This window comes from Parahaliea aestuarii (assembly GCF_008064635.1).
GTDB lineage: Bacteria > Pseudomonadota > Gammaproteobacteria > Pseudomonadales > Halieaceae > Parahaliea > Parahaliea aestuarii.
Map to the genome: position 1 here is coordinate 283,869 of NZ_VRYZ01000003.1, position 114,029 is coordinate 397,897.

A 114,029-nucleotide genomic window follows, 5' to 3' on the forward strand; every position below is an offset into this window, starting at 1 on the left:
TGTTTCCTTCCCTATGATGGCGGCCAATGTGTGAAAACAGCCCCGCTGCATGATGGATTTGCGATGAAACTTGGCATTCTCAAAACCGACGCCGTGCGCCCCGAGTGGGTGCCGGGCTACGGTGAATACCCCGATATGTTCATGGCCCTGCTGGGGCGACTCGACCCGCAGCTGGAGTTTCGGGTGTGGGACGTGGAGGAAGGGGAGTATCCCGGCGACATCGACGAGGTCGATGCCTACCTCATCACCGGCAGCAAAAGCAGTGTCTACGACGACAAGCCCTGGATTGGCGTGCTGATGGACTTCGTGCGCGAACTCAACCGCCGCGAGAAGAAAATTGTCGGTATCTGCTTCGGCCATCAACTGGTGGCCCAGGCCCTCGGTGGCAAGGTGGAAAAATCCGACAGGGGCTGGGGCGTTGGCCTGCACACCCATACTTTTTCATCGCAACCCGACTGGCACGACAAGTCCGGGCCCGGCTTTGACGTGCTGGTCAGCCACCAGGACCAGGTAGTGCAGAATGCGGTGGGCGCCGAGGTGCTGGCGGGCTCGGACTTTTGCGAGAATGCGGTCTGCCAGGTGGGCGACCACATCCTCACTTTCCAGGGCCACCCGGAGTTTGTGCCCGGCTATTCGCGGGAGATCATGGAATACCGCCGCGAGCAGATTGGTGAGTCGGTCTATGCCAGCGGTGTCGCCTCGCTGGCAAAAGAACCCGAGAGCGAGCGCATTGGTCGCTGGATCCTGAACTTCCTCCGCAGCTGAGTGGTGCCGGCTGTTGTGGCTGGCTAGCGGCTGCGGGCCTGCATGGCGTCCAGGTAGTCGTCCAGTTCCTGGTCGTTGGCGAACACCGCCATATCCGGCAGTGCCTTGAGGATTTCGAAAACCTTCTCTATATGCGGCTTGCGGTGGCTCGCCGCCAGTCGCTGGCCGGCTTCGCGGGCCTGTTTGGCAGCTTTGAAAATAACTCGGAGGCCAGCGGAGCTGATGTAGTCCAGATCGCGCATGTCCAGCACGTTCACCTGCAGCCCGCTGGCCAGTACCTGCTGTAGTTCCTGCTCGAAGGCGGGGGCGGTATCGGTGTTGAGGGCGCCAGCCAGGTAGAGCCTGGCCACGGAGCGATCCGGATCCGTGACGAGTCGGGTGTCGAGTTTCATGAGCGGGTTCCTGTGCTGTCTTCGGTTGTTATCAGGGAGCGATCCAGCTCCAGGCAATTCTCATCGCCCTCCCGACGATAGTGCTGCCGGTCGGTCAACTGCTCAATCAAGTGTACTCCAAGGCCGCCGATTTCGGCATGGTCGATATCGGCGCCCAGTGCCGCGCGGCGCCCGTCCTGCAGGGGGTTGAAGGCCCTGCCGGCATCGCGCACCGTCAAGCGGACCGTCTCGTCGTCGATGGTCAGTGCCACGCTCACCGTATCCTGCTCTCCGAGCCCGCTGTACTTGTAGATATTGGTGATCACCTCTTCCAGCACCAGCTGCAGTTCGCTGTGTGCTTCCGGCGCCAGTTGCGGACCCAGCACCGCCACCAGCCAATCGAGGCTGGCCGCAATGACATCCGGGGTCAGGTGGAAACTGCGCTGGTGGCCGCGCTGGTTTGTCGGGCGCGGCACTTCCAGTAGCAGCAGGGTAATGTCGTCGGACTGTGCGACGCCCTCGGCAAAGTGACTGATTGCTTCGATCAGACCCTGGCCGGCCTCGGCGAGGGACTGCCCGGCGCAGCTATCCAGCCACGCCGCAAGGCGCCCGGTGCCGAACATCTCTCCCGCGCTGTTGAAGGCCTCGTCGACACCGTCGGTGTAGAGGACCAGGCGATCGCCCGGTGACAGTTGCAGGACGTTGTCGGGGAAGGCCTGGTCGCGCGCCAGCCCGGTGGCCGGGCCACTCTCCTGCAGCGGGCAGATGCTGCGCCCCTCGTGCAGCAGCAGCGGCGGTGGATGACCGGCACTGGCGTAGCGCAGTTCCAGACTGTCGAGGTCGAGCACCGCCAGAACCAGGGTGACGAACATGCAGTTGCTGTTGCGCTCCACCAGGGCGTTGTTGAGCTCCGCCAGTTTCTGCCCGGGGCTGCGGTTGCCGGGGTGCTGCAGGTGGCTGAGGCTCCGGGCCATGAACAGCGCCGCCGGTACGCCCTTGTCGGATACATCGCCGACGGCGAAAAACAGCTTGCGACCCTGCAGGCTGTAGGTGAACAGGTCGCCGCCGACGGTGCGCGCCGATTCCACCGTCGCCCACAGCAGGAAATCCGCACAGTGCTCGCTGGCGCGGCCGCTCTGCGGCAGCATCGCCATCTGGATATCGCGCGCTGCCGACAGCTCGCCCTCCATCCGGCTGCGGTTGGCGGTGGCCTGTTCCAGGTCGCTGATGTGCCGCTTCAGCTCCTCCTTCATGTGGCCAAAGGACTGCACCAGGCGCGCCACTTCGTCGCCGCCCCTGGCCTGCGGCAGGGGGGTGTCCAGGTGGCCCTCGCCGAGCTGGTCGGCGGACAGGGCCAGCGCGCTCAGTGGCCGGGTAATGCGGCGGGTTAGCAGGTTCACCACCACCGCCATTACGGCCAGGCAGAGCAGGCCCAGGGCAATCACCTTGTACTCGTAGGCGCGCAGTTCCGCCAGTACGTCCCGCTCAGAGTAGATGACCCCCAGCACCCAGCCACTGTGCTGCAGGCGGGTCATGTGAATAATGCAGGGGCCTGCGACCACCGCGCAGTCGCTGTGGCGGGCGGTGTGCTTGCCGGGTTCGGCCTCGTTCACCATGTCGAGCCAGAATTGCTGGCGCTGCGATTCCGGCAGCACCTCCTGCCAGGGTCGCATTTCCACGGTATCGGCGTCGGAGGACATGACCAGCCCCTCGCGGCTGACCAGAAAGCCGATGCCGTGCTGGCCGAGTTCCAGTCGTTTCAGGTAGCGGTGCAGTTCTTCCAGCGTCAGGTCGGCGGTAACGATTGCATAGAGACGTTGGTCGCCCTGATCATCGGTAGTGAACGCCGGCACCGAGAAGGTCGTCATGTAGATCTCGGCGCCACCGGCGTCGAAATAGGGCTCTACCCAGCGCGGTTCGCCGCTGCTGGCGGCGTCGTCGAACCAGGGGCGCTGCCAGTAGGGGACAGGCCCCTCGGTAAGGTCGGAATAGGCCACGCCGCCGCCCTGCTTGAAGTAGTAGGGGGCGAAGCCATTCGGGTGGGCGGATTGACCGCGGGCCAGGGCGATGGTGGCGCCAAATACATCGTCGTGGTGCAGCACCGCTTCCTGCAGCAGCTGGGCGATCTCCTCCTCACTGCCCTGTCGGCGCGCCAGTATGCCGGCGATAAACCGGGTATTGCCCTCGATGCCGCGCAGCAGGCGTTCCAGGTCCTGCACGACATCCACCACCGTGAGCCGGGAGTCGACACGCAAGCGCTCCAGGATTTCCTCCCGGGACAGGCGGTAGTCCACCAGCAGGGCGATGGCGATGATGGTGCTCGCCGACAGGGTCAGCGACAGAATCAGGCGGGAAGCGATACTGGCTGTCACGTTCCCGCCCCGGTATCCCTTACCAGCTACCGGTATTTTCCATCGAGGCCCAGGGCTCTGCCGGTGGCAGGTGCTCACCCTCCTGCAGCAGTTCAATGGAGATGCCATCGGGGGAGCGGACAAATGCCATGTGGCCGTCCCGTGGCGGGCGGTTGATGGTGACGCCGTTGTCCATCAGGTGCTGGCAGAGGTCGTAGATGTTTTCCACGCGGTAGGCCAGGTGGCCGAAGTTGCGGCCGCCGCTGTACTCTTCAGGGTCCCAGTTGTAGGTCAGCTCCACCAGCGGGGCTTTCTTTTCCCGGGCCATTTCGGCATCGGCGGGCGCGGCGAGAAAGACCAGCGTGAAGCGGCCGCCCTCGTTGTCCCAGCGGTCCACTTCCACCAGGCCCAGTTTATTGCAGTAAAAGTCGAGTGACTGATCCAGGTCGCTCACGCGCACCATGGTGTGCAGGTATCTCATGGCATTGGCATCCGGTTAGCGGCAGATGCGGCCATGGTAGGTGCCCGCCCCTGCCGAGGCAAGGGCGGAGCGGGGTGCTGGCGCGTGTCAGCCCTGCCTGCGGGCGGCCGCCTGTTGCCCGGCCAGGCGGCCGGAGAAGGTGGCGTCGCCGACCGACATGCCGCTGGCATAGCCCTCGGCGCGGCGCACCACGCCACAGGCGGTGCGGCCGGCGGCGTACAGGCCCGGGATCACATCGCGCTGTTCGTTGACCACTTCCCCGGTGGGCAGGGTGTCGAGGCCGCCGAGGGTGAAGTGGGGCACAAAGGCGCCGCGGCCGGGGGTGAGATCGAGGGCCACCAGGGGCGCCTCCAGCGGTTGCAGCCATTTGGCGGATTTGTGGTACTGGGTATCCTCGCCGGCCAGGCAGTCCTCGTTGTACGTTGCCAGGGTGTGTACCAGTGACCCCCGGCGCAGGCCCAGTTCCTCTTCCAGTTCTTCCACCGTCTCCCCGGTACCGGCGACCGGGGCGCCCAGGTAGCTGGCGGTTTCGTAATCGGCGTACTGCTCTACGGTGAGGATCAGGTAGATGCGATCGGATTGCTGGCGCAGCACGAAGTCGCCGAGGCGGCCGTGGTAGACGTCTTCGTTGATGAAGCGCTGGCCCTTGTCGTTGATGGCAATGCCGTAGGTCATGCTGGCAGGTGGATAGAAAGGCAGGCTGATAAAGCCCTCGTGCATGTTGATGGCGGCGCCGCCCACCGAGATACCCATCTGGATACCGCTGCCGGTATCGCCGGGGTTGCCGATGGCTTCGGTGCCCCGGGTCAGCTTGGGCGCGTGCTTGGCCACCATTTCGCGGTTCATCACGAAGCCGCCGGCGCAGAGGATCACACCGCCGCGGGCGCGCACATTCAGTTCCTGCTGGTTTTCGCGCACCACCAGGCCCACCACTTCATCGCTGTCGTCAACGATCAGGGTCAGGGCGCGAGCCTCGTAGTGCACCTCGATGTTGTCGCGCTTTTCCACGTTCTCGGTGACGATCTTCATGAACAGCGGGCCGCCGTGGTCGCCCTCCACATAGAGGTTGTGGCCGCGCGGGCAGGGCTTGGCCACGGTATTGAAGGGGTAGGCTTTCTCGTTGCCGGTGTAGAGCAGGCCGTCGTCGGTGAGGCACATGATGGCGCGCTCGTCGAGGAAGCTGTCCTTGAAGGGGACGCCGATGGACACCAGCCAGTCGAAGTGCTCGGCGCTGCGCTCGCAGTAATTGCGAATCTTGGCCTCGTCCGCCTGCGGCCCGGCGCAGGCCATCATGAACTGGAACATGTCCTCCGTGCTGTCTTCGAAGCCGCTGGCTTTCTGCACCCGGGTGCCGCCGTTGCCGCCCATGTAGATTTCCGCACTGGACATGGCGGTGGAGCCGCCGCTGGCGCTGGCCAGTTCGAAAATCGTGACCTGGGCACCGGCATCGGCGGCCTCGATGGCAGCACAGCCACCGGCGCCGCCGAAGCCGACGATGGCGACATCGGTTTCCAGGTCCCAGTGGGCGACATCGCGAGCGTGGCGGGGCTGGCTGGGGTTGGTCTTGCTGGCTACTGCCATGGCTGGTTTCCTGAAATTGAGGTGATCGTTATCGAGTGAGGGCAAATTAAAACCAGCCATCGCCGCCCTTACAACGCGGCATCCCGCGGCCGGGGTCAATATGTTGTACGCGCCCGGGCTTTTTCCCTGCGCGCTTCACTCTGGTTTAACTGCGTAACCCTTGTCGCAGGGCGGTGGGCCTGCGTTACAATCCCCGCCTTTTTGCACGAGTGACTCCGCCATGTGGTTCAAGAATCTGCGGGCCTACCGCCTGACCAGCCCTTTCGATCTGTCCGCCGAAAAGCTCGAGGAGCAGATGTCCCGGCACGCCTTCCAGCCCTGCACCCCGGCACAGCCCCTGGCACTGGGCTGGGCGCCGCCCCTGGGCGGGGAAACCGAGACGCTGGTGCACGCGGTCAACGGCCGTTTTCTGCTGCGACTGAAGCGGGAAGAAAAAATCCTGCCCTCCAGCGTGGTCAAGGAGATGCTGGAGGAGAAGGTCGAGATCATCGAGAACGAACAGGGGCGCAAGGTCTACCGCAAGGAGCGCCTGACCCTGAAGGACGAGATTGTGCAGGACTGCCTGCCCCGGGCCTTCAGCCGCAGCGGCGCTGTGTACGCCTACATCGACACCCGCAGCAGCTGGGTGTTCGTCGATGCCGCCACCGCCACCCGCGCCGAGGAACTGCTGAACCTGCTGCGCGAGTGTATCGGTAGCTTCCCGGTGGTATTGCCCCAGGTCAACAACGCCCCCACTGCGACCATGACCGGCTGGTTGGCCCACCAGAGCCTGCCGGCCGACTTCGCCCTGGGTGAGGAGTGCGAACTGCGCGAGCCCGGCGACGAGGGCGGCGTAGTGCGCTGTCGCGGCGTCGATCTGCTCGGTGAAGAGGTGGAGACCCACCTCAACGCCGGCAAGCTGGTGGCGCGCCTGTCCCTGAGCTGGGAAGAGCGCCTGTCGCTGGTGATTGCCGAGGACCTCTGCCTGCGGCGCCTGAAATTCTCCGAGGAACTGCTGAAGGAGAACGAGGATCTGCCCGAGGCCGATCGCGCCGCCAAACTGGATGCCGATTTCGTGCTGATGTCCGAAGCGATCAGCGCCCTGCAGGAGCGCGTAATCGCCCTGTTCGGCGGCGAGGCGGAATAGGCTTCAGGGTCTGCGGCTCAGGGGGTCACCGCCAGGTGGTGCTGTATCACCCGCACGCTCTGGCCCTCCTGCAGGCGCTCGGCGCCGCGAATCACCACCGGCTCGCCGGCCTTGAGATCGCCGCTCACGGCGATTGAGGTGCCGCGGCCGGCGCCGGGCACCACCGGCACCTTGCGCGCGGTATTGTCGGCATCGACGGTGTAGACGAACACCTCGCGGTCGCGCAGCACCAGGGCGTCCCGCGGGACCCGCAGGGCGCTGAAGCGCTCCGATTCCGGCAACTCCACGGTCACCGCCTCGCCGATCAGCCAGGGACTGTCGCTGAGTGACAGGCGCAGTTCCATCATGCGCGAGCGGGCATCGCCCACCGGCACCAGGCCGCGAATGCGGGCTTCAGCGCGACTCTCTGGGGATTCCACCTGTACGGTTTCCCCGGCGCGATTGTGGCGGGCCACCTTGAGCGGGGCGTTGACGCTGATTTCGAGCCGTTGGGTGTCCACCAGGCGCAGCAGGGGGCTGCCGGTTTCCAGGTATTCGCCCTCGGCGGCGCTGCGCTCGGCCACCACTCCGGAGAAGGGCGCAACCACCTGGCTGCGTTCGAGATCGTAGCGGCTGCGCTCCAGCGCCACTTCGGCAATTTTGCGCTCCTGTTCCAGCATCGCCAGTTGCGACTCCACCTGGTCCAGTTCCGAGCGGGCCATATTGTTCTGTGCCGCCAGGCTTTGCAGGCGCTCGATCTGGCGCTGGTGGTAGGCAATATCCGCGTCCAGTCGCGCAATTTGTGCACTGTGGTTGCGCTGGGCCAGTTGCAGCAGGTGATCGTCGACCCTCGCCACCGGTTTGCCCTGCTCCACAAAATCACCGACTTCGGCGATCCAGGTCAGGCGCCCGGCCACTTCGGCGGACAGGGCCGCGTCGCGGGTCGAGATCACGGTGCCCGGCAGCCTGACCACGGCGGCGGCTTCGCCCTCGGAGACGTTGGCCAGTTCCACCACTGCTTCGGGGGGCTGGGCGCGCGCGCCAGCGCAGAGGACGAGCAGGGCCAGCAGCAATGGCAGGGAGATGGTATGCAGTCGTTTCACAGTCAGTTTCCTCGCTCAGGCGACGGATTTGAGGGGGTGGCGCGCAGGACCCTGGCCCTCGCTGACCACCCGCGCCCCGGTTTCGCCCATGCGCAGGAAGCAGGGCAGCAGGAGCAGGGTAAACAGGGTGCTAACGCACATGCCGCCGACGATTACCGCCGCCAGGCCGCGGTAGATCACGCTGCCGGCGCCGGGCATCAGCAGCAGGGGCAACATGCCGAAGATACTGGTGAGCGTGCTCATGAAGATCGGCCGCAGGCGGGTCTGCAGTGCCTGCTCCACCGCGTGGTGGCGGCTGACGCCCTCGCGCTCGGCGCTGCGGGTCTGGTGCACCAGCAGGATGGCGTTGTTGACCACCAGTCCCAGCAGAATGACAAAGCCGATCATGGTCAGCAGGTCCAGGGGCTGGAAGGTGAACAGGTTCAGGATGCGCATGGCCGCGATGCCGCCGGCCATCGCCAGGGGCATGGCCAGCACCACCAGCAGGCTGTCCTTCATCGAGCGGAACAGGGCCGCCATCAGCAGGAACAGCACCACCAGTGCCAGGGCGAAGTTGCTGCCCATGCTCTTGATGGCGCGGGTCAGGGCGTTGGCGCTGCCGCCGTAGAGGATGTTGCCGTCGGCGGGCAGGGCGGCCTTGAGGTCCGGCTCGACCTCCCGCTGCAGGGTGTCGAGTACATGTTCCAGCGACATGTCTTCCGGCGGGCGCACATTCAGGCTGATGGTGCGGCGGCTGTCGATGCGCCGCAGCTGGCTGGGACCCACGGTGCGCTGGATGTCCACCAGTTCCGCCAGCGGCACGACATTGCCGGCCGGGGTGGCCAGGGGCAGGGAAGCCAGTTGCTCCGGGGAGTCCCAGGGCTGTGCCCGCAGGATCACATCCATGCGCTTCTCGCCATTGAAGTGCTCGCCCACGTAGAGGCCATCGCCCACGGCGCGGACCAGGGTGCCCATGTCGGCGCGCGACCAGCCGGCCTCGGCGATCTTGCGGTCGTTGGGGGCCAACTGCAGTTCCGGCTCCGACTGCTGCAGGTCGGGACTTACCCGCACGACGGCCTGCGGCAGTACCTCGCGCAGGCGCTGCTCGCCGAGGGCGGCGGCTTTGGCCAGCGCCTCGCGGTCCCGCGACTGCAGGTGCAGGGAGACCTCGCGGTCGCCGCCGAAGCCGCCGAACAGGTTGCCCTGGCTGGCAAAGTGCTGCAGGTCCGGCAGGTCGGCAAAGATCTCCTCGTTGATGATTTTCTCCAGCTCCTTGACCCGGGACTGGTCCTGCACCCGGGCGCCCATGGCGCCGCCACCGTTCCAGGTGAGGATGTAGTAGTTCTTCAGGGCCGGCTGGCGCTCGCCGCTCATGAAGGGCGCCATGCGCGCATCCAGCACCTTGATAACCTCGTCGGCAATGGTCTGCTCGGACATGCCGGCCGGCACCTGGAAGTAGGCGTCCACCGCGTCGCGTTTGACCGGCGGCAGGTAATCCATTTCCGGCAGCAGGGTGTAGCTGGCTGCCAGCGGCACGGTGATCAGCACCGCGGCCAGTGCCCAGCGCTTGCGCGCTGTGCTGGTAAGGCGCATTACGGTGCTGGCAATACGCAGCCACAGGCCGCGGTTGTGGTCCTGCAGCGCGCCAGTTGGCAGCCACAGTCTGGCCGCCAGCGGCAGGATGGTCACCGCGACCAGCAGCGACACCACCACAGCGATGGCAATGGTGATGGCGAGATCGCTGAACAGCTGTCCCTCCACTTCGCGCATGAAAATCACCGGCAGGAAGATGGCCACCGTGGTGGCGGTGGAGGCGAGCAGGGCGCCCCACACCTGGCCGGTGCCCTGCAGTGAGGCCTGTTCGGTGTCCACGCCTTTTTCCCGCAGCCGTACGATGTTTTCCAGCACCACGATGGCGGCATCCAGCACCATGCCAACGGCGAAGGCCAGCCCGGCGAGGGAGATCACGTTGAGGGTGCGGCCGGTGAGCTTGAGCATGATGAAGGTGGCCAGCAGTGACACCGGGATGGCGATTGCCACTACGAGGGTGGCGCGGAAGCGGCGCAGGAACCACCAGAGAATGCCCACCGCCAGCAGGATACCGAGGGCGATATTGCTGCCCACCAGGCCGATGGCGCGATTGATGAAGACGGAGGCGTCAAAGCTCTGGGCCATGGTCAGGCCGCGCTCGGCCACCGGGCCGGCGTTCAGTTCCTCGACCTTCGCCTTGACCGCATTGAGGGTCTGCAGGGCGTTGGCGCTGTTTTCCTTGTCGATGCGGATAGAGATGGCCGGGTTGCCATTCTGGGTGTTGGTCAGCACCCGGTCGCCGCGGGTAATGCGGATGTCGGCGATGTCGCCGATGCGTATGGGCCGCCCGTCGCGCCAGTCCAGCACAAAGGCCTTCAGTTCCTCGGGCTCGTAGCGGCCGGTGAAGCGCAGGGTGTACTGGCGCCGGCCCACTTCCACAAAGCCGCCGCTGACATCGTTGGCCCGACCCAGTTGTGCGGCCACATCGGTGAGGGGAATGCCGAGCTGGGCGGCGCGGTAGGGATCGAACAGGATTTCCAGTTGCTGCTCGTCACTCTGGCCGTTCTGGGACGCACTGACACGGGCCACCCCGGGCACCGCTTCGATGGCGGGGCGAATCACGTCCTCCACGAAGGGCATGTAATCGTAGATGCTGCCCCCGGTGCCGGGCAGCACCTGCAGGAAAAAGAAAGTGAGGGCTGGGGTGTCGCCGTTGCCACCGCCGAGCATGATGACCGGCTGGGTGGCGTCCCGCGGCAGCGGGTCGAGGCGGTTCATGCGTGATATCACATCCAGCAGAGTGCGCTGCATGTCGGTTTCCAGGCCGAATTCCAGCTCGACCCAGGCATTTCCGGCGTTGGCGTAGGCCCCCATTTCTGTCAGGCCGGGCAGGCCCTGCAGCACCGATTCGATCGGCTCGATGATCTCCGACTCCACTTCCCGCGGCGACGCGGCGCGCCAGCTGGTCTGGATGCTGATACGGGGGTTTTCAATATCGGGGAACAACTGCACCGGCAACTGGGTCAGGCTCCACAGCCCGAAGAACAGGATGACGGCCACGGCCACCGCGACGCCGGCCGGGTTTTTCAGTGAGCTGGCTGTGAGATTCACCTGTTTCCCTGCCGCATGTTATGACTATGGGGGCGGACGATAGCAGCGCTTGCGACCGCTGTACGCAATACTGCGGCAGGGTGGTGGTGGGCCGCGATGAACGGCGGGAAGACGGGCGCGCAGTGGCGCCCGGGGTGGCGGCGAGGCGCCCTCAGCCGTCGATAAGGTGTTTGACCTTGTCGCGGTAGCTGCGGCTCACCTTGAGCTGGTTGCCGGCTTCGAGGGTCAGCAGGTACTCGCCGTTGTTGAGGGTCTGGGCGCGCAGGATGCCGTTGGCGTTGACGATGGTGGAGCGGTGCACACGCAGAAACTGCTCGGGATTGAGCTGGGCTTCCAGCTGCTTCATGGTGATGCGCATGATGTGCGTCTTGCCGGCGGCGTGAATGCACATGTAGTCGCCGGCGGCGTCCACCCACTGGATATCAGCCACCCTGATGAACTCGATATCGCAGCCGTCCTTGATGGACAGTTTTTCCGGCCACTGCTTGCCGTTGCCGTTCTCTTCGATAGAGCCCGCGCTGGCGCCGCTCAAGCCCATCACCAGCTTCAGCAGCTTCTCTTTTTCGCGCACCGAGTCCTGCTGGGCGCGGTGGGTGAGGGCGCGGCTGACGGCTTCTTGCAGGCGCTCCTCGTCGATGGGCTTGAGCACGTAGTCCACGGCGTGGATGCGGAAGGCGTCCACTGCATACTGGTCGAAGGCGGTGACGAAGACCACCATCGGCATATTGTCGGATTGCATCTCCTCCACCACCGCGAAACCATCCATGCCCGGCATCTGGATATCCAGGAAAATGAGATCCGGGTTGTGCTCTGCGATGGCCGCCAGCGCCTGCTGCCCGTTGGCGCATTCCGCCACGATCTCCACCTCGGGGATGTTGGCCAGGCGCAGCGACAGGCCGCGGCGGGCGAGGTTTTCATCGTCGACGATAATGGTGCTGAGGGCGTTCATGGGGCTTTGGCCTCCCGTTCCAGGGGTATGCGAATGTTGATGGTCAGTCCGTGGGGCTCGGTGGTGCTGAGGCGAAAGCTCTGGTGCTCGCCGTAAATTTCCTTCAGCCGTTCGCGGCAGTTGGCCAGGCCGACACCGCCGCCCTTGGGCAGGCGGCCGTTGCGCAGGTCCAGGCCCGGTCCGTCATCGGCCACGGACAATAGCAGATCGCCGCCGAACGCCCGGGCGCTGATGGCGATGGCGCCGCCGTTGATGGCCTGGGCGATGGCGTACTTGATGGAGTTTTCCACCAGTGGCTGCAGCAGCAGGCTGGGCATCAGCGCCGTCTCGGCACTCGCTTCCACGTCGAAGTGTAGCTCCAGCCGCTCCTCGAAGCGCACTTTCTCGATGTCCAGATAGAGGCGCAGGGCATCCATTTCCTGGGCCACGGTAACCTTCTGCATCGGGTCGTTGTCCAGCGAGTAGCGCAGAAAACGCGACAGGCGGGTGACCATGGTGTTGGCCAGCGTGGTGTTCTGGTCCAGGATCAGGGTCGAGATGGCGTTCAGGGTGTTGAACAGGAAGTGGGGGTTCAACTGGTAGCGCAGCATCTTCAACTGGGCCTGGTGGGCCATGTTCATGGCTTTTAGCCAGCGCTCCTTTTCCTCCTGCGACTGCAGGTAGTACTTGATGCCGAAGTAGAGGGCGCTCCACACCAGCATCACCCAGAAGGCGGAAATGCCGCCGTCGAAGTAGGAGTACCAGGCCATGCCGTGTTCTTCGTAGGCCTTGCGCTCCTCGGGGAACACTTCGTAGAAAATGGCGGCGCGACAGGCCATCCACAAAAGGCCCGCGGTATAGGAGCCGAGCACGATGGCAAATACCCGTCGCGCGATAGGCATTTCCCACATGGAGCGGTAGAGCGCGCGCAGGCCGAGAGTGAGGCACATGCCGATGGCACTGATCAGTGGCAGGTACCAGTGGTAGTTTTCGCTGGGCACCTTGCCCCAGAACAGAACGCCCAGGTAAAAGGTGAACGCCCAGCCACTCCAGCCGACGGCCTGCAGTGTCCAGAAAAGGTAGCGCTTGTTGTTGGTGATCTGATCAAAGAGCATTGGCGCATTATAGGGCCAAACGCGGCGATTTCGGCGCTGTTGGTCGCAGCCGGGTGGCATTTGGGCGCATTTTTACGGTGCCCGGGATTTAGAGGTCCAGATCTGGCCGGCCATTTGTACGGCCGACCCTGGTGGTATAGGGCCTGAACCGCTTTTTGAGGTGGCTGAGTTTGCCGAAAAGAAAGCCGCGGTCGGCGTAGACAAAGGCGTTGGCCCGGTCGAAACGGCGGATTGGCGCCTTCAGGGCTCTGACCAGGTCGCGCCGCCCGAGGGAGTGGGCGAACAGGATATTGTCGATGAAATACGCCTGGTCCTGACTGGACGTAATCACGAGTTTGCGAATGTCTTTCTCTGTAATCCGGCGGGGAAAGGGGCCGGTTTTGCCGATACATTCCAGTGCAATCATGGTGCGAAGACACTTCCCGCAGCGCCCGCAGTTCTCCGTGCTACTGCGCCAGCACACGTGCAGCAGGTCGAGCAGCTGCGGGTATGCGCATACCTGCGCGATTTTTTCCGAGCGCTTGAACTGGGCGCCAACATGTTCGAACTGTGTGGCGCCGTTGGTCCACAGGTGGTCGAGGATGAGGTGCGAACCGTTCGGCTGCAGATCGTCAAAGGACCTCGACGACGGAATCAGGACACTGTGCACTCCCAGCAGGCTTGCGGCTGCTGCAAGGTAGCCGCTGTTCCAGAAATCCCTGGCAACGCCGGTCCTCTGGCCCCATTCCATCTGATTGGTGTAAACGCTGACGCCGGGCAGTCCGAGTACCTGCAGGATAGCCTGGTTGCGCGACTCCGCCACAGCGAGTTCCGGGCCCGAGAAACTGAAATCATACCCGCCGATGAACAGCGTTGAATCGACCCGGCTTTGATTGGTTAACAGGCAGTGAATGGAATCGATGCCACCGGAAAAGCAGCTTATACAGCCCGCTGTGCCAGGGTCCGGATCAGTCAGCGAGGCGTGGATTTCAACCGGCTTGAATTGCCGGTTCCAATGGTGGAAAACCTTCTGGATGGTGTGGAGGTTGTCGACAAGGTGGCGAGAGACAGGGTACTCATCGGCGACGACTATATCCTCGTTTCGCAGCATGGAACCCGCCAGGGCCATGATCAGGAAGCTGTCAGCGATGGTTGTCGGCAGGGCATTGCGGCTTACGGGTACATCGAACCAGAGTTCATCGTCGCCGGGACTCGCTGCAACCCTGCTGCGCCCGGGCGTAACTTCGTCGATGCTGATGTGTTCAATACGCATGGGAACTCATAGACCGGACACAGTCGCTGGTGCTCTGCTTCACTCTATTCAGCGGCCGGAGCGGTGGCAACCAGGTTGTGGAGGAAGTCCTCGAAGATTGCGTCCTCTGCCTTCATCGGCCCGACAGACCATGCCGGTTCCTGATCGCCATCCTGCAACTGCCAGTGGCCCGGGCACGCTTCTATTGCCCAGGCGGCATAGGTGTAGCTGATCTCGGCAACCAGGGGCCTGGTGTCCTGGTAGAGGAAATCCAGGGCAAGCGATTGCGTGCCCAGTTTACGGGCTACATGAAAGGCCTGCTTTATCAGGTCGCCGGGGATCTCCCGCGGGTTCCAGTCGATCTTGCCGCTGCCACTGGCGCGAAAATCGCCGTCCCGGTTGAAGCGCCGGAAGCCAAACGCGCGGTTTCCGATCACGGTAACGCGGGTATCAAAAGCGTTGCCCGGCAGGTATTCCTGCGCGTAAAAATACCCGCCTTGTAAACCGTGGCGAAAAGGGTAGTTCAAAAGGCTTTTCACGGCCCCGGCCCGGTGCCCGATCAGCCTTCTGAGCCGTCCGCGTGGTTGTTCAAATGAATAGACTCCAGGGCCGAAGAGGTTGTCAACCAGCCGGTTGGCCTCCCCCCGACTCTTCAGCATGACAACATTGCTGGACTGGTACCCGGAACTCAGTTTGGCAACCAGGGGAAATTCTGCCCGGCGGATGAAATCCAGAGCGGATTCCCGTTCGTGAAATATGAAATTGGCGGGCGTTGGAATTCCCGCCGCCTCGAGCAGGCAGGATTGTGCAAGCTTGTTCTCGAAGTGCCACATGCTGGCGTAGCTGGGAAAAACGGGAATCCCCGCACCGTGCTCAATGGCCGGGATGATATCCGCGGCGATAGCTCTTTCACCGGCACTGAAACCAAAGCGCCACATGAAGCCGTCGCACTCCCTGACCAGCGACAGAAAGTCCTGCTGTTGATGGTGCACGGATACAACGTCGAGCTCCCGTTCGCGGGCGAGTTGTTTCCAGCGCTCCGAGAAAGACTGTATCAGGCCATTCGGCAGGGCCACCCGGTCTTCATGTATGGCAATGCGAAGCGTCAAAGTTGAAGGGGCTCCCCGGCAGTGGGCGTTCCAGGCGCCAGCCTGGGCAGGAGAATGGACGCCAGGCCCTGGTTCAAGGCTACCTGCAACAGATCGACATCAAACTGTCCGTTTGCCTCGACAATGATGGGGCCATTGTCGGTAAACGCGATGTCCCATCCTACAGCTTTCAGCCCGGGCAGGCTCCTGTGTGCGCAGCGCACAAGATCAAGAGCGTCTTCCCAGTCTGGTAACCTGTGCCCGGATATCGATACACCTGTATCCGGGTGTTTATCGATTGGCACAATCTTTGGCCATCGTCCGGAAAGTGATGTCCAGGCCTGTCCGATCTGTCCGCTGTCAATGTCCATCGCCGCGACCAGGTTGCCGGAGCTTCCGTGAGCGAAGTTGTCGGTATTGTTCTGACCGGTGGGTAGCCGGGCGACAGCCAGCAGAATCTCTATGCCATTCTGATCGATGATGGTCACAATGCGCACGGTGCTTAATGCGACGGGAGATAGCGCTGCCTTGATGTCCTGATGGTTATCAATCCTGGATTGAACGATCCAACCCTTGCTATCCGGGTCTGTTTCTTCGTGCCTTCGCTTGCAGAATGCCAGCAGCTCCAACGGCTCGAAGTTGCTTCCCTCCACCTGCCATAAACCGTTTCCGATCCGACTGGCAGAGAAGGCGCCCTCTCCCCAGCTGCCATCGATCAGTTTGAAAAAGATGTTGTCCCCAGCATTGTCCAGTGCGTTCGAGAACTCCCCGGCTAAATCCTTTCCAGTGTTTGCGGCATCGATATCACGGGGGTCGAATGCATAGATGACGGGGATAGTTGTCAGCTGATGTTCAAGGCAGTGGCGGTAGAAGAGCAGTTTGTCGCGAACCAGTGCCCGGGCAGGCTCCGAGTTCACGTTCTTCAGCAGGGGCTTGAGTGAGTCATCGATCAGGTACTCGGGCCACTGGGTTCGCGATCGGGAACCGAGTTGGAACAGGGAGTGATAGCGCGGGCCAATGTCGTAGCACAACCTGGCGATCACTACACTCCAGGTGGCCGTTAACAGTCCACCCTTTTGGCCGCAGGCTGAGGCAATTGCGTGGTAGTAATCATGGGCGAGGCGACGCAATACCATTGGCTGTTCATCCTGCATCGGATATTGTCGGGAGTGTTGCTGTGGTTGTTATAACACTTGCGGGATTTATTTTTCTACAAACGGCGAGTCCAGACGCCAGCAGAAAGTTAATACATACAGCTCCTTACTTGCAGTTTTATCGTGACAAAAGCATGAAACTGCCACGGAATTTTGCAAACCTGCCGCATGGTTCACACGTTGTTTGAGACAGAGATGGATGAGTTGAACGTCAAACCCGGTCGCTACCGCCATTACAAAGGCAATGATTACATTGTCGAAGGCGTTGCCCGCCACTCGGAAACGGAAGAATTGCTGGTGGTTTACCGTCCCTGCTACGGCGAACGCGGCCTGTGGGTACGGCCGCTGGCGATGTTTGTGGAAACGGTGGAGGTCAATGGCATTGCAGTGCCGCGCTTCGCGCCCTGCGAGGCAGGGACCCCCGAATAGCGGCGCGACGCATTAAAGCGTCAGCCACTCAATCGCAATATGGGCTACAACGGGCAGGGCGATAATCTGCCCGGCGCCGAGGGCGGAGATCATCAGCCAGCTTTCGGTGGCGAAGGCCGTTGGCGGGGCGAGGAATTGCAGTTGCCGTACACGCTGTGCGATGGCTGCGGATTGAGTGTGGTGACCCGTTTCACCGGCCGGCGGTGTACAGGGCCGACTGGCGGCCAGCCGCTCCACCGCCGCAATGAGCTGGGCGCCGGTGCCGGCCTGCCGGGCCGCGGCCAGGTCACAGGCTTGTTCGGTGGCGAGTTGCAGGTCCTGCCACAGCATCCTTTTGACGCTCGCTGGCCACAGGGCGCTGGCCCACTGCAATAGCAGGGTACGCAGGTTGTCGCGCCTTTGCAGGTGGGCCCATTCGTGGAGCAATACCGCCTGTACCTGTTCCGGCGCCAGTGCCGCCATCAAGCCCCGGGTAACGAAGATTTGCGGCCGCAAATAACCGGCGCACCAGGCCCCGGCCTCGTCGCTGTCCACCAGCCGCCAGAAACGGCCCGGCTCCGACTTGGACAGCAGTTGCATCGCGTACAGGCGGCGACGGGCCCGTTGCTGGTTGCGCTGGATCAGCCCCAGGCCGACCGCCACCAGTGTGAGGGACAGCAGCATCAGGCTGGTCCCGGCGGGGGAAGCGAGCCCGAACTGCGGGGTGTGGGCGCCGCAGGTACTGCCGTGGCAGTGTCCGGGGATCAGGCCACCGGTCACCGCCGGCAATTGAAGCAGCAACACGCTGACCGTGGCGACCAGTGCCGGAGACAAGCCGTAGAGCCAGATCAGCAGGGCGCGCCCCTCGGCGCCGACCGCGGGGGAGGCGCGGCGGAACAGAGGATAGAACAGTGCTGCCAGCAGCGAGGCGAGGGCCACCAGAATCACCGCGGCGACCAGGTTCTCCAGCAGGTAGATGAGCAGGTCAGTCATCGCGCGAGGTATTGAGATAGTCCATAAAGCCGGACACCATCGGCGCGACATCGCCACCGGCGATGTCCTGGCTAATGTCGTGCAGCAGGGAACTGATCAGGTCCTGACGTTGGAGCAGGGGGCGGTAAAGGTAGGCGCGGGCCTGCTTCTGCCGTGCCACCAGTGATTTGCGACACAGGCGCTCCAGCGTGCTCTGGATGGTGCTGAGGGCCAGAGTTGGCGCCGTCATGCGCTCCAACACCTGCTGGGCCGACAGCATCGCAGCTTCGGCGCCCTCCGACTTGCTCTCGGCATGCCACAGGGCATGCATCACCGCCAGTTCGCGCTCGCCGAGAACGGGCGTGCGCGAGTTTCTGGATCGACCCGCGAGCCAGTGCAGCGGATGCGTGAGTGGGTTTGTGGGTCGCGTCATGGCCAGCTAACTGAAAACCGATCTGTTATCGAAGTTTAGGCGATCTGACAGGATTGTACGCAAAATCCCAGGGACCGGGTCGGCAGACGCCCGAATACATGAATGAAGATACCCCGTTTTGCCCCGTTTGCGTCGATTTTTTTGTACCTGCTGGCTGTTCCGGCGCTGGCCCACGAAGTGCCGGACGCCGCCCGCGAACGGCTGCGCGATGGCAACTGGCTGGACTACCTGTGGACTGGCGCCGAGCACATGCTCACCGGCTACGACCACCTGCTGTTCCTGCTGGGGGTGGTGTTCTTCCTGCATCGCTTCGGCGACATTCTCAAATTCATCACTGCATTTACCCTCGGCCACACCCTGGTGTTGCTGGGCGCGACCTTTGCCGGTCTCCAGGTCACGCCCTATTACGTGGACGCCTTTATCGCCGTGACGGTGATGTACAAGGGTTTCGAAAACCTCGATGGCTTCCGCCGCTGCCTGGGCATTGCCGCGCCCAACCTGCTGCTGATGGTCTTCCTGTTCGGCCTGATTCACGGCCTGGGCCTTGCTACCCAGTTCCAGACCCTTGCCGACCGCGGCGATGCCGGCCTGGTGGGCAAGATTCTCTGGTTCAACCTCGGGGTTGAACTGGGCCAGGTTGCGGCCTTGTGCCTGATGATCGTGGTGATCAGCGCCTGGCGCAAAACCGTGGTATGGGTGCCACTGAGCCGGGCCGTGAACGGCCTGCTCATCATTGCCGGGTTCCTGCTGTTGCTGTACCAGCTGCACGGGCTGGTTCACGAGCAGGAAGACCACCATGGCGCAGCATCCGCCGCAGAAGTACAGCGCGAGGCCGGGGAGGGCTGGCACAGCCACGATGGAGGTCCCGCGCACAGGCACTGAGCGCCGGCGTCATCGATTCGCAGAACTGCAGGAGACAGGCATGATCAACTTTCAATTGCGCGCCCTGGCCGCTGCCGTGTCGCTGGCACCGGCCCAGATGGCACTGGCGGGTGAGACCGAGCCCGCACAGGCGGCTTTGCCGATGTCGGAAATTGTGGTCAAGGGGCAGATTCTCGACCGGGCCAACACCGCCTTTTCCGCCTCGTCCTTTGATGCCGACACCCTGCGGGAGCAGAAAATCTCCCAGCCCGAGCAGATCTTCGACCAGGTGCCGGGCATGAGCATCCGCGACTATGGCCTGGGCGGGGTGGCCAACAGCTTCACCATTCGCGGCTTCGGTGACGGCGGACACGGGGGTGACCTCGGCGTGGTGATCGACGGTGTCCCTCTCAACGAGGCCATGTCGCACGCTGACGGCTACGTGGACCTGAATGTGATCGTGCCGCTGGAAGTGAGCGACATGACAGTGTTCAAGGGGCCGGTCTCGTCCTTGTACGGCAATTACAATCGCGGTGGCCTCGTCAAGATCGACACCCGCAAAGGCGGCCAGTACACCAACCTGGATCTCAGCGGCGGGTCGGATGGTCTGGTCGATGTGCAGGGCGCCCTGGGCCTTGAACCCGGCGAGAATCAGGAACTGAACCTGGCCCTGCAGCACTACCAGAGCGACGGTTACCGCCCCCAGTCGGACGGCCGCCGCGATACCCTGTCCGGGCGCTGGGGTGTCGGCCTGGGTGAGCGCACCCGGGTGGCCCTGTCCGGGCGCTGGCACGACGCCGACAACGACAGCGCCTCTTACCTCACTGAAGCGGACTATCGACGCAATCCCTACGGTATCAATGCCAATGTGCAGAACGACGGTGCGGAAAAGACCTTTGCCACCCTGCGCGGCGATGTCAGTCACCAGCTCAGCCCCTCCCTGCAGTTGCTCGGCTTCCTGTACGGTACCGAGCAGGACTTCACCCGCTGGTTCACGCGCCCGGTGGGCGGCGGCCAGTGGCGCCAGCGCGAGGAGGCCTACGACCGCGAGGTCAGCGGCGCGGGTTTGAGCCTCAGCGGGCAGCACACGCCGGTGGGTGTTCCCCTGTTGTGGATCGCCGGACTGGAGACCTACCGCGAGGCGACGGATTACCTCTACAGCGACGGCCTCGATCACCGTCGCCCGGTGGCGCCACCCATCAATGACCGGCGCACGGAGCTCGACAGTGTGTCTGCCTTCGGCGAACTGCGGGCGGACTGGCATCCCCTGCTTCAGCCCTCTTTGGGCCTGCGCTACGACCGCTTTGACGGCGACTGCGCGCCGCTGGGGCCGGAAACCGGTGACAACCCCTGCAGCGAGCTCAACGATCTGGACAATGTCAGTCCCAAGCTCGGCCTGCGCTCGCGCTGGGCCAGCGGGCTGGAATTCCGCGCCAGCTGGTCGGAGGGCTTCGCACTGCCGCCGGGCTGGGTCAAGTACCAGCCGGAGGCCAGCAACCTGGACCCGCTCACCTTCGGACAGCTTGAGGCCGGTATCAACTGGGCACCCAGCGAGACCTTCGAACTGGACCTGGCGCTGTTCCAGGTGGACTCCGATGGCGAGGTGCGCACCCTGGATACCGGGGTGTACGAAAACTACGGCGAAACCGAGCGCCGTGGGCTGGAGCTGTCAGTCGCCTGGCAGCCTGTACCCCAGGTGTCACTCAGCGCCATTTATGGCAGCACCGACACCGAGGTGGTGAAGAACGCTGACCCCAATCTGGAAGGCAAGGAGGTGGGCGGGGTGTCCGACTACTCGGCAACAGTGCAGGCGGGCTGGCTGTTCCTGCCCGAGTGGCGCGTGAACCTGATCTGGCGGGCGGTGGGGGGCTACGCTCTGAACGCCGACAACAGCGCCTATGCCGACAGCTACGATGTGATGGATATCGAGCTCGACTGGCGCTTGCGCCCCGGATGGAATCTTTATGCCCGGGTCGACAACCTGGCGGACGAAGAGTACGCGCCGACCCGCTTCATGTTCGGCGGCGAGAACCTGTTCGCTACCGGCGCACCACGTCAGGTGCGCCTCGGTGTACAGATCAGCCTTTAAACGAGGAGTGAATCATGATGCAAAGCAAGGCAATCTCAAGACTGGCCGGCGGTTTCGCCCTGGCCCTGGCTAGCACGCTGGCGGGCGCGCACACGGTTTGGCTGGAGCCACTGGTGGGCACGGTGGGCGGCTACGAGATGAAGTACGGCGGCCACGGGGGCGAACTGGAGACCTACGACAGCGGCAAGATCGTCTCCATCGATGTCTATGACGCCGGCGGCGGGTCGCTGGACTACGAACGCACGGATGTCGCCGGCGGCGGCAATACGCAGTTGCTCTTACCGAAGAATGCGGCGCTGGTGGCCATCCACTTCGACAACGGTATCTGGACCCGCGATCCGATGGGGCGCAGCGTCAACAAACCGCTGAGCGCCGTACCGGGAGCGACGGCGGCCACCAATGCGCTGAAGTACCACAAGACGGTGCTGCAGTGGTCTCCCCTGGTCACCCGTGAACTGGGTCAGCGTTTTGAAGTGCTGCCGCTCAGCGACAGCCAGCCCCGCGCCGGGCAACCCATGCAGGTGAAGGTGCTGCTGGACGGCAAACCCCTCAGTGGCGTCAAGCTGGGGCGGGGTGAAGAGGGCGATGCCGGCGAAACCGGTGCCGATGGTATCGCCACCTTTGTGCCTGAGGCCGGGTTCAATGGCCTCTGGGCCGGCAAGCGCTTTGCGGTGGATGATCCGGAGTTCACCGAGCTTAGCTACGAATACCTGTTTGGTTTCGAGGCGCTCTGATGCGAGACCGTCGGCGGCCCCTGTTGAGCCGTTACTCTGTGCCGCTGGTGTTCTTGCTGCTGGTCCAGTGGCAGCCGGCAGCCTGGGGCCACGGCATGCATCTGCAGGCCGGCACTGCGAAAACAGAAGTCGGCTGGGTTATAAAAGGGCAGTTGAGCTACTCCGACGACAGCGCGGCTGCGGGCAATTATATTCAGGTGGAAAACCTGAGCCGGCCGGACTTTCCCGCCCTGGCCCTGCAGACGCGCGAAGACGGCAGCTTCCAGCTGCCCGGCTTGCCGGGCGACCGCTACCGGGTCAGTGCCCATGGGGATGAAGGTCATACCACTGAAACCGAGTTTGTCTTCGCGCCGCCAGTGGCCGAAGGTGGGCAGCATGATGATGGCTGGCCGGTTTACGTGATTCTCGCCCTGCTTCTGTTGGCTTCCCTGCTGCCGGCCTACTGGCTGCGCGAGCGCCCCGGGCGGCCTGAATAGGCCCTGAGTTTAATCCTGGCTGCTGGCGAAGTCCCGCAGGGCCTGGCCGGTCAGCCGGTAGCCCACCCATTCGCTCTGGGGGCGCGCGCCAAAGGACTCGTAGAAGTCGATGGCGCTCTGGTTCCAGTCCAGCACATTCCACTCGAAGCGACGGCAATCTGACTGCACGGCTATCTGTGCCAGGTGTTTGAGCAGGGCCTTGCCGGCGCCGCTGCCGCGGTATTCCGGCGAGACGTAGAGATCTTCCAGGAACAGGCCGTGTTTACCCGTCCAGGTGGAGTAGTTAAAAAAATAGAGGGCGAAGCCCGCGGGCTCACTGTCGATCTCACAGATCACCGACCACACTTTCGGGTTGTCGCTGAACAGGGCCTGATGGAAGTCCTGTTCACTGGCTTTGGCCTCTTCCAGCGCCTTTTCGTACTCAGCCAGTTCGCGGACAAAGTGGCGGATCAACCCGACATCCTGCGGAGTGGCTGGGCGGATGTTGATACGGGTCATAGTGCGATCCTCAGGCCTGGTAGAGCGTCCAGGCACCGATGACGATAAAGCCGATGCCCGCGATATAGGACAGCACCCGCTCACTGATGTAGGCGGAAAGCATGCTGCCCGCGAGTACGCCGATACCGGAGGCGACAATCAAGGCGGCGGAAGCGGCCAGGAAGACCGTCCACTTGCTCACATCTTTATCCGCGGCAAACAGCATGGTGGCGAGCTGGGTCTTGTCGCCGAGTTCAGCGATAAACACCGCGGCAAAGATGGTAAGGAAAATCTTCAGGTCCATGGTGGGGGTTCTACCGTTGCAAGTGTTGGTATGGATGCGGCATTTTAATGGGCGTGCAGAAAATCATCAGCATGATATTACCGAAATCAGGGCTGGCCCTCGTCATCCCAGTACTTGCGCATTTCCAGGTAGAGGAAGGACGCAGTCCAGGTGATCAGCACCAGTCCGGTGAGGGACTCGATACCGGAGAGATAGCGGATCATGCCTCGGGGTACGATATCCCCAAAGCCCAGTGTGGTGTAAACAGTGAAGGAGTAGTAGACGTAGTCCATCAGCTTGCCCGAGCCCAGGCCATCCAGGCCGCCCCAGTCCAGGTGGGTAACGGTGAGATAGTAGGCGCCGGCAAAGATCCATATCTCGATAGCGTGGGCCACCAGTGCCCCGATCACCCCCGCCACGATACGAAAGCGCGGCGGCAGCGGAATACGCGGCAGGTAGAGGGAGGCCTGGTGGAGATATTCGTAATGCAGGGCCACCACGAGGATCACCACCAGGCTATTGATCGCAAAGGCCAGAAACATGGCTTCTCCTTGCTTGGTGCTGCAGGCACTTTACCGTGATCACGAGGGATTTACCCGCGCCGGGCTGCGTGGGACTCGCTGCCGCGCCGTGCTAACCTGCGCCAACTGCGTGCCCGGGAGCGCCTGCCATGAAGCGTGCGGATGTCATCATCGTCGGAGCCGGCATCATCGGCCTGTCCACCGCCTGGCAGCTCGCCAGGCGCAGTAAATTGCGCATTCTGGTGCTGGAAAAGGGCGCCGGCACCGGTGAGGGCTCCACCGGTGCCTCTTCAGCGGTCTGTCGCACCCGCTATTCCCTCGACAACATGATCCAACTGGCCCGGGACGGTATTGCCGCCTATCGCCACTGGCCCGATTTCACCGGTTTGAGCGCGCCTCGCGCAGCATTTGCCGAAGACGGCGTGCTGTGGATGCCCGGGGCCGACAGGGACTGGGCCGAGCGCGAGCACCGGCGCATGCAGGGCGCCGGGGTTGCCACCGAGGTCTTCGGTGACGATGAATTGCAGCGGCGTTACCCGGCCTTCAGTGCCTGCACTATCGCGCCGGATACCGAAACCGGTGAGGCGCACAGCTGCCGCGGCGGTGGCCGCTATTTGCTGGAAACCGAGGGCGGCTACATGGACCCGGTAGCCTGCGCCGACGACCTGCTGGAGGCCTGCCGCGGGGCGGGGGTAGACGTGCGCTTCGGGGCGGAGGTTGCCGCGGTATCCCAGGCCGGTGGGGCTGTGACCGGGCTAACACTGGCCGGTGGCGAGCAGGTTGCAGCACCGGTGGTGATCAACGCCGCCGGCCCCTGGTGCAACCGTCTGATTGCGGCCGCCGGCCTGGCCCTGCCCTGGCACCTGCGTCCCACCCGTATCCAGGTGCTCTACCTGGACCGGCCGGCGGAAGTCACCGGCCCCATCCCCGTCACCGTCGATATGGCCGCGGGCATTTACTTCCGCTGCCAGAACCGGGGCCAGCAACTGGTGGTGGGCTCCGTTCTGGAGTCCGATGAGCGCGAGCAGGTCGACGATCCGGACGCATTCAACCGCAGCGCCGACGACGCATTCACCCACGCCAAATTGCACGCCCTGCACCATCGCCTGCCGGCCCTGCCCTATCGCGGGCCGATCCGCGGCTACTGTGGCCTGTACACCGTGAACGAAGAGGACGTACACCCGCTGGTGGGAGAGAGCGAGCTGAAGGGCTTCTACCTCGCCAACGGCTTCAGCGGCCACGGCTTCAAGCTGGCCCCGGCCATCGGCGCCATGCTGGCGCGGCAGATCAGCGGCGAGCGCTGCGTTGAGTTCGATACCGCGGTGGCCCCGGATCTGTTTCGCGTGGACCGGCAGCCGATAGCGATCGCGTCCAAATCAGTGCTCGCCTGAGGCGGTCCGCTACAGCACGGTTTTCGCCGAACCCGCAGCTAGTCCTCGACGATCTCATGTCGCACCCGCACGGCCACGCTGCGCGGGAGGACCGTGCGCCCCCGCGCCAGCAGGTGCGCCCGGATAAACGCGGCGCCAAACAGCAGAATCAGCGAGGAGTAGTTCACCCAAAGCAGCAGTAGCACCAGGGAACCCGCGGCGCCATAGGCAGAGGCGGTCGCGGTATAGGAGAGGTAGAGCGCAATCAGCGAGCGGCCCACGGCGAACAGCACGGCGGTGAGCACCGACCCGACCGCGACATCCCGCCAGCCCAGCTTCACATCCGGCAGCACCTTGAAAATCGTGGCGAACAACAGCGACACCACCAGCAGTGACAGCAGCAGGTCGAGGGCGCCGAAGGCCACGTCATACCAGGGCAGCCAGCCCTGTACATGCTGCAGCACTACCCTGAGTGCCACACTGAGCGACAGCGAAACCAGCATTACAAAACCCACCGCGAGCACAATGGTCAGCGAGGTCAGGCGCTTGCGCAGCAGCAGGAAGATACTGCTGCGCGACGGCTTGGGAATCACGCCCCAGATGGCGTTGAGCGAGTGCTGCATTTGCCCGAACACCGTGGTCGCGCCGATCAGCATCGCCAGGATGCCACCCAGGGTCGGCAGCAGGCCGCCCTCCTTGAAGGAGGAGCTGGCGACGGCGTTCTGCACCACTTCGGCGGCCTCGGCCCCGATCGTCTCCTGCAGCTGCACCGCAATCTGCCCCTCGGCGGCTTCCTGGCCGTAGAACACGCCGATCACGCTGACGATCACGATCATCACCGGGGCGATGGAAAAAAGGGTAAAGAAAGCCAGCGAACCGGCATTGGCGAAGGCGTTGCTTTTGAGCCAGAAGTCCGCGGCCTGCTTGAAAATATTGAGCCAGTACTTGATGCGATCGATGAGCCTGTAGTGCATTGCATCCTCCCGTGATGCAATGGATTGTACGGCATAGCGGTGTCTGGATTGTTGAATTGCACCGAATATTGAGCCAGTTCAGCCAGATAATTGTATGATGTTCTGACCCGCCTTGATTACGAAAAATGTATACGTCAAAGGCAGCTAGCGAACCGAAGGCGGTAAACTTTTCTGTGCAAATGCGGGGTCAATTTTGGATACAAATCAACAGTCCGCATCCCCACTGGCTTAATATTCAGTGCAATTCAACATTCAACGGCCTGCTAGTGACGTCATGGCGCTTCTTCTGTTGCAAAGTAGAGGGATCGGCAAGCGAATTCTTATATGTACCAGATGCTGGACCTTCGGAAGTGCTGCCAGGTGGCGGCCTGAAATTACCTAACGATCATGTGTTCCGGCATTTCAGACCAATTAATCGGTGGCGGTGGTCACCGACCGCTAGGCAAACAGCCACCCGACATTAACGTGTCACTTATCTAGTTTCCAGCAGTAACCCAAAGGCTCAAGATTATATGCATACTCTACATCTCCCATGTAGAACTCTCCGGAACTGTCTCGCGAGATAACGCCGAGTATTTTTACATACCTGCCGCTGCATTGCTCAATCACACTTCCATCATCTGTAGGATCTTCTATAGATATTGATGAAGCGTCATCGCGTATATCTGCCGCAAGCTTGTTTGGATACAAGGAGAGGGTGGCGCCAAAGTCCAAATATCCACGAACAATAACCTGATCATGCAGAAAATCCGCAGGAGATACAATCAGAGAATAAATTGAGATTTCACCTCTAATATCCGACGTGCCGGAACGCGAATCTCCTGATTGATCCTCGCTTGCAATTGCAAAGGATCCCAAAAGTAATGCGAGCAAAAGAAAAGGTCCTGGAAGAGCCCAGTGAGATAGTATCTTAATCATATTTAGCGCCATACAGTACCTTATCAATTAGCCTTCCTATCTCGTTAATAGATGACTGGTGTGACAGGCCATCAAAAACCCAAGTTTGCGTTCTAGCCCCCGAGATGATTACAGGTGCGCCGATTGTTTCTGACAATTCTTGCCAGCGGATAGAACGGCGTCCGGTTATATAACCATCCTTCACATTTCCTGGAATGAAAATTACAACCGCTGATGCATCTGTGATTGGCCGCCTAGATCCTGTAAGCGTTGTAGTATCGTATTCAAAGCCGTAAGCCGCTCGGTGTTGAATTGCACCGGATATTGAGCCAGTTCAGCCAGATAATTGCATAATGTTCTGACCCGCCTTGATTACGAAAAATGTATACGTCAAAGGCAGCTAGCGAACCGAAGGCGGTAAACTTTTCCGTGCAAATGCGGGGTCAATTTTGGATACAAATCAACAAGCAGTTGGCCGCGAGAGTTAATGGTGTATTTCATGCCTCTGAACATAGCTATTTTCTCCCAGCGAGAATAAGTGGAAAAACAGCTTATTTACAGAGTGTGTTGCGGGGTGTGTAAGCATGCTGAGCGGGATATTTAAATAATTCCCTTATAAGTCAACATGTTGCGTAAAATAGATGGTGCCCGGAGACAGAATCGAACCGGCCGGCGTTCCGGGGTCGACACATGTGTCGGCCCACAAAAAAGCCCCGTCATGTGGACGAGGATGGATGCCCATCCCCCGTTTATGGGGTAGAGCCGAGCAGTGCCGGGGCTGGAGGGGCTGGTGGTGCCTTGAGTGGCGGCATGGGATACAAAAAAGCCCCGCAGTTTAGTGCGAGGCCTTTTCAGAATATGGTGCCCGGAGACAGAATCGAACTGCCGACACGGGGATTTTCAATCCCCTGCTCTACCAACTGAGCTATCCGGGCGAGGGTGCGCTGGGCGCGAGGGGGCGTATTAAACCCGCTGCGCCGGTGCGAGTCAAGAGTCTGGCGCGTTTCCAGTGGGCAGGCCGTGGCGGAAGGGATCTGCGTCCTCCATCACCAGCCTGAAGTCGCCGTTCACATAGGCGGTGCCGGTGATGGTGGGGCGGATGCGGCCCTCGCCGGCCAGCTCGAAACTGCCCTCGAACACGCTGCCAATCACGCTCTGCTGGCGCCACACCTGGCCGGGCTGCAGCTTGCCCGCCGCCTGCAGGCAGGCGAGCTTGGCGCTGGTGCCGGTGCCGCAGGGGGAGCGGTCGTAGGCGTTGCCGGGGCAGAGCACGAAGCTGCGGCTGTCGGCCTCCGCTTCGCTGCCGGGCGGGCCGAACAGTTCGATGTGGTCGATCTCGGCGCCATCGGCGCCGGTGATGCCGGCCCTGTTCAGGGCGATGCGCAGGGCGCCGGCAAACTCGGTGAGGGCGGCGGTGTTGCCGGGCTCGATGGCCTGGCCGTGGTCCGCCACCAGGTAGAACCAGTTGCCGCCCCAGGCGATGTCGCCGCTGACGCTGCCGCCGCCGGGAAGGTCCACCTGTACGGCTTCCCGGTAGCGGTAGCTCTCCACGTTGTTCACGCTGACGGTGTGGGCGTTGTGCAGGGTCGCGCTGACCACGCCGACCGGTGTTTCGATGCGGTGCTCGCCGGGCTCAATGATCCCCAGCCAGGCCAGTGAGGCCATCAGGCCGATGGTGCCGTGGCCGCACATGCCAAGGTAACCGACATTGTTAAAGAAGATCACGCCGGAGCTGTTGGCCGGGTCCACCGGCTCGCAGAGCAGGGCGCCGACCATGACGTCGGAGCCCCGCGGTTCGTTCACCAGCGCGCGGCGCAGCCAGTCGTGATCCCGGCGTAGTACCGCCAGCCGGTCGGCCATGCTGCCAGGGCCGAGGTCGGGGCCGCCGGTCACCACCAGGCGGGTGGGTTCGCCGCCGGTGTGGGAGTCGATGACCCGGATGGGCGCTGCTGAATTCACCGCGTGTTCTCCTTTATGCAAGGCTTACTGGGCGAACCAGGTGGTCTTGGTTTCCAGGTACTGCTCGAAGGCTTCCAGGCCGTTGTCCTGGCCGCCGAAGCCGGACAGCTTGTAGCCGCCGAAGGGCGTGGCGATGCTGCCTTCGGAGAAGCAGTTGACCGATACCGTGCCGGCGCGGATGGCGCGGGCCACGCGGGTGGCGCGGCGTATGTCGGCAGTGTACAGGGAGGCGGCCAGGCCGTAGTGGGTGTCGTTGGCCAGGGCGACGGCTTCCTCCTCGGTGTTGAAGGTGGTCACCGCCAGTACCGGGCCGAACACCTCCTCGCGGAACAGGGTCATGGTGGGCTTCACGCCGTCGAAGATAGTGGGTTCCACCACCATGCCGGCGCCGAGGTCGGGGGTGCCGCCGCCGTGGATGAGCAGCGCGCCTTCCTGTTTTGCGGTGGCGATGTGGCCGGCCACCTTGTCGAAGTGCACTTTCTCCACCATGGGGCCGATCATGGTTTCCGGCTCCATCGGGTTGCCCACTTTCCAGTCGGCCAGCTTGGCCTTGATCAGGCCCAGCAGTTCGTCCTTGCGGCTTGCGTGTACCAGCAGGCGGGAGCCGCAGCTGCAGTTTTCACCCATGTTCCAGAAGGCCGCGGACAGTACGTCGTTTACGATTTCTTCCAGTGAGTACACGTCGTCGAAGATCACCTGGGGGCTCTTGCCGCCGCACTCCAGTACCACTCGCTTGAGGTTGCTTTTGGCGGCGTACTGCAGGAACAGGCGGCCCACCTCGGTGGAACCGGTGAAGGACAGCACGTCCACATCCGGATGCAGGCCGAGCGGCATGCCGGTGTTTTCGCCGAGGCCGGTCACCACGGTCAGGGCGGCAGCCGGTACGCCGGCTTCGTGGGCCAGCTCGACCATGCGGCAGGCGGAGAGCGAGGTCTGTTCAGCCGGCTTGACGATTACCGAGTTGCCCACCGTCAGGGCCGGCCCCACCTTCCAGGCAAACATCTGCGCGGGGAAGTTCCAGGGCAGCACGGCGCCCACCACGCCGGCGGCTTCCTTGGTGATCAGTGCCAGGGCGTCGGGGCCGGTGGGGGCGATTTTGCCGAACAGTTTGTCGCTGGCTTCCGCGTACCAGCGGCAGGTGTTGATGGTCTCCGGAATGTCGGTATTCAGGCACTCGGTGATGGGCTTGCCGGCGTCCACGCAGTCCAGCGCCGCCAGTTCGTCGGCGTGCTGCTCCATCAGGTCGCACCAGCGCAGCAGCACCGCCTTGCGCTCGCCCGGCTCCAGGGCGGACCACGCGCCGGACTCGAAGCAGTCGCGGGCGGCGGATACGGCGGCGTTCACGGTGGCCTCTGAACCGCTGTAGACACTGCCGATCAGGCTGTTGTCCCAGGGGTTGCGATTTTCCAGGCGGACGTCGGACGGGCTGTATCCCGGCACCATGGCGCCGGCGTTGAGTTGTCCGGCGCTGGCGCGTTCGAAGACGGCTTTGACGCTGTCGCTGAGCATGGGCGTTCTCCTTGGTTCGGCAGTGGCGGGTGGATCAGTTCAGGGCGGCTTTCAACGCGGCGAGGAAGTCGCTTTTGTCTTCCTCGCTGATCGGCAGCAGGGGCGCGCGGATTTCGCCGGCGTCGATGCCCAGGTGGCTGACGCCCAGTTTGGCCTTCTGATTGTAGTCGCCGCCCTCGGCGTTCTGGATGACCGGCAGCAGGCGGGCCATGGTGGCGCGCACGCTGTCGTGGTCGCCGGCCACGGCGGCGCGGTACATGGCTACATGGTCGGCCGCCAGGTAGTTGGCGCAGCCGCCGATCCAGGAGCGCGCGCCCCAGGCCAGGTAGTCGGCGCCCTGGTCGTCGGAGCCGCACACCACCTGGAAGCCGTCGAAGTCGGTGTTGAGCAGGGTCAGGGCGCGGCTGAAGTCGCCGCTGCTCTCCTTGATACCGATGATGTAGGGGTTCTTCGCCAGTTCGATGACTGTTTCCACGCTGATTTCCACACCGGAGCGGGCGGGGAAGTTGTACATGACGATGGGCATTTTCACGCTGTCGGCCAGGGTCTGGAAGTGGCGCACGATCTCGTGCTGGCCGGGCAGGCAGTAGATGGGCGGCGCCGCCATCAGGCCCTGGTAGCCGAGGGCTTTGGCCTGTTCCGCCTTGGCGATGGAGCCGCTGGTGCTCATGTCGTTGACGCCCGCCAGCAGGGCGGCGCGATCGCCCACGGTGTCGGCCACGTAGCGCAGCACGCCGGCACGCTCTTCCTCGCTCAGGGCGTAGTATTCGCCGGTGGTGCCGCAGGTGACGATACCGGCCACGCCGGCGGCCAGCAGGTGCTCCAGCAGTTCGCCCAGGGCCTCGTAATTGACCTCGCCAGACTGCTTGAAGGGGGTGATAACCGGTACCAGGATGCCGTCGATGTTCATGCTGCTATCTCTTGAATCAGTGCGTGGGGCGCCGGCTTGGAGCGACGCGCGAAGGGGTGTTTGTTGCGCATAATATGTTTTCTGTACACAAAGTCAATATTATTCCGTCAGGCTCCGCCATGCGTGGCTGGCGACCGCCAGGTCCTGTACTGCATTGCCGACAGACTTGAAGAAACTGATCCCGGCACCCGCTTCCGGCAGCGGCCGCTGGCCCGCGGTGAGCTCCCCGAGTTCAGCGTAAATCTGCCCCTCATCGATGACGCCGCCCTCAATGGCCTGGGTGATGTCGCCCGCCTCGGCCAGGCAGGCGCTGCGCTGGTCAACCACCAGCAGTGCGCGGGCGACGGTAGCGGCGGGCACTTCCGCCATGCCGCGGTGGTAGGACCCCACGCCATTGATATGCACGACTGATGCCAGATCGCCGTCGGCAAGCACCGGGATAGCGGAGGAGGTGGCGGTGCAGACAAGGTCTGCATTGCGTAGCTCATCCGCACATGCCGCGGCGCGGATGGGGAAGGGGTAAAGGGCGCTTTGCGCCCCGGCAAAATGCTGTGCCCGCTCGCGGGACCGGGCGAAAACCACCGCCTCGGAAAGCTTGCGTACAGATGCCATCGCCGCCAGTTGGGTCACCGCCTGGTGGCCCGCACCAAAAAGCGCCAGGCGATGGGCACCCGGAGCCGCCAGCAGCTCCGTGGCAAGCCCGGCGCCGGCCCCGGTGCGCAGGGCGGTGATGTACTCTGCGTCGAAGGCGGCGAGCGGCTGCCCGGTAAGGGCGTCGAACAGGGTGAACACCGCGTGCAGGCGGGGCCGGCCGCGCCCGGGGTTGCCGTGGTTCACGCTCACGGTTTTCACCCCGTAGTGGCCGCTGCCCGGCAGGTAGACCGGCATCACCAGGGCGCAATCTCCGTCCTGCAGGGGCATGTTGATGCGCAGGGGCACCACCGCTTCGCCGCGGGTCAGGCCGGTAAAGGCATCGCGCATCAGGCCGATGGCCGTGTCCATGCTCACGGCACTGGCGATGGCCTCGGCGTCGTAGAAGGGGATCGGTGACATGGCGCTAGCGGATGAAAAAGCCGTGGGCGAAGGGATCGGCCGGGTCGATCAGGAATTCGTGGCGGCCGGTGATGAAGGCCTGGCCCTCAACTTCCGGTATGACAGCGGGGTGGCCGCAGTAGTCCACTGTCCGCTGGACACAGGTGCGGAAGCGGGAGCCGACGATGCTCTCGATCTGCATGGACTCGCCTGCTTTCAGTTCGCCGCGGGCGTGGTGAATGGCGGCCCGGGCGCTGACGCCGGTGCCAGTCGGGCTGCGGTCCAGTTCGCCGTCGGCAAAGATGCAGACGTTGCGGCTGTCCGCCTCCTCGCTGCGCGGCGCGTCGATGAAGATGGTGCCGTAGAGGAAGCCCAGTGCCGGGTCCTCGGGGTGTTCGATGCGGCGGCTGGCCATCACCGCGCCCTTGATGGCGCGACCGGCGCGAATCAGGGCGGCGGCGTTGTCGGGGCCGGTGTCCAGCCCCAGTTCACGGGCGTCGACAAAGGCGTAGTAGGCGCCGCCGAAGGCGAGGTCGTAGCGCACAGTACCGAGCTCCGGCACGGCTACCTGTGCATCCAGCTCCACCACGTAGGAGGGGACGTTGTGAAAGTAGACGCTGGCCACGCGCTGGTTCTGGATGCGCGCATGGGCGGTGATGCGCCCCGCCGGCGCGTCTATGCGCAGGCAGGTCTCCGGGCATTGCACGGGCAGGACGCCGGTTTCCAGCAGGGCAGTGGTGACGGCGATAATGCCGTGGCCGCACATGCTGCTGTAGCCCTCGTTGTGGGTGAAGATGACGCCGAAGTCGCCGTCCGGGGTCGTCGCTTCGGTCACAATGCAGCCGTACATGTCGGCGTGACCGCGGGGTTCCCACACGGTGGCGCGGCGCAGTGCGTCCAGCTGGTCGCGGCAGTGAGCCTGCTTGTCGAGGATGGTGGCGCCGGGAATGTCGCCGTAGCCTTCCAGGTAGATGCGCAGGGGTTCGCCGCCGGTGTGGGCGTCGAGGCTGCGCACCCGGCGCCAGTGGGCTGGGGGCTGCCAGTGAAGGGCGGTATCGAGCTGGTCGCTGTGCATGCTGTCTCTGCCTGCCGGGGCCGCAGGTCATACCCCGGCCGGATACTGAAAAGGTAGCAGCCCAGGCGGCAATTGCCCTGCCGGGCGATGCTGCCTGTGCTTGAATGAATGTCGGTGTAGCCGGCCCGTTGCTTGAACTGCGCAACAGCCTCGTGCTACTGTGCGCTCAACTTGTTATTGCGCACAATAAATATTTAGCTGTGTGCTGTCAAATCCGGGGCCGCCTATGAGCGTCACACAATTGGATACCGTGGTGATCGGCGCCGGCGTGGTCGGCACCTGCATCGCCGAGCGCCTGCAGCAGCAGGGTGAGCACGTGGTGCTGCTGGATCGCGCGGGCGTTGGCGAGGGCTGCTCCAGCGGCAATGCCGGGCACTTCGCCACCGATGTCGTATTGCCCCTGGCCAACCCCCAGACCCTGCTGGGCCTGCCAAAGATGCTGCTGGACCCGATCGGCCCCCTCAGTCTGCGCTGGTCCTACCTGCCGCGCATGACACCCTGGTTGCTGCGTTTTGGCCTGGCGGCCCTGCCCGGGCCGGCGCGGCAGACCACGCTGGCACTGCGGGCGCTGAACAGCCGCTCCATCGAGAGCTTTGAGCGCCTGTTTGCCCGCACCGGCCTGCAGGACCTGATGATCAAGCGTGGTGCGCTGACCGTCTATGAGTCCGCCGCCAGCCGCGATCAACACCGCGCCACTGTTGCCCTGCTGCGCGAACACGGCGTGGTGGTCGAGGGCATGAGTGGTGACGAGCTGCGCGCCATGGAGCCGGCCCTGGCGCAAACCGTACACAGCGGCCTGTTTTTCCCCAATACCGCCCACACGGTCAATCCCCTGCGCCTGACCCAGGCCCTCGCCAACTGCCTCACCGCGGCCGGAGGAGAAATACGCAGTGGTGAGGCCGGTGATGTGCGCAGCCTGGTACCCATGGGGGAGGGCGTGGAGCTCGCTTTGGGCAGCGGTGAACGCCTGCAGGCGCGCCGCGCCGTAGTCTGCGCCGGCGCCTTCAGCGCCCGCCTGCTCAAGTCGCTGGGTCTGCGCGTACCGCTGGAGACCGAGCGCGGCTACCACCTGATGCTGCCGGACCCGGCGGCAGAGCTGTCGCGCCCGGTCACCTCGCACGAGCGCTCTTTCGTGATGACCCCGATGGAACACGGCCTGCGCCTGGCCGGCACGGTGGAACTGGCCGGTCTGGAGGCAGAGCCGGACTACCGCCGCGCCGACATCCTGCTGGAGCACGCCGGGCATCTGCTGCAGAACCTGTCCGGTGCCGGCGCCAGCCGCTGGATGGGCTTCCGCCCCTCGCTGCCGGATTCCCTGCCCGTGATCGGCGCCGCCCCGGGCATGCCCCAGTTGATGCTGGCCTTTGGTCACCAGCACCTGGGCCTGACCCAGGCGGCAATCACTGCCGAGATGGTGTCCGACCTGGTGGCCGGCCGGCGCCCGGAGGTCGACCCGCATCCCTACCGGATCGAGCGCTTCCGCGGTGCGCGGGGCTGAAGTGCCTGTGTTTCAGGCATCCCACCAACCATAAGGACGATGAGCCACATGCCGATCAAGAGAGCGGTACTCACACTGGTTGCCCTGCTGCTGCCCCTGGCGGTTCGCGCCGAGTCGCTGGCCATCGTCGGCGCCACAGTGATCGATGGCAATGGCGGCAAGCCCCTGCGCAATGCCACGCTGCTGGTGGAGGGCGAGCGCATCGCCGCGCTGGGCAACAAGGCCGACATCGAAGTGCCGCCGGGTGTGCGTGTTATCGATGGTAGCGGCAAGTACCTGCTGCCGGGCTTTGTCGACAGCAATGTGCACGCCTCGGTCTACGGCAATTCCCGCCGTCGCGAGACAGTCACCAAGTACCATCACCGCAGCGAGGAGCTGATCGAGGAGTTCGTGCAGCTCCAGCTCAAGCACGGCGTGACCACCATCCGCGACAGCTACGGTGCGCTCATTCCCCTGATGGCGGTGCGCGACCGTATCGCGGCCGGCGAGCTGACCGGCCCGCGCATGCTGGTGGCCGGCAACATCCTCGGCTGGGGCGGGCCCTTCTCCATGACCTTCTCGCTGATGCAGGAGTCCGAGCTCACCCTGTTCCAGCAGCAGTGGAACGACTATATCGCCCAGGACAGCGGCGAGGAGCTGATGGACATGGAGCCTGAGCAGTTGCGGCAGGCGGTGAACGCCTACCTCGACAAGGGCCCCGATTTCATCAAGTACGGCGGCACCAGCCATTTCAATGTGCCCTCGCTGATCGGCTTTTCGCCCCGCGCGCAGAAGGTCATTGTCGATGCTGGTCACGCCCGCAATATGGTGGTGGAAACCCATTCCACCAGCCCCGAGGGGCTGAGGCTGTCGGTGGAGGCGGGTATCGACCTGATCCAGCACCCGGAAATGCTGACCCGCAACTACTCCGGTGAATTGCTGCAGCTGGTCATCGACAGGGGCGCTCTCTGCGCCATGCGCCCCAATGTCTACACCGGCCCTGTCTGGCAGGACCATCTCGCCAGGCGGCAGGCCGCCATCGAGGCGCAAGCGGAACTGCCGCCGCCGCGCACCTCCGCCGAACGGCGCCAGCGCGAGGCGCAGCAGGGTCGCTGGCTGCAGATCCAGAGAGACAATGCCCTGCGCCTGATCGAGGCCGGTTGCCCGGTCACCATCGCCACCGACAACTACCAGGGCAGTGCGCCGGAGTTTCGCAAGGAGCCGAAGAACCCCAACCAGGAGCCCGGCATCGGCAGCCTGATCGCTATAGAAGGGCTGGTGGAACTGGGTATGAGCGAGTCCCGGGCGCTGGTAGCGGCCACCCGTAACGGTGCCCGGGCGGCGCGCATGCTGGAGGACATCGGCACCCTGGAAGTAGGCAAAATCGCCGACATGGTGCTGCTTGAGGCCGACCCGCTGCGGGATATTCGCAACATCCGCAGGCAGTCCGCGGTATTTGCCCGCGGTCGCCAGATCGATACTGCCAGCCTGCCGCGGCAGGCCATTTTTTCGGCGCCGGCCGGCCAGTTGATGGACCACTGAGGCAACTTCCCCCAATCCGCCTATGGGTCCAGCCTCCGGGCCGCGGGTGCCTGGCACTCCCGGCCCGGATTTTTATGAGTACAATGCTGCGTTATCGCCCGTGGCAGCCCAGGAACCGCGCAACACCATGACCATTGCCGATCAGATCAAGGCCGACCTGGCCACTCACCTGCACCGGGGCGATAACGGCCTGCCCTGCAAGCTCACCCTCGATGCGCTCGCCAGGCATTACGGAGTGAGCATGACGCCGGTGCGCAATGCGGTGGAAGACCTGGTGGAGGCTGGCGCCATCCTGCGGCTGGACAACGGCCGCCTTGCCCCCGGCAAGGTCAACCGCCGCACCCTGGCGGCGCTGGTGCGACAGCCCTCGCCAGCCAGCACGCAGCAGAACCTGGAAGAGGCGGTGCGGCGGGAAGTGGTCCAGCGCTCCCTGCGCCAGGACGGGGATTTCCTGCGCGAGCAGGCTACCGCGGAGAAGTTCGACACCGGGCGCACCGCGGTGCGGCAGATTTTTTCGCGCCTGGCCGGCGCCGGCATGCTGGAGCACGTTCCCCGGCGCGGCTGGCGGGTCAAACCCTACAACGCCGAGGATACGCTGGATTACCTGGTGGTGCGGGAGTCACTGGAACTGAAGGCGCTGGACCTGGCGCGGCCGTATCTGGTGGCGGCGGACCTGGAGCGGATGCTGGCGGCCAACCAGCCTGGCCTTGGCAGTGCGCCGCGTCTGAATGACGACATGCACGACTACTGGATCGACCGCTGTGGCAACCGCTATATCCAGGAGTTCTTCGCCCGCTACAGCGTGTTCTACAACACCCTGTTCAATTCCGCGGTGCTGGATGAGGATACCAAGCGTGACATGGCGGTTGAGCACTGCGATATTGTCGAGGCCCTGCTGCAGAAGGACTGGCGCGGCGCCCGCCGCGCCCTGTCGCGCCACATCGGCGACCAGCAGGACAATGTGGAGCGGATGATCGCCGCGCTGCGGGACTGATCATTCCGCCGGGGGCACGTAGCCCTCGGCCTGGTCGTACTCCTGGCCGGAAAAGAACTTGTCCATTTCACCCTGCAGGTATTTGCGCGCCTGCGGATCCACCAGGCTCAACTGCTTTTCATTGATCAGCATGGTCTGGTGGGCCTGCCATTCCTGCCAGGCCTGTTTCGACACATTCTCGAAAATATCCTGCCCCTTGGGGCCGGGGTAGGGCGGTGCGTCGAGGCCTTCCAGATCCTGTTGGTACTTGCGGCAAAAAACGGTGCGGGACATGGGTTTGATCCTGAGTTGGTGCGCTCGCGGGAGCGGTCAGAGGCTGGCCAGCAGTCTGGCCACCGGGGCGGCAAGGCCCACCCGGGCGGGTTGCGCCCTGTTATACCAGAGCTGTCCTTCACTGGCCATGACAGCCGCCGGCGTCGCCGGCAGTTGCGCCACCACCGGGGTGATGTCCAGGTGATAGTGGCTGAAGGTGTGGCGAAAGGGGTCGCTAACGCTGAGCGCTGTCGGTTCCAGCCCCCAGAGGTCGATGCAGTGGCGCTTGCACGCGGCGCTGTCGCTGAGTTCGGGGAAGCACCACAGGCCACCCCAGATACCGTTGGCCGGGCGCTGCCGGAGGTACACTTCGCCGCTGGCGGCCACGGCAATCAGCATGGTGGTCTGCTTCACGGGCAGGGCCTTTTTCGGCTTGCGGCCGGGGAACTCGGCCTGGCGGCCGCTGGCAGCGGCGGCGCAATCTGCCGCCACCGGGCAATCGTCGCAGCGGGGTTTGCTGCGCGTGCACAGCGTGGCGCCGAGATCCATGATGGCCTGGGTGTAGTCCGCGCTGCGCGCGTCGGGGGTGAACGTCTCGGCCACCTGCCACAGCGCCCGGTGCACCGCCGTCTGTCCCGGCCAGCCGCCGATCTCGCGATGTCGGGCCAGTACACGCTTCACGTTGCCATCGAGAATCACCGCGCGCTGGCCGAAAGCAATGCTGACGATGGCGCCGGCCGTGGAACGCCCGATACCCGGCAGGCTTTCCAGCGCTTCGACGCTGGCGGGGAAGTCGCCGCCGTGCTGGTCGCAAACCTGTTGCGCCGCCCGGTGCAGGTTGCGAGCCCGGGCGTAGTAACCGAGTCCGGTCCACAGGTGCAGCACATCGTCGATAGGCGCCGCGGCCAGCGCCTGCACGGTGGGGAAGGTCGCCATAAAGCGTTCAAAGTAGGGGATGACGGTTTTCACCTGGGTCTGCTGCAGCATGATTTCCGACACCCAGACCCGGTAGGCGCTGGTATTGCCCTGCCAGGGCAGATCGTGGCGGCCGTGCCGGTCGAACCAGTCGAGCAGGCGGGGGGCGAAATCGGGATTGGGCGGTGTCACAGTGGCGCTGGCATCCGGTTTGGTGGTGGGCGGGGACGGTAACTGCCGATAGCGCCGCGGGTCAATCTCTGGCGCGGGGCTTCCCTTGCAACGCACTTGGTGCGATGCTCGCCTTTCCGCCGGCGGTGCCGTCTTGGCCCTGGCCCCGGTGGGTCCGAAATACCCAATCCCGACATGCGCAAATTCCACGGCAGCCCCGCTGTCGCGATGCCGCTCGGGGCGAACAAATGCAACGCGCCACTGGCGCCAGAGGTAGATACATCATGCAGACCAGGCCAGCCATTACGGTTTCTTCCCTCGATGTCGAGCGGCTGGAGCGCCTGATGGCCACCCTTGATGTCGCCGCCCTGCCGGGCATTGATGCCCTGCAGGAAGAGCTGGACCGCGCCGAAATGGTGGAGCCGCTGGAAGTGCCCGCCACACTGGTGACGATGAATTCCACCGTGCGCTTTCGCGAGCTGTCCAGCGGCAGGGAGTTCTGCCGCACCCTGGTTTACCCGGGTGGCGGTGATGCCTCTGTCGATACCGTGTCTGTTTTCGCGCCGGTCGGCAGCGCCCTGCTGGGACTCAGCGAGGGCGACGAGATCGACTGGCCAAAACCGGGCGGCGGCCAGCTGCGCGTGCGGATTCTCAATGTGGTGTACCAGCCCGAGCGCGCCGGCGAGCTGCATCGCTGACCGCGATAGTCCATTTGGGGGAAGCCGGGCCCGCGCACTGGCGCTATGCTTCCCCGTTTTTTGATACTGGAGAATAAGATCATGGCAAGACTGGAAGGAAAAGTAGCCCTTGTAACCGGCGCCGCCCGCGGCATGGGCGAGGCCACAGCGCGCCTGTTGGTGGAGCAGGGTGCGAAGGTGGTGCTGGCGGACATTCTCGATGAGGTCGGCCAGAAAGTGGCCGACGATCTCGGCGAATCCGCTATCTATGTTCACCTGGACGTGACCGACAAGGCCCAGTGGCAGGCCGCCGTGGAAGCTGCCGGCCAGTTGGGGCAGCTGAATGTGCTGGTAAACAACGCCGCGGTGCTGATCCACAAGACCATCATGGATACCACCGAAGACGACTTCATGTTCGTCACCCGCATAAACCAGCTGGGGGTGTTTCTGGGCATGCAGTCGGTGTTCGAGGCGATGAAGGCGGCCGGCGGCGGTTCCATCATCAACATCTCCTCCATCGATGGCCTGCAGTCCAAGAACTCCCTGCTGGCCTACACCGCCAGCAAATGGGCGGTGCGCGGCATGACCAAGACCGCGGCGCTGGAAATGGGCAAGTACAACATCCGCGTGAACAGCGTGCACCCGGGCGGTGTCTATACCGACATGCACGGCAAGGACTTCATGACCCGGGAGCAGGCCGACGCCGGCTACAGCTGGCAGGCATTGCCGCGAGTGGGTATGCCCCGCGAGGTGGCCGCGGTGACGGCTTTCCTGGCTTCCGATGAAGCGAGCTATAGCACCGCTTCCGAGTTCAAGGTCGACGGCGGCTGGAACGCCGGCGCCATCAACGAGATGCTGCCGCAGCTCTGATACCACCACGTCGCCCCTGCGCATGCAGGGGCTATTTTCCGGCGTGCCGAACATTCGTCACCCGGGAATCTGTCGGCCCCGCCCGCTTTTGCTATAATCGCCCGCCTTTTTTGGCAAAGCTGCCCCACAATCCCCGGATTGGAGATCACAATGGCCGAGCGCAAGGCAACGGTTAGCCGCAATACCCTGGAGACCCAGATCACCGTCACGGTGAACCTGGACGGCTCCGGCCAGGCGAAATTTGACACCGGTGTGCCCTTCCTGGAGCACATGATGGACCAGATTGCGCGTCACGGAATGATGGACATCGAAGTGGACGCCAAGGGCGACAACCACATCGACGATCACCACACTGTGGAAGACATCGGCATCACCCTCGGCCAGGCCCTCGCCAAAGCCGTGGGCGACAAGAAGGGCATCCTGCGCTACGGCCACGCCTATGTACCGCTGGACGAGGCCCTGTCGCGGGTGGTGGTGGACTTCTCCGGCCGCCCCGGCCTGGAGTTTCACGTGCCCTTTACCCGGGCTGCCATCGGCGCCTTCGATGTCGACCTGTTCCACGAGTTCTTCCAGGGCTTCGTCAATCACGCCAATGTCACCCTGCACGTGGACAATCTGCGGGGAGCCAACAGCCACCACCAGGCCGAGACCGTGTTCAAGGCCTTCGGCCGTGCGCTGCGTATGGCCCTGTCCATGGATCCGCAAATGGCCGGCATCACCCCCTCCACCAAGGGAGTGCTGTAAGCCGTCATGAGCCAGCGCGTTGCGGTCATCGATTACGGCATGGGCAACCTGCACTCGGTGGCCAGCGCCCTGTCCCATGTGGGCGCCGCCGAAGTCCAGGTCACCTGTGACCTGGAAGCCATTCGCGCCGCCGACCGGGTGGTGTTCCCGGGGGTGGGTGCCATCCGCGACTGCATGGCGGAAATCCGCCGCCTGAAATGCGATGAACTGCTGGCGACGGCCCTCACTGAGCAGCGCAAGCCGGTGCTGGCCATCTGCGTGGGCATGCAGGCCCTGATGAGCCGCTCCGAGGAAAACGGCGGTGTGGACTGCCTGGATATCATTCCCGGCCAGGTGCGGCACTTTGGCAGTTCGCAAACCGGCGCCGCCGGCGAGCGTCTCAAGGTGCCCCATATGGGCTGGAACGAAGTAAAGCAGACCGGGAACCACCCCCTGTGGGCCGGCATCCCCGACAACAGCCGCTTCTACTTCGTACACAGTTACTACGTGCACGCCGATAACCGCGCCCTGCAGGCCGGCGCCCTGCACTACGGGGTGGAAGCCGACGCCGCCCTCGCCACCGACAACCTGTTCGCTGTGCAGTTTCACCCGGAAAAGAGCCACACCGCCGGGCTGCAACTGCTGCGCAATTTCCTGGAGTGGAACCCCGCATGCTGATCATCCCCGCCATCGACCTCAAAGACGGCCAGTGCGTGCGCCTGCGCCAGGGCCTGATGGACGACTCCACGGTGTTCTCCGACGATCCGGTCGCCGTGGCTGCCCGCTGGGTGGACGCCGGTTGCCGCCGCCTGCACCTGGTGGACCTGAACGGCGCCTTTGCCGGCACCCCGGTGAACGGCGAGGTGGTGACCGCCATCGCCGCGGCCTGGCCGCAGTTGCCGATCCAGATCGGCGGCGGCATCCGCGACCTGGAGACCATCGAGCACTATGTGAAGGCCGGGGTCAGCTACGTCATCATCGGCACCAAGGCAGTGAAGGAGCCGGCTTTTGTCCTTGAAGCCTGTCGTGCCTTCCCCGGCAAGGTGATTGTCGGCCTGGATGCCAAGGACGGCCTGGTGGCCACCGATGGTTGGGCGGAAGTGTCCGGGGTCAAAGCCACCGATCTCGCCAAACAGTTCGAGAGCGACGGCGTGTCCGCCATCGTCTACACCGACATCGCCCGCGACGGCATGATGCAGGGTGTGAACGTGGAAGCCACCGTGGCCATGGCACAAGCCTCCAGCATTCCGGTGATCGCCTCCGGCGGCATTACCAACATGGATGACATCCGCGCCTTGAACGCCGTGGCTCACGAGGGCATCTGCGGCGCCATCACCGGCCGCGCCATCTACGAGGGCACCCTCGACGTGGCCGAGGCCCAGAAACTCTGCGACGAGGCCGCCTGACCATGGGCCTGGCCAAACGCATCATTCCCTGCCTGGACGTGGACAACGGCCGGGTGGTGAAGGGCGTGAACTTTGTCGGCATTCGCGACGCTGGCGACCCGGTGGAAATCGCCCGCCGCTATAACGAGCAGGGCGCAGACGAGATCACCTTTCTCGACATCACTGCCAGCCACGAGGGCCGCGACACCACCGTGCACACGGTGGAACAGATCGCCGAACAGGTGTTCATCCCCCTGACCGTGGGCGGCGGCATCCGCAGCGTGGAGGACATCCGCACCATGCTCAACGCCGGTGCCGACAAGGTCAGCATCAACACCGCTGCCATCGTAGAGCCAGAGCTGGTGCGCCGCGCCTCGGAGCGCTTCGGCGCCCAGTGCATCGTGGTGGCGATCGACGCCAAGCGGGTGGACGACGTTGACGGCAAGCCGCGCTGGGAAATCTTCACCCACGGCGGTCGCAAGCCCACCGGTATCGACGCGGTGGCCTGGGCAGTGAAAATGGCGGAACTGGGCGCCGGCGAAATCCTGCTCACCAGCATGGACCGGGACGGCACCAAGAACGGCTTTGAACTGGGCGTCACCCGTGCCATCACCGATGCCGTGGACATTCCGGTGATCGCCTCCGGCGGCGTCGGCAACCTCGACCACCTGGTGGAGGGCATCACCCAGGGCGGCGCCGACGCGGTACTGGCTGCGTCAATCTTCCACTTCGGTGAATACACCGTGCCCCAGGCCAAGGCCTATATGGCGGAGAGGGGGATAGAGGTACGGCTCTAGCGGTCGTTTTGCCAGCGCTGCAGGATGCCAATGCGCGGCACTGGCTCGCAGGCGTCTATTCAGAGTCACTTGCGTCTTTCCTGTCGAGTGCCTGCCATTCGGTTATCGATGTTGCCGGGCGAATCTCCCAGTTCTCACCATCGCGGCTGCGGTAAGCCGCATAGTTGGTGCAGCATCCTCCGGCACCCATCGCCTGGGTACCAATTTCAATCTGAATATACTCACCGTCAAATTCCAGGCGCTCTCTGACACACTGTTGCGGTAAGGGGTAAGGGGCTGGTTCGAACAGCAGTTCCCAATTCTCCGCGCTATTCCCGCGCTGTACGGATCTATAAACCTTGCAGGCCTTGATTCCGAAAATGGCGGTCTCACCCTGCGCCAGTTTCAATTCGCTAATCGGCGTTGTGAACACCGGCGCAATGTTCGAGTCAATTTTCGTACCCGGATCATGCGACAGCCCTGCCTCGGTGCAGCCACTCAGGGCGATGGCCAGGCCGACCAGCATGAGGGGATTCAGCGGGGACTGCCCTGCGAGAGGCTGCTTCATGTCATTCTCCGAATCCGGTGGCGCTCTGTGTGACTGAGTTCGCAAACATGCCATGGAGCATAAAGATACTAATCTGCGGCGTAGACACACCTGGCTTTCCACAATGTAATGGCAACTGATCGATGCAGGCCAACGAAGATATAGCGTGATTCCCTATTTCAGACGGCTCTTTCCCGCGGCCTTTACGACGGCGGCGTTCGCCGCCCTGGCACATGCCGTGCTGGTGGCGATCGCAGCCGGTTCGATTGGCGCGGAACTTGTCTATATTGCCGCTCTCAGTTTTGTCGTTGCGCTAGTTGTCGCAGCCCCTTGCGGTGCAGTTCTGCTCGCCACTGTGGGGACGTTAAAGCTGAAACCGATCCCGTCCCTGTTGTTGTTTCTGGTGGCCATTCAGGTCATCGCGGTCGGCCTGGAAATGTACTTCTTTGAAAACGGCATTAGCGATACCTCCTGGCAATACGGCCTCATATCGGTCCCCGCATCATTGATTGCCTGGCATCAATCAGTCTATTTCGTACACAAGAACATTTGAATCCGGGTTGTGGATACATTAAGGCGGGCATCACCGCGGGCGGTATACACCGCAGATCTTGTGGCCGTCCGGGTCCAGGAAGTAGCAAAGGTGCATAGTACCCAAGGAGCCTTCCCGGGGGCCGGGCGGGTCCTCCACCGCAGTTGCGCCATTGGCCACGGCGACTTCATGGAACTCCTTCAGCTGCTCCGCCGAACGGCAGGCAAAGCCGATGGTAGAGCCATTGGCCACCGTGGGCGGCTTGCCGTTGATCGGCTCGGTAATACTGAAGTTGGACCCGTTGTGGATGTAGAACAGGCGCGTCTGGCCAGTGTCGTTGACATGCACCATGGGCTCGCCCGCCCCGAGTACACCGAGTACGGCATTGTAGAAGCGCTTTGACCTTTCGATATCGCTGGACCCGATCATGACGTGGTTAAGCATGGTTTCCTCTTCGGCTGGCTGATTACTGTAAGCGTGACTGCAGCGGGAGCTAGAACGCTCCGCCCAGATCCTCTACCGCCTCCACCACGATGGCGGAGCCCACGCCGATGCGCAGGATGTCCGCGCCCACGCGGATCAGTTTGTAGGCCGGATCGTCATAGCCTAGACGCATTTGCAGGTCATGGGGAAGCGGGTAGTACACGATGTCATCCGGCAAGCGGTGGCCCAGGCTCCATTTGCGCGCCTGCCCCGGGGGCATGCAGCCGTTGCCTTTTTTCGCCAGTCCGGGAGGACAGCCGCGCTGGCTGAACTCGCCGCGGTAGTAGTCGTGGATGATGGCGCGGTGAGGGCTGTCGAACACAATATCGATGTCGATACCGCCGCGATCCTGCGCCTTGCCGGATTTACCAGCATGTTTCGCGGCGCTGGATTTATCCTTGTGGGGACCGCCGGCGTGGGCAGGCGGATCGGCGTGGGCGGCCGTCACCAGGGCAAGTGTGGCAAGCAAGGTTACGGCGCTGTTCAGCAAAGTGTATTTAATATTCCGCATGGCAATCTCCATGAATCCGCTTGCAGACTACAGAGTAGAAGATGAACCCGAGCTGAACGGCTCAGGGGCGAAGTTGATTGTCCCTCAGGCGGGTTTACGTCAGTCATTTTTATAAACTTCGTAACGTAACTCCGCCATACCTGACCCCATCTGGCGAACGAATACCAGCTGGAGAGCCGGGCTTAATGCGCGACGCGGAAAGAGAGGCTTCCCTTTGCCAAGCGTGGCAGAGCCAAGCTGAACAATGATTTCATCCAGTAAGCCGGCGTCGTAGAACTGACCAGCCAGATCGCCGCCACCCACAATCCAGATGTTCTTGTCTTTGGCGGCGACCCGCATTTCCCGGTGAACCTGGCGGACATCTCCATTTGCAAAATGAATGTCCGCACCGTCAATCGCAGGCAGCTTGCGACTTGAGAATACCCATGCTGGCTGGCTGTATGGCCATGGTGAGCCAGTCTCTTTGGCGACCTGATCCGCATTGCGCATCATCCATTCATAGGTGGCTGACCCCATGGCCAGCGCACCTACATCGGCAATGAATTCCGGATAGCTGGAATCATCAAGATTCCCCAGCGGGAAAAGCCAATCAAGTGAGTCGTCTTCAGTGGCGAGAAATCCGTCAAGGCTTGTGGCAGTGTAATACTGAGTCTTCATTGCTTTTGTCAGTAGCTTCTGATGGGTTTGAAAATGTAGTCATTCAAGTACCGCCCTCAAGAATCGATTTCAGTGCGGCCAGATCCTTTTCAACGGCCCGCCTGTCTTCGGCGAACACCTGCAGCTTGTTATACACTGCCCGCTTTCTCCACTACCAGTACACGTGCTTCACCGATCGGGTGCGCAACATGTTCCGTTCCGACCGATGCATAGAATATGTCCCCGACCTCCAGTAGCACGCTGCTTTCGCTTCCGTTGATACGGTAGAGCATCTCCACCCTTCCATCCAGCACTACGAAAACCTCCTGGCCGTCGTTCACATGCCATCTATAAGGAGTGTCGGTCCAGTGTAGCCTCGTCGTTATGCCGTCCATGTTGGCTATATCTTTCGCGCCCCAAGCCCTCGACGCTATGAATTCTTTCGATCTGATTACTTTCACCGTTCGATCCTGTGTTTATAGTGCCCGCATTCTCTCGCTGTGCATGATTGTTGTCATCCACCTTTACGTCGAGTACATGCGACAGGCCGGAATCAGTGGGAGTGACAGGCGGTGACTGCCGGGCTCACGTCGTACTCATTGTGGCGCCGGACCCAGTCCATATCGAGGTCCATACCCTCGAAATGTGTATCAACGCAGTGGCTGGCGGCAGGGCATTTGCCTGTCTTCTTACAGCCTGGCGGGTGAAATGATACGCAGGGGTGTATTGGTCAGGCTCTTTGACCTGGAAATCGTACCGGGCTTTACCTTCTCGCTACTTAATGACCCTGAGTCTCCAAGCCTTGCCAGGATCGAGTTGTTCAAGTCCTGGTTGAGACAGGAGCTTGCCACGACCCCGGGGCTGTAACGGCTTAGGGTGGTCTTGTGGCCTTTAGCGCGTCCGGCGTCGGAGGCGCGTAGCGGCACAGTTACCAGAGTGAGTACCAGCAGCGTCTTAACGCTTGGCTTTGCGGCGTGCCGGAGCGCCAGCGCTGGCCGCCCGACAACAGCCCTGGTTAAGCTGCTTCGAAGTCCAGGCGATGAATACCATCCAGATTGACTTTGCCGCGAGCCACCCATAGGTCATACATATCTTGCATCGCCAACCAACTCTCAGGAGTACGCCCGAGAACCTTGGATAACCGAAGAGACATTTCCGGGCTAATACCACTGGCTCCTTTGAGAAGCCGAGACAATGTGGAAGGTGAGACCCCAAGACTGGACGCAAGCTGACGGGAACTGATGCCAAAAGGCTCCAGGTAAACTTCCCGAATGAATTCACCGGGATGCGGGGGATTATGCATAGTCATTAGTGACAATCCTCATAATCAAGAACGTAGGCGTTGCCGTCCTGAAATTCGAACGTCATGCGCCAGTTTCCGTTGACCCGAATCGACCACCGTCCTTTGTCATTGCCCTTCAATGGGTGAAGGCGAAAACCTGGGATATCCATATCTTCCACGGAAGTGGCCGTATCCAGAGCAGCCAGCTGCATACGCAGCTTCTTGGCATGGTCTGGTTGTATGCCAGACGTGTGGCCGGTCGAGTAAAACCGCTTCAGTCCTTTGTGGCGGAATGATTTAATCATGAGGGAATCGTAGCGCGTTGCGCACCGCGCAACAATGGAGCTTGGCGTCCGCGTAACCGGACGACCTGAGCGCAGCGAAAGACGTTCCGCGTTAATGCGCTTGTTAGAGCTTTTATTGAAACAACTGTTTTACTGCCGAAATTAAAAATTCATCTTGATAAAAACCAGCAGCAATAGATAAACCAACAGGCGCATTATCAACTGTTGTCATTGGGATGGTTATTTCAGGAAGTCTAGCCACCCCTGAAAATGCGGTAATCGCCATTGTTCTATCGTAAAAATCCATCGCGGTTTCCATGTGTTCAAAAGCCCCTTTCAATGGCGCAATAGTCGGTATTGTCGGAAATAAAATTAAGTCGCCTTTTTGAAAAAATGAAGTTATTCGATTAAACATCTTTTCACAAAGCATCAGTGAGCCACTGACCTTCTTGCGGTCAAAGTTACGCACCGTTTCATACTTCATGGCAAAAAATGGGCTTAAATCAGGCGATTCATTTTCAATCCAATTTCCAACCGTATTCAAAAAATCAAATGTTTGTAATGGTCTTAAAGCATCTGCGTTCAATTTGTCGAGCGTCATTGGATCATTGGTAATTTCACCTAATGTGATTGAAATTATATTCGCATCACAACGAGATGATAGCGCATCAATCTTGCATTTTAACGCCTTAGCTACCTCGGTATTTGATAAGGTAAAAGCGTCTTCAAGAAGATAAATATTTTGTATTTTTTCTGGTGTCGTATTTTCACTGCGAAGCAGTGTTCCCATCACTTTACCTAGCGTATTGAGGTTACCTGCAAAGGCTCCAACCGTACTTGTGCTTGGCACAAAAGGTAAAACACCAGCTTCAGAAATTCGGTGCATCGTCGGGCGCATTGCATAAACGCCACATAAACTAGCAGGGACACGAATAGATCCAGCGGAGTCCGTACCAATGGAAAAATCAACCAAACCACAAGCAACCGCTGAAGCTGATCCACTTGATGACCCGCCTGGAATTCGATCAGGAACAGTTGGATTTATCGGAGTACCAAAAAAATAACTCTCGCCATCTAAGCTATAGGTAAATTCGTCTGATACGGTTTTACCAAGACAGGTCGCGCCAGCCTCTAGTAACTGATCAATACAAAGCGCATTGTATGACGGGGCGTCATGCTTATCTTTCCAAGACGGGCTGCCGTAGGAGGTTTTGTGGCCAGCAATATCAATATTGTCTTTTACTGCGAAAGTTAGACCATCTAAAGAACCCTTTGAATACGGTTCTAAAGTAAAGGTTTCAACAAATGCACCTGATGATGAAAAATCGTACATTACTTTCTCTGCGATTCATGTGATGGATAGTTGAAGATGTCCTAACAGCTACATAATTTGAAACTTTCTGATACCACAACAGCCACCTGCTTACAGCTTGAATTCGACCTCATCGAGCGTACCACCAGCCTTTCCCCGGTTTCCATACTTCCGTGCCAGCACGCCAGAGCGTTGAACACTGAAATTTTCAGTGTGCACCCCGGTAATATCGGCCCTTTGTCAACGAAGACAACCCGCCATGCCCGGCTAATTATGTGGCCTGCAAGATGATGCCTTCTGGGTCAGTCGATTTTGTCCCTTTAAAAGCGGCTTGTCCCTGCGGATTCAGCTAGCCGGAAAAGGACTCTTGCATGTGTTTTGGTGAACGTCGTTGTTGACCGCTCAAAGTCAATTATTGCCCTGCGTCGTGACGAGCTTGCCACAGGCGAAGGAGCGCAAGACGGTGATGTACAAGCAGGTGGCGGCGATACCAGCGTTGCGGGACTCAGAGCGCCAGTGTCATGAAAACACTGTTGGGATCGAGCCGGTAGTCGGCGAAGGGCTCGCAGTAGCTAAAGCCGTGCTTCTCGTAGAGTCTGCGCGCGGGCAGGAAGAAGTTCTGGGTGCCGGTTTCCAGGCTCAGGCGCTGGAAGCCGCGCGCGCGAGCTTCGCCCAGCAGGTGGATGAGCAGTCGATTGCCGACACCGCGGCCCCGGGCAGCGTTGGCGGTACGCATGGATTTAATCTCGCCATGCCCGGGTTCAAGGGCCTTCAGCGCTACGCAACCGAGTACAACGTTCCTTTCTTTCAGGCACCAGAAGGTAATGGAGGGCTGCCTGAGGCCCTCCACGTCCAGCGCGTGGACGCTCTCGGGCGGCGAGGTGGCGTACATATCCTCCAGGTGCTCGCGCAGCAGGGCGATAACACCCTCGCCGCGCAGGTCATCAATGCGAATCTCCATGTCAGGCGCTGGCCGGCAAGGTGCCTTTCGCAGCCTTTCGGGCCTGCTGCATCGCTACGTCGCGGCCCAGGTACATGTAGACCGCCGGCAGAACGTACAGGGTGAACAGGGTGCCGATGGTCATGCCGGAGGCGATCACCAGGCCCATGGAGAAGCGGGCGGAAGCGCCGGGACCGTCGGCGACCAGCAGGGGCAGCATGGCCAGCACCAGGGCGGCGGTGGTCATCAGCACCGGACGCAGGCGCACGGACGCGGCTTCCTCGATGGCTTCGCGCTTGTTCATGCCCTCTTCCTGCAGGCGGTTGGCGAATTCCACAATCAGGATGCCGTGCTTGGAGATCACCCCGATCAGGGTCACCAGTCCCACCTGGGTGTAGATGTTCAGGGTGGCGCCGGTGACCTGGAAGATGGAGAGCACGTTCAGGCACAGCAGGGCTCCGGCGATGGACATGGGTACAGTCACCAGCATGATCAGCGGGTCGCGGAAGGACTCGAACTGCGCCGCCAGCACCAGGTAGATCAGCAGCAGGGCGAAGAAGAAGGTCATCACCAGCGAGCTGCCCTCGGTTTTCAGCTGCCGGCTTTCGCCGCCGTAGTCGATGCTGTATTCGCGGCTCAACACGTCGTCGGCAATGCCCTCCAGGGATTTCAGCGCGTCGCCCAGGGCAATACCGGGGCGGGGGATGCCGCTCAGGGTGACCGAGTTGAGTTGCTGGAAGCCCTTCAGCGAGCGCGGTACCACGTCTTCACGGATTGTCACCAGGGTGCTCAGGGGGATCAGGTCACCACTGCGGGTGCGCGTGTGGTAGTTGAGCAGGTCTTCCTGGCTCAGGCGCTGCTGCCGCTGCACCTGCGGAATCACTTTGTAGGAACGGTCGTTCATGGCGAAGCGATTGACGTAGCCGCCGGACAGCAGGGCGCTGAGGTCGGAGGACAGGGTCTGCATGTCCACGCCCAGCAGTGCCGCCTTGTTGCGGTCGATCACCAGGTTCTGCTGGGGCTTGTCGATCTGCAGGTCCTGGTCGATGAAGATGAACTTGCCGCTGTCACGGGCGCGCTTGAGTACTTCGGCAGCGGTCTCGTAGAGGATCGGGAAGTCCAGGGTGGTGGTGATCACGAACTCCACCGGCAGGGTGCCGCTGCCGGGCAGGGGCGACGGGTTGACCGCGTTGACCTGTAGCCCGGCAATCGCCTGGGTGCGGGGCTGGATGGATTCGGCCAGCACTTCAGTGGAGCTGCGCTCACGCTCGGCCCAGGGCTTGAAGATAAAACCGCCGAAGGCGCCGTTGGTGGAACCGGGCGCCATCGGGCTGACACCGTTGAACAGGAAGTTCACCGCAATTTCGTCGGTGTCGCGAGTAATGGCACCGATTTCGGCGGTGTACTTCTCGACATAGTCCAGGGTGACGTAGGGGTCGGCGTCGGCAAGGTAGAAAATCAGGCCGAGGTCTTCCGGTGGCGCCAGTTCCGAGGGCGCCCGTACGAACAGGAAGTAGCAGGATGCGATCACCACGGCGCCGAACACCAGGATGCCGGCGCGGTCGTCCATCACCCGGTCCAGGTCGCGGTGGTACACGCGGCGCAAAGCCTCGAAGCGATCGTCGAGCCATTTTTCCAGTTTGTTTTCCTCGCCCTCCTCGTGCTTGCTCAGCATCTTCGCGCACATCATGGGCGACAGGGTCAGGGCCACGATGCCGGAGATCAGCACCGCGCCGGCCAGGGTGAAGGCGAATTCGGTGAACAGGGTGCCGGTGAGGCCGCCGACGAAGCCGATGGGAATGTAAACCGCCACCAGGGTGGTGGTCATGGCGACAATCGGCCAGGCCAGCTCGCGAGCGCCCTTGAGGGCGGCATCCACCGGCGCCATGCCTTCCTCGATATGGCGGTGGATGTTCTCCAGCACGATGATGGCGTCGTCCACCACGATACCGATAGCGAGCACAATCGCCAGCAGGGTCAGCAGGTTGATGGAAAAACCCATTAGCTGCATCAGGAACAGGCCGCCAATCAGCGACAGTGGCACCGCCACCGCCGGGATCAGCACCGAGCGCATCGAGCCGAGGAACAGGAAGATCACCAGGATCACGATGATCATGGCCTCGATGATAGTGGACTGCACATCGCTGATGGCATTGTTGATGTAGATGGTGGCGTCGTAGTTGATGTTGCCGTTGATGCCTTCCGGCAGGCGCGGTTCGATCACGTTCTCGTAAACATCACGCACCCGCGCGATCACCTCCAGTGCGTTGGCATCGGTGGCGACGTCGATCTGGATAAACACAGCTTCCTTGTCGATGACCATGGCGGATTGCTCATAGCCCTCGTTGCCGAGCTCCACCTCGGCCACATCCTTCAATCGAACAATGGCGCCGCTTTCCTCGCGCAGCACCAGTTGTTCGAAATCCTCAACCGTGGACAGGTCGGTATTGGCCTTGAGGTTGACCGACAGCATGCTGCCCTTGGTGGCGCCCACCGCCGACAGGATGTTGTTGGCCGCCAGGGCCGAGCGCACCTCGCCGGCAGTGATGTTAAAGGCGGTCATGCGCTGGTGGTCGAGCCAGACACGCATGGCGAACACGGCGGTGGTGTCGGCGTCCGCGCGCAGCACCCCGGGCAGGGTGGCGAGCTTGGGTTCTACTTCGCGAATCACGTAGTCCGCCACCCGGTTGGTGGGCAGCACGTCGCTGTCGAAGGAGATGTACATGCTGCCCACCTGCTCGCCGATGGCGAGGGTGATGACCGGGTCTTCCGATTCCTGGGGCAACTGGTTGCGCAGTTTGTTGACCTTGGTCACCACCTGGGTGAGCACCTCGTCCGGGTCGGCGTCGGTGCGTACATAGGCGCTGATGTTGGACAGGCCCTGGGTGCTGTTGGAGGAGATGTAGTCGATGTTCTCGGCGGTGGCGATTTCCTGCTCCAGCGGCGTGGTGATAAAGCCGCGGATCAGCTCCGCGTCTGCGCCGATGTAGGCGGTGGACACGGTGATGACCGCGTTCTCGATCATCGGGTACTCGCGCACATTGAGGTCGCTGGCGGCGCGCAGGCCCAACACCAGCAGGAACAGGCTCACTACCGTCGCGAGTACCGGTTTGCGGATGAATATGTCAGTGAATTTCATATCAGCCGTTGTCCGGTTGCGGGTTGAGCTCGGCGCTGGGCTGGATGGCGTTGTTGGCGGTGACGACGGCGCCGGAATCCAGCTTCAGCAGCCCGCTGGTAGCGACGGTTTCCCCGGGGTTCAATCCCTCCAGGATGGCCACCATGTCGCCGCGCACCGGGCCGAGGGTGACAAAGCGCTGGGTGGCGGTGAAGGTGTCGCCCTCTTTCTTCTCCAACACATACACTGAGTTGCCATAGGGGCGGTAGGCCACCGCCGTGCGCGGCACGATCACCTGCTCCACTTCCAGGCCGATCGGCAGGTTCAGGCTGGCGAACATGCCGGGTTTGAGCAGGTTATCGGGGTTATCCAGAATGGCCTGCACGGCGAAGTTGCGGGTTTGTGGGTCGATCACCGGGGCGATGGCGTTGATGTGGCCGGTGAAGGCATTGCCGCCCACTGCCTGCAACTGCGCGTTGACTTCCATACCGGTACGCACCTGGCCGCTGTACTGTTCGGGCAGTGTGAAGTCGACGTAGAGCTTGTCCAGTGACTGCAGCTCGATAATGGTGTCGCCGGTCTGCACATAGTCGCCCACGTTATAGCGGCGAATGCCGAGGTGGCCGGAGTAGGGCGCGCGCAGGGTCTTCTGGTCGATGCGCGCCTGCTGGGCGGCGACCCGGGCCCTGGCCTGGTCGAGCTGGCTGCTGCGCTGGTCGATCTCGGATTTGGAGATATTGCGCGAGGCCACCAGGCTCTTGGCCCGGCGCAGCTCGATGGCGGCGAGTTCGGCGGCGGCTTCCAGGGCCTTCAGCTCGGCGCGATCGGGGGCGGAATTCAGGTTGAGGATGATATCCCCCTCGGCGACCTGGGCGCCGTTGTCGAAGAATATCTCTTCCACGGTGCCGGGCACTTCGGTGGCCAGCTCGGCGCCGCGGATGGCGGCCAGCGTGCCCACGGATTCAACGCTGTCCTGCCACAGGGCGGTGCGTGCCTCGGCGGTGGATACGCTGACCGGTGGCACCGGCATGTTGTCCATGAACTCGTTCATTTTCATATTGCCGAACCACTGCATGCCCAGCACCCCGCCAAAAACCAACAGGGTGGCGATCAGCATGAGCCACATACGTCTTCCGAACAGAACTTTCTTCATTGTCGCGTTGTAAACCGGTCTGGAAACTAGGGGTACGCGGCAAGCGTCAGGGCGGATGTCAGCCTATTTGCCGCGCGCAGAACCGCTAATGATACGCCGCTGGTCACAGCGGTTAAACCGTGGACATCTCGCGCAAGCTGTGAACAAAGTTGCGAAAAAAGGCGCCGGCGTGGAGCCGGCGTGAAAAGAAAGGGCGTGGCCGGTCACTGCAGGACCGGCCGGGTGGCTTGCCTAGCGGCCGCCCAGGTCCACCTGCTGAATGACTGCACCGGTCAGGGGATAACCGAGTGCGGCGTTGTCCGGGTAGTGGCCGGCGGGTGAGCCGGTATCGATGCCGGTGTCGAAGGTCTCGTCGATGGAGAAAAAGGCCGGCTGGCTGGCGCGCACGCTGTCGCTGCCCTGGGCTTTGCCGTCCACCTTGAGGGTGAAGGTGCCGCCCTTGGCGTAGCCCGGCCCGTCGTAATCGAATTCCACCGCCAGCTGGTGGCTGCCGGCCGCCAGCGGCTGCTTGCCCTGCAGGCGGATCTGGCCGTACTCGAAGATGCGGTACTCGAAGACCGGGCGCCCGGCATTGTCGAGGTAGAGTGACCAGCCGGCGGTGGTGCCGCCCATGGTGGCGATGACACCGCGGCCGCCCTGGCTGTCGACATTCAGGTCAGCCACTACCGACCAGGAGCGGTTGTCAATGTTTGGCACCTGGTCCTCCGGTATGGCAAAGGTGCCGTTGGGATAGATCACACGCTCTTTGCCTTCGGCCAGGAAGGGCATGGGCGTGCGAACGTTGGCGGCGTTGCGCAGCGGCAGGATGCCGAGGTCGGCCGCCTCGGCCGTGAACAGTTTCTTCATTTCCGCGAGCTTTTCCGGATGCTCCGCGGACAGGTCGTGGGCCTGGCTGAAATCGTTCTCCAGGTTGTACAGCTCCCACCGGTCGTCATCGAAGTTGGATTTTCCGGAGGCCAGGCCGACCGTCCACGGAAGGCGGTCGTGACGGGCCGAGGCGATCCAGCCCTCGTGGTAGATGGCGCGGTTGCCGAACACCTCGAAGTACTGGGTGGGATGGAATTCCGGGGCGTCGGCGCTGGCGAAGCTTTCCAGCATGGAGCTGCCGTCCATGGGCAGCTGGCTGACACCGTTCACCTGCTCCGGCATCTCGATGCCGGCGGCGGCGAGGATGGTGGGAGCGATGTCGTTGACATGGGAGAACTGCTGGCGCAGGCCGCCCTTGTCTTTAATGCCCCTGGGCCAGGTGACCACCAGCGGGTTGCGGGTACCGCCCAGGTGGGAGGCCACCTGCTTCACCCACTGGAAGGGGGTGGTCAGGGCCCAGGCCCAGCCAGCGGGGTACTGGGGGTAGGATTCGGCGCTGCCGATGGTGTCGAGTTTGGCGATCTGCACCTCCACTGGCTCCTGCAGGCCCTGCAGGGCGCCCATATAGTTGATACTGCCGGGCGGTCCGCCCTCGGCGCTGCTGCCGTTGTCGCCCACCACGTAGAAGAACAGTGTGTTGTCGAACTGGCCGCTGGCCTTGAGATGGTCCACCAGTTTTGCCACCTGGGCATCGGTGTGGGCGAGGAAGGCGGCGTAGGTTTCCATCAGCCGGGCGGCGACTTTCTGCTGGTCGGGGCTGAGGCTGTCCCAGGCGGGAATCTGTTGCGGGCGCGGGGTGAGGTCGGTAGCGGCCGGAATAACCCCCAGTTCTTTCTGCCGGGCGATGATCTCTTCGCGCATGGCGTCCCAGCCCTGGTCAAAGCGGCCCTGGTAGCGGTCGATCCACTCTTGCGGCACCTGCAGTGGCGCGTGGGCCGCGCCGGTGGCGTAGTAGAGGAAGAAGGGCTTGTCCGGCGTCAGGCTGTGCTGCAATCCCATCCACTCGATGGCTTCGCGGCTCATGTCCTCGGTGAGGTGGTAGTTGTCCACATCCGGGCGCAGGATCGGGCGGGTGCCTTCGAACAGGGTGGGGTCGAACTGGTCGGTCTCGCCGCCCATGAAGCCGTAGAACTTCTCGAAGCCAACGCCCGTCGGCCAGTGGTCGAAGGGGCCCACGGGCGAGGTTTCCCAGGTGGGCGCCAGGTGCCACTTGCCGATGGCGGCGGTGCTGTAGCCCTGCTGGCGCAGCATCTCGGCGATGGTGGCGGTGTGGGGGTTGAGCAGCCCCTGGTAGCCGGGATAGCTGTTGGCCACATTCATCACCGTGCCGACGTTGGCGCGGTGGGACTCGCGGCCGGTGAGCAGGGAGGCGCGGGTTGGGGAGCAGATGGCGGTGGTGTGGAAGCGGTTGTAGCGCAGGCCCTCGGCGGCCAGTGCGTCCATGCCGGGGGTCTCTGCGGGGCCACCAAAGGTGCTGGCGGCGCCAAAGCCGACGTCATCCAGCAGGACGACAACCACGTTGGGGGCGCCTTCCGGCGCGCTGGTCTGTGCAATGCGTGGGGCGTCTTCCGCCCGGGCCAGGACTGACAGGGAGAGCGTCAGCGCGACACCCAGCAGGCGAACGGCGTGGAATCTCATAGTTATTGCCTCGCGGATTTTCGGGGGCTGTACAGTAACGCCTCCAGCCTGGGCGGGATACGCGAGGTGGGCCGCTTTCCATCAGGCAGCCTGCAGCGGTTTACAAAGGGGAACCGCCCTGCTGCATGCGTCTGCAACTACGGTTTATTAGTTTCAACGTGTCCGCTGGCGAGCACTTCCGAGACCAGCGCCAGCCGGTAGGGGCCGGACGCCAGCGAGGGCAATGCCTGCTGCAGAAAGGCGATGGTTTCGGGGTAGGGGTGGCCGATCGCTACTGCCGTGCCCCGTTCCCGTGCCAGGCGGGTGAAATGGGCGAAGCGCTCGGCGATGGCTTCCGGATTGCGCTGGTTGTCGAGGAACACCTGGCGCGAAAGGTGGGGCACCCGGGTCTCGCCAGCGACGGTTGCCGCCACGGTGCCCTTGTCGGTGCGGGAGTCGACAAAGTACAGCTGCCGGTCGGCCAGCTCCGCCATCAGCCACTCCATCTGCGGCCGCCGTCGGGTGAGATCGGAACCCATATGGTTATTGAGGCCGCGGGCGTGGGGCACGCTGGCGATGGCCGCTTGCAGCACGCTGTCGAAACGCTCTCGCGGCAGTTCCGGGGTGAGGCCGCCGCGGCCGAGAGGTTTGTGGGCAAGGTTGCTCATCGGCTGGTGCAACAGCACTTCCTTGCCACGGCGGTGGGCCAGTTCCGCCAGGGCCGGGCCGTGGGGGGTGTGTGGCAACACCGCGTAGTTCAGGCGCCCGGGCAGTTCCACGGCGGAGCGCCCGGCGCCGAGTTGGTTGCCGATGTCATCGATGATGATGACCAGGGTGTAGCGCGGTGGCTGCGATACAGCGGCGCCGTGGCCGCACTCATCGACCTGCCACCGGGCGGCGCTGGCCGGCAGGCCCAGAAAAAGGCTGCAAAAAAGGCCCAGTTGGAGTGCGCGGCGCAGCAGGTGTCAGGACTCGCTATCCGGCACTGGTGCCGGTTTTGGCTTCTGCCTCAGGCCCAGGATGTTGACGCCCTTGAGCAGGGTCAGTGCCTCGTAGAGCTGGTTGTCTGTGGCCAGCAGGTTGTTGACGCTGCGCTCGTGGGGCTGGGGGCGGTCACCGTTGGCGTTGTCCAGGTGACCGGAGAGATCGGCCTCGCTGATCTGCCGCGATGTATCGTAGGCGGTGACCCGGGCCCGCTCCACCTGGATGTCCGGTTCGATGCCGGCGGCCTGGATGGAACGGCCATTGGGGGTGAAGTACAGGGCGGTGGTGAGTTTCACCGCGCGCGATTCGGAAATGGGCAGTACGGTCTGTACCGAGCCCTTGCCGAAGCTGTTGGTGCCCATGATCACGGCGCGGCCGTGGTCCTGCAGGGCGCCGGCGACAATTTCCGAGGCGCTGGCGGAGCCGCCATTGATCAGCACCACCACCGGGATGCCATGGGCATCGTCCACGGGCTGGGCTTCGTAGCGCACGTCGGAGTTGGCCAGCCGGCCCTCGGTGTACACCACCAGGCCGCCGTCCATGAAAATGTCCGCCACATCCACGCTGGCGCGCAGTACGCCGCCGGGGTTGTTGCGCAGATCCAGAACCAGGCCTTTCAGGGCGCCGTCCTTCGCCAGCTTGGCCAGGGATTCGCTGACGTCCTCGCCGGTGTGGGTCTGGAACTGGGCGATGCGGATATAGCCGTAGCCCGGCTCCAGGATTCGCTCGCGCACGCTGGCCACCTTGATGGTGTCCCGTGTGAGGGTGACGTCGAAGGGTTCGGTCTCGCCGGGGCGGCCGATGGTGAGCAGGATGTCGCTGCCCTTGGGGCCGCGCATGTGATCGATGGCCTCGCCCAGGCTCATGCCCTTCACCGCCTGGTTGTCCAGTTTGAGGATGACGTCGCCGGTCTGCAGTCCCGCCTCGGCAGCGGGAGAGCCATCGATGGGGGCGATGATTTTGACGTAGCCGTCCTCCATGCCAACTTCCAGACCGAGGCCGCTGAATTCGCCGGAGGTGTTGGTCTGCAGATCTTCGAAGGCGTCCTTGGTGAGGTAGACCGAGTGCGGGTCAAGGCTCATCAACATGCCCTGGATGGCGTACTCGAGCAGAGTGGAGTCGTCGATTTCCTCGACATAGCCGACGCGAATCTGGTTGTAGACGTCGGCAAAGGTGCGCAGATCATCCAGTGGCAGCAGGGGCTCCTGGTCTACAGCCGCCGGCAGGGACAGGGGAAGGCTGAGCATGGCTGCGCCCAGCAGGGTTCGGGTGAAACGAGGAGTACGCATGATTACCGCCACTGGGCCCCGGGGCCGGTGCATTGGGAAAAACAGGTGCCTTCAGTGTAACTCAAAGCCCCGGCCGCGTGGCAGGGGCGCAGTGTGACTGCGGGCACGCCAGTGTGAAAGGCTGGTTCAGCCCGAACACCAGCCCGCCGGGTCCACCGGTTTGCCATTGTGGCGGATCTCGAAATACAGGGCCGGCCGTTCCAGGCCGCCGCTGTCGCCCACACCGCCGATGACGCTGCCGGCCTGGACCCATTCCCCCACTTCCCGTTGCAGGCTCTGGTTGTGGGCATACAGGCTCATGTAGCCGTCGCCGTGATCGACGATCAGCAGCAGGCCGGAACCGCGGAACCAGTCCGCGTAAACCACCCGGCCGTGATGGATTGCCCGCACCGGCGCACCGGCCGCGGCGGGAATGTTGACGCCCTGCCAGGTCATCTTGCCGTCGTTGCGGGCGCGACCGAAACGGTTGCTGGGCTTGCCTGCCACCGGCCAGGGCATCTTGCCGCGGGCTTTGCCGAAGGGCTGGGTGTTGTCCGGCAGGGCCAGATCGATCACCGCCTGCTGGATGGTTTGCAGCAGGGCCTCCAGTTCTTTCTGGTCTTTTTTCAACTGCGCCAGGGCGTCACCCTTGCTGCTGATGTCCGCGGCCAGCGCGTCGGCGGCCTCCTGGCGGGTACCTTTCTGCGCCTCCAGCTCTACCTGTTCATCGGCCAGGGTCTGCTGCCGGGCCTGTAGCTCGTCGCGCTCGGCCTCAATACTGTCGCGCACGCCGGCCAGCTCCGCCAGAGTGGCGCGGAAGGCCTCGATCTGCGCGTTGCGGGCGTCGAAGAAATAGCGGTAATAGGCCATGGCCCGGGCCAGGGTGTGGGGGTCCTCCTGGTTCAGCAGCACCTTGAGCTGATCCTGCCGGCCCATCTTCCAGGCGGTTTCCAGTTCCTCGGCGATGCGCTTCTGCTGCCGGGCCCGGCGCTGTTCCAGTTGCGTTTGCTGCTCCGCCAGGGCGGCCAGTTCGCGCTCGCTGGCGGTGATGTCCGCGCGGGTCGCGGCAATTTGCTTCTGCAATTCGCCGAGGGCGGTTTCCGCCTTGCGCAGTTCTGCCAGCAGTGTGTCGCGGCGGGTGCGGGCGCTGCTGAGCTCGCGGTCGAGCTGCTTGATCTCCTTTTGCAGGGTCTGCAGCCTGGCCTTGGTCTCGCCTTCGTCGCTCTGCGCAAGGCTCAAAGGCGCCGCCAGCAGCAGCGCCAGCAGCAGCGGTGCCGGGCGCGATCTCACTGCTTCAGGCGTTCGCGCGGCTGAGGTTGCGACCGGTCATTTCCTCCGGCTGGGGCAGGTCCATCAGGCCCAACAGGGTCGGGGCGATATCGGCGAGAATGCCACCGGCCGGGTCCAGGCTCAGGTCGCGCTTGCCGATGTAGACCAGCGGCACGTGTTCGGTGGTGTGCTGGGTATGCACCTGGCCGGAATCGTAGTCCTGCATCTGTTCACAGTTGCCGTGGTCGGCGGTGACCAGGGCCTGGCCGCCGTGTTCCAGCAGTGCCGCTTCCACTCGCCCCAGGCACTCGTCCAGCGCTTCCACCGCCTTGACCGCCGCCTCATAGACACCGGTGTGCCCGACCATGTCGCCGTTGGCGTAGTTGCAGACGATAAGGTCGTACTTGCCGGAGCCGATGGCCTCTACCAGCCGGTCGGTCAGCTCCGGGGCGCTCATTTCCGGCTTCAGGTCGTAGGTGGCCACATCGGGGGAGGGGATCATCACCCGCTCCTCGCCGGGAAATTCCTGTTCGCGGCCGCCGCTGAAGAAAAAAGTGACGTGGGCGTATTTCTCGGTCTCGGCGATACGCAGCTGGGTCATGTTGCGCTGGGCCAGGTAGTCGCCGAGGACATTGCTCAGGCTCTCCGGGGGAAAGGCGCAGGGGGCGTCGAGACTGGCGGCGTATTCGGTGGTGGTGACGAAGGCCGCCAGTTCAGGCACCGCGCCGCGATCAAAGCCGCTGAAGTCGGCATCGACAAAGGCGTGGCTGAGCTGGCGGGCGCGGTCAGCGCGGAAGTTCATGAACAGCACCGCGTCGCCGTCCTTGATGGCGGCATCGGAACCGCCGATCAGGGTGGGCTGTACGAATTCGTCGTTCTCGTCGCGGTGGTAGGCCGCGCCCAGCGCCTCGCCAGAGTTTTCCGCAGTGAAGGGGGCTTTGGCTTTTACCAACAGGTTCCAGGCGCTCTCGATACGGTCCCAGCGATTGTCGCGGTCCATGGCGTAGTAGCGACCCACAATGCTGGCCACCCGGCCGCAGCCGAGCTCGGAAAACAGGGCATCGGCTTTTTCCAGCGAAGCGGCGGCGCTGCGGGGCGGGGTGTCGCGACCGTCCAGGAAGGCGTGCAGGTAGACCTTGCTGGCACCGCGTTTGGCGGCCAGGCGAACCGCTGCGAAGATCTGCTCCTCGTGGCTGTGTACACCGCCGGGTGACAGCAACCCCAGCACATGGACCGCTCCGCCCTTGGCTACCGCCTTGTCGATGGCGTCGGTGTAGACCGGATTCTGGTCAAAGCTGCCGTCTTCGATGGCTTTGTCGATACGGGTGATGTTCTGGTAGATGACGCGTCCGGCGCCCAGGCTCATGTGGCCGACTTCGGAATTCCCCATTTGCCCGGCGGGCAGGCCCACATCCAGCCCGGAGCCGGAGATCAGGGTGTGGGGCTGTTCCCGCCACAGGCGGTCCCACACCGGGGTGCTGGCATTGGCGATGGCGTTGTCCCGGCTGTCCTCGCGGTAGCCGAAGCCGTCCAGCACAATCAGTACGGTGGGGTGCTTGCCTGTGTCGCTCATGGGGAATCCGCTAAAGTCTGGGGACGAAACCCCGGCATTTTACACGCTCTGGCGGCCAATCGCAGCGCCGGGGTGGCGGGAGAGCAAGCATCGTCGACCGGTTGCGGGCTGGAGCGTCGGTGGAGGTGGCCCGGGCTCCGGCGAGCGGCTATAATTGCCGCCTTTTTAAACAGCGGTAGCTGCCTCGGGTAGCCCGCCCCGGCCCTCGGCCGGTGACTATCCGGATTTCTATACGCTCCCATGGCACTATTCTTCGAATTTCTCACCCAGCAATGGATTCTGGTCGCCGCCCTGTTGGCCGCGGTCGGCATGCTGATTTTTCACGAATCGCGCAAGGCCGGCCCCTCCCTGAGTCCGCAGCAGGCCATCAACCTGGTGAATCGGGAAGGCGGGGTGTTCGTGGATTTGCGCGACGGCGCCGATTTCAAGCAGGGCCATATCACCGGCGCCCTGCACATACCCTCGGCCAAGCTGGACGATCGCAAGGGAGAACTTGAAAAATACCGCGCCGCCCCCATAGTGCTGGTATGCAAGATGGGTCAACAGGCCGGCGCCGCGGGCAAGAAGCTCAAGGCCAGCGGTTTCGACAAGGTCTACAAGATGACCGGCGGCATGATGGAGTGGGGCAACCTGCAGTTGCCCACCACCAAATAACAACGCGCCAGCAATGACAGCCAAAGTAACCATTTACACCACCCCCTACTGCCCCTTCTGTATCCGCGCCAAGCAGTTACTGGACGGCAAGCAGGTGAGCTACAAAGAGATCGGCGTCGATCGCGACCCGGACCTGCGCCGGGAAATGATGCAGCGCAGCGGCCGTCGCACCGTGCCGCAGATCTGGATCGGCGAGCGCCATGTGGGTGGTTTCGATGATCTGGCTGCCCTGGATCGCCAGGGCGACCTGAACGGCCTGCTCGGGCTGGCAAACTGACTTTTACATCACTAGTGGAGGAAGGCCCCATGGCCGACGAACAAGCAGTACCCGGGCAGGAAGCGCCCCAACAGCAGTTTTCCCTGCAGCGTATCTACACCAAGGATCTCTCCTTCGAGTCTCCTTCCAGCCCGGCCATCTTTCGCAAGCAGTGGCAGCCCAAGGTCAATGTCGACCTGAACACCAAGAGCGACAAGCTCGACGACAACGGCAACTACGAAGTCGTGCTGACCATCACCCTGACCGCCAAGGTGGAGGAGGAAACCGCTTTCCTGGTGGAAGTGCAGCAGGCGGGCATTTTCTTCATCACCGGTATCGAGGGCGAGAACCTGCGTCGCGTGCTGGGCACGGCCTGCCCCAACATCCTGTTCCCCTATGCCCGTGAGAACATCGACGCGGTCTGCATCAAGGGCGGTTTCCCCGCGGTGATGCTGGCGCCGGTGAACTTCGATGCGCTGTACCAGCAGGCGCTGGCGCAAGCGCAGGCCCAGGCTGGCGACGCTGCTCCCGCCGCGGCCGAGGGTGGCGAAGCCGCTACTCACTAAGCGGTCAAGTGACAGCGAAAACCCACTCTCGCGGAAGCGGGGGTGGGTTTTTTGTTTTACAGCGCTCACCCCAGCGCCGGAAACCCCAACTGCCGCAGGGCCTCGTACAGCACCAGCGCCGCTGTATTACTGAGATTCAGACTGCGACTGCCCTTGCGCATGGGTACGCGAAGGCGCTGCCCGGCGGGCAGGCTGTCGCGGATTGACGGCGGCAGGCCGCGGGTCTCCGGGCCGAACAGCAGCGCATCCGAGGGTTGGTAGATGACTTCGTGGTAGGGCGTACTGCCGTGCGTAGTCAGGCCCAGCAGGCGCGTGTCCGGGTGGGCGGCAATGAAGCTGTCCAGGTCCGGCCAGGTTTGTACTGCCGCAAACTCCCGGTAGTCCAGGCCGGCGCGGCGCAGTTTCTTATCGTCCAGGTCAAAACCCAGCGGCTCGATCAGGTGCAACTGGCTGCCGGTGTTGGCGCACAGGCGGATGATATTGCCGGTATTCGGTGGAATTTCCGGCTGGTAGAGCACAATGCTGGGGGCGGATGGCGGCATCGGCGCAGTCTAGCGGCGGCCGCAGTGCATCGCCAGCGGCGCCGTTACATATTCAGGTCCTTCATCTTGCGGGTCAGGGTATTGCGGCCCCAGCCCAGCAGTTCGGCGGCGTCGCGCTTGCGCCCCTGGGAGTGCTGCAGGGCGACCTCTATCATCACCCGCTCAAAGGTAGGTACCGCCTGGCGCAGGATGTGGTGTTTGCCCTGCACCAGCTCGTTGCGGGCCCACTTGTAGAGCAGCTCGCGCCAGTCGGTCTGGGTGCCGGTTTCCGCGGGGGCGGTGGTCTTGCCCAGTTCCGGGGGCAGGTCGCGCAGGTGAATCTCGCGCCCCGAGGCCATCACCGTGATCCAGCGGCAGGTATTTTCCAGCTGGCGCACGTTGCCCGGCCAGTCCAGGCCGATCAGGAACTGCTCGGTCTCCGGCAGCAGCACCTTGGGCTCGCCGCCCAGTTCCTCGGCGGCGCGCTGGAAGAAGAACTGCATCAGGCGCGGGATGTCCTCGCGCCTCTCGGCCAGCTTGGGGATATGGATGCGGATCACGTTGAGGCGGTGGAACAGATCCTCGCGGAAGTCGCCGCGCTGCACCAGTTCTTCCAGGTCCTGGTGGGTGGCGGCGATGATGCGCACATCCACTTTGACCGGTGTGTGACCGCCAACCCGGTAGAACTCGCCGTCCGCCAGCACCCGCAGCAGGCGGGTCTGGGTTTCCGCCGGCATGTCGCCGATTTCGTCGAGGAAAAGCGAGCCGCCGTTGGCCTGCTCGAAGCGGCCCTCGCGCTTGGCGTTGGCGCCGGTGAAGGCGCCTTTCTCGTGGCCGAACAGTTCCGACTCCATCAGGTCCTTGGGAATGGCGGCCATGTTCAAGGCGATAAAGGGGTTGGCAGCCCGCGGGCTGTGACGGTGCAGGGCGCGCGCCACCAGCTCCTTGCCGGTGCCGGACTCGCCGTTGATCAGTACGGTGATATTGCTGTGGGCGAGGCGGCCGATGGCGCGGAACACCTCCTGCATGGCCGGTGCTTCGCCGATGATCTCGGTCTGGGGCAGGGCTTCCGGTACGGGAATCTCCCCGCGCTTCTCCCGCGCCTGGGCCAGGGCGCGCTCGGTGATGGCTACCACTTCGTCAATGTCGAAGGGTTTGGGCAGGTATTCGAAGGCGCCGCGCTGGTAGGACTCCACCGCGGAGTCGAGGTCGGAGTGGGCGGTGGTGATGATCACCGGCAGTTCCGGGTAGTGTTCGTTGAGGTGGGACAGCAGAGCCAGGCCGTCGGTGCCGGGCATGCGGATGTCGCTGATGATCACGTCGGGCTGGTCGTCCCGCAGTTTCTGCAGCAGGCTGTCGGCGTCGCTGAAGCTTTCGTTATCGATGCCCGCCTGGTTGAGGGCGCGCTCCAGCACCCAGCGAATCGAGCTGTCGTCGTCGACCACCCAGACCCTAGCTTGTCCTGTCATTCTGTTATTCCATTGGTAGGTAAATGGTAAAGCGCGTACAGCCCGGCTCGCTCTGGCTCTCGAGCAGGCCGCCGTGGCGATTGATGATCGACTGGGCGATCGACAGGCCGAGGCCGGTGCCGTCGGCGCGGCCGGTCACCATGGGCACGAAAATCGACTGTTGTAGTTCCTCGGGGATGCCCGGGCCGTTGTCGGTGATGTCGATGCGGCACACCAGGCGGTGGCGCTGGGCGCCGATGGTAAATTGGCGCTGGGCGCGGGTGCGCAGGCAGATGCTGCAGTCGGCGGGCGAATCCGCCGCCTGCATGGCGTTGCGCATGATGTTCAGCACCACCTGGATCAGTTGCACCCGGTCGCCGGGAAGGTCCGGCAGGCTGGGGTCGTAGTCGCGGGTGATGGTGACCTCGCCGCCGCTTTCGGCGCTGATCAGGTTGCGCACGTGCTCGAGGATTTCGTGGATGTTGAGATCCGCCAGCTGCAATTGGTGGTGGGGGCCCAGCAGGCGGTCCACCAGGTCGCGCAGGCGATCGGCCTCGCGAATAATGACGCGGGTGTATTCAGCCAGGTCGTTGTCCGGCAGCTCTTTGGCCAGCAACTGGGCGGCGCCGCGCACGCCCCCCAGGGGATTCTTGATTTCGTGGGCCAGTCCGCGGATGACGGCGCGGGTGGTTTCCTGGGCCTGCTGCATGCCCTCTTCGCGGCTGATGCGCTGCAGACGATCCACGGGCTGCAGCTCCAGCAGGAGAGTGTCCACTTCCCCCGACAGCAGGATGGGGGTGGCGAAGAGGTCCAGGTGGATCGTCTGGCCGGTATGCAGTTGCAGGGCCATACCGCGGCGGGCCACCGGTGCGCGCGCCTCCAGCACATGGTTCAGGGTATCAATGAGCTCGTCTGGCTCGCTGCTCAACAGGGAGGCGTGTTGGCTCTCGATCCGGCCGGCGGAGGATTCCATCAGGGCCTGGGCTGCCGCGTTGATGGAAGTCACACGCAGCCCGGCATCCAGGGCGATAACTCCGGTGCTCAGATTGTCGAGAATGTCCTGTTGTTGTGCCATGCCTGCCCCATGATTGACCGCTCTGCTGCGGCATGCATCTTGGCGTAGCAAAAATAGAGCCAAAAAGAAGCACGCGGGTGCAGAAACTTTCAAAGTCCGGAAATCGCTGAAATTTCAGGCGTCTGCTGTTGTCTTTGCCTGATTTTTCGCGAACTTCCCAGATTCGCGGCAAAGCAGGGCGGTGCGGGCAGGACCTTTTTCGCCTACCTGTGCGCCAAAATGGTGCACTGTCTGCGCGCAGGTGTCCAGTCTGGGGCTTGCGCCGTCACGGGCTGCGCCGGGGCAGCATGGGACGCATCAGCTGGGAGTTGTTGCGGAGATTGCTGCGCAGGCCCTCAACGCCCTGCGGGGGCTTGGCCAGCGGTGGCCGGGGGTGGGGGCGATGTTGGTGGTGCGGTCGCCGCGGCGGGTCGAGGTAGACCGGGTAGGGGTAGCCGTAACCACCGGGGTAGGCGAGGTCGTCGTATTCGCTGGCCTGTTCGCTGGCTGCGAGGGCGGCCTGGCGTTCAGCCTGCTGGCGCAGCAACTCGGCGCGGTGCTGCTCCCGTTCGCGGCGGTCGGCCGCCATGCGGTCGGTGGTTTCACGCATGTGTTCCAGGTGCTGCTGGTAGTCGGAATCCGCGCCGGGTTCAGCAGTTTGGAACTCGAGGGTTTCGCCGCTGGTTCCGGCCGCTGGCGGGCTGTCGGAAAAGCTGACGACGCCATTTTCGTCCACTGTTTTGTAGACCGTGGCGGTGTCGGCCTGGGCGATCGCGGAGTACAGCGTGAATGCACCCAGAAGGTGGGCAACGTAGCATCTCATGCCCGCAAGTATAGTCCGTCCGGCACCGGCCGGCCCGTGGGAAAGTGACGTAGCGGAAAGAAAAAAGCCCGCGCGGGGCGGGCTTTCCGGGTGCGTGAAGCGCGGCGCTTACACGGAGTAGTACATGTCGAACTCGACCGGGTGAGTGGTCATGTCCAGGCGCTGTACGTCTTCCTGCTTCAGTTCGATGTAGCCGTCGATCATGTCGTCGGTGAATACGCCACCCTCGGTCAGGAAGCTGCGGTCTGCATCCAGGGCCTCCAGGGCCATGGTCAGGCTGGAGCACACGGTGGGGATCAGCTTGCCTTCTTCGGGCGGCAGGTCGTACAGATCCTTGTCGGCGGCGTCGCCGGGGTGGATCTTGTTCTTGATGCCGTCGATGCCCGCCATCAGCATGGCCGCGAAGGCCAGGTAGGGGTTGGCGGTGGGGTCGGGGAAGCGGACTTCCACGCGCTTGCCCTTGGGGCTCGGCTCGTAGGGAATACGGATGGAAGCGGAGCGGTTGCGGGCGGAGTAGGCCAGCATGACCGGGGCTTCGAAGCCGGGAACCAGGCGCTTGTAGGAGTTGGTGGACGCGTTGGTGAAGGCGTTCAGGGCGCGGGCGTGCTTGATGATACCGCCGATGTAGAACAGGGCAGCATCTGACAGGCCGGCATAGCCGTCACCGGCAAAGATGTTCTCGCCGTCCTTGGAGATGGACTGGTGAACGTGCATGCCGGAGCCGTTGTCGCCCACCAGCGGCTTGGGCATGAAGGTGGCGGTTTTGCCATAGGCATGGGCCACGTTGTGCACGCAGTACTTGAGGATCTGTACTTCGTCAGCCTTCTTGATCAGGGTGTTGAACTTGACGCCGATCTCACACTGGCCGGCGGTGCCCACTTCGTGGTGGTGCACTTCGATAGGCAGGCCCATCTGCGCCATGGCGGTACACATGGCGGCGCGGATGTCGTGCAGCGAGTCTACCGGGGGCACAGGGAAGTAGCCGCCTTTGACGCGCGGGCGGTGACCGATGTTGCCCTCGTCGAATGCCAGGTTGGAAGACCAGGCCGCTTCGTCGGAGCTGATTTTGTAGCCGGCGCCGCTGATGTCGGCGTACCACTTGATGTCGTCGAACACGAAGAACTCGGGCTCCGGGCCGAAGAAGGCGGTGTCGCCGATACCGGTGGTTTTCAGGTACTCCTCGGCGCGACGCGCCACGGAGCGCGGATCGCGCTCGTAGCCCTGCATGGTGGTGGGCTCGACGATGTCGCAGCGCAGGATGACGGTGGTGTCATCGGTGAAGGGGTCCAGGACGCAGGTGCTGTCGTCGGGCATGAGGATCATGTCGGACTCGTTGATGCCCTTCCAGCCGGAAATGGAGGAGCCATCGAACATCTTGCCTTCTTCGAACATGTCTTCGTCGACTTCGCTGGCAGGGATGGTGACGTGCTGCTCTTTGCCGCGGGTATCGGTGAAGCGCAGATCCACCCAGCTAGCTTCGCTTTCTGTGATCAGATTCAGAGTTTGCTCTGACATTGGTTTTCCTCCATGGGATTGTTTTCAAGCCGCTTGCGGCCGAATTGGTGCGTTGTTCCGGGCTGGGGAGCGGTCTCCCCTGGCGCCTTGTCCTGGCCCGGAGCCTCAAGACAACAGCTGCGCCGCAGGCATGCCGGCGGCAACTATTTGAAATTCAAAAAGTTTCTTCCGGGATAGTGGTGATACCAACGAGCGTCAGTGGGGCGACATGCCGGCCTGATCAGACGCAGTGTTATCGCCTCTGTGGGAAGCGTTGTCAAGTTCGGGGGAGCGCGGCTCCCGGGAACTTGACCTCGATAGACGGCCCGGCAGCGGCCGGGCCGGTTTGACACTACAGATTGTTAAAAGCCCGCTTCTTTGCAGGTTTTAATGATGGCGGCGGCCACCTTGTAGGGATCAGCATTCGAGGCGGGACGGCGGTCTTCCAGGCGACCCTTCCAGCCATCTTCAACGGTACCAACCGGGATGCGGATGGACGCGCCGCGGTCGGATACGCCGTAGCTGAACTCGTCGATGGACTGCGTTTCGTGGCGACCGGTCAGGCGCTGGTGGTTGTCGGCACCGTAAACGCTGATGTGGCGCTCGATGTTCTTGCCGAACTCCTCGCAGATCCGGGTGAAGATCTCTTCCTTGCCTTCGTCGCGCATTGCGCCATTGGAAAAGTTGGCGTGCATGCCGGAGCCGTTCCAGTCGGTGTCGCCGAGGGGCTTGGGGTGCCAGTTAATGGAGTAGCCGTATTTCTCGGCGGTGCGCTCGAGGAGGTAGCGGCCCAGCCAGATTTCGTCGCCGGCGCGGCGGGCGCCCTTGGCGAAGATCTGGAATTCCCACTGGCCGGCGGCGACTTCGGCGTTGATGCCTTCGACGTTCAGGCCGGCGGCCAGGCACAGGTCCAGGTGCTCTTCGATGATTTCACGGCAGTACGCATTCTTTGCGCCGACCGAGCAGTAGTAGGGACCCTGGGGGTCGGGGAAACCGCCGGCGGGGAAGCCCGGTGGGCGGTCGGTGGTGGCGTCCCACAGGAAGTATTCCTGCTCGAAACCGAACCAGTAATCTTCGTCATCGTCGCCTTCGATGATGGTTGCGCGACCGTTGGATACATGCGGGCTGCCGTCGGCGTTGAGAACCTCGGTCATCACCAGGTAGGCGTTCTGGCGATCGGGGTCGGGGATGATCATGACCGGTTTCAGCAGGCAGTCAGAGGCATTGCCCTCGGCCTGTTCGGTCGAGCTGCCATCGAAGCACCACATCGGGCACTCTTCCAGGGTACCGCCAAAATCCTTGCGGACCATTGTCTTGCTGCGCAGGCTCTGGGTTGGGGTGTAGCCGTCGAGCCAAATGTATTCCAGCTTGCTTTTCATCTTGCGAGTCTCTTGTGATAAGGGTTGATACTTGGAAGAACCTCATCCCGCCGGTTCATCTTTAGCAGTCTCTGGAAAAGCAAAAACCGTTCCAATATTGGCCTTGCTGCACCAGATAGAGGAATTGCCCCCGTTAACGCCCCGCAAATGGGCGGATTACAGGCGCAGCGGTCGGATACGGTGTGTTCGCTGGCGGGCAGCGCAGATTTTTATGCACCATAATTGTGCGCACATTTGTCTGGGCGATCCATTGTGGTGCATAGGGGCTTGTCAGGGAGCGTTGGCGTCGGCGATCACTACCGTAATATTGTCCCGCCCGCCGCCCTTGAGGGCGAGATCGACCAGGGACCTGCAGGCCTCCTCTGGCGACCCCTGTCCCAGCGCGGCGCAGATTGCCCCGGCTTCAACCGGGTTGTAGAGGCCGTCACTGCACAGCAGGTAGCGGTCGCCGCGCTGGACCGGCAGGCTGCGCATGTCCAGCCGCAGGTTCCTGTGCGTTCCGACCGCGCGGGTGAGCACGTGGGCGGAGTGGTGGCTCGCCGCCTCCTGTTCGCTCAGTTCACCGCGGGCGAGTTTCTCCTGCGCCAGACTGTGGTCCTGCGTCAGCAGTGCCAGTTGCCGGCCCCGCAGGCGGTAAATGCGGCTGTCTCCCGCCCACAGTAAAAAGCAGTAGTTGCCGTGAGCCAGCAGCGCTGCGACGGTGGTGCCGGGCCGGTGCCTGCGAAAAGCGGTGCGGCATTTTTCGTGGGCTACCTGCAGGCGGGCTTCGATGTCCTGGAGGTTGGCCAGCACTGACTTCTGGCGCGGGAATGCCCGCAGTTGCTCGACCACCGTGCTGCTGGCGTAATCGCCCCGGCTCTGCCCGCCCAGGCCATCGGCGACGACCCACAGGCGCTGTTCCTGGGAATCCAGGAAGGCGTCCTCGTTGACGGGGCGAACGCGCCCCACATCGGTATGGCTGGCGCTCAGCCACGCGAGGGCCGACTCCGCGGCGCTGCCGGAGCTGGCCTCGGCTTCGGTGCGGTCGGCAATCGCGGCGATCGCTTGCAGGTCAGTGTCTGACATCAGGGGCGTCTTGCTGTTTCAGTCATGGAGCCAGCCACTCTTGAGCACCCGGACCAGGGTATCTGCCGTGCCGGGCCTGGCTTCGGGGTCTTTTTGCAGGCATTGCATGGCGAGGTCGGCCAGCGCGTCCGGCACCGGGAATTTGCTGACGCTGCGTGGGTCTGGTGGCAGTTCGTTGCGAATCTGGTCCAGCAGCTTGTACACCACGTCGCCCTGAAAGGGCGTAGTGCCGGTCAGGGTTTCGTAGAGCAGGCAGCCGAGGCTGTAGATATCGGAACCGAAGGAAATCGCCGGGTCCCGGTTGATCTGCTCTGGCGACATGTACATGACTGTGCCCTGCAACTTGGCCTCGCCGGTCATGCCGGGATCGCCCGCGGCCTCCTCGTGGTCTTCGTCGTCGTCCCGGGTATCTGCCTTGTGCCACACTTTGGCCAGTCCCCAATCCATCAGCAGCACTTCCCCGTAGGGGCCGACCAGGATGTTGTCCGGCTTGACGTCGCGGTGCAGCACGCCCATGGAGTGCGCGTAGCCCAGCGCCTGGGCGACCTGTTCCAGTACTTCCATGAGCTGGGTCAGGTCATAGCGCTCCCGGTAGTTCAGGATTTCCCGCAGCGTGTAGCCGTGCACCAGCTTCATGGTGAAATAGTAGTTGCCCCGGTTGTCGCGCCCGAGTTCGTAGGTCGGGAGGGTATTCGGATGCTGCAGTGCGGCCGAGATTCGCGCCTCGCGCACCAGCCGCCGGTTCTCGATGGGGTCCCTGACGAATTCGGGGCGCAGGGTCTTGTAGCAGATGGTCCTGCGCAGGTGGAGGTCGCGGCAGGATTTAATCAGCGACTTGCCGCCCGTGGCGATGGTGGAAAAATAGGCGTAGCGGGTGTTGGGGTTGAGTGTTTCCGGCAGGGGCGCGTCCATCTCCTCCGCGTAGAGAGGGGTCTCAGCATGTACCTGTTGCTGAAATTCTGGCATGGCTCACTCCGTTGCGCGGTCTCTGTCCCCTGGGCCAGCGGGACGGGTTGGCCTGGCCCGAGGCTGCAGCCTGTCCGGGTAGACGTTATACTCCGCCGCCATTTTTGCCTACCCTGAGGGTAGGCCCCTGATCGAACCGCTTCGAAATACTGCCACGCTGCCCCGATGAAATACATTATCAAGTTCTTTTCCGAGATCGCTATCAAGAGCAAGCCCGTGCGCCGTCGTTTTGTCGACAAGCTGGCGGAGAACCTGCGTGCCGTTCTGAAGGAGGTCGATCCGGAGGTGCGGGTGCAGCGCCACTGGGACAAGCTGGAAGTGGAGACCGGGGTCGGGCCTGCCCAGCAGCGGCGCATGGTCGAGGCCCTGCGCAGTGTCTCGGGCATCACCTATGTCCTGGAAGTGCAGTCGCACCCCCTGGGTGACCTGGACGATATCGTGGAGAAGGTGCTGCCGGTCTATGGCGAGCGCCTGGCGGGTCGGACTTTCGCGGTGCGCTGCAAACGCAATGGTGACCACGACTTCACGTCGGTGGAGGTGGAGCGCAAGGTGGGGGGCGCCCTGCTGGCGCGCACCGGGGCTGCCGGCGTCAGGCTGAAGGACCCCGAGGTCACCGTCGATATCGAGATCAGCAAGCACACCCTGTATGTGGTTGGCGAACGTCACCGCGGCATCGGCGGCTACCCGGTGGGCAGCGTCGGCCCGGTGCTCTCCTTGATCTCCGGTGGTTTCGACTCGCCGGTGGCCAGCTATCTCACCATGAAGCGCGGTATGCGCACCCATTTTCTGTTTTTCAATCTGGGTGGTCGCGACCACGAAATCGGGGTCAAGGAGGTGGCGCTGTACCTGTGGCAGAAATTCGGCTGCAACCAGCGCGTGCTGTTTATCAGCGTGCCCTTCGAGGAGGTGGTGGCGGAGTTGCTGAGCAGGGTAAAGGACAGCCAGATGGGGGTGATCCTGAAGCGCATGATGCTGCGGGTGGCAGATCGCATCGCCGCCGACCTGGAGATCGACGCGCTGGTCACCGGCGAGTGCGTGGCCCAGGTCAGCAGCCAGACCCTGCGCAATCTTTCTGTTATCGACGAGGTGAGTGAGCGCCTGGTCCTGCGGCCGCTGATTGCCACCGACAAAGAAGATATTGTGCGCATGGCTACCGAGATCGGCACCCGCGACTTCGCCGCGAGCATGCCCGAGTACTGCGGGGTCATCTCGGTCAATCCCACGACCCGCGCCAGGCTGGAGCGGGTGCGGGCGGAGGAAGAGCGCTTCGACCTGGCCATCCTCGACCGCGCCATCGCCAGTGCCCGGCAGACGCGCATCGACCGCCTGACCGACGAAGAGCTGGACAATGTCGAGGTGGAGGTACTCAGCGTGCCGCTGGCCGGCGCGACCATCATCGACATTCGCCACCCGGACGAAGAGGAGCTGGCGCCGCTGCAGGTGAGCGCCGAGGTGGCGAAGATACCCTTCTACCAGTTGCACGCGCGGGCGGCGGAGCTGCCGCGCGACAGAACCTACATGCTCTATTGCGGCAAGGGGGTGATGAGCCGCCTGCACGCGAGCCACCTGCTGGCGGAGGGTATGCTGACCGTGAAGGTTTACGCGCCTTGACGGCCTGGAAAGGGGTCAGAGTCGTGACTCTGACCCCACCCCGGAGCACGCTCCGCGCCGGCAGGGGCCGCTCTGCCAACGGTCAGGCCGCCGCCGACAGCTTCATCAACACCAGTCCGGCCACAATCAGTAGTGCCGCGAAGCAGCGTAGCGGCGTCAGCGCTTCGCCCAGCCACAGGGCGCCGACCGCAAAGGCGCCGATCGCACCGATACCGGTCCAGACCGTGTAGGCGGTGCCCAGGGGAAGAGTGCGCATGGCCAGCGCCAGCAGGCCGAAAGAGCCGGCCATGGCGACCAGCATGGTGATGGTTGCGGTGGGGCGGGTGAAGCCATTGGATTGCTTCATGGCAACCGCCCAGACAATTTCCAGCAGGCCGGCGAGGCCGAGGTAGAGCCAGGACATTGTGTGTCTCCTGTCCCGGGTCGTCCCGGTGAATTCGCCCACTGTGGGGGAGGTCGTCCTCACAGGCGGGATTATGGCCTCGCGTTGCCGGATTTCAAGCTGTGGAGCGCCCGATTTGCAGATTTGGCCCTATTGCCGCCCCCGCCTGTGACAAACTGCCGGCATCGAAGGCTACGGTTGACTTCGTCTATGGGGTACAATCCGCCGCCTTTTTTACCCGCCGCCCCCGCAGGGCCCAGGATTCCCCTTGATCGACAATCTCCGCAATATCGCCATTATCGCCCACGTTGACCATGGCAAAACCACCCTGGTGGACTGTCTGCTGCAGCAATCCGGCACCCTGGACCGCCGTTCCGAAGGCGCCGAGCGCATCATGGACTCCAACGACCAGGAGCGCGAGCGCGGCATCACCATTCTGGCCAAGAACACTGCCATCAAGTGGAACGACTACCGTATCAACATCGTCGATACCCCCGGGCACGCCGATTTCGGTGGCGAGGTGGAGCGGGTGCTGTCCATGGTGGACTCGGTGCTGCTGCTGGTGGACGCGGTGGACGGCCCCATGCCGCAGACCCGCTTTGTGACCTCCAAGGCCTTCGAGCAGGGCCTCAACCCCATCGTGGTGATCAACAAGGTCGACCGCCCCGGCGCGCGCCCGGACTGGGTGATGGACCAGGTCTTCGACCTCTTCGACAGCCTCGGCGCAACCGAGGAGCAGCTCGATTTCCCCGTGATCTACGCATCCGCCCTGAACGGCATTGCCGGCCTCGACGACAGCGACATGGCGGACGACATGACGCCCCTGTTCGAAATGATCGTGGAAAAAGTCAGCCCGCCGGCGGTGGACCGCGAAGGTCCCCTGCAGATGCAGATTTCCGCCCTGGACTACAACAGCTACGTGGGCGTGATCGGCGTCGGTCGCATCAAGCGCGGCAGCCTCAAGCCCAACCAGCAGGTGGTGGTCATCGACCGCCACGGCGACAAGCGCAAGGCCAAGGTGCTGCAGGTGATGGGTTACCTCGGCCTGGAGCGGGTCGAGGTAGAGCAGGCCACGGCCGGCGACATCGTTTGCATCACCGGTGTCGGCGAGCTGAATATTTCCGACACCCTGTGCAACCCCGAGCACCCGGAAGCCCTGCCGGCCCTGACCGTGGACGAGCCCACCGTGAGCATGACCTTCCAGGTCAACGACTCACCCTTCGCCGGCAAGGAAGGCAAGTACGTCACCAGCCGCAATATCAAGGAGCGCCTCGACCAGGAGCTGATCCACAACGTGGCCCTGCGCGTCGAGCAGGGCGACACCCCGGACAAGTTCAAGGTCTCCGGCCGCGGTGAGCTGCACCTGTCGGTGCTGATCGAGAATATGCGCCGCGAGGGCTTCGAGCTGGGCGTGTCGCGTCCGGAAGTGGTGCAGAAGGTGGTGGACGGCGAAATCCAGGAGCCGTTCGAGCAGGTCGTGATCGATGTCGAGGACCAGCACCAGGGGCCGATCATGGAAGAGCTGGGCCTGCGCAAGGCAGAGCTGACCAACATGGAACCCGACGGCAAGGGCCGAGTGCGCCTGACCTTTGTGGTGCCCTCGCGCGGCATGATCGGTTTCCGCTCCCACTTCCTGACGCTGACCAGCGGTTCCGGCATCATGACCAGCATTTTCGACCACTACGGCCCGGTGAAAATGGGTGACGTCGGCAAGCGCACCAACGGCGTGCTGGTGTCCATGGTCAAGGGCAAGACCCTGGCCTATGCCCTGTACACCCTGCAGGATCGCGGCCGCCTGTTCCTCGGCCACGGCGAGGACATCTACGAGGGCCAGATCGTCGGCCTGCACTCCCGCGCCAACGACCTGGTGGTCAACCCCACCAAAGCCAAGCAGCTCACCAACATCCGCGCCGCCGGTACCGATGAAGCGCTGACCCTGACCCCACCGGTGCGCCACACCCTGGAGCAGGCGCTGGAGTTCATCGAGGACGACGAACTGGTGGAAGTGACCCCCGAGAGCATCCGCCTGCGCAAGAAGCTGCTGCTGGAGCACGAACGCAAGCGCGCCAGCCGCGCCTGATCGCCTCCGGCTGCAGAACCGCCAGCGCTGCCGTGAAAGCCCTGCTGCAACGCGTCACCGAAGCCGCCGTCCACGTGGACGGCGACTGCGTGGGTGCAATCGGCCCGGGCCTGCTGGTACTGCTGGGGCTGGACAAGGGCGACGACCTTGCGGTGGCGGACAAATTGCTGGACAAGCTGCTGGCCTACCGCGTGTTCGGCGATGAACACGGCCGCATGAACCTGAGTGTGACGGACACCGGCGGCGGCGTACTGCTGGTGTCCCAGTTCACGCTTTCCGCCGATACCCGCAAGGGCCTGCGCCCGAGCTTCTCCAGGGCCCTGCCGCCGGCGGAAGCCGAGGCCCTGTATCAGCAGATCCTGTCGCGCCTGCAGGACCGCCACCCGACCGTGGCGGCCGGCAGCTTTGGCGCCGATATGCAGGTCTCGCTGGTGAATGACGGGCCGGTGACCTTCCTACTGGAGGTCGGTGGCTAGAGTCGGTGGCTGGTAGTCCCGGTCGCCAACCGCCTTGCGCCACTGCGCCAATTCCCCGGCCATGCTCTCCCTGACGTCGCGATAGGCAGGGTCTTCGGCCAGGTTCGGGCCGCCCGCTACGCCGTTGGCGTCCACCGCCCGCAATTCCACCGTCGCGCGCTCGGCGGCGAAGCAGTCGTCCATTTCTGGCGCAAGTTTGCCCTGCTCGTACGCGGCGCGGTATTCCCTGAACTCTGCACTGCCGGTCTGAATCGCCCCGGGAGCGCAATCGCCGTGCAAGGGAAACTGGTTCTCTTTGTACAGATAGTCCAGCGAGCGCACTGCACGCTCATGAAATGGGCGGGCATGTTCGTTGCGTTCGGCGAAGACATAGCGGCGCAGTGTACTGGTTGGGTTGTTCAGGCTGGCGCGGAAGGAGCGCCCTTCAATGTCGTCCGGAAGGCTGTTCACACCTGCCAGGTCGAGCAGCGTCGGTGCCAGGTCGATACCACTCAGCAACTGATCGCGGTGGCCCGCTTCTGTGATACCCCCGGGCCAGTGCACCACAAAGGGTGTTCTGATGCCGGCATCGTACAGGCCGGTCTTGGCGCGGAAAAAGGGCCGGCCATTGTCTGCCATCACCACAATCATGGTCTGGTCGAGCACGCCCTGTGCACGCAGTTCTGATACCACCCGACCCACATCGTGGTCGAAGCGACGCACTTCGCCGTAGTAATTCGCCAACTGTTTGCGGGTTCCGGGGCCATCGACAAATCCCGGAGGCACAACAATGCTGGCCGTATCCAGTGGCTCGACCGGGTCTGTCGGTAATAGCTGCCAGGGGCGATGGGGGTCCCGCGAAGCCAGCCAGAAGAAAAAGGGCTTGTCACGCGGGCGCTCCCGAAGCGAGCTCAGCCACTGCTGGCTGCCCGGGGAGTCACTTTCGTTAACGACCTTGTCGAACTGCCCGACAACTCTGGACCCAATGTGCCATTTCCCGATGCTGGCGGTGTAGTAGCCCTCGTTTCGCAGCAGCAATCCCAGTGTCGACTGGTCCTCGGGAAGGTATCCATGCAGCTTGGTCAGGCCATTGCTCTGGGGGTATTTCCCCGTTAGCAGGCTGGCCCGGCTGGCACTGCAGGACGCCGTGGCCAGGAACATGTTGTCATAGCGCAGGCCCGCATTGGCGAGGGAATCAATGTTCGGTGTTTCTACAAAGGTGTTGCCGTAGGTGCCGAGATCGTCAGCGCTCATGTCATCGGCAATAATCACGACAAAATTGGGGGGTTTCTTTTCAATGGCCTGGCGTTGTTCTTTGCCGATCGATTTGTCCAGCATGAAGCGAATAGCCGCGGCCAGTTCCTCATCGCTGCAATTGTCGCAGAATCCTTTTTCCGGCATGGCGCCGAACCCTTCCCGAACATTGTAGAGAAGTTGGTCAAAACCTTTTTCTGCGCGTTTGCTCCAGGCCTCGCGGTCCTTGAGTGACGGAATACCCTCAACCTGGCCATTGTGGCAGGTGGCGCAGCTGAATCGGTATACCGTCGCGCCGGCGCGCTCCTCAGGCTGCTCCACCGCTTCTTCATCAAAGCTGCGCCCGAGCCGCATTACCCGACCGCTTCTCTGGAGCAGAACGTAGATGGAGCCGTCGCTGGCAACTTTTATGTCACGCACACGATCCTTGATCTCCGACAGCAGCGTCTGGGCAGAGATGACCTTGCCGTCCTGGAGATCAAGCATGCTGATTTGCGCGCCTTTGAGGGCGCCAACCAGCAGGTGGCCCTGCCACTCCGGGAAAAGTTCTCCGCGGTACACCGCCAGGGGTGAAATGGCGATGGAGGGAAGATAGTAATACAGGGGCTGTGACAGGCCGGCGCGTTCGGTGCCAATGCCCTTTAGCTGGGTATTGTAGTTTGCGCCATAGGTGATGAGTGGCCATCCGTAGTTCGCGCCAGCTTCGACGACGTTAACCTCGTCTCCGCCCATCGGGCCGTGCTCGGCTTCGTAAACTTTGCCGGTAAGTGGGTCGACATCAAGCCCCTGCGGATTGCGAACGCCCAGGGCGTAGATGCGATCATCAATGCTGTCGTTGCCGATGAAGGGGTTGTCTGCAGGTACTTCGCCTTCGGCTGTGAGCCGGATGATCTTGCCGTTCAGAGACTGGCCGTCCTGGGCCCCAAGATCATTGGATCTGTCGCCGGTGCCGATATACAGCAATCCCTGGCTATCAAATGCCAGTGCTCCGCCGAGATTGGAATTGCTTTTTTCATAGGGAAGGGAGACGAAAATCTGCTGAACGTCGTGCAGGGTGTCCTGACGCAACACCGCGCGGGTTACGGCCGTTGCGTGTAACGCTGGCTGTTCCGGAGAGGCGACGGCATGGCTCAGATACACGATGCCATTGTTGGCGAAATCAGGGTGCAGGGCGACGTCCATCAGGCCGAGCTGGCCTTTGCCATTCGCGAACTGGGGCAGGCCCTTGATGCGGGTGGTCTCGCCACTGACCGGGTCGAGCCAAAGCAGCCCCTGTGAGAACTCGGTTATAAGGAGGCGGCCGTCCGGGGTAAATTCCATCGCCCAGGGATATTTCAGACCTTTGTAGACAACCTCAAACGTGGCATTGCGGACATTCAGGGATGCCAGCGAATCCAGATCCCCTTGATAGGGCTTGGGCTGGCCAGCAGCCCGCTTTTTCTTGCCGCGCAACTCTGCGTTTTTTGTCGCGATCGCCTCATTGAGCCTGGCAGAGTCGCGATCGCCGGGGTCCAGCCAGAGATAGACCCCCAGCGTGATGGCTCCCAGCAATAGCAGACCCGTTGTCGCGATCCACAGGCTACGCGTTAGTTTCATCGTGTTGTCCCTTATTCTTTAGTCGGAAAAACCATTTCGATGTGGGGAATGCCGTCTTCCAGGTACTCATCGCCGTCAGCGACAAACCCCAGGCTGCTGTAGAAATCCAGCAGGTAGGCCTGGGCGCCAATGCGGATGCCGCTACCCGGCCACTGCCCCAGGTTGAAGTCGATCCCGCGCCGGACCAGCTCCCGTCCCAGCTGTGTGCCGCGGGCTGACGGGGATACGACGACGCGACCAATGGAGCTCTGCCCGAAGGCGAGTCCCGGCGGCAGGCAGCGCTGGGTGGCGAGAAGCTTCCCGCCGCGCCAGCACAGCATGTGGAAGGCTCCCTGGTCCAGGCCGTCCAGGTCCAGGTAGGGGCAGTCCTGTTCCACCACGAAAACTTCCTGTCGCAGTTGCAGTGCTGCGTAGAGTTCAGTCAGGGTGAGCTCGCCAAAGGCCCGGACCTGCCAGTGCAACTCGCTCAATGGTGGTGACCACCCACGCCGTGGGCGTGCCCGTGGTCGATTTCTTCCTGGGTCGCGGCGCGCACGTCGACAATATCCACGACAAAGGTCAGGGCCTGGCCCGCCAGCGGGTGGTTGGTATCCACGGTAGCGGAGTGGCGCCCCACCTTGAGGACGGTCACCGGGTGGCGGCCCTCCTGGGTATTCACCTGTACCACCATGCCCGGGCGCAGTTTGCCGTTGAACAGCAGGTGCTTCACCGGCACTTTCTGCTCGCGTTCCGGCAGGCGTTCACCATAGGCATCGGCCGGGGCCAGGGTCACTTCCACATGGTCGCCGGCGGTCTTGCCTTCCAGCGCGGCCTCCAGACCGGGAATGATGTTGCTGGCGCCGTGCAGGTAGGCGCTGGGCTCGCCGTCGCCCGAGCTTTCCATCTCGTTACCCTGCTCGTCGCGCAGGATGTAGTGGAAGGTGGCGACGCTGTTCTTGCTGATATTCACGGACAATCTCCTGAAAAAGTGCGGCGATTCTAACACGCTCCCAGCCATCTACCGGCCCCTGCGGGGATTCCATATTCCCCCCGGCGAACTCTTGCTACTATACTGCCCTCGGTTGCCGCTACAGACTCTGGCTGGCGGTACTATGAGTTGACCAGGGGGCAGGGAGCCGCCAGAGCTCCTGGCAGAACAAGGGCACAGAATGTTAGCGAACGCAGAGCTCGCACAGGATTTTAATCGGCTGAATCAGCAGCACAAGGAACTGGTTCTGGCGCTGCTGGATGTGGTGAACATCCCCCCCGTGCGGGTGGAGGTCGAGGCGACATCGGAGGGAAATTTCCGCGGCTTCGACGGCGGCAAGTTCTACCTGGTGGACAGCGGCTCGATCAGCGCCCGCTATCGCGGCCGCACGATCTATTTTCTCGAGGAAGGGGACATGCTGTTGCCGGACATCGCCGGCCTCGGCAATCAGGACGTGGCAGTGTTCTACGGCAGCGAGGCGGGCGCCAGCCTGTACAGCTACCCGGCCCTCGAGTTCATGCAGCGGGTATTTGCCGAACCGGCGGCCATCAAGCTGTGGACCCGCCTGCTCATCACCTATGCCGGCATGATGCTGCGCCTCACCGCCGCGCGCACCCACGAGGACAGCCAGGCCACTCCCGGTTTCGAGATGTTCGACGCGGGCGACATTATCATTCGCCAGGGAGAGCGAGCCGATTACGTGTTCAACCTCTCTTCCGGCAGCGCAGAGGTGCTGGTGGACGATGTGATCGTGGGGCGTATCAGCGAGGGTGAAATCTTCGGTGCGATGGCGGCCCTGACCCATGCCGATCGCAGCGCCACGGTGCGTGCGGAAACGCCCTGTGCCGTGGTTAAAGTGCCGAAGGAGCAGTTTACCGACCTGATCAAGAGCAACCCCGCAACCATCCACAGCCTGCTGATCGACATGGCCAATTCCATCGTCAATCTCAACGAGCAACTGGTGGGCCTGCGCAACAGCGCCCGCAGACCGCAAACCTGAACCGGCGGGCCGCGGCCCGCGCACCCGCCGCCCCCGGGCGGCCAGCACTGAATGTAACGACAGGACCAGTCAAGCATGTCCGACATACTGGAAATGGATCACGACGGCACCGAACAGGTGTCGCTCAAGCAGTACACCGAGAAAGCCTACCTGGACTATTCCATGTATGTCATTCTCGATCGGGCCCTGCCCCACATCGGCGACGGCCTGAAACCGGTGCAGCGCCGCATCGTCTACGCGATGAGCGAGCTGGGCCTGAAGGCCACCGCCAAGTTCAAGAAATCGGCCCGTACCGTGGGCGATGTCATCGGCAAGTTTCACCCGCACGGCGACAGCGCAGCCTATGAAGCCATGGTGCTGATGGCCCAGAACTTCAGCTACCGCTACCCGCTGGTGGACGGCCAGGGCAACTGGGGCTCGCCGGACGACCCCAAATCCTTCGCCGCCATGCGCTATACCGAGTCGCGCCTCACGCCCTACGCCGAGGTGCTGCTGGGTGAGCTGGGCCAGGGTACGGTGGACTGGGTGCCGAATTTCGACGGCACCATGGAAGAGCCCTCGGTGCTGCCCGCCCAGGTGCCCAACGTACTGCTCAACGGCATTACCGGCATTGCCGTGGGCATGGCCACCGACGTACCGCCCCACAATCTGCGGGAGGTGGTCAACGCCGCCATCCACCTGCTGGATTCGCCGGGCGCAACCGTGGCCGAGCTTTGCGAGTTCGTGCAGGGCCCGGACTATCCGACCGAGGCCGAGATCATCACCCCGCGGGACGAGATCATCAACATGTACGAAACCGGCCGCGGCGGCATGCGTGCACGTGCGGTATGGGAGCGCGAAAACGGCGATGTGGTGGTGAATGCCCTGCCCTACCAGGTGTCCGGCTCGCGGGTGCTGGAGCAGATTGCCCAGCAGATGCAGGCCAAGAAGCTGCCGATGGTGGCGGACCTGCGCGACGAATCCGACCACGAAAACCCGACGCGCCTGGTCATCGTGCCGCGCTCCAACCGGGTTGATGTGGAGGCGCTGATGAGTCACCTCTTCGCCACCACCGACCTGGAAAAGACCTACCGGGTCAACCTCAACCTGATCGGTATCGACGGCCGGCCGGCGGTGAAGGCCCTGAACGTCATCCTGAAAGAGTGGCTCAGCTTCCGCACCACTACCGTGCGCCGCCGATTGCAGTACCGGCTGGAGAAGGTGCTCAAGCGCCTGCACATTCTGGAAGGCTACCTCGTTGCCTACCTCAACATTGACGAAGTGATCCACATCATCCGCACCGAGGACAAGCCAAAGCCCGCGCTGATGGCGCGCTTTGGCATCACCGACGTGCAGGCCGAAGCCATCCTCGAACTGAAGCTGCGCAACCTGGCCAAGCTCGAGGAGATGAAAATCCGCGGTGAGCAGGATGAGCTGAACGCCGAGCGGGAAAAACTGGAACTGATCCTGGGCTCAGAGGCGCGACTGAAAACCCTGATCAAGAAGGAACTGGTGGCTGCCGCCGAGCAGTACGGCGACGAGCGTCGCTCGCGTCTCGCCGAGCGCGACGAGGCCAAGGCCTTCTCCGCCCTGGAATTGATGAGCGCGGACCCGATCACCGTGGTGCTGTCCGACAAGGGCTGGATTCGCGCCGCCAAGGGCCACGACATCGACCCGACGAGCCTCAGTTACAAGTCCGGCGACGGCTTCAAGCTGGCGGTGCACGGGCGCAGCAACCAGCCGGTGGTGATCCTCGATTCCACCGGTCGCTCCTACACGCTGGCCTCCCACAACCTGCCCTCGGCCCGGGGCCAGGGTGAACCCCTTACCGGCCGCATCAACCCGCCGTCGGGGGCCTCCTTCGAGGGCATGGTGATGGGCGCCGAGGAGCAGCTCTGTTTGCTGGCCTCCGACGCCGGCTACGGTTTCGTCGCCAAGCTCGGTGATTTGCAGTCCAAGAATCGCGCCGGCAAGTCCGCGCTGACCCTGCCCAAGGGCGGCAAGGTGATGCAGCCGGCCCTCATCGAGGGCTCGGGCGAGGGCGCCCACGTCGCGGCTGTTTCCAACGAGGGGCGCCTGCTGGTCTTCCCCCTCGCGGACCTGCCGCAGATGGCCCGCGGCAAGGGCAACAAGATTCTCGGCATCCCCGGTGCGCGGGTGCAGGCGCGGGAGGAGTTCCTGGTGTCGGTGCAGGTGCTCGGTGAACAGCAATCGCTGGTGGTGCATGCCGGCAAACGGCACCTGACGCTGAAATTCTCGGAGCTGGAGCACTATCGCGGCGAACGCGGACGGCGCGGCAACAAGCTGCCGCGCGGCTTCCAGAAAGTCGACGGGATGGCGGTCGAGGGGTAGTGCCCCGACTGCCGCCCGTCGCGGTGTCAGTCGGCTCCTATATGTTCTTCAAGAAACTCGCCGGACTCGCGCAGGAAGGTCTGGCGGGAACTTTCCAGGCTGAGCCAGTGATCCTCCCCGTCGAAAACCTCGAGCCGGCCCTCCCGGTTGCCGGCTTTTTTCAAGTTTCGCGACAGGAATAGCGACTGCTCGTAGGGTACGACGGTGTCCTTGTCTCCGTGGAACAGCAGCACGGGCGGTGTTTCACGTGTGACCAGGAAGGCGGGCGAGAGCGATTTGTGGTGGTCGTCTTCGAAGCGCGAGCCGATGCTTTTTACCCAGTAGTCCGTATCGCCGAATGAGTCCCGAACATGGTTGTACATGCTGCCCAGATTGCTGACCGGGGCAAATGCCACTGCGCAACGGTAGCGCTCCGGCCGGGTGATAACTCCCATAAGGGCGGCGTAGCCGCCGTAGCTGGCGCCGACGGCGCAGATTTTATCGGGGTCGACGAGGCCGGCGTCGATGAGCGCCTGCACGCCGTCGTCGAGATCGCTCTGCATTTTGCCGCCCCACTCCCGCAGGCCGGCGTCCTCGAACTCGCTGCCGTAGCCGGTGGAGCCGCGAAAGTTGGGTTGGAATACCGCGTAGCCCCGGGACGCGAAGTATTGCCGCATCCAGTCGAATTCCGCGCTGTCCCGGGCATTGGGGCCGCCGTGGGGCAGCAGCACCAGGGGCGGCGCCTGGCCGTCTTCCTGGCCTGTGGGGATGGTCAAATAGCCGTGTATTGGCAGACCGTCCGCCGCCGCGTAGTCGAAGCGTTTGACCGGTGACAGTAGCTCCGGGGTTACATTGGGCCATGCGTTTGCCACCGCCGCGATGGAGCCCGCTTTCCGGTCGTAGAGGTAGTAGGTCCGTGGTGTACTCGGTGAAGTCACGGCGACGATAATCCGGGAAAAGTCGTCGGTCAGGGAGAGCAGGTCTACAGTGGCATCCGGGAAGGTGGCCTCCAGGTTGGCCTGTACCTGTGCAAACTCGCGATCCAGGTAGCGATAAACGGCCCTGTCCTCGATATGGTAGGTGCCGACAACGGATTGCGTGCGCTGATCGATGATAACGGAGTCTACGTCATAGGTGTCGTCCCGATTGACGATCCTGGGCTCGACGACTTTGCCCTGGTCTATCGAGACCCGCACGATTTGCTCCCGGCCTCCGTCGCCCGTCTCGGCAATGTACAGACTCTTCAGCGCGGCGTCTGTACCCAGAATTGATTCACTGAAGTAGGCATCCTCCCCCGCTTCGAGGCGCGTGAGTGGTGAAAAATCGTCTTCTGCGTTGTCCCGGTACCACCAGATATCTTCTTTTGCCTCACTGTGATACTGGTATTTCAGCAGTACCTCACCGGCGTTGTTTGCCAGCCAGCGACTGCTGGTGCGTCTTGATTCTTCAATTGCCCGGATGTCGCCATTGTTGATATCGACCTGGTACAGCCCGCGGTAGGTGATGGTGGTTTCTTTGCTGGTCCGTGAGCCCGTTGTTATTTCGCCGGGCTCGTCGGCATAGGCCGCCATCAAAATGTGCTGCGGATCGTCAGGCACCCGGTGTACCAGCCAGGGCCCGTTGACGAAATTGACAAACTTGCTGTTACTGAATGGCCAGAGCATCTCATTGCTTTCTGCGTCAAGCAGGCCGGTGCGGGACAGCGTAAACAGCTTTCTGTTGCCCTTGGCATAGAACGGGACGGTCATCCCCACCAGCAGGCGATCATTGCTTACCCAGAGGAATTCACGAATGTTGCCTTCTGCGAGACTGTACACGTTGGGTGCGCTGTCATCCTCCAGGGATCGGTTCACCAGTACGTATTTGCCATCGAGCTTTTGCAGGTAGGCTATGCGCTTGCCGTCAAAGGAAATCTGTACTGACTTGTACATGGGCAGCTGGCCGAATACCTCGGCTGGCGACGGCGAAGATGCGGCAAGCGCGTTGACGGACAGTGTGCAGGCCAGTATGGCCATAAGGCGTGACAAAAATCTCATGTAGGCTCCCCATCGATACAAAAGACTGATTATTGTGTGTATTTTTATTGCAACAGACCTCATCAAAAGCGGTCATTTTTGAGGGCGCGTGAGTCAGCGCGCCAGGCTGTGCTGACTCAAGGTCCAGCAATCTTCCGCAAGATCAGCTGCAGCTGCCGCTCCAGCAGGTCCGCATAGGGCCCCTCGAAACTCTCCAGAATGGAGTAGTTCCCGAGCTCACTGGGCTGCGCTTCAAGGCGGCCATTGACATCCATATCCTCGACAATACCCGGCGACAGCATCACCCGTGGCGGCAGGCTGGCGCAGACGGCGTGCAGCTCGTCCAGCGTATGCTGCATGTACAGGCCGGGATAGATGTCGGCTTCATCCCCCAGCCCAAGCTCGCTGTGCGCCACCGCCATGTTGATGCCCAGCGACAGCGTCATGTTCTTCTCCACTTCCCGGCACACCGCCTGCACCAGGGCGCCGCAGGCTGCGGCGCGAAAGGCGGCGCTGCCGGCGCTGCCCTGGCCGGTGAAGAAGATGGCCAGGCCGAACTGGCGCATGACCTGGATGCGGCCGCCATAGAAACCGGCGGCGGCGTAGACCACCTGGTGCAGGCGGTCGGTGTAGCGGTGCAGGGACTCCTCGTCGAGGGTGTCCACGTATTCGGTGAGACTGGCCAGGTGCAGGTAGAGGATGGCGCTGGTGTCGTAGTTTTCATCCCGCGCGCCGGCCCCGGAGCGCGGGCGCAGCAAATCCATGGGCAGGGCGTCGATGTCGGCCGCCAGGCTCTGCAGTTCGTTGTCTGGCCGCGGTTTGCCGCGATTTTCGTCCAGCGCGACTTTGCGGCCCAGGCTCAGCAGTTGTTTGCCCAGGCGCTGGCCGAGGTGGAGGGTGAGGCCGTAGACGGCGGCGCTGAGCAGGATGGCCAGGCCGAGCAGGCTCAGCAGGAAGCGCCAGCGTGCGGCCTGGGCGCTGTCGGTGTTCAGGGTAATGACGACTTCACCGGCGACATCGGAGGCCACCCGTACCGGCGCCCGGTACTGGCGCAGGTTCTCGCCGCTGGCGCTGCCCGCCTGGCCGAGAGCCTTGCCCTCGATGTCGTAGACTGCGACCTGCTGCGCCGGCGAAGTGGCGACAAAACGCTGTAGCGAAGCGGCAACACTGAGCAGGTCGCCGGTTTCCAGTGCGCTGCCGACGCGGCCAGCAATCTGCTGGGCCAGGGCATTACCGTGCTCGGCCTGCTGCGACTGCAACAGGTGCTGGCTGGACGAGGTGGCCAGCAACACCAGCGACAGGCTGACGAACAGGCAGCAGCCCGCGGCAACAAGGGCCAGTTGTTGCCCCAGTTTCAGGTTCTGTATACGGCTGATCACGCGCCCTGACATCCCTTCCCAAAGCGGCTGAGTATAAACCAACGAAGCTGCCCTGCGGGGCCGATGGGGCTTCGGTGGCCAGTTTCCCGGCCCGGCCGGCGCGGGTAGAATAGCGCGCTTTGCCGCCGACGAGACTGCCCGTGAACCATATTCTGTTGATTACCCTGTCCGGTCCGGACCGGTCCGGTATCACCGCGGCGGTGACCGGCGTGCTGGCCCGACACGGCGGCAATGTGCTGGATATCGGGCAGGCGGTGATTCACTCCACTCTGTCCCTCGGCCTGCTGGTGGAGCTGACGCCGCAACACGACGGCACCGCCCTGCAAAGCGCCTTGCAGGCGTTTGCCGACGAGGCGGGCCTGCGCCTGCGCAGCGAGGCGGTGGCGCCGGCCGCTTACGGCGAGTGGGTGGAAGCCCAGGGCCGGGCGCGTTACATCATTACCCTGCTGGCGCGCAAAATCACCGCTGAGCAGGTGAACCGGGTGAGCACCGTGTTTGCGGATCACGGGCTCGGCATCGACGGCATCACCCGCCTGTCCGGGCGCCTTCCGCTGGGCGAGTTGCCGCCCCTGAGCAAGGCCTGTGTCGAGTTTTCGGTGCGCGGGCCGCTGGCGGATCCGGAGGCTTTCCGCAGTGACCTGCTGGAACTGGCCGCCAGCCTCGACGTCGACCTGGCCCTGCAGCAGGACAATATGTTCCGCCGCCACCGCCGGCTGGTCGCCTTCGATATGGATTCCACCCTGATCGAGGCGGAGGTGATCGACGAGTTGGCGCGGGAGGCCGGCGTCGGTGAGCAGGTGGCGGAAATCACCGAGCGCGCGATGCGGGGTGAACTCGACTTCAGCGAGAGTTTCCGTGCCCGGGTGGGCCTGCTCAAAGGCCTGCCGGAATCCGCCCTGGAGACCATCGCCGGGCGCCTGCAGATCACCGAGGGTGCCGAGCACCTGATCAGCACCCTGCGCCGGCTGGGCTATCGCACGGCCATCCTCTCCGGCGGCTTCACCTACTTCGCCCGTCAGCTGCAGCAGCGACTGGGGATCGACCATGTCTACGCCAATGAGCTGGATATCGTCGACGGCCGGGTGACCGGGGCGGTGACCGGCGAAATTGTCGACGGCAGGCGCAAGGCGGAATTGCTGAAGGAGATCGCCAGTCGTGAAGGTATCGACCTGCAGCAGGTGATCGCTGTGGGCGACGGCGCCAACGACCTTCCCATGCTCAGCATCGCCGGCCTCGGGGTGGCCTTCCGCGCCAAACCGCTGGTCAAGCAGAGCGCCGAGCAGTCCATTTCCACCCTGGGGCTGGACGCCATTCTCTATTTGTTGGGTATCTCCGACCGCTATCAGCAGGAGCAGTAAGGCAGCCCTTCCTCAGAGCTGCGACCACAGGGAGTCGAAGGGCGACCTGGGCATGGTGATTTCCTCAGCCACCGCGCTGCTGCTTTTTTCCAGTTCCCTGATATAGCGGAAATCAAACTGGCTGTAGCTGCTGCTGGCGCTCACCTGACGCAGTAGCTGTACCAGGAATTCCTCGCCATCTCCCAGCAGGACGACCCGCTGGCGCTCGTGAAACCCGGTGCGGGGGGTGACTAGCGTGTGGGGTTTGCCCACCAGTTTGATTTCCGGCAGGAGCAGCACGCGGATGGGGCGCGACAATTCTCCCCCCGGCCCCATCACCCGGGCGCCGTAGGGCATGGCCCGCGGGCTCAGCAGCTCCAGCCCGATCAGGGTTGTAGAGGACTCCATGGCGCTGATCCAGCGCACTGTGGCAATGACCCATTCCACCTGGCCGGTCTCGCGCACACAGAGAATGTCGCCCGAGCGCAGATTGACGGGGTTGGGGTCACTCCAGTTCAGGCAATAGCCGCCGGGGCTGGCGTTGAGTACCTCGGCGCGGTAGACCGTGAAGCGCGCTGGCGGCTGACTGCCGGGGCGGCCGGTCTCCCCGATGCGCGCCAGGCCCAGGGGGTCGATATCCACCGAGCGGACGTCGGTATTTTCGCGGCCTTTGCTGTCCGCCTCGCCGCGATGGATATCGTCTGACTCGGACTCTTCCCAGATGTCGCGGGCCCGGGAGCGGGAGGCGAAAGGATTGTCATCCTGCCCGCCGCCGGCCAGGTGGGGGGGCAAGAACTCGCTGAAGGTGCGTTCACCCGCGCAATGGTAGTGGGCGCTGCTGAGGCCTACGGCCACTTCCAGTTGGCTGGCATTGCCGGCGCGGCGGCTGAAATTGCGCTGGCTGGGAGGCGATAGCGCGGCGATCAGGTGATCGAGGATGGAGATCGGCAGCGCCAGTTCGCGCAGTGGGGAGTGGCGACCATAGCCGCGCCGCTCCTGTTCCCGCAGTTGCTGCAAATGGGCCATCAGTCCGCTGGTGTCGATATAGCGCAGCTGGGTGCCGCTGGTGTCACCCCGGCTGTAGCTGGGTGGCTGGTCGCTGTGCAGATCCACCTCGAACTGGCCGGGGCCGTCCTCTTTTTCGTCATGCAGGCGCAGCATCGGCCCCCAGTGCTGTTGCAGGGCGCGGTATATGGCGGTCAGGTCGCTCTGGCGCAACTGGTTGGGTTGGCAGCAGCCCAGCATGACGGCGCTCAACCAGGCCTCGGTGAGTGTGGTGTCGTGGCCCTGCAGGTCGCGCACGGGCAGCTTTGCCAGCTGCTGGCGTTCGCCCAGCGCGTAGAGCTGGTGCAGGGTCAGCCAGCTCTGGGGCTCCAGGTGCTGGTACAGCTGGAAGGTCTGCAGCATGCGCTGGCCGGCGAACTGGATGGCCCGCTGCAGGGCTTCGCAGGCGAGACGCGCAGGGTGGGCGGGCTGCTCGCCACCGACGCGCTGGATGGTATGTACCGCCACCAGGGTGTAGCCGGTGGAGATCAGGCTGAGCAGGCTTTCGGTCAGCTCGGCCAGTTGCCGGGAGGTCTCCGGCAGGACCAGCGGCTGGTTGAGGAAGAGTCGCGACAGCTGCTGCAGAATCGTTTGCAGGGTGGGGCACAGGGCTTCCAGGATGGACTGACGCTGGCCCGGGGCCAGTTCCACCCGGTTCAATTCGCCCACCGTCTCGCGCAGCTGGCTGACGGCGACGCGCAGGTCGCTGGTGGGCAGACCCTTCGCCCAGTTCCCGGCCGCCCCGGCGTCGAGGGCAAAGGCCTTGAACTGCGTCAGATCCTGACGGGGTATCCGCAACTTGATGGGCGCGTTCTCACTCATGGGCAACCGCCGGCTCTGTCTTTCCTGCTGTTTCAAGGTTAGCCCATCTGGCACCTCTCGCGCCACAGCCGGCAATGGCCCGCCTGAGGGTGCGCAACGCTGCCAAATCGCGCGACTGTGAGGTATCATTGCCGCCCATTTTTTCAGCAACTGTGGCAGTCATGGCTAACTACTCCACCAACGAATTCCGCTCCGGCCTGAAAGTGATGCTGGACGGCGACCCCTGCTCCATTCTCGAGAACGAGTTCGTCAAGCCCGGCAAGGGCCAGGCCTTCAATCGCGTGCGCATGCGTAACCTGGCCACCGGCCGCGTTTGGGAGCGCACCTTCAAGTCCGGCGATACCCTGGAAGGCGCCGACGTGATGGACCGCAACATGCAGTACCTCTACAACGACGGCGAGTTCTGGCACTTCATGGAGCCGGATACCTTCGAGCAGTTCCAGGCCGACGCCAAGGCCGTTGGCGAGTCCCACCTGTGGCTGAAGGAACAGGACGAGTGCGTGGTTACTCTCTACAACGGCAGCCCCCTGTCGGTGACCCCGCCCAACTTCGTCGAGCTGGAAATTGTCGAGACCGACCCCGGCCTCAAGGGCGACACCGCCCAGGGCGGCAGCAAGCCGGCGACCCTGGTGACCGGCGCGGTGGTCAAGGTGCCCCTGTTCATCACCACCGGTGAAGTGGTGCGCGTGGACACCCGCACCGGCGAATACCAGAACCGGGTCAGCAAGTAAGCCCATGTCCTGGCAACCTGGCGCGGGCCTCGAGCAACTCAGGGCGCGCGCCGGGCTGCTGAGCACTCTGCGCCGCTTCTTCGATGCGCGCGGTGTGCTCGAAGTCGAAACCCCGCTGCTGTGCAGTGCGGGCATTACCGATCCCGCCATCGAGCCACTCATTGTCAGCGAGGGGCGCTCGCTTGCGGCTCCCCGCTATCTGCAGACATCGCCCGAGTACGCGATGAAGCGCCTGCTGGCAGCGGGCTCCGGCGCCATCTACCAGATTGCCCGCGCCTTTCGCGACGGTGAGGCGGGTAGCCGGCACAACCCGGAATTCAGCCTGCTGGAATGGTACCGCCCGGGTTTTGACCACCACGCCCTGATGGAGGAGGTCGCCGAGCTGGTCTGCGCCTGCCTCGGCCAGCGGCCCTGGCGCAAGCTCAGTTACCGCCAGCTCTTCATCGACAGTATTGCGCTCGATCCCTTCACCGCCGCCACCTCTGACCTCGAAGCGCGCGCCCGCAGCGGGCACGACCTCGGCGACCTCAGCGGCGACCGCGACTTCTGGCTGGATGTGCTGATCACCCACCAGGTGGAGCCCTGGCTGGCGGGGCAGGGACTGTGCTTCGTTTACGACTACCCCGCTTCCCAGGCGGCCCTGTCGCAAATCGTAACCGAGGGCGGCGTTGCCGTGGGCCAGCGATTCGAGCTCTACATCGACGGAGTGGAACTGGCTAACGGCTACTGCGAACTGACCGACGCCACAGAGCAGCGCGTGCGCTTTGCCACGGATAACGAACGGCGCCTGGCGCTGGGGCAGGTTGCGCGACCTGTCGACGAGCGCCTGCTGGCGGCGCTGGAAGCCGGGCTGCCCCCCTGCAGTGGCGTGGCCCTGGGCGTTGATCGCCTGCTGATGCTGGCCACTGGCGAAAGAGACATCCGCCGGGTGCTCGCCTTTGACTGGGAGCGCTGCTAGCGCGATGCATCCTGCGGCGACAGGCCCGCGACCGCCTGCAGGACCGCTTCCGGCGCTTCCGTGTGCCAGGTGTCGCCGCGCAGCAGCCCGGTGAGCGGCAGACGCTGGCGCCAGCCCGCCGCAGCCAGTTCCGGCTCGGGGAGAAACTCGCTGACATAACCCAGGCAGAGGTAGGCCAGCGGATACACGCCCGCCGGCAAGGCCAGTACCCCGGCCAGGGCATCGGGGTCGACAATGCTCACCCAGCCCACTCCCAGACCCTCGGCCCGCGCCGCCAGCCACAGGTTCTGCACCGCCAGGCAGGTGCTGAACAGGTCGGTGTCGAACATGCTGTCCCGCCCCAGCACGTGGGGGCCTCCGCGGTTGCGGTCACAGGTGATGCAGAGGTTGAGGGGGCTGTCGAGGATGCCCTCCAGCTTCAGGCGTCGATAGCGTTCGCCGCGCTCGCCTGCATAGTGCCTGGCGGCCCGGTCATTGGCGCCGTCGAACAGGGCCTTCACCGCCCGCCGCGTGTCGCGGCTTTCGATCAGCAGGAAATCCCAGGGCTGCATAAAGCCCACCGACGGCGCGTGATGGGCCGCTTGCAACAGGCGGGCCAGCACGTCTTCGGGAACCGGGTCGGGCAGGAACTGGGAGCGCACATCGCGGCGCTCGAATATGGCGCGGTACAGCCCGGCGCGCTCTGCGGGGCTGAAGTCGTGGTGATCGCTGCTCATGTGCGGTCGAGGACCGCCGGCCCGTAGCCCTCGATAAACTCCGCCGGCATGCGCCGCGGTCTCCCGCTGCTGATCTCGATGCAGGCGAACTGCATGCCGCCGCGCAGCAGGGTCGCCCCGTCCGCCGGCCGCAGGATCTGGAAGCGCCGCTGCATGGTGACTCTGCCGTCCCAGCTGACAATCCAGGTCGCCGTGAGCAGTTCGTCGCCGGCGCGGGAGGCCTGCAGGTAGTTGTACTCGGCGCGGGTGATGGCCATGGCCCGGTCCAGGCGGCGGTAGCTGTCGAGGTCGAGCCCGAGGGACACCGAGTGGCCCCAGGCCGCCTGCTCGCACCACTTCACATAGACCGTGTTGTTGGTGTGCTGCAGGCCGTCGATGTCATCGGGGCTGACGGTGTGGCTGACAACGAAAGGATCGGGGTGATCCCAGGGCAAATCGGCGTTGCTCATGCCGCGGCCTCCGCGTCGGCTGCCTCCGCCGGCTTGATGGCGATGTTGAAGAAAGCGTAAATGATGGCGATCACCGGGCACAGCAGGTTGAAAAAGGCAAAGGGCGCGTAGGAGAAGGTGGCCACGCCGAGCGTGGCGGCCATATAGGCGCCGCAGGTGTTCCAGGGAATCAGGGCCGATGTCAGGGTGGCCGAATCCTCCAGGGTGCGCGACAGGTTGAGGCGCGAAATACCGTGGCGCTCGTACTCGTCCTTGTACATGCGTCCGGGCAGGGCCACGGCGATGAACTGGTCAGCGGCGAGAATGTTGGCGGCGATGCAGGTGCCGACGGTGGTGGCGACCAGCGAGCCGATACTGTGCACGCCCTTCAGGGCCAGGGTCAGCAGGTAGTCGAGGATGCCGGTGCGCTCCAGCACGCCGCCGAAACCGAGGGCGGAAATGATCAGCCACACGGTGTTGAGCATGCTGCTCATGCCGCCCTTGCTAAGCAGGGCGTCCAGGAATTCATTGCCACTGCTGGACACATAGCCGCTGAACAGGCTGATCCAGACGCCCTTGAGAAGCAGGAAGCCCCTGCCCAGCTCGCCCGCCTCGCCGGCCAGCCGCGCCACTGCCCCGGGCTGGAACAGCAGGGCGAATACGGCACCTACCAGGGCGCTGACGATGATGGCGGGATAGGCGGGGAAGCGCTTGTAAACCAGCCCCAGCATCAGCAACAGGGGAATCAGCAGGTGCAGCCCGATATTGAATTCCTGGCGCAGGCTCTCCTGCAGGGCGGCGATTTCCTCCGGGGTGGCGGCTTCGGAGCTGCCGATCAGGGCGAAAATCAGCAGGGCGATGGCAAAGCTGGGGACCGTGGTCCACAGCATGTGGCGGATGTGGTCGAACAGGTCCACGCCAGTGGCGGCAGAGGCCAGGTTGGTGGTATCGGACATGGGCGACAGCTTGTCGCCAAAATAGGCCCCGGAGACGATGGCGCCGGCGGTGATGGCCGGAGACAGGTCGAAGCTGCCGGCGATGCCCATCAGGCCGATGCCGAGAGTGCCGGCCACCGTCCAGGAGCTGCCGATACTCACTGCCACGATGGCGCAGATGGCGGCGCTGGCGGCGTAGAAGATGGACGGGTCGAGCACGGCGACGCCGTAGTAGATCATCGCCGGCACGGTGCCGCTGAGTATCCAGGTGCCGATCAGCATGCCCACCGACAGCAGGATCAGGGTCGGCCCCAGGCCTACGCTGATGCCGTCGACAATACCCTGCTGGGCATCGCTCCAGCGAATACCGGTTTTCCTGCCCACCAGGGCGGCCACACAACTGGCCAGCACCAGGGCGATCTGGTTGGCGCCGTAGGACGAGTCCGAGCCGAACAGGTAGACCGAACAGGCCAGCAGGGCGACAAGGAACAGGATCGGGGTCAGTGCCAGGGGCAGAGTCAGGCGGGGGTTGCTGTGGCTGCTTACGCTCAAGGCTGGAGTCTCGTGCTGCTTATTCTGGGGAGGGCAGGCATCGGAGGCGAGCCGCGCCAACGCCGCGAAAGGCAGCAGAATGCCTGAAAAGCCCGGCGGGGTACAGGGACAGTCCCTGTTCTATCACGTACCATAACCCCTCACATTCACACCGCCGGAATCGCGCCCATGACGTACTTGCCCACGACCCTGCGCCTGAGCCTGTTGGCTGTTGCTGTCGCCCTGCTGCCCGCCTGCGGTGCCACCCGGCCGGTTGATGAGCCGCCGCCGGTGGCACCGGTTCATGAGAGCAATGTCGAGAGCGAGGCGCCCGGGGAGGCGCGCCTGCAAATGGTGACACTGGTGGGCGGCCTCGACGAACCCTGGGGCATGGATTTCCTGCCGGACGGCGACCTGCTGATCACCGAGCAGGGCGGTGCGCTGAAGCGCGTCGCTGGCAGCGACTACGCGGTCACGGCAATCAGTGGCGTACCGGCCTCGGTGCAGGCGGGGCAGGGCGGCCTGATGGATGTCCTGGTGCACCCGGACTTTGCCAGCAATGGCCTGGTCTACCTCAGTTATACCGTCGCTGACGACAGCAATCGCTACAGTACCCGGGTCAGCCGCGCGCGACTCGAGGGCGATGCCCTGGTGGACGTCGAGGAACTGTTTACCGCCCAGCCCTTTTTCAAGCAGCGCCGCCACTTTGGCTCGCGCCTGCTGCTGGCCGAGGGTTACCTCTACCTTACCGTGGGCGATCGCGGCAATCGCGATCTGGCCCAGCGCCTGGACAGCCACAACGGCAAGGTGATGCGCCTGTATGAAGACGGCCGGGTGCCCGAGGACAATCCCTTCGTCGGCACCGACGGCGCGCTGCCGGAAATCTGGACCTACGGCCACCGCAACCCCCAGGGCATGGCCCGTCACCCGGTCGACGGCAGTATCTGGGTGACCGAGCACGGGCCCCAGGGTGGCGATGAACTCAACGTGCTGAAGGCCGGCGCCAACTACGGCTGGCCGGTGGTCACCTACGGCGAAGAATACGGCGGCGGTCAGATCGGCGAGGGCACCCACCTGGAGGGGACGCGCCAGCCGCTGGTGTACTGGGTGCCCTCCATCGGCACCGGGAATCTCACCTTCTACACCGGTGACATCTACCCCGACTGGCAGCCCTCGGCGCTGGTGTCGGGGCTCAAACTGACCCGCATCAGCCGGCTGGAGCTGGACGCCGATGGCGTCGGCAGTGAGACCCGCCTGCTGGCCAACCTCGGCATGCGCATCCGCGATGTCGAGATCGGCCCGGATGGCAAGCTCTACGCCCTCGCCGGCGGCGCGCGCCTGATTCGCCTCGACGTCGGTCGCTGATGGGGAATGATGGCTACGGCCGTTGCGCTGCCGCCGCGCTACTACCTCGATAATTTCCGCCGCCTCTGTGGCACGGTAGAGGCCCAGTACGGGGACCTGCTGCTGCCGCAGGAGCAGCAGTGGCTGCAGACCCTGCGCGCCCAGCCGGAGGAGGCCCAGTGCCTCTACCTGCGCCTGGCCTCCCGGGTCGGCCCCTGGTTCCGCCTGTCGCGGCTGTCCTATCCCGAAATCGGTTCCCTCGACGGCGCTGTCGAAAGCCTGCTGGCGGCAGGCCTGCTGCAACAGGCGAATGCGCTGACCGCAGCAGAGGCAGGGCGGCTCTACACCCGGCCTGAACTGCGCCAGCGCTTTCCGGGGCTGCTGCCCGCCGGGCGCGACAAGGCGGCCGATGTGGCGGCACTGGCGCAGTGGACAGAAGCGGCGGGGGAGGATGCCCTGCTCGCCGCCTGTGCCGGCGACGACGCCATTGTCGCCCCCCTGCACCTGGACTGCCTGGCCCTGTTGCAACTGCTGTTTTTTGGCAACCGGCGCCAGAGCCTGACGGAGTTCATCCTCAGCGACCTCGGCATCGCCCGCTACCCGCCCTACCGCCTGGACCGCGAGCACCGGCTCTTCGCCACCCGGGCGGCAGTGGATGACTACCTGGCCTGTGCGGCGCTGGCGGATACCTATGCCGAGCTGCGCGAGGCCGGTGATGACGAGGGCCTGGTGGCGCTCGCTGAACACCTGCTGTCCCTGCCGCAGGCCTATACCGCCACCGAGCGCCGCTGGTGGCGACTGTGCAACCGGGTCGCCCGGCAACTGGAGCGCCTCGACCAACGCGAACTCGCCCTGGCCCTGTACCGGCGCTCGTGCCTGCCGCCGGCCCGGGAGCGGCAGGCGCGGGTGCTGGAAGCGCTGGCGGACTGGCCCGCCGTGGCAGCGCTGTGCGAAGCGATGCTCGCCGCGCCCTGGAATGAGGAGGAGCGCGAGGCGGCCCGGCGCATCCTGCCCCGCGCCCAGCGCAAACTGGGCCGGCAACCGGAGCGCCGCCGCCGGGACAGTTTCGAGCGCCTCGACCTGCTGCTGCCGCGCGGCCTGGGTGGTGTGGAGCGGGCCGCGGCCGAGGCCCTGCACAGCCAGTGGCAGGCGGTGCACTACGTGGAAAACGCGCTGATGAACAGTTTGTTCGGGCTCGCCTTCTGGGAGCAGATTTTCAGTCCGCTGCGCGGCGCCTTTCACAATCCCTTCCAGTCGGCGCCGGCGGACATGTTCGACGGTAACTTCTACCCCCGCCGACGCGACCAGATAGAAGCGCGGCTGGCGGCGCTGCAGACGGGCGACCTGGCCGACCTGTTGCGCTACAACTTTGACGCCCACCAGGGGTTGCAGTGCCGCTGGGTGAACTGGCGCCTGCTCAGCCGGCCGCTGCTGGACCAGGCGCTGGCGGTCATTCCCCCCGGGCATTTGCTGGCCCTGTGGCGGCGCCTGCTGTTCGACCCCGAAGCCTATCGCCGCGGGTTCCCCGACCTGATCGCCTTTGGCGAGACGCCGGGCGATTACTGCATGGTCGAGGTAAAGGGGCCCGGGGACGCCCTGCAGGACAGCCAGAAACGCTGGCTGCGTATCTTTGCCGCCGAGGGCATTCCCGCCGCGGTGGCCTGGGTGCAGTGGCGTGAGCGCTGAATACAGCGTAGCGGTGCGCGAGCTCGCCGCATTCTGCTTTCGCGCTGGCGACATCGACCACCGCCTGCGCCCCAGCCCCGAGGCGCGCGAGGGTATCGAGGGCCACCAGCGCCTGTACCGCCGGCGGCCGGAGAGCTACCAGCCGGAGTACGCGGTGGACGAGGTCTTTCAATGCGGTGAGCTCGCCCTGCGCCTGCGCGGGCGGGCCGATGGTTTTGACCCTGACGCCCGCCAGGTGGAAGAAATAAAAACCTGCCGGGTCGATCCACAGTTGCTGCCCGAGGCGCTGAGTCGCAGTCACCTGGCCCAGGCCCGGTTGTATGCGGCATTGATCGCCCGCGCGCAGGACCTGCCGGAACTGGAGGTGCGCCTCACCTGGTTGCACATCGACGAAGACCGCGAATACCCGCTCAGCCAGCACTATGCGCGCGCCGAGCTGGAGGATTTCCTGCACTGGGCCCTGGAACGTTTTGGCGCCTGGCTGGGGCAGCTGCACCGGCAGTGCCGGGCGCGGGATGCCAGCCTGGCGGGCCTGGCATTCCCCCACGGCAACTTTCGCGCCGGCCAGCGGGACCTGGCGGAGCGGGTCTACAAGTGTGTGGATCGCGGCGGTCGCCTGTTGCTGGAGGCCCCCACCGGAATCGGCAAGACTGCGGCGGTGCTCTACCCGGCGTTGATCGCGCTGGGGCAGGGCAAGCACGAGCGGGTGGTGTTCTGCACCGCCAAGCGCTCCGGCCGGCGCGCCGCCGAGCAGACCTTGGAACTGTTCCGGGCCGCCGGCTATCACGGGCGCGCCCTGACCCTGACGGCGAAGGAGCGGGTGTGCCTCTCGCCGGGTAAGGCCTGCCACGGTGACGACTGCCCCTACGCCCGTGGTTACTACGACCGCCTGCCGCAGGCGATGGCCGCGGCCCTGGCGAGCCCGGCCCTCGACCAGCAGGCGTTGCAGTCCCTGGCGCGGGAATTCAGCGTCTGCCCCTACGAACTGTCCTGGGATTTGCTGCCCTGGATGGACACCGTCATCGCCGACTTTCACTACCTCTACAGTTTTACCCCCGCACTGGCGCCGCTGGCCGACAGCGGCCGCCGCAGTTCGGTGCTGCTGGACGAGGCTCACAACCTGCCCGCCCGGGCGCGGGGCATGTTCAGTGGCCGCCTGGCGCGCAAGGGGGTGCTGGCAGCGCGGCGGGAAGTGCCAGCCGGCCCGCTCAAGTGTGCCCTCGACAAGCTCAACCGGATACTGCTGGCGCTGGAGAAAACCGGGGAGACAGGAGCCAGCAGTGTGCTCGAGGCGGTTCCCGATGGCGTGCAGCAGGCCCTGCAGTTGTTGGCATCCCAGGTGGGCGAGGAACTGGCCCGGCGCCCGCTGGCAGTGGCGCGCCACGCGGGCCTGATGGACACCTACTTCGAGTGCCTGCAGTTGCTGCGCTGTATCGAGCACTGGGGGCCGGACTATCGCTGTGAACTGAATTGGCAGGGCGGCGCCCTGCAGCTGCGCTGCAACTGCATTGACGCCGGTCGCCTGTTGGCGGAACGCAACCAGCGCCAGCATGCGGTGGTGGCCTTTTCCGCCACGCTGAGCCCCTTTCCCTGGGCGCGGGAATCCCTGGGCCTGCCCCTCGACAGCGTTTGCTTTCGCGCTGCCTCGCCCTTTGCTCCGGAGCAGTTGCAGGTGACGCTGGCCGCGGACATCGACACACGCTACGCGCGGCGTGCGGCCTCGCTACCGGCACTGGCCGCGCGCTTGCGCCAGTGGCTGCAGGCGGTTGGCGGCAACTGCCTGCTGTTCTTCCCCAGCTATCGTTACCTGCAGGACTGTCTCGACCTGGTCGGCGAAGTACCGGGGCGGCGCATTGTGGCCCAGCTGGCGGGGGAGAGCGATGCCGACCGCGATGCGCAATTGGCGCTGCTGGCGACGCACCGCAGCCTGGCCGTGTTTACCGTGCTAGGCGGCAGTCTGGGCGAGGGCGTGGACCTGCCGGGTGACCTGCTCAGCAGTGTCGTGATTGTGGGCGTGGGCATGCCGGGCCTGGACGACGACACCCGCCTGCGCCAGCACCTGTTCCAGCAGCGCTTCGGCGATGGCTTTGCCTATGCCTTCCAGTACCCCGGCATGCAGCGGGTGGCGCAGGCGCTGGGGCGGGTGGTGCGCGGCGCCGGTGATTGCGGCCGCGCCCTGCTGATCGACACGCGCTACCGCGAGCCGCGCTATCGCGAGCTGTTGCCGCCCTGGTGGGACTACAGCGCGGCGATGCCGGCCTTACCCATGCCGGAACTACCAGTGCCGGAGCCGCCCGAGGCCGGGGTGGGCGCTAGCCGCCCAGAGTGACGCGATAGCCGGGCTTCACCGCGGCGAACTGCACGGTGCCGATGATGCGTTCGCGAAAGCCGCCCTCGCAGTAGCAGAGGTAGTACTCCCACATGCGGATAAAGCGCTCGTCGAAGCCCTGTTTGCGCACGGCATCCAGCTGCGCGAGGAAGCGCTGGCGCCAGTGGGCCAGCGTTTCCGCGTAGTCGGCGGTAATGTCCCGCAGGTGCACCAGCTCCAGGTCGCTGTCTTCAGCCAGATGGCCTGCGATAACGGAGAGTGACGGCAGGCAGCCGCCGGGGAAGATGTAGCGCTTGATAAAGTCCACCGAGTCTCGTGCCTGCTGGTAGCGCTGGTCCGGAATGGTGATCACCTGAATGACCAGCTTGCCGTGGGGCTTGAGCAATTCACTGCAGCGGCGGAAATACTCGCTGTAGTACTGGTGCCCGACGGCTTCCAGCATCTCGATGGAAACTACCTTGTCGTACTGCCCGCGCAGCAGGCGGTAGTCTTCACACAGCACGGTTATCCGGTCCGCAAGTCCGGCGCTTTCCACCGCCTTGCAGGTGTATTCATACTGCTCCCGCGAAATGGTGGTCGTGGTGACCCTGCAGCCGTAGTGTCGCGCAGCGTGCAGCGCCATGCCGCCCCAGCCGGTGCCGATTTCCAGCAGGTGATCCTCCGGCTTGAGTTCCAGCTGGCGGCAGAGCTCGTCCAGTTTTGCCTCGGCGGCGGATTCCAGGGTGGCGGCGCCGTCGGTGAACAGGGCGGACGAGTACATCATCGTCGGGTCGAGGAAGAGGGCGAAAAAATCGTTGCCGAGATCGTAGTGGGCGCTGATATTTTCGCGCGAACCGCGCAGGTTGTTGCGGCGCAGCCGGTGCGCCAGTTTCAACGTCCAGCGCAGCAGGAAGGACTGCTCCGCCTCCATGCTATCCATGGTCTGCAGGTTGGCGCTGAACAGTCGGGTGACGCTGGTGAGATCACTGGAAGACCAGTCGCCGTCCATGTAGCTCTCGCCGGCGGCGATTACCCCGCCTTCCAGCACACGGCGCCAGGCGCGGGGGTTATGGACCTGTATCTCCGCCAGCGGGCCTTCCGCGTTGCCGCCGAAGCGGTGGCTTTGGCCCTCTTCGTAAATTACGAGTTCCCCGGCGTAGAGGCGGGTCAGGACTTTCATCAGGAGTCGCCGCGCCATTCCGTCATGGCTGCCTTTGGGGCGGGCGATGGCGGGCGCGGTGCCCGAACTGATTGAGGTCTGGCTAGTCATTGCTGGCTCCGGACAGGTTTTTATCGGGGTGAGAATAGAAGGGCAGGCCCTTGGTGTAGAGTTTCAGCGCCTGCCAGTAGATACCCAGTCCAACCTTTGCTGTCATCGCCGGGTAGCGCAGCAGGGCGCGGTGCAGATTACTGCGGGTCCAGGGTTTGGCGCTGAGCGACAGGCAGGCGTCGAATACCCTCTCGCCGCCGGCGCTGTTGGCCAGGTGCAGGCGCAAGGCGCCGCCGGGCGTATTGCTGCGCCAGTGGTAGCGCATGTTCATGGGCTGGAAGGGCGATACGTGGAAGGCCTTGTCGAAATCGCGGCGCAGCCACCCTTGCGCGTGCTCCGGCCCGGCCAGCACGTAGCTGTGACGCTCATTCCAGGGGGTGTTGGTCACCTCCGCAACGATGTACTGCAAGCGGGTCTCGTCGCTGTTGAAGCAGTAGTAGCAGGCGATGGGGTTCATGCTGAAGCCGAAGTAACGCAGGTTGGCCAGCAGATAGATGGGGCCTTCCGGCCGTTCTCCCGACTCTTGCTGTACCCGCTGGCGAACCGCGTCGTCCAGCGGTATGGCCGGGTCACCGAGGAAATCACTGCGGCGGAAGCTGGCCGGCGTGCGCCCCTCGCTGGACCACAGTGGCGAGTGTTCGAACAGTTCCGGCAGCTCGTCGAGACACAGGTAGGGCATGAACACCCGGTAGCGGAACTGGTGCGCCCGCGGCTGGTGGCGGCGGTGCTGCAGCCAGCCCTCGTACAGGCGTGAACGCAGTGCTGTCACGCAGCTACCCTTTGCTGGCTTGAGTTGAGGGCGCGCGCTACCCGCAGGGCGCTGTTCACGCCGTCCTCGTGGAAGCCATTGTGCCAGTAGGCGCCGCAGTACCAGGTGTTGCGCACGCCGTTGATTTCCTTCCAGCGCTGCTGGGCGGCGATGCCCTGCAGGGAAAAAACCGGGTGATCATAGCTGAAGCGGCCGAGCACCTTGTGCGGATTGATGGCCTCGCTGTTGTTCAGGGTGACGCAGAAGGTCTCCGGCGCCTGCAGTCCCTGCAGGATGTTCATATTGTAGGTGACAACGGCGCGCTCGCTGTCGGCGCCCAGGTGGTAGTTCCAGCTGCTCCACACCTTGCGCTGGCGCGGCAGCAGGCGGGTGTCGGTGTGCAGCACTACATCGTTGGACTGGTAGGGCAGGGCGCCGAGGATTTCCCGTTCCGCGGCCGCCGGGTCCTGCAGCATTGCCAGCGCCTGGTCCGAGTGGGTGGCGATGACCACCTGGTCGAAGGGCAGTTCGCGGCCATCCTGTAACTGCAGCAGCACGCCGCCGTTGGCGGGGCGGCTCAGGCTGCGCACCGGACAGCCGGTGTGGATACGCGACTCAAAGCGCCGGCACAGGGGGCGCAGGTACTCCCGCGACCCGCCCTCGATCACCCGCCACTGGGGCCGGTCCTTGATGTTCAGCAGACCGTGGTTGCGGAAAAAGCGCAGGAAAAATTCCAGCGGGAAGGCGTTGACGGTGTCGCTGTCGGCGCTCCAGATGGCGGAGGCCATGGCCACCAGGTAATCGCGACGGAAGGCCTCGCCGTACTTGTTGCGATGCAGGTACTGGCCCAGGGTTTCGCCGGCGTCCAGCCGGCCCGCTTCAAGGTCCGCCACCGACTCGCGATTAAAGCGCAGGATGTCGCGCACCATGCCGAGAAAGCGGGGTGAAAGCAGGTTGCGGCGCTGTGCGAACAGCGTGTCCAGGCTGCCGCCGGAATACTCCAGGCCGCTGGCGGCGTCGTGCACGCTGAAGCCCATGGTCGTCGGGCGGCTGGGGATGCCGAGTTCGTCCAGCAGGGCAATGAAACTGGGGTAGGTCCAGTCGTTGAACACAATAAAGCCGGTGTCGATGGCGTAGCGCCGGGTGCCGAGTTTCACATCCACCGTGGCGGTGTGACCGCCGATACGCTGGTCGGACTCAAACACACTGACGCAGTGCTGGGCACTGAGATAGTGGGCGCAGGCCAGTCCGGAAATGCCGCTGCCAATGACCGCTATATTCAAAGGACCTCCTCTGATCGACGGCCGAAAGGGCCGTCTGGCTGGGTTACTGCAAGAAATACGCCTGCGGTGTCACAGCGGATCAGAATTTTTATCTATCGACAGGTGATCCGGCTGTCGTATTGCCTGCGTATACTTGAGCGTAACCCACCTTGCAGGAAGTGCCAGTGTCGCCATCCGGCAGTGACAGACAGGATTCTTCGATCGCCACCCCGCGCGGGGACGAGTGGAGCGATTGCCTGTTGGCGATCGCCCGCAGCGCCGACCGGGCCGCGTTCACGCGCCTGTTTCGCCATTTCGCGCCGCTGATCAAGGGTTTTGCCCTGGCGGGTTCGCGGCTGTCCGCCAACCACGCGGATGAACTGGTGCAGGAAGTGATGATCAAAGTGTGGCAAAAGGCCGCTGCCTTCGACCCGAACAAGGCCGCGGCCAGCACCTGGATTTACACCATTGCCCGCAACTGCCGCACCGACCTGTTCCGCCGCCTGCAGAAATTCGACACGCCGCTGGCAGCCGAGGATGTGGCGCCCGATGGCGCCGACGAGGAGCCTTTCGAGCAGATCCAGAGTCGTCGCAACGGCCAGCGCGTGCGAGAGCTGATGGCCGGCCTGCCGGTGGACCAGGCACAGATCCTTGCCAAGGTTTACATGGAAGGCAAATCCCACGCCGAGGCAGCGGCGGAACTCGACCTGCCACTCGGGACAGTGAAGTCCCGCGTACGACTTGCCCTGCAGAAACTCCAGATTCAGATGACAGCCTGACGCCATGCCTCACTATCACCCCGACATCGACTTTTTAACCGCCCACGTCGCCGGCACCCTGCCGCTGGCCCAGAGTGCGTGTGTTGCCGCCCATCTCAATTACTGTCACGAGTGCCGACGCACTGTGAGTGGTTTGCAGGAGGTGGGCGCCGCCCTGTTTGAGCGGGTTGCGCCCGAGGTCGTCAGCGAACAGCTGCTGGACATGACGCTGGCGAGACTGGACGAGGAGCCGCCACTCCACTTTGCCAGGCAGCAAGCGGCCGGAGAGAAAACGCCGGCCATTCTGCAGCGCCTGATGAACGGTGATTTTGCCGACCTGGTGTGGAAGAAGGTTACCCGCAAGTTGGCCATTTCCTATCTGAGAACTGGCGATCCCGGCCACGAATTCGCGCTCTACCACATTCGCGCCGGCGGACGCATTCCCCTGCACGACCACTGCGGCGACGAGATCACCCTGGTGCTGCAGGGCGGTTTTTCCGATGCCGACGGCGACTATCACGCCGGTGATTTCCTGTTCCGCCGGTCCGGTGAAGAGCATGCCCCTACCGCCTTGCAGTCGGAGGACTGCATCTGCCTGGGTGTGCTGGATGCCCCCCTGCGCTTCCGCGGCTGGGCTCACCGCTGGATGAACCCCTTCGTGCAATTGCGGCCGGGCTGAGTTCGCAGCGTCAATATCCCCCAAACGTGTGAGGCGCTTCGGCGCTGTTTCCACGAGTCTATATAGTTGGAACGCAGGGACATTGTTTGGCCCTGCGGGAAGGCTATATTTGTCGAACTGTCGCGCCCGGGGTTAGGGTGCGCGGCCGCCCTGATGCAACTGGCAGGATTCAGAAGGTGAATGACGGGCATAGTTACGGCCTTGCGCCGCACTGTGCTACAGTCGTTCGCCGCTTTTTTCGAGGCCCTGTAGTTTTGGGCCGGGCGGTATAGACAAGTAGCTCGCAGAAGTTACAGCAGAAACTATAAACCCACAAGCTTAGACACACAGGTATGGGGTAGAAAAATATGCGCATTGCAGTACCCAAGGAGACGCATCCGGGGGAGAACCGTGTGCCGGTCATTCCGGAAACGGTCAAGAAGCTCGCCCTGCTCGGCGCCGAGGTGGTTATCGAACCCGGCATGGGGGCAGGCTCCGGATTTTCTGACGAGCAATACACGGAAGCCGGCGCCAGCGTCGAGCCCGATCGCAACAAACTGTTTGCCGAGGCCCAGATTCTGCTGCGCCTGCGCAAGCCGACCATGGAAGAGGTGGCCCTGATCCCGTCGGGCTGCGTGCACATTTCCTATCTCGACCCCTTCAACGAGCACGAGCTGGTGCGGGCCCTGCAAAAGCAGGGGGTTACCGCCATCAGCATGGAAATGATCCCCCGTACCACCCGCAGCCAGAAGATGGACGCGCTGAGTTCCCAGGCTAACCTGGCGGGCTACGTGACCGTACTGCTGGCGGCGAATCACATGCCCAGCATCATGCCTATGATGATGACCCCGGCGGGTACCCTGAAGCCCGCCAAGGTCTTTATTCTCGGTGCCGGCGTGGCCGGCCTGCAGGCCATCGCCACCGCCAAGCGCCTCGGCGCCAAGGTGACGGCCTTCGATACCCGCCCGGTCGTGGCGGAGCAGGTGCGCTCGCTGGGCGGCACCTTCCTTGAGATCGATCTCGGTGGAACCAGCGAAACCGCTGGCGGTTATGCCCAGGAGCTGACACCGGAACAGATCGAGAAGCAGCGCCAGGCACAGAAGGATGTGATTGCCCAGTCCGACGTGGTGATTACCACTGCCCAGGTCTTTGGACGCAAGCCACCTGTACTGGTAACCCGCGACATGGTCGAAGGCATGCAGCCCGGTTCCGTGATTGTGGATATGGCCGCGGAGACTGGCGGTAACGTGGAGGGCTCCGTGCCCGGCGAAACCGTGGAGGTCAACGGCGTGAAGATCATCGGCCAGGCCAACCTGCCGAATAACGTCTGCCGCGACGCCAGCAAGATGTACTCCAACAACCTGTTCAATCTGGTGGAAGACGTCTGGGACAAGGAGAGCAAGCAGTTCGTGATCGACTTCGAGCACGACATCCTGCCCGGCTGCATCATCACCCACGGCGGTGAGGTCACTAACGAAACCATCAAGAACATCCTGGAGGGGGCGAACTGATATGGAAGCCGTATTCCTCACGTTTATTCTCATGCTGTCCATTTTTCTGGGCTTTGAACTGATCAACAAGGTGCCGGCAACCCTGCACACTCCACTGATGTCCGGCGCCAACGCGATTTCCGGCATCACCGTGGTGGGCGCAGTGAGCCTGGCCGGTACCGGCCAGCACGACCTCGCCAACTGGCTGGGTGCCGGTGCCGTGGCGCTGGCCACCATCAACGTGGTGGGCGGTTACCTGGTGACCGACCGCATGCTCGCCATGTTCAAGAAGAAGGGGGGCTGATTGTGGAAAGCACGCAAATGATTATCCAGCTCGCCTACGTGGTTTCCGCCGCCCTGTTCATCTTCGGCCTGAAATTGCTCGGCTCCGCCGCTACTGCGCGCAAGGGCAACCTGATGTCCTCGGTGGGCATGCTGGTGGCCATTGTCGCCGCCCTGCTGGACAAGGGCATTGTCGAGTACCAGTGGATCATTGCCGGCGTTCTGGTCGGGGGCGCCATCGGTGCCGCCGCCGCGCGCCTGGTGCAGATGACCTCCATGCCCGAGATGGTGGCGCTGTTCAACGGCTTTGGCGGCATGGCCAGTCTGCTGGTGGGCGCGGCAGCCCTGAGCACAGCGACCAATACCTTCACCCTGGTGACCATTGTCCTGTCCATCCTCATCGGTGGCCTGACCTTCACCGGCTCGCTGATCGCCTGGGGCAAACTGAGCGAAACCATCGGCTCCGGCGCGGTCATGTTCCGCGGCCAGCAGATCGTCAACAGCCTGATTGTGCTCGCCATTCTGGCCAGCGCGGTGATGTTCTGCCTGCAGCCCGAAAACCCGACCTGGCTGTACGCGGTGATCGGTTTGTCCCTGCTGTTCGGCATCATGGCGGTCATCCCCATCGGCGGCGCCGACATGCCCGTGGTGATTTCACTGTTGAACTCCTACTCCGGCCTGGCGGCCTGTGCCGCCGGCTTCGCGGTGAACAACAACATCCTCATTGTGGCGGGTTCGCTAGTGGGCGCTTCCGGCATCATCCTCACCAAGATCATGTGCAAAGCCATGAACCGTTCCCTGTCCAATGTGCTGTTCTCCGGCTTTGGCAGTGTGAGTACGGAGGAGACCGAGATTGAAGGCGAGATCAAGCCGATCTCCGTCGAAGACGCCTACTACGTGCTGGAAGCCGCCTCCAGCGTGGCCATCATTCCCGGTTACGGCATGGCCGTGGCCCAGGCCCAGCACGTAGTGAAAGAGTTGACCGAGCTGCTGGAGAAGAGGGGCACGGAAGTGAACTTCGGTATTCACCCGGTAGCCGGGCGCATGCCCGGCCACATGAACGTGTTGCTGGCGGAAGCCGACGTACCCTACGACCAGCTACTGGAGATGGACGACATCAACCCGCGCATGGAAACCGTGGACGTGGCTATCGTCATCGGCGCCAACGACGTAGTGAACCCGGCGGCGCGCGACGTGCAGTCCTCGCCCATCTACGGCATGCCGGTGATCAACGTGGATTCCGCCCGCACCGTGTTCGTACTCAAGCGCTCCATGGCTTCCGGTTTCGCCGGCATCGAGAACCCGCTGTTCTACAAAGAGAACACGCGCATGCTGTTCGGCGATGCCAAGGAGTCCATCGGCGGCCTGATTCGCGAATTGAGCGGCTCATAACCCGCCGTGCCCCTGTGCAGGCAGGGGCTCATACCCAGAAAACGCCGGCCTTTGTGCCGGCGTTTTTTTCAGCTGTTCCATAACCACCGGCGAGCTATTGCTGGTGCAATGCCAGCATTTTCTTAATCTGCGCATGTAGCCAATCCACGGTCTATGCCGGCAAGAATGTACTTCGGTCCTTATCCCCTTTACCTTGCCTCACGATGATGGTCCTGAGTTCAAAATCGATATCCTTCACACGAAGGCTCAAACACTCCTGCAACCTGAGGCCGCTGCCGTAGAGCAGTTCTACCATGAGTCGAGGAGTGCCGGACATGCAGGCGAGAATCTGTTGAACTTCTTCGTGGGACAGAACGGTTGGTAGCCTGCGACTGGGCTTGGCACGCTGGAATTCCAGTAATTCCGGAGCAAGTCCGAAGTGCTTCGAGTAAAGAAACATCAGCGCATTGAGTGCGGTACGTTGAGTTGAGGGTGAAGCGTTTGCGGAGACCGCCAGATGGTTGAGAAACGATTCGATTTCAGTTTTACCAAGGTCTTTTGGATGGCGCCTCTTGTGAAAATGGATAAAACGCCTGACCCAGTGGAGATAAGTTCGTTCCGTTGCATAGGCATAGCCACGGGCGCGAATATCTGCGCGAAGGACATCCATGAAGCGGGTGGATTCACTATTGATCCTGGGAGGTATGTTATCCATAGGAAGAACACGTGTGGACATACTCCCGAAACTTTAGGGTGGAGTGATGTATTCGCAAGAAAATGGCCATTTTTAATGGGAAAAGTTCCATTTATCCTGGAGAAGTCGGCTTTGATGGGCATGACTACTGGGGTTGGAAATATCTTTGTAGTGAACAAAGGGCCAATGCGGTTAGCATGAACGCTGAAAAATTCAGTGAGCCCTTGCGAGCTATACAGGCTGGAAGGTGTAGAAGTGGCGTAAAGCCTGGTGATACGCTTGATCGGATCGGAGGCTACTCTGAAGTAATGTGAAAAGTGATATCAGAAAATATCAAATTAATTAGCTGTTAACTGTTTGACGGAGTAAGCGGTGTTCATAAAAACATTGAGTCTATTGTTTTCTATCTTAGTAACAGTCACATATGTGATTGGATTCATCTACGATGCTTCATTTCTAGAAGAGTTTGGGGTGAATTATTATGAAATGATGGGATCACCCCTAGATTATCTTTCTATAGGTGGCATGCTGTTACTGCTCTCGTATTCAAAGAATATCACATGGTTGGTTTTTGTCCTTGGAATTATTGGTATATGTTACGTACCTCTTAAAAGACGTATTCCAAAGTCCACATTAAATAAATTTATAGATATTGAAAGCCTTCCATTCGTTGTGTTCAGCACTATACCAATAGCGTTCTTACTTCTTATTCCAGTAATACCTGATGCAAAAAAAGCTGCTAAAGAAGTTATTGCGGCCCCCGCAGACATAATCTGCATTGAAGATGAGGATCGTTGCTTTGATGGTGTGGTTCTGAGATATAGGGATTCTAAGATAATATTCTATAATTCAGAGCTCAAAGAGACCAAAGTTTATACGGACAGGAAGCTTTTAAGTGCCAAACACAGTTAACAAAGCGTTCAAAACCGTTCGCTTTGCTCACTGGGACCTCAAAAGCTCCGCTTTTTCGGCCCTTTAACGCGGCGTTAAGGCGACTCGATATGGCTCAGCGCAGAGATACGAAACTGGAGTCTGAAGGAGCGGAATTTTTGGTTCTTGGGCACCTCTTGCTCAACCAAATTCCCACGTTCAAGGCATACAGTAATTTCCCTGGTTATGACCTGATTGCGACGAACGCGGAATCAAATACTTCGGCTCGTGTCCAGGTCAAGAGCCGATGGCAGACAAACTGGGACGGCTTCATCATCAAGAACTTTGATTGCGATTTCGTTGTGCTTGTTACCCTGAACAGGGGCTATCCCAAGCCCAAAAAATCGGGTGACTTGGGGATTCGAGATCCCGATTTCTACGTCATGCCAGTCGAGTATGTTCTTGATGTCCGTGATCCTAAAAATAACTGGGGAAAAATCGTGAAGTCTCGATTAAAGGAAATCCAGCGCTTCCAGGATCGGTGGGATCTAATAGGAGATTTCTTGGGTGCGTCGTCGCCTTAACAAGAACCGACAGTTCGCCCCTGCGGGGCCGGACGCCAAAACCGCTACGCGGTTTTCGCGCCGCTGCGGTAAGCGTTAGGTTTCATCATGATGCAATTAAGCGTAATTCCAGGGGATTCCATCGGAGCATTCGTGATCGGATGGCCTCGACACGCTGTAAATGAACATTGCGGTGAGCCAGATGGTACGTTTAGGAAGAGTCCACTCTCGAAAACCATAGTAGATAGCTATGAACTTGAGCAGTGTCAGGTGTTTTATGATGAATCAGATTGTGCCGAGTATATTGAAGCGAGCAGAAAGGCCGGGATAGATCTTATTTATTTTGGTCATTCTTTGTTTGATCTCTCGGTAGAAGAGTTGCTGTCCCTGCTGAGCACGGAAGAGGTTGTGGAAGAAGATAATGGATGCTCATATATTTTTCCAAAAATTGGGATGGCACTATGGAGAAGCTCGACAGAACAAGCGCTCTTTGACACTGTAGGTGTTGGTGCATTGTCATATTTCCAGGAACACCAAACCTAACAAACAGCGGCAGAGCGACAGCCAACGCTACGCACCTTTTGTGTTACTCGCTGGCGCTCAAACATTAACACAAAAGGAGCTCCGCACTGGCTGCGCCTGCGCTGGGCGTTATGTGCCGCGATGAGTAAAACCCTTTCCCTTTGCATCATGGTTGCGGTCCTGCTTGGATGTTCGCGCTCAAATGAGCTTACATTTGATTATCGCGTAAATCCCCCCGAAGACGTTTTTCTAGCGGAGTACTTTGGCCTAGTCGCGGCCTCCAGCGGAATACTTTACGTGCAGAAGACAGGCGCTTACTACACAACCGATACGCAAAGTCGAGACACTTTAGTCTCGCTCCGTCAGCGCATTGAGTCCGCAGGATCAGAGACGATTGAGCTCGATGTGCCGAATGGTTGTATTCTTTCTTGGTTTACTTCGCATTTATTGGAAATGGATGCAGTTTTTCTTGTCCGTGCCTCGGAACAAGCTACAACGCCCGTGGTTATAGCGAGCCCGGAGTTTGAGGGCACTAAACTTCAATCCAAATACTTAGAGATTGCGGCGAGGTGCCAGGATGGCACATAACAAGACGGTGTTGTCGCCTTCGGCTGGGACGGCCCACTGCGTGGTCCGCCCCAAACCTAGGCGTTATAGGGCCTTAGCCCACTACCACCAGTTCATCCTCGGCTCCATTTATTGAGAAATATGATCATTGGGGAACAGTAGAATCAGAAAGAAAATTCTCACCCAAACCTGGATTGGTTTGATCCTTTCTGTATCCGTGGCTGTGGGCCTAATTGAGGTTATTACCTCCCATTCCGTCCAAACTGAAATGAAGATTCTTCTAGGGATGGGCGGGAGCCTATTCCTATATGCGATTACATTATTAGTATTCCAACGGCAAAGCTCCGCAGTCTGTCCCAATTGCCAAAAACCCGTATGTTACTCCACCGGAGGAGAGCATTTTATTTTGGCTACGAACGTTCCAAAAAAGTGTAAGTTTTGCGGGGAGCCCTTCTAAATGTTCCAACTCAACCAACGGCCCAATAACCAGTACGGGCAAGCCGGACGCGCAAACAGCGCGCGCCTTTGCCGTAAGCGTTACGTATTTTATGATCAGAGCTGAAGTAAGGAGAAAAGCGTATTTTGCGCTCGCCTTAGTCCCGTCGGTTTACTGGGGATTTTGGTGTGCGTTCGGCATTCTTTTCTTTGGTCCCGCCATTTTAGGAAACTGGGCCGGGATTCCGCTACTGGCGCTATGCATCATCGGCTTGTCTGGTCTTGTCTACTCGTTGAAAACTCTATGGGCCAAAGGCGGAATCAAGCCTAAAGTAATGCTAGTCAGGGCGTGCATCTACCTTTGCTTGGCTTTTGTGCTGGGCAGTGTCGTTTGGGTGCAGTTTGTACCTTCTCGGCTCGGTATGTACTTTGGCTGGTGGCTAATCCTTGTCGCATCCGTTGCGGCTGGAGACCTGCTGGCACAATACGTAACAATTCACTCAAGCCGACCGCCTTCGGCAGTGAACTAGCACCACTTTGATGGACGGTAACCAACCGTCAATTCAAAGAGGTCCTGCACATGGGGCAAACAAGAAAGCGTAACTATGATCGGTACACTTTGGCCTACAAGCTCCAAGCCGTTAGGTTGGCTAGCTACCCTGACGTTAAGACAAAGGACGTAGCAGAATCATTGGGGCTACATCCAGTCATGCTTTACCGCTGGTGCATGGAGCATCGGCGAGGCGAGCTGAGGGAAAACAAGAACATGAAGCCTTCCAAGCCATCACCTAAACGACGACCTGATCGGGCTGATCCTCGCGTTGAAAATGACGCAGAACTGCTCAAAGCAAAAAAGCGTATTCAGCAGCTCGAAAAAGCACTGAAAAATCGGGATGAAGAGCTTGAACTGCTAAAAAAGGCGCAACGGTTCTTCGAGAAAAGAAAAAAGTAATCTTCGAGTTTATCTCGGAGAACCGTGATCAGTTCAAGGTCAAGCGCATGTGCGACCTGTTCGGTGTTTCAAAGAGTGGGTTCTATGCCTGGCTGGGGCGACCGGTGAGCGGTCGCAAACAGTATGACCAGGAACTCAAGTCAGTCATTGAGGAACGCCATCAAGGCTTTCGACGCGCCTACGGTGCAGCGCGCCTGCATAAGGATTTATGCAGACTGGGCTATGCCTGCAGCCGTCGGCGCGTGCGGCGCCTGATGTGCGAGATGGGTATCAAGGCCTCGACCTGTGGCCTGTATCAGTGGCGGCCGGGGCTTCACGAGTTCTACTCGGCGACAGGTAACTTGCTGGGCCGGGAATCGTCTCCCGAGCAGCCTGGCGTGCAGTGGGCAGGCGACTTCACCTACATCAGAACCGGAAAAGGATGTCTCTATCACGCCGTGGTGCTGGATCTGTACAGCCGCAAGGTCGTTGGGTGGTCGTTTGCCAAACAACGCAGCGCCGAGTTCGCGATGAGCGCGCTGCGTATGGCGTTGTCGAGAGAACGGATCAGCGCAGGTTGCATCTTTCACTCCGACCAGGGCATCGAATATGCCGCGCATGATTATCGCGAATTGGTTGAGACCTCTGGCTTGCAGCGCAGCATGAGTCGGAAGGGGGATCCACTGGACAATGCGACCGTAGAATCCTACTTCCACACCCTGAAGGCTGAACTCGTCCACCTGGTCAGCTTCAAGGATCGTATTGAGGCGGTGGCCAAGATTGTCGAGTATATTGAGTTCTACAACCGGGAGCGTTTGCACTCCCAAATCGGCTACACAATGCCGGAAGAAAGGAGCAGGCTATGTGCCTGAAAGTGTCCACAAAAGTGGTGCCAGTTCAGGGCCCCTGCTTGAAGCGTTATTGAGCGACCAAAGGTCATCGAGTGGGTTGGATCATGGGAGGTGCCAACTTGAAAGGTTTGTCTCTGTTTACTTTGGGGAACGTAGCGCTGCTCATTTCGCTGTATGCGTACTGCGGCTATTCTGACAACGCAATGTTTCCCTTAGAGCTGGAATCTGGCCTCTCGGATCAGCAAGTTTCTAAGTGCAGAGAAGCATCTAGAAATCCGGGGGCCGCTACCGAATCAATCCCACTGTATTGGCCACCTGGCAAGCTGGATGAACCAGGTGACCATTTCTATAACGCTTGGTTTTCGGTGCAGCTCTGCGCTATGCGCGAGTTACCGCTAAAACGCATGATCGATGGCCAGGTAACCATCAGGCTTTTGATCGACTCCAGCTTCCACGAAGATATTGTGATTCGAATCGAGCGGGACGTGGCGGAAGTTCGAATGATTTCGCGAATCTGGGGTGCTCCGGAGCTAGGAACTGAATCGAGAACGCTTGATACTTCTGAAGTACGATTATCTCAAAGGCACTGGAGTGCGCTCGAGGTACTACTAGAGGAGCTTCCTTTCTGGGAACTGGATCCGCTTGATTCTGGTGGAGGGAAGGACGGTTCCACTTGGGTGCTAGAAGTCTCCTCAAAAGATCGGTATCACATCGTAGAGCGGTGGGAAGGTTATGGCTTGCCAGAAGTTACGAGCCTTATACTGGCGCTAGCTGATGTTGAGCCAACCCGATGATGTGTCAAGTAAAACGAGTCAAGGCTGCAGTGACGCTTCGCGCCAGGATCGGCTGCCGCCGCAGGTTGCCGGTTAACGCGACGTTGGGCGTCATGCCAAATATCGAGGAATTATGAAGCTTGAAATGCTAATCGGCGGGGTTGCTGCGATCATTCAGGCGCTCAGTTACGTCGTGGGTTTCACGTTGCTTGCGACCTTGATGAATCCTGGAAGCACTGAGGGGTGGACGCAAGTCCAGAAGCTGGAGTTCATACTTGAACGACAATTTATTTTCGCTTTTTGGAACATCGTTATTTACGTGGTTTTTGGAGCAGCTC

107 protein-coding genes and 1 tRNA gene (1 of these 108 only partly in view) are annotated in these 114,029 nt (G+C 62.7%); 44 read left to right on the forward strand and 64 right to left on the reverse strand.

Features of this window, described 5'->3' with window-relative positions; translation table 11 throughout:
- Positions 1-63 precede the first annotated feature (63 nt).
- On the forward strand, positions 64-765 hold the full coding sequence (locus FVW59_RS08530) for a glutamine amidotransferase-related protein (RefSeq protein WP_148063826.1): 702 nt from the start codon (positions 64-66) through the stop codon (positions 763-765).
- Positions 766-788: 23 nt separating this feature from the next.
- Here FVW59_RS08530 and FVW59_RS08535 read toward each other — a convergent pair whose 3' ends face one another.
- The 4 genes from FVW59_RS08535 to FVW59_RS08550 all read right to left on the reverse strand — a co-directional run bounded on the left by FVW59_RS08535 (position 789) and on the right by FVW59_RS08550 (position 5,549).
- Positions 789-1,157, reverse strand: a complete 369-nt coding sequence (locus FVW59_RS08535) for an STAS domain-containing protein (protein WP_148063827.1) — start codon at positions 1,155-1,157, stop codon at positions 789-791.
- A complete protein-coding gene (locus FVW59_RS08540; RefSeq protein WP_187275820.1) occupies positions 1,154-3,508 on the reverse strand; it encodes a SpoIIE family protein phosphatase in 2,355 nt (784 codons plus the stop codon). The genes FVW59_RS08535 and FVW59_RS08540 overlap by 4 nt, the downstream gene beginning before the upstream one ends.
- A gap of 19 nt (positions 3,509-3,527) precedes the next feature.
- Positions 3,528-3,968, reverse strand: a complete 441-nt coding sequence (locus FVW59_RS08545) for a VOC family protein (protein ID WP_148063829.1) — start codon at positions 3,966-3,968, stop codon at positions 3,528-3,530.
- 87 nt (positions 3,969-4,055) lie between these two features.
- Positions 4,056-5,549, reverse strand: coding sequence for an FAD-dependent oxidoreductase (locus tag FVW59_RS08550; protein ID WP_148063830.1), 1,494 nt, complete (start codon positions 5,547-5,549; stop codon positions 4,056-4,058).
- 220 nt (positions 5,550-5,769) lie between these two features.
- On the opposite strand from FVW59_RS08550, the gene rdgC reads away from it, so the two are divergent.
- Positions 5,770-6,675: a recombination-associated protein RdgC gene (gene rdgC, locus FVW59_RS08555; RefSeq protein WP_148063831.1), complete on the forward strand. Its 906-nt coding sequence runs from the start codon at positions 5,770-5,772 to the stop codon at positions 6,673-6,675.
- Positions 6,676-6,692: 17 nt separating this feature from the next.
- Here rdgC and FVW59_RS08560 read toward each other — a convergent pair whose 3' ends face one another.
- The 7 genes from FVW59_RS08560 to FVW59_RS08590 form a co-directional block, all read right to left on the reverse strand.
- Positions 6,693-7,757: an efflux RND transporter periplasmic adaptor subunit gene (locus tag FVW59_RS08560; protein WP_187275821.1), complete on the reverse strand. Its 1,065-nt coding sequence runs from the start codon at positions 7,755-7,757 to the stop codon at positions 6,693-6,695.
- Between the two features lie 15 nt (positions 7,758-7,772).
- Entirely contained in the window at positions 7,773-10,877 is a 3,105-nt protein-coding gene (locus FVW59_RS08565; RefSeq protein WP_148063833.1) for an efflux RND transporter permease subunit, read from the reverse strand.
- A gap of 151 nt (positions 10,878-11,028) precedes the next feature.
- Positions 11,029-11,826: a LytR/AlgR family response regulator transcription factor gene (locus tag FVW59_RS08570; protein WP_148063834.1), complete on the reverse strand. Its 798-nt coding sequence runs from the start codon at positions 11,824-11,826 to the stop codon at positions 11,029-11,031.
- A complete protein-coding gene (locus tag FVW59_RS08575) occupies positions 11,823-12,920 on the reverse strand; it encodes a sensor histidine kinase (protein ID WP_148063835.1) in 1,098 nt (365 codons plus the stop codon). The genes FVW59_RS08570 and FVW59_RS08575 overlap by 4 nt, the downstream gene beginning before the upstream one ends.
- 88 nt (positions 12,921-13,008) lie before the next feature.
- Positions 13,009-14,172: a hypothetical protein gene (locus FVW59_RS08580; RefSeq protein ID WP_148063836.1), complete on the reverse strand. Its 1,164-nt coding sequence runs from the start codon at positions 14,170-14,172 to the stop codon at positions 13,009-13,011.
- A gap of 44 nt (positions 14,173-14,216) precedes the next feature.
- Positions 14,217-15,089 carry an ATP-grasp domain-containing protein gene (locus FVW59_RS08585; protein WP_148063837.1) on the reverse strand — a complete coding sequence of 291 codons (873 nt, stop codon included), beginning with the start codon at positions 15,087-15,089 and terminating at the stop codon, positions 14,217-14,219.
- A 167-nt stretch (positions 15,090-15,256) separates the two neighbouring features.
- A complete protein-coding gene (locus FVW59_RS08590; protein WP_187275822.1) occupies positions 15,257-16,375 on the reverse strand; it encodes a sugar-transfer associated ATP-grasp domain-containing protein in 1,119 nt (372 codons plus the stop codon).
- Positions 16,376-16,588: 213 nt separating this feature from the next.
- Between FVW59_RS08590 and FVW59_RS08595 the strand changes: the two genes are divergently transcribed.
- The gene (locus FVW59_RS08595) at positions 16,589-16,822 is read left to right on the forward strand and encodes a DUF1653 domain-containing protein (protein ID WP_222711453.1); all 234 of its coding nucleotides are present in this window, start codon (positions 16,589-16,591) and stop codon (positions 16,820-16,822) included.
- A gap of 12 nt (positions 16,823-16,834) precedes the next feature.
- On the opposite strand, the gene FVW59_RS08600 is transcribed toward FVW59_RS08595, so the two are convergent.
- Both FVW59_RS08600 and FVW59_RS08605 read right to left on the reverse strand, forming a co-directional pair.
- On the reverse strand, positions 16,835-17,794 hold the full coding sequence (locus FVW59_RS08600) for a M56 family metallopeptidase (protein WP_187275823.1): 960 nt from the start codon (positions 17,792-17,794) through the stop codon (positions 16,835-16,837).
- Positions 17,787-18,206 (reverse strand): BlaI/MecI/CopY family transcriptional regulator, encoded by a 420-nt coding sequence (locus FVW59_RS08605; RefSeq protein ID WP_148063840.1) that lies wholly within the window; start codon positions 18,204-18,206, stop codon positions 17,787-17,789. Before FVW59_RS08605 ends, FVW59_RS08600 begins: the two co-directional genes overlap by 8 nt.
- A 102-nt stretch (positions 18,207-18,308) precedes the next feature.
- Between FVW59_RS08605 and FVW59_RS08610 the strand changes: the two genes are divergently transcribed.
- Genes FVW59_RS08610 through FVW59_RS08625 form a run of 4 tightly spaced genes read left to right on the forward strand, consistent with a single transcriptional unit; the run spans position 18,309 to position 22,366 of the window.
- The gene (locus tag FVW59_RS08610; RefSeq protein WP_148063841.1) at positions 18,309-19,088 is read left to right on the forward strand and encodes a HupE/UreJ family protein; all 780 of its coding nucleotides are present in this window, start codon (positions 18,309-18,311) and stop codon (positions 19,086-19,088) included.
- 40 nt (positions 19,089-19,128) lie between these two features.
- The gene (locus FVW59_RS08615; RefSeq protein WP_222711454.1) at positions 19,129-21,156 is read left to right on the forward strand and encodes a TonB-dependent receptor; all 2,028 of its coding nucleotides are present in this window, start codon (positions 19,129-19,131) and stop codon (positions 21,154-21,156) included.
- A gap of 14 nt (positions 21,157-21,170) precedes the next feature.
- The gene (locus FVW59_RS08620; protein WP_148063842.1) at positions 21,171-21,890 is read left to right on the forward strand and encodes a DUF4198 domain-containing protein; all 720 of its coding nucleotides are present in this window, start codon (positions 21,171-21,173) and stop codon (positions 21,888-21,890) included.
- Positions 21,890-22,366, forward strand: a complete 477-nt coding sequence (locus tag FVW59_RS08625) for a carboxypeptidase regulatory-like domain-containing protein (protein ID WP_148063843.1) — start codon at positions 21,890-21,892, stop codon at positions 22,364-22,366. Before FVW59_RS08620 ends, FVW59_RS08625 begins: the two co-directional genes overlap by 1 nt.
- A gap of 9 nt (positions 22,367-22,375) precedes the next feature.
- Here the strand turns inward: FVW59_RS08625 and FVW59_RS08630 are convergent, their stop codons facing one another.
- From FVW59_RS08630 to FVW59_RS08640, 3 genes are all read right to left on the reverse strand, one after another.
- Entirely contained in the window at positions 22,376-22,864 is a 489-nt protein-coding gene (locus tag FVW59_RS08630; protein WP_148063844.1) for a GNAT family N-acetyltransferase, read from the reverse strand.
- A 10-nt stretch (positions 22,865-22,874) separates the two neighbouring features.
- On the reverse strand, positions 22,875-23,147 hold the full coding sequence (locus FVW59_RS08635) for a TMEM165/GDT1 family protein (RefSeq protein ID WP_148063845.1): 273 nt from the start codon (positions 23,145-23,147) through the stop codon (positions 22,875-22,877).
- An 86-nt stretch (positions 23,148-23,233) separates the two neighbouring features.
- On the reverse strand, positions 23,234-23,668 hold the full coding sequence (locus FVW59_RS08640; protein ID WP_148063846.1) for a potassium channel family protein: 435 nt from the start codon (positions 23,666-23,668) through the stop codon (positions 23,234-23,236).
- A gap of 128 nt (positions 23,669-23,796) precedes the next feature.
- Here FVW59_RS08640 and FVW59_RS08645 point away from each other — a divergent pair, with 128 nt between their 5' ends.
- Positions 23,797-25,038, forward strand: a complete 1,242-nt coding sequence (locus FVW59_RS08645; protein ID WP_148063847.1) for an NAD(P)/FAD-dependent oxidoreductase — start codon at positions 23,797-23,799, stop codon at positions 25,036-25,038.
- Between the two features lie 38 nt (positions 25,039-25,076).
- On the opposite strand, the gene FVW59_RS08650 is transcribed toward FVW59_RS08645, so the two are convergent.
- From FVW59_RS08650 to FVW59_RS08685, 8 genes are all read right to left on the reverse strand, one after another.
- Positions 25,077-25,991 carry a YihY/virulence factor BrkB family protein gene (locus FVW59_RS08650; protein ID WP_148063848.1) on the reverse strand — a complete coding sequence of 305 codons (915 nt, stop codon included), beginning with the start codon at positions 25,989-25,991 and terminating at the stop codon, positions 25,077-25,079.
- A 468-nt stretch (positions 25,992-26,459) separates the two neighbouring features.
- Positions 26,460-26,909 (reverse strand): hypothetical protein, encoded by a 450-nt coding sequence (locus tag FVW59_RS08655; RefSeq protein ID WP_148063849.1) that lies wholly within the window; start codon positions 26,907-26,909, stop codon positions 26,460-26,462.
- Positions 26,910-27,747: 838 nt separating this feature from the next.
- Positions 27,748-27,823: transfer RNA gene (locus tag FVW59_RS08660), tRNA-Phe, on the reverse strand.
- Between the two features lie 52 nt (positions 27,824-27,875).
- Positions 27,876-28,847, reverse strand: a complete 972-nt coding sequence (locus FVW59_RS08665) for a 4-hydroxyproline epimerase (RefSeq protein WP_148063850.1) — start codon at positions 28,845-28,847, stop codon at positions 27,876-27,878.
- A 24-nt stretch (positions 28,848-28,871) separates the two neighbouring features.
- On the reverse strand, positions 28,872-30,356 hold the full coding sequence (locus tag FVW59_RS08670; protein WP_148063851.1) for an aldehyde dehydrogenase: 1,485 nt from the start codon (positions 30,354-30,356) through the stop codon (positions 28,872-28,874).
- Positions 30,357-30,390: 34 nt separating this feature from the next.
- Positions 30,391-31,266, reverse strand: a complete 876-nt coding sequence (gene dapA, locus FVW59_RS08675; protein ID WP_148063852.1) for a 4-hydroxy-tetrahydrodipicolinate synthase — start codon at positions 31,264-31,266, stop codon at positions 30,391-30,393.
- 99 nt (positions 31,267-31,365) lie between these two features.
- A complete protein-coding gene (locus FVW59_RS08680; RefSeq protein WP_148063853.1) occupies positions 31,366-32,319 on the reverse strand; it encodes an ornithine cyclodeaminase family protein in 954 nt (317 codons plus the stop codon).
- Between the two features lie 4 nt (positions 32,320-32,323).
- Positions 32,324-33,373 carry a proline racemase family protein gene (locus FVW59_RS08685; protein WP_148063854.1) on the reverse strand — a complete coding sequence of 350 codons (1,050 nt, stop codon included), beginning with the start codon at positions 33,371-33,373 and terminating at the stop codon, positions 32,324-32,326.
- Positions 33,374-33,599: 226 nt separating this feature from the next.
- Between FVW59_RS08685 and FVW59_RS08690 the strand changes: the two genes are divergently transcribed.
- The 3 genes from FVW59_RS08690 to FVW59_RS08700 all read left to right on the forward strand — a co-directional run bounded on the left by FVW59_RS08690 (position 33,600) and on the right by FVW59_RS08700 (position 37,386).
- The gene (locus tag FVW59_RS08690; RefSeq protein ID WP_148063855.1) at positions 33,600-34,871 is read left to right on the forward strand and encodes an NAD(P)/FAD-dependent oxidoreductase; all 1,272 of its coding nucleotides are present in this window, start codon (positions 33,600-33,602) and stop codon (positions 34,869-34,871) included.
- A gap of 48 nt (positions 34,872-34,919) precedes the next feature.
- A complete protein-coding gene (locus FVW59_RS08695) occupies positions 34,920-36,392 on the forward strand; it encodes an amidohydrolase family protein (protein WP_222711455.1) in 1,473 nt (490 codons plus the stop codon).
- 127 nt (positions 36,393-36,519) lie between these two features.
- Positions 36,520-37,386 carry a GntR family transcriptional regulator gene (locus FVW59_RS08700; protein WP_187275824.1) on the forward strand — a complete coding sequence of 289 codons (867 nt, stop codon included), beginning with the start codon at positions 36,520-36,522 and terminating at the stop codon, positions 37,384-37,386.
- On the opposite strand, the gene FVW59_RS08705 is transcribed toward FVW59_RS08700, so the two are convergent.
- Both FVW59_RS08705 and mutY read right to left on the reverse strand, forming a co-directional pair.
- Entirely contained in the window at positions 37,387-37,659 is a 273-nt protein-coding gene (locus tag FVW59_RS08705; protein WP_148063858.1) for an oxidative damage protection protein, read from the reverse strand.
- 36 nt (positions 37,660-37,695) lie between these two features.
- On the reverse strand, positions 37,696-38,745 hold the full coding sequence (gene mutY, locus FVW59_RS08710; RefSeq protein ID WP_148064045.1) for an A/G-specific adenine glycosylase: 1,050 nt from the start codon (positions 38,743-38,745) through the stop codon (positions 37,696-37,698).
- Between the two features lie 263 nt (positions 38,746-39,008).
- Between mutY and rnk the strand changes: the two genes are divergently transcribed.
- The 6 genes from rnk to hisF all read left to right on the forward strand — a co-directional run bounded on the left by rnk (position 39,009) and on the right by hisF (position 43,176).
- Positions 39,009-39,422, forward strand: coding sequence for a nucleoside diphosphate kinase regulator (rnk, locus tag FVW59_RS08715; protein WP_148063859.1), 414 nt, complete (start codon positions 39,009-39,011; stop codon positions 39,420-39,422).
- Between the two features lie 81 nt (positions 39,423-39,503).
- Positions 39,504-40,271: a glucose 1-dehydrogenase gene (locus tag FVW59_RS08720; RefSeq protein WP_148063860.1), complete on the forward strand. Its 768-nt coding sequence runs from the start codon at positions 39,504-39,506 to the stop codon at positions 40,269-40,271.
- 150 nt (positions 40,272-40,421) lie between these two features.
- Entirely contained in the window at positions 40,422-41,015 is a 594-nt protein-coding gene (gene hisB, locus FVW59_RS08725) for an imidazoleglycerol-phosphate dehydratase HisB (protein ID WP_148063861.1), read from the forward strand.
- Positions 41,016-41,021: 6 nt separating this feature from the next.
- Entirely contained in the window at positions 41,022-41,672 is a 651-nt protein-coding gene (gene hisH / locus FVW59_RS08730; protein ID WP_148063862.1) for an imidazole glycerol phosphate synthase subunit HisH, read from the forward strand.
- Positions 41,666-42,400 (forward strand): 1-(5-phosphoribosyl)-5-[(5-phosphoribosylamino)methylideneamino]imidazole-4-carboxamide isomerase, encoded by a 735-nt coding sequence (gene hisA / locus FVW59_RS08735; RefSeq protein WP_148063863.1) that lies wholly within the window; start codon positions 41,666-41,668, stop codon positions 42,398-42,400. Before hisH ends, hisA begins: the two co-directional genes overlap by 7 nt.
- Positions 42,401-42,402: 2 nt before the next feature.
- A complete protein-coding gene (gene hisF, locus FVW59_RS08740; RefSeq protein WP_148063864.1) occupies positions 42,403-43,176 on the forward strand; it encodes an imidazole glycerol phosphate synthase subunit HisF in 774 nt (257 codons plus the stop codon).
- Between the two features lie 55 nt (positions 43,177-43,231).
- On the opposite strand, the gene FVW59_RS08745 is transcribed toward hisF, so the two are convergent.
- On the reverse strand, positions 43,232-43,723 hold the full coding sequence (locus FVW59_RS08745) for a hypothetical protein (RefSeq protein WP_148063865.1): 492 nt from the start codon (positions 43,721-43,723) through the stop codon (positions 43,232-43,234).
- Positions 43,724-43,868: 145 nt separating this feature from the next.
- Here FVW59_RS08745 and FVW59_RS08750 point away from each other — a divergent pair, with 145 nt between their 5' ends.
- On the forward strand, positions 43,869-44,255 hold the full coding sequence (locus tag FVW59_RS08750) for a hypothetical protein (protein ID WP_148063866.1): 387 nt from the start codon (positions 43,869-43,871) through the stop codon (positions 44,253-44,255).
- Between the two features lie 30 nt (positions 44,256-44,285).
- Here FVW59_RS08750 and FVW59_RS08755 read toward each other — a convergent pair whose 3' ends face one another.
- From FVW59_RS08755 to gpmI, 15 genes are all read right to left on the reverse strand, one after another.
- On the reverse strand, positions 44,286-44,678 hold the full coding sequence (locus FVW59_RS08755; protein ID WP_148063867.1) for a VOC family protein: 393 nt from the start codon (positions 44,676-44,678) through the stop codon (positions 44,286-44,288).
- A gap of 49 nt (positions 44,679-44,727) precedes the next feature.
- Entirely contained in the window at positions 44,728-45,228 is a 501-nt protein-coding gene (locus FVW59_RS08760) for a hypothetical protein (RefSeq protein ID WP_148063868.1), read from the reverse strand.
- A gap of 99 nt (positions 45,229-45,327) precedes the next feature.
- Positions 45,328-45,885: a dihydrofolate reductase family protein gene (locus tag FVW59_RS08765; RefSeq protein ID WP_148063869.1), complete on the reverse strand. Its 558-nt coding sequence runs from the start codon at positions 45,883-45,885 to the stop codon at positions 45,328-45,330.
- Between the two features lie 128 nt (positions 45,886-46,013).
- Positions 46,014-46,325: a cupin domain-containing protein gene (locus tag FVW59_RS08770; protein WP_148063870.1), complete on the reverse strand. Its 312-nt coding sequence runs from the start codon at positions 46,323-46,325 to the stop codon at positions 46,014-46,016.
- 554 nt (positions 46,326-46,879) lie between these two features.
- The gene (locus tag FVW59_RS08775; RefSeq protein ID WP_148063871.1) at positions 46,880-47,173 is read right to left on the reverse strand and encodes a HigA family addiction module antitoxin; all 294 of its coding nucleotides are present in this window, start codon (positions 47,171-47,173) and stop codon (positions 46,880-46,882) included.
- Entirely contained in the window at positions 47,173-47,451 is a 279-nt protein-coding gene (locus tag FVW59_RS08780; RefSeq protein ID WP_148063872.1) for a type II toxin-antitoxin system RelE/ParE family toxin, read from the reverse strand. Before FVW59_RS08780 ends, FVW59_RS08775 begins: the two co-directional genes overlap by 1 nt.
- A 112-nt stretch (positions 47,452-47,563) precedes the next feature.
- A complete protein-coding gene (locus FVW59_RS08785) occupies positions 47,564-48,763 on the reverse strand; it encodes an amidase family protein (protein ID WP_148063873.1) in 1,200 nt (399 codons plus the stop codon).
- 484 nt (positions 48,764-49,247) lie between these two features.
- Positions 49,248-49,703, reverse strand: coding sequence for a GNAT family N-acetyltransferase (locus tag FVW59_RS08790; RefSeq protein WP_148063874.1), 456 nt, complete (start codon positions 49,701-49,703; stop codon positions 49,248-49,250).
- Position 49,704: 1 nt separating this feature from the next.
- The gene (locus FVW59_RS08795) at positions 49,705-52,821 is read right to left on the reverse strand and encodes an efflux RND transporter permease subunit (protein WP_148063875.1); all 3,117 of its coding nucleotides are present in this window, start codon (positions 52,819-52,821) and stop codon (positions 49,705-49,707) included.
- Position 52,822: 1 nt separating this feature from the next.
- Positions 52,823-53,926 carry an efflux RND transporter periplasmic adaptor subunit gene (locus tag FVW59_RS08800; RefSeq protein ID WP_187275825.1) on the reverse strand — a complete coding sequence of 368 codons (1,104 nt, stop codon included), beginning with the start codon at positions 53,924-53,926 and terminating at the stop codon, positions 52,823-52,825.
- Between the two features lie 258 nt (positions 53,927-54,184).
- Positions 54,185-56,458: an arylsulfatase gene (locus FVW59_RS08805; protein ID WP_148063877.1), complete on the reverse strand. Its 2,274-nt coding sequence runs from the start codon at positions 56,456-56,458 to the stop codon at positions 54,185-54,187.
- Positions 56,459-56,595: 137 nt separating this feature from the next.
- A complete protein-coding gene (locus FVW59_RS08810; protein ID WP_148063878.1) occupies positions 56,596-57,399 on the reverse strand; it encodes a divergent polysaccharide deacetylase family protein in 804 nt (267 codons plus the stop codon).
- A 3-nt stretch (positions 57,400-57,402) separates the two neighbouring features.
- On the reverse strand, positions 57,403-58,710 hold the full coding sequence (locus tag FVW59_RS08815; RefSeq protein ID WP_148063879.1) for a S41 family peptidase: 1,308 nt from the start codon (positions 58,708-58,710) through the stop codon (positions 57,403-57,405).
- Positions 58,711-58,836: 126 nt separating this feature from the next.
- A complete protein-coding gene (locus FVW59_RS08820; RefSeq protein WP_148063880.1) occupies positions 58,837-59,979 on the reverse strand; it encodes a murein hydrolase activator EnvC family protein in 1,143 nt (380 codons plus the stop codon).
- A gap of 4 nt (positions 59,980-59,983) precedes the next feature.
- Positions 59,984-61,531 carry a 2,3-bisphosphoglycerate-independent phosphoglycerate mutase gene (gpmI, locus tag FVW59_RS08825; protein WP_148063881.1) on the reverse strand — a complete coding sequence of 516 codons (1,548 nt, stop codon included), beginning with the start codon at positions 61,529-61,531 and terminating at the stop codon, positions 59,984-59,986.
- Between the two features lie 240 nt (positions 61,532-61,771).
- Between gpmI and FVW59_RS08830 the strand changes: the two genes are divergently transcribed.
- From FVW59_RS08830 to secB, 3 genes are read left to right on the forward strand one after another with little or no spacing between them, the layout of a single operon-like run.
- Positions 61,772-62,185, forward strand: coding sequence for a rhodanese-like domain-containing protein (locus FVW59_RS08830; protein ID WP_148063882.1), 414 nt, complete (start codon positions 61,772-61,774; stop codon positions 62,183-62,185).
- Positions 62,186-62,198: 13 nt separating this feature from the next.
- Positions 62,199-62,462, forward strand: coding sequence for a glutaredoxin 3 (gene grxC / locus FVW59_RS08835; protein WP_148063883.1), 264 nt, complete (start codon positions 62,199-62,201; stop codon positions 62,460-62,462).
- Between the two features lie 29 nt (positions 62,463-62,491).
- Positions 62,492-63,007, forward strand: a complete 516-nt coding sequence (gene secB, locus FVW59_RS08840) for a protein-export chaperone SecB (RefSeq protein ID WP_148063884.1) — start codon at positions 62,492-62,494, stop codon at positions 63,005-63,007.
- Between the two features lie 65 nt (positions 63,008-63,072).
- Here the strand turns inward: secB and FVW59_RS08845 are convergent, their stop codons facing one another.
- The 8 genes from FVW59_RS08845 to FVW59_RS08880 form a co-directional block, all read right to left on the reverse strand.
- Positions 63,073-63,549 (reverse strand): tRNA (cytidine(34)-2'-O)-methyltransferase, encoded by a 477-nt coding sequence (locus FVW59_RS08845; RefSeq protein WP_148063885.1) that lies wholly within the window; start codon positions 63,547-63,549, stop codon positions 63,073-63,075.
- 44 nt (positions 63,550-63,593) lie between these two features.
- Positions 63,594-64,997 carry a nitrogen regulation protein NR(I) gene (gene ntrC / locus FVW59_RS08850; protein WP_148063886.1) on the reverse strand — a complete coding sequence of 468 codons (1,404 nt, stop codon included), beginning with the start codon at positions 64,995-64,997 and terminating at the stop codon, positions 63,594-63,596.
- A 4-nt stretch (positions 64,998-65,001) separates the two neighbouring features.
- A complete protein-coding gene (gene glnL, locus FVW59_RS08855; RefSeq protein WP_148063887.1) occupies positions 65,002-66,051 on the reverse strand; it encodes a nitrogen regulation protein NR(II) in 1,050 nt (349 codons plus the stop codon).
- Positions 66,052-66,316: 265 nt separating this feature from the next.
- Positions 66,317-66,853: a DUF4124 domain-containing protein gene (locus tag FVW59_RS08860; RefSeq protein WP_148063888.1), complete on the reverse strand. Its 537-nt coding sequence runs from the start codon at positions 66,851-66,853 to the stop codon at positions 66,317-66,319.
- Between the two features lie 108 nt (positions 66,854-66,961).
- Positions 66,962-68,368, reverse strand: coding sequence for a glutamate--ammonia ligase (gene glnA, locus FVW59_RS08865; RefSeq protein ID WP_148063889.1), 1,407 nt, complete (start codon positions 68,366-68,368; stop codon positions 66,962-66,964).
- Positions 68,369-68,709: 341 nt separating this feature from the next.
- Complete coding sequence (locus FVW59_RS08870) at positions 68,710-69,726, reverse strand: glutamine synthetase beta-grasp domain-containing protein (protein ID WP_148063890.1); 1,017 nt, start codon at positions 69,724-69,726, stop codon at positions 68,710-68,712.
- 270 nt (positions 69,727-69,996) lie between these two features.
- Positions 69,997-70,791: a PP2C family protein-serine/threonine phosphatase gene (locus FVW59_RS08875; RefSeq protein ID WP_148063891.1), complete on the reverse strand. Its 795-nt coding sequence runs from the start codon at positions 70,789-70,791 to the stop codon at positions 69,997-69,999.
- Between the two features lie 18 nt (positions 70,792-70,809).
- Positions 70,810-71,757 (reverse strand): serine/threonine-protein kinase, encoded by a 948-nt coding sequence (locus FVW59_RS08880; protein ID WP_148063892.1) that lies wholly within the window; start codon positions 71,755-71,757, stop codon positions 70,810-70,812.
- 165 nt (positions 71,758-71,922) lie between these two features.
- Between FVW59_RS08880 and thiI the strand changes: the two genes are divergently transcribed.
- On the forward strand, positions 71,923-73,368 hold the full coding sequence (gene thiI / locus FVW59_RS08885; RefSeq protein ID WP_148063893.1) for a tRNA uracil 4-sulfurtransferase ThiI: 1,446 nt from the start codon (positions 71,923-71,925) through the stop codon (positions 73,366-73,368).
- Positions 73,369-73,450: 82 nt separating this feature from the next.
- Here the strand turns inward: thiI and FVW59_RS08890 are convergent, their stop codons facing one another.
- The gene (locus tag FVW59_RS08890; protein ID WP_148063894.1) at positions 73,451-73,771 is read right to left on the reverse strand and encodes a DMT family transporter; all 321 of its coding nucleotides are present in this window, start codon (positions 73,769-73,771) and stop codon (positions 73,451-73,453) included.
- 247 nt (positions 73,772-74,018) lie between these two features.
- On the opposite strand from FVW59_RS08890, the gene typA reads away from it, so the two are divergent.
- Positions 74,019-75,830: a translational GTPase TypA gene (typA, locus tag FVW59_RS08895; protein WP_148063895.1), complete on the forward strand. Its 1,812-nt coding sequence runs from the start codon at positions 74,019-74,021 to the stop codon at positions 75,828-75,830.
- A gap of 32 nt (positions 75,831-75,862) precedes the next feature.
- Entirely contained in the window at positions 75,863-76,306 is a 444-nt protein-coding gene (gene dtd, locus FVW59_RS08900) for a D-aminoacyl-tRNA deacylase (RefSeq protein WP_148063896.1), read from the forward strand.
- On the opposite strand, the gene FVW59_RS08905 is transcribed toward dtd, so the two are convergent.
- From FVW59_RS08905 to FVW59_RS08915, 3 genes are read right to left on the reverse strand one after another with little or no spacing between them, the layout of a single operon-like run.
- On the reverse strand, positions 76,286-79,135 hold the full coding sequence (locus FVW59_RS08905) for a PQQ-dependent sugar dehydrogenase (protein WP_148063897.1): 2,850 nt from the start codon (positions 79,133-79,135) through the stop codon (positions 76,286-76,288). The genes dtd and FVW59_RS08905 overlap by 21 nt on opposite strands.
- Positions 79,136-79,146: 11 nt before the next feature.
- Complete coding sequence (locus FVW59_RS08910) at positions 79,147-79,605, reverse strand: GNAT family N-acetyltransferase (protein ID WP_246139682.1); 459 nt, start codon at positions 79,603-79,605, stop codon at positions 79,147-79,149.
- The gene (locus FVW59_RS08915; RefSeq protein ID WP_148063898.1) at positions 79,602-80,084 is read right to left on the reverse strand and encodes an FKBP-type peptidyl-prolyl cis-trans isomerase; all 483 of its coding nucleotides are present in this window, start codon (positions 80,082-80,084) and stop codon (positions 79,602-79,604) included. Before FVW59_RS08915 ends, FVW59_RS08910 begins: the two co-directional genes overlap by 4 nt.
- A 199-nt stretch (positions 80,085-80,283) precedes the next feature.
- Between FVW59_RS08915 and FVW59_RS08920 the strand changes: the two genes are divergently transcribed.
- Both FVW59_RS08920 and parC read left to right on the forward strand, forming a co-directional pair.
- Positions 80,284-81,102, forward strand: coding sequence for a Crp/Fnr family transcriptional regulator (locus FVW59_RS08920; protein ID WP_148063899.1), 819 nt, complete (start codon positions 80,284-80,286; stop codon positions 81,100-81,102).
- A gap of 75 nt (positions 81,103-81,177) precedes the next feature.
- A complete protein-coding gene (parC, locus tag FVW59_RS08925; protein ID WP_148063900.1) occupies positions 81,178-83,433 on the forward strand; it encodes a DNA topoisomerase IV subunit A in 2,256 nt (751 codons plus the stop codon).
- A gap of 26 nt (positions 83,434-83,459) precedes the next feature.
- On the opposite strand, the gene FVW59_RS08930 is transcribed toward parC, so the two are convergent.
- Both FVW59_RS08930 and FVW59_RS08935 read right to left on the reverse strand, forming a co-directional pair.
- Entirely contained in the window at positions 83,460-85,448 is a 1,989-nt protein-coding gene (locus tag FVW59_RS08930; RefSeq protein WP_187275826.1) for an alpha/beta hydrolase family protein, read from the reverse strand.
- A gap of 116 nt (positions 85,449-85,564) precedes the next feature.
- Complete coding sequence (locus FVW59_RS08935) at positions 85,565-86,806, reverse strand: hypothetical protein (protein ID WP_148063902.1); 1,242 nt, start codon at positions 86,804-86,806, stop codon at positions 85,565-85,567.
- 140 nt (positions 86,807-86,946) lie between these two features.
- Here FVW59_RS08935 and serB point away from each other — a divergent pair, with 140 nt between their 5' ends.
- On the forward strand, positions 86,947-88,164 hold the full coding sequence (serB, locus tag FVW59_RS08940; RefSeq protein ID WP_148063903.1) for a phosphoserine phosphatase SerB: 1,218 nt from the start codon (positions 86,947-86,949) through the stop codon (positions 88,162-88,164).
- Positions 88,165-88,176: 12 nt separating this feature from the next.
- On the opposite strand, the gene FVW59_RS08945 is transcribed toward serB, so the two are convergent.
- Positions 88,177-90,009 (reverse strand): GTPase, encoded by a 1,833-nt coding sequence (locus FVW59_RS08945; protein WP_148063904.1) that lies wholly within the window; start codon positions 90,007-90,009, stop codon positions 88,177-88,179.
- A 161-nt stretch (positions 90,010-90,170) separates the two neighbouring features.
- Between FVW59_RS08945 and efp the strand changes: the two genes are divergently transcribed.
- Together efp and epmA are read left to right on the forward strand one after the other, a co-directional pair.
- Entirely contained in the window at positions 90,171-90,740 is a 570-nt protein-coding gene (efp, locus tag FVW59_RS08950; protein ID WP_148063905.1) for an elongation factor P, read from the forward strand.
- A 4-nt stretch (positions 90,741-90,744) separates the two neighbouring features.
- Positions 90,745-91,698, forward strand: a complete 954-nt coding sequence (gene epmA / locus FVW59_RS08955) for an EF-P lysine aminoacylase EpmA (protein ID WP_148063906.1) — start codon at positions 90,745-90,747, stop codon at positions 91,696-91,698.
- Here the strand turns inward: epmA and bluB are convergent.
- The 3 genes from bluB to nhaC are packed head-to-tail and all read right to left on the reverse strand — an operon-like array spanning position 91,695 to position 94,329.
- Positions 91,695-92,414, reverse strand: a complete 720-nt coding sequence (gene bluB, locus FVW59_RS08960) for a 5,6-dimethylbenzimidazole synthase (RefSeq protein WP_148063907.1) — start codon at positions 92,412-92,414, stop codon at positions 91,695-91,697. The two genes, epmA and bluB, sit on opposite strands and share 4 nt — an antisense overlap.
- Complete coding sequence (locus FVW59_RS08965) at positions 92,411-92,863, reverse strand: acyl-CoA thioesterase (protein ID WP_148063908.1); 453 nt, start codon at positions 92,861-92,863, stop codon at positions 92,411-92,413. Before FVW59_RS08965 ends, bluB begins: the two co-directional genes overlap by 4 nt.
- Positions 92,860-94,329, reverse strand: coding sequence for a Na+/H+ antiporter NhaC (gene nhaC, locus FVW59_RS08970; protein ID WP_148063909.1), 1,470 nt, complete (start codon positions 94,327-94,329; stop codon positions 92,860-92,862). The genes FVW59_RS08965 and nhaC overlap by 4 nt, the downstream gene beginning before the upstream one ends.
- Positions 94,330-94,497: 168 nt before the next feature.
- Here nhaC and FVW59_RS08975 point away from each other — a divergent pair, with 168 nt between their 5' ends.
- From FVW59_RS08975 to FVW59_RS08985, 3 genes are read left to right on the forward strand one after another with little or no spacing between them, the layout of a single operon-like run.
- A complete protein-coding gene (locus FVW59_RS08975; RefSeq protein WP_246139683.1) occupies positions 94,498-95,673 on the forward strand; it encodes a PQQ-dependent sugar dehydrogenase in 1,176 nt (391 codons plus the stop codon).
- Positions 95,674-95,682: 9 nt separating this feature from the next.
- Positions 95,683-97,338 (forward strand): VRR-NUC domain-containing protein, encoded by a 1,656-nt coding sequence (locus FVW59_RS08980; protein WP_187275827.1) that lies wholly within the window; start codon positions 95,683-95,685, stop codon positions 97,336-97,338.
- A complete protein-coding gene (locus FVW59_RS08985) occupies positions 97,328-99,667 on the forward strand; it encodes an ATP-dependent DNA helicase (RefSeq protein ID WP_187275828.1) in 2,340 nt (779 codons plus the stop codon). The genes FVW59_RS08980 and FVW59_RS08985 overlap by 11 nt, the downstream gene beginning before the upstream one ends.
- On the opposite strand, the gene FVW59_RS08990 is transcribed toward FVW59_RS08985, so the two are convergent.
- Genes FVW59_RS08990 through FVW59_RS09000 form a run of 3 tightly spaced genes read right to left on the reverse strand, consistent with a single transcriptional unit; the run spans position 99,651 to position 102,947 of the window.
- Positions 99,651-100,916, reverse strand: coding sequence for an SAM-dependent methyltransferase (locus FVW59_RS08990; protein WP_148063912.1), 1,266 nt, complete (start codon positions 100,914-100,916; stop codon positions 99,651-99,653). The two genes, FVW59_RS08985 and FVW59_RS08990, sit on opposite strands and share 17 nt — an antisense overlap.
- A complete protein-coding gene (locus FVW59_RS08995) occupies positions 100,909-101,685 on the reverse strand; it encodes a DUF1365 domain-containing protein (protein WP_246139684.1) in 777 nt (258 codons plus the stop codon). Before FVW59_RS08995 ends, FVW59_RS08990 begins: the two co-directional genes overlap by 8 nt.
- Entirely contained in the window at positions 101,682-102,947 is a 1,266-nt protein-coding gene (locus FVW59_RS09000; protein WP_148063913.1) for an NAD(P)/FAD-dependent oxidoreductase, read from the reverse strand. The genes FVW59_RS08995 and FVW59_RS09000 overlap by 4 nt, the downstream gene beginning before the upstream one ends.
- A gap of 164 nt (positions 102,948-103,111) precedes the next feature.
- Between FVW59_RS09000 and FVW59_RS09005 the strand changes: the two genes are divergently transcribed.
- From FVW59_RS09005 to FVW59_RS09025, 5 genes are all read left to right on the forward strand, one after another.
- Entirely contained in the window at positions 103,112-103,705 is a 594-nt protein-coding gene (locus FVW59_RS09005; protein ID WP_246139685.1) for a sigma-70 family RNA polymerase sigma factor, read from the forward strand.
- Between the two features lie 4 nt (positions 103,706-103,709).
- A complete protein-coding gene (locus tag FVW59_RS09010) occupies positions 103,710-104,363 on the forward strand; it encodes a ChrR family anti-sigma-E factor (protein ID WP_148063914.1) in 654 nt (217 codons plus the stop codon).
- Positions 104,364-104,710: 347 nt separating this feature from the next.
- The gene (locus FVW59_RS09015; RefSeq protein ID WP_148063915.1) at positions 104,711-105,853 is read left to right on the forward strand and encodes a Re/Si-specific NAD(P)(+) transhydrogenase subunit alpha; all 1,143 of its coding nucleotides are present in this window, start codon (positions 104,711-104,713) and stop codon (positions 105,851-105,853) included.
- A 1-nt stretch (position 105,854) separates the two neighbouring features.
- Complete coding sequence (locus tag FVW59_RS09020; RefSeq protein WP_116367982.1) at positions 105,855-106,136, forward strand: NAD(P) transhydrogenase subunit alpha part 2; 282 nt, start codon at positions 105,855-105,857, stop codon at positions 106,134-106,136.
- A 17-nt stretch (positions 106,137-106,153) separates the two neighbouring features.
- Positions 106,154-107,506 carry an NAD(P)(+) transhydrogenase (Re/Si-specific) subunit beta gene (locus FVW59_RS09025; protein WP_148063916.1) on the forward strand — a complete coding sequence of 451 codons (1,353 nt, stop codon included), beginning with the start codon at positions 106,154-106,156 and terminating at the stop codon, positions 107,504-107,506.
- 151 nt (positions 107,507-107,657) lie between these two features.
- On the opposite strand, the gene FVW59_RS09030 is transcribed toward FVW59_RS09025, so the two are convergent.
- Complete coding sequence (locus tag FVW59_RS09030; protein ID WP_148063917.1) at positions 107,658-108,221, reverse strand: phage integrase N-terminal SAM-like domain-containing protein; 564 nt, start codon at positions 108,219-108,221, stop codon at positions 107,658-107,660.
- A gap of 330 nt (positions 108,222-108,551) precedes the next feature.
- Between FVW59_RS09030 and FVW59_RS09035 the strand changes: the two genes are divergently transcribed.
- The 7 genes from FVW59_RS09035 to FVW59_RS09070 form a co-directional block, all read left to right on the forward strand.
- Positions 108,552-109,091 (forward strand): hypothetical protein, encoded by a 540-nt coding sequence (locus FVW59_RS09035; protein ID WP_187275829.1) that lies wholly within the window; start codon positions 108,552-108,554, stop codon positions 109,089-109,091.
- Between the two features lie 89 nt (positions 109,092-109,180).
- The gene (locus FVW59_RS09040) at positions 109,181-109,633 is read left to right on the forward strand and encodes a PDDEXK-like family protein (protein ID WP_148063919.1); all 453 of its coding nucleotides are present in this window, start codon (positions 109,181-109,183) and stop codon (positions 109,631-109,633) included.
- A gap of 87 nt (positions 109,634-109,720) precedes the next feature.
- Positions 109,721-110,155: a hypothetical protein gene (locus FVW59_RS09045; RefSeq protein ID WP_148063920.1), complete on the forward strand. Its 435-nt coding sequence runs from the start codon at positions 109,721-109,723 to the stop codon at positions 110,153-110,155.
- Between the two features lie 1,561 nt (positions 110,156-111,716).
- On the forward strand, positions 111,717-112,088 hold the full coding sequence (locus tag FVW59_RS09055) for a transposase (protein WP_148063922.1): 372 nt from the start codon (positions 111,717-111,719) through the stop codon (positions 112,086-112,088).
- Positions 112,089-112,099: 11 nt separating this feature from the next.
- Positions 112,100-112,939, forward strand: a complete 840-nt coding sequence (locus FVW59_RS09060) for an IS3 family transposase (protein ID WP_246139691.1) — start codon at positions 112,100-112,102, stop codon at positions 112,937-112,939.
- Between the two features lie 83 nt (positions 112,940-113,022).
- Positions 113,023-113,712 carry a hypothetical protein gene (locus FVW59_RS09065; RefSeq protein WP_187275830.1) on the forward strand — a complete coding sequence of 230 codons (690 nt, stop codon included), beginning with the start codon at positions 113,023-113,025 and terminating at the stop codon, positions 113,710-113,712.
- A gap of 112 nt (positions 113,713-113,824) precedes the next feature.
- Positions 113,825-114,029, forward strand: the start of a protein-coding gene (locus FVW59_RS09070; protein WP_148063925.1) for a DUF4386 family protein. It continues 476 nt past the right edge of the window; the window shows 205 of its 681 coding nt (coding positions 1-205); its start codon is at positions 113,825-113,827; its stop codon lies off the right edge, out of view.

Coding starts and splice junctions, on each gene's coding strand:
- FVW59_RS08530 (WP_148063826.1), top strand. CDS start 64: ATGAAACTTGGCATTCTCAAAACCGACGCCGTGCGCCCCGAGTGGGTG.
- FVW59_RS08535 (WP_148063827.1), bottom strand. CDS start 1,157: ATGAAACTCGACACCCGACTCGTCACGGATCCGGATCGCTCCGTGGCC.
- FVW59_RS08545 (WP_148063829.1), bottom strand. CDS start 3,968: ATGAGATACCTGCACACCATGGTGCGCGTGAGCGACCTGGATCAGTCA.
- FVW59_RS08550 (WP_148063830.1), bottom strand. CDS start 5,549: ATGGCAGTAGCCAGCAAGACCAACCCCAGCCAGCCCCGCCACGCTCGC.
- rdgC (WP_148063831.1), top strand. CDS start 5,770: ATGTGGTTCAAGAATCTGCGGGCCTACCGCCTGACCAGCCCTTTCGAT.
- FVW59_RS08570 (WP_148063834.1), bottom strand. CDS start 11,826: ATGAACGCCCTCAGCACCATTATCGTCGACGATGAAAACCTCGCCCGC.
- FVW59_RS08575 (WP_148063835.1), bottom strand. CDS start 12,920: ATGCTCTTTGATCAGATCACCAACAACAAGCGCTACCTTTTCTGGACA.
- FVW59_RS08580 (WP_148063836.1), bottom strand. CDS start 14,172: ATGCGTATTGAACACATCAGCATCGACGAAGTTACGCCCGGGCGCAGC.
- FVW59_RS08585 (WP_148063837.1), bottom strand. CDS start 15,089: ATGTGGCGCTTTGGTTTCAGTGCCGGTGAAAGAGCTATCGCCGCGGAT.
- FVW59_RS08590 (WP_187275822.1), bottom strand. CDS start 16,375: ATGGTATTGCGTCGCCTCGCCCATGATTACTACCACGCAATTGCCTCA.
- FVW59_RS08595 (WP_222711453.1), top strand. CDS start 16,589: ATGGATGAGTTGAACGTCAAACCCGGTCGCTACCGCCATTACAAAGGC.
- FVW59_RS08600 (WP_187275823.1), bottom strand. CDS start 17,794: ATGACTGACCTGCTCATCTACCTGCTGGAGAACCTGGTCGCCGCGGTG.
- FVW59_RS08605 (WP_148063840.1), bottom strand. CDS start 18,206: ATGACGCGACCCACAAACCCACTCACGCATCCGCTGCACTGGCTCGCG.
- FVW59_RS08610 (WP_148063841.1), top strand. CDS start 18,309: ATGAAGATACCCCGTTTTGCCCCGTTTGCGTCGATTTTTTTGTACCTG.
- FVW59_RS08615 (WP_222711454.1), top strand. CDS start 19,129: ATGATCAACTTTCAATTGCGCGCCCTGGCCGCTGCCGTGTCGCTGGCA.
- FVW59_RS08620 (WP_148063842.1), top strand. CDS start 21,171: ATGATGCAAAGCAAGGCAATCTCAAGACTGGCCGGCGGTTTCGCCCTG.
- FVW59_RS08625 (WP_148063843.1), top strand. CDS start 21,890: ATGCGAGACCGTCGGCGGCCCCTGTTGAGCCGTTACTCTGTGCCGCTG.
- FVW59_RS08630 (WP_148063844.1), bottom strand. CDS start 22,864: ATGACCCGTATCAACATCCGCCCAGCCACTCCGCAGGATGTCGGGTTG.
- FVW59_RS08635 (WP_148063845.1), bottom strand. CDS start 23,147: ATGGACCTGAAGATTTTCCTTACCATCTTTGCCGCGGTGTTTATCGCT.
- FVW59_RS08640 (WP_148063846.1), bottom strand. CDS start 23,668: ATGTTTCTGGCCTTTGCGATCAATAGCCTGGTGGTGATCCTCGTGGTG.
- FVW59_RS08645 (WP_148063847.1), top strand. CDS start 23,797: ATGAAGCGTGCGGATGTCATCATCGTCGGAGCCGGCATCATCGGCCTG.
- FVW59_RS08650 (WP_148063848.1), bottom strand. CDS start 25,991: ATGCACTACAGGCTCATCGATCGCATCAAGTACTGGCTCAATATTTTC.
- FVW59_RS08655 (WP_148063849.1), bottom strand. CDS start 26,909: ATGATTAAGATACTATCTCACTGGGCTCTTCCAGGACCTTTTCTTTTG.
- FVW59_RS08670 (WP_148063851.1), bottom strand. CDS start 30,356: ATGCTCAGCGACAGCGTCAAAGCCGTCTTCGAACGCGCCAGCGCCGGA.
- dapA (WP_148063852.1), bottom strand. CDS start 31,266: ATGAACATCGACGGCATCCTGGTACCGGTTATCACCCCCTTCAAGCAG.
- FVW59_RS08680 (WP_148063853.1), bottom strand. CDS start 32,319: ATGTCACCGATCCCCTTCTACGACGCCGAGGCCATCGCCAGTGCCGTG.
- FVW59_RS08685 (WP_148063854.1), bottom strand. CDS start 33,373: ATGCACAGCGACCAGCTCGATACCGCCCTTCACTGGCAGCCCCCAGCC.
- FVW59_RS08690 (WP_148063855.1), top strand. CDS start 33,600: ATGAGCGTCACACAATTGGATACCGTGGTGATCGGCGCCGGCGTGGTC.
- FVW59_RS08695 (WP_222711455.1), top strand. CDS start 34,920: ATGCCGATCAAGAGAGCGGTACTCACACTGGTTGCCCTGCTGCTGCCC.
- FVW59_RS08700 (WP_187275824.1), top strand. CDS start 36,520: ATGACCATTGCCGATCAGATCAAGGCCGACCTGGCCACTCACCTGCAC.
- FVW59_RS08705 (WP_148063858.1), bottom strand. CDS start 37,659: ATGTCCCGCACCGTTTTTTGCCGCAAGTACCAACAGGATCTGGAAGGC.
- rnk (WP_148063859.1), top strand. CDS start 39,009: ATGCAGACCAGGCCAGCCATTACGGTTTCTTCCCTCGATGTCGAGCGG.
- FVW59_RS08720 (WP_148063860.1), top strand. CDS start 39,504: ATGGCAAGACTGGAAGGAAAAGTAGCCCTTGTAACCGGCGCCGCCCGC.
- hisB (WP_148063861.1), top strand. CDS start 40,422: ATGGCCGAGCGCAAGGCAACGGTTAGCCGCAATACCCTGGAGACCCAG.
- hisH (WP_148063862.1), top strand. CDS start 41,022: ATGAGCCAGCGCGTTGCGGTCATCGATTACGGCATGGGCAACCTGCAC.
- hisA (WP_148063863.1), top strand. CDS start 41,666: ATGCTGATCATCCCCGCCATCGACCTCAAAGACGGCCAGTGCGTGCGC.
- hisF (WP_148063864.1), top strand. CDS start 42,403: ATGGGCCTGGCCAAACGCATCATTCCCTGCCTGGACGTGGACAACGGC.
- FVW59_RS08745 (WP_148063865.1), bottom strand. CDS start 43,723: ATGAAGCAGCCTCTCGCAGGGCAGTCCCCGCTGAATCCCCTCATGCTG.
- FVW59_RS08755 (WP_148063867.1), bottom strand. CDS start 44,678: ATGCTTAACCACGTCATGATCGGGTCCAGCGATATCGAAAGGTCAAAG.
- FVW59_RS08760 (WP_148063868.1), bottom strand. CDS start 45,228: ATGCGGAATATTAAATACACTTTGCTGAACAGCGCCGTAACCTTGCTT.
- FVW59_RS08765 (WP_148063869.1), bottom strand. CDS start 45,885: ATGAAGACTCAGTATTACACTGCCACAAGCCTTGACGGATTTCTCGCC.
- FVW59_RS08775 (WP_148063871.1), bottom strand. CDS start 47,173: ATGACTATGCATAATCCCCCGCATCCCGGTGAATTCATTCGGGAAGTT.
- FVW59_RS08780 (WP_148063872.1), bottom strand. CDS start 47,451: ATGATTAAATCATTCCGCCACAAAGGACTGAAGCGGTTTTACTCGACC.
- FVW59_RS08785 (WP_148063873.1), bottom strand. CDS start 48,763: ATGTACGATTTTTCATCATCAGGTGCATTTGTTGAAACCTTTACTTTA.
- FVW59_RS08790 (WP_148063874.1), bottom strand. CDS start 49,703: ATGGAGATTCGCATTGATGACCTGCGCGGCGAGGGTGTTATCGCCCTG.
- FVW59_RS08795 (WP_148063875.1), bottom strand. CDS start 52,821: ATGAAATTCACTGACATATTCATCCGCAAACCGGTACTCGCGACGGTA.
- FVW59_RS08800 (WP_187275825.1), bottom strand. CDS start 53,926: ATGTGGCTCATGCTGATCGCCACCCTGTTGGTTTTTGGCGGGGTGCTG.
- FVW59_RS08805 (WP_148063877.1), bottom strand. CDS start 56,458: ATGAGATTCCACGCCGTTCGCCTGCTGGGTGTCGCGCTGACGCTCTCC.
- FVW59_RS08815 (WP_148063879.1), bottom strand. CDS start 58,710: ATGCGTACTCCTCGTTTCACCCGAACCCTGCTGGGCGCAGCCATGCTC.
- gpmI (WP_148063881.1), bottom strand. CDS start 61,531: ATGAGCGACACAGGCAAGCACCCCACCGTACTGATTGTGCTGGACGGC.
- FVW59_RS08830 (WP_148063882.1), top strand. CDS start 61,772: ATGGCACTATTCTTCGAATTTCTCACCCAGCAATGGATTCTGGTCGCC.
- grxC (WP_148063883.1), top strand. CDS start 62,199: ATGACAGCCAAAGTAACCATTTACACCACCCCCTACTGCCCCTTCTGT.
- secB (WP_148063884.1), top strand. CDS start 62,492: ATGGCCGACGAACAAGCAGTACCCGGGCAGGAAGCGCCCCAACAGCAG.
- FVW59_RS08845 (WP_148063885.1), bottom strand. CDS start 63,549: ATGCCGCCATCCGCCCCCAGCATTGTGCTCTACCAGCCGGAAATTCCA.
- ntrC (WP_148063886.1), bottom strand. CDS start 64,997: ATGACAGGACAAGCTAGGGTCTGGGTGGTCGACGACGACAGCTCGATT.
- glnL (WP_148063887.1), bottom strand. CDS start 66,051: ATGGCACAACAACAGGACATTCTCGACAATCTGAGCACCGGAGTTATC.
- FVW59_RS08860 (WP_148063888.1), bottom strand. CDS start 66,853: ATGAGATGCTACGTTGCCCACCTTCTGGGTGCATTCACGCTGTACTCC.
- glnA (WP_148063889.1), bottom strand. CDS start 68,368: ATGTCAGAGCAAACTCTGAATCTGATCACAGAAAGCGAAGCTAGCTGG.
- FVW59_RS08870 (WP_148063890.1), bottom strand. CDS start 69,726: ATGAAAAGCAAGCTGGAATACATTTGGCTCGACGGCTACACCCCAACC.
- FVW59_RS08875 (WP_148063891.1), bottom strand. CDS start 70,791: ATGTCAGACACTGACCTGCAAGCGATCGCCGCGATTGCCGACCGCACC.
- FVW59_RS08880 (WP_148063892.1), bottom strand. CDS start 71,757: ATGCCAGAATTTCAGCAACAGGTACATGCTGAGACCCCTCTCTACGCG.
- thiI (WP_148063893.1), top strand. CDS start 71,923: ATGAAATACATTATCAAGTTCTTTTCCGAGATCGCTATCAAGAGCAAG.
- FVW59_RS08890 (WP_148063894.1), bottom strand. CDS start 73,771: ATGTCCTGGCTCTACCTCGGCCTCGCCGGCCTGCTGGAAATTGTCTGG.
- FVW59_RS08905 (WP_148063897.1), bottom strand. CDS start 79,135: ATGAAACTAACGCGTAGCCTGTGGATCGCGACAACGGGTCTGCTATTG.
- FVW59_RS08920 (WP_148063899.1), top strand. CDS start 80,284: ATGTTAGCGAACGCAGAGCTCGCACAGGATTTTAATCGGCTGAATCAG.
- parC (WP_148063900.1), top strand. CDS start 81,178: ATGTCCGACATACTGGAAATGGATCACGACGGCACCGAACAGGTGTCG.
- FVW59_RS08930 (WP_187275826.1), bottom strand. CDS start 85,448: ATGAGATTTTTGTCACGCCTTATGGCCATACTGGCCTGCACACTGTCC.
- FVW59_RS08945 (WP_148063904.1), bottom strand. CDS start 90,009: ATGAGTGAGAACGCGCCCATCAAGTTGCGGATACCCCGTCAGGATCTG.
- efp (WP_148063905.1), top strand. CDS start 90,171: ATGGCTAACTACTCCACCAACGAATTCCGCTCCGGCCTGAAAGTGATG.
- epmA (WP_148063906.1), top strand. CDS start 90,745: ATGTCCTGGCAACCTGGCGCGGGCCTCGAGCAACTCAGGGCGCGCGCC.
- bluB (WP_148063907.1), bottom strand. CDS start 92,414: ATGAGCAGCGATCACCACGACTTCAGCCCCGCAGAGCGCGCCGGGCTG.
- FVW59_RS08965 (WP_148063908.1), bottom strand. CDS start 92,863: ATGAGCAACGCCGATTTGCCCTGGGATCACCCCGATCCTTTCGTTGTC.
- FVW59_RS08975 (WP_246139683.1), top strand. CDS start 94,498: ATGACGTACTTGCCCACGACCCTGCGCCTGAGCCTGTTGGCTGTTGCT.
- FVW59_RS08980 (WP_187275827.1), top strand. CDS start 95,683: ATGGCTACGGCCGTTGCGCTGCCGCCGCGCTACTACCTCGATAATTTC.
- FVW59_RS08990 (WP_148063912.1), bottom strand. CDS start 100,916: ATGACTAGCCAGACCTCAATCAGTTCGGGCACCGCGCCCGCCATCGCC.
- FVW59_RS09010 (WP_148063914.1), top strand. CDS start 103,710: ATGCCTCACTATCACCCCGACATCGACTTTTTAACCGCCCACGTCGCC.
- FVW59_RS09015 (WP_148063915.1), top strand. CDS start 104,711: ATGCGCATTGCAGTACCCAAGGAGACGCATCCGGGGGAGAACCGTGTG.
- FVW59_RS09020 (WP_116367982.1), top strand. CDS start 105,855: ATGGAAGCCGTATTCCTCACGTTTATTCTCATGCTGTCCATTTTTCTG.
- FVW59_RS09025 (WP_148063916.1), top strand. CDS start 106,154: ATGATTATCCAGCTCGCCTACGTGGTTTCCGCCGCCCTGTTCATCTTC.
- FVW59_RS09030 (WP_148063917.1), bottom strand. CDS start 108,221: ATGTCCACACGTGTTCTTCCTATGGATAACATACCTCCCAGGATCAAT.
- FVW59_RS09040 (WP_148063919.1), top strand. CDS start 109,181: ATGGCTCAGCGCAGAGATACGAAACTGGAGTCTGAAGGAGCGGAATTT.
- FVW59_RS09045 (WP_148063920.1), top strand. CDS start 109,721: ATGATGCAATTAAGCGTAATTCCAGGGGATTCCATCGGAGCATTCGTG.
- FVW59_RS09055 (WP_148063922.1), top strand. CDS start 111,717: ATGGGGCAAACAAGAAAGCGTAACTATGATCGGTACACTTTGGCCTAC.
- FVW59_RS09065 (WP_187275830.1), top strand. CDS start 113,023: ATGGGAGGTGCCAACTTGAAAGGTTTGTCTCTGTTTACTTTGGGGAAC.